Here is a 111,811-nt window from a genome sequence, read left to right on the forward strand (position 1 = left end):
CGCGAAATTCCGGCGCTACGGCGTTGGGATCGACGATCTTGTCGGCGTGCGCGGTTGCGCCGGCGAGCATGACGACCGGCAATCCGAGCAGAACCCGGCGAAGCGTCGAATGGGCATATTCCCTACGCATCCACGCACTATAGTGCAGGTGGACTGCCAAAGCCATCGCGCAACGCCGCTTCGGGCGTCAAGGTACCGGAGCGAAGGCAATCGCCTGCACGCGCGGCTCCGGACACGTCCCATTGGACCCTCGAGAGCCGTGAAAAATGTTGCCGTGTCTTCGGTGTCACGGTGACTGCCAATCGCGCTTCCGCCGCTCCGAGATTTGACTCACATCAAACCAATCGGACTTCGCGTTGTTGCCTATGGACATCGTCAGCGGATCGGTTCGCTGGCGATCGTTTATGGGGTCCAACATGAAAAAATTTCTTGCCGTGTCATCGCTGGCATTGGCGACTGCACTTGCCGGGGCTGCGCTGCCGGCACAGGCTGCCGATCTTCCTGCCGCGCCTGTCTACAAAGCACCGGTCTACGAGCCGTGGAATCCTTGGATGATCCGCCTGCGTGCGCTGGGCGTGATCACCGACAATTCGGGACATGTGGATCAGGTGCTCGGATCGGGATTGAGCACATCCGATACGGTGGTGCCCGAACTCGATATCTCCTACTTCTTTACAAGGAACATCGCGGCCGAACTGATCCTCGGCGTCACCAAGCATCATGTCACGGGAACGGGCGTTCCGGCCACCAACGGTCTCGACGTTGGCAAGGCCTGGCTGCTGCCGCCGACCCTGACCTTGCAGTATCATTTCACTGATTTTGGCGCCTTCAAGCCGTATATCGGCGGCGGCGTGAACTACACGTTCTTCTTCAGCCAGTCGGCGGGCAACGTCGCGAACGGCGCGGGCGTGGCGGTGACCAACAGCCATCTCAAGGACAGCTTCGCGCCCGTCGCGCAGTTCGGTTTCGACTACATGATCGACAAGCACTGGGGATGGAACGTCGACGTCAAGAAGATCTGGCTGCGTCCGAACTGGGACGGCACTCTCAACGGCGTGACGCCGGTTTCCGGCAAGGTCAATCTCGATCCTTGGCTGGTTGGCACCGGCATCACCTACAAGTTTTGACGTTCACAGAATAAAACCGCCGAACTCGCACAATAAAAAGGCCGCGCCCGAGGCGCGGCCTTTTTTGTGAAGCGTCCGCCGGAATCGGCGGAGATGCTAGTCGTCGTCCTGGGCCTTCTTGCCGCCGATGGTTTTCAGCTTGGCGAAGACGGCATCGACATCCATGTCGTCGCGCTGTTTCTCGGTGGTGGTGGCGATCTCGTGCTCGGCGTCCTTGCGGGTGGTCTCCGAGGCCGGCAGCAGCGTGGCGCCGCCATATTGCTGGGTTGCGGGCTTTTCCTTCGCCGCGCGCTGCACTTCGAAGTCGAGTTCGATCTGCGAGCACAGGCCGAGGGTCACGGGGTCCATCGGCGTCAGGGTCTGGGCGTTCCAGTGGGTGCGGTCGCGGACGCTGGCGATCGTCGTCTTGGTGGTGCCGACGAGGCGCATGATCTGGCTGTCTTTAAGTTCGGGATGATTGCGCACCAGCCACAGGATCGCGCTCGGCCGTTCATGGCGGCGCGACACCGGTGTGTAGCGCGGACCCTTCTTCTTCTTGGCTTCCGGCAGGATCACCTTGGATTCGCCGAGTTTCAGGCGATAATCCGGATCGGCTTCGCCCCTCTCGATTTCCTCGCGGGTGAGCTGGCCGGTGGAGATCGGGTCCATGCCCTTGATGCCCTGCGCGGCGTCGCCGTCGGCAATGGCGCGGATTTCAAGGGGGTGCATCTTGGTGAACTCGGCCACCTGGTCGAACGTCAGGGCGGTGTTATCAACCAGCCACACGGCCGTCGCCTTCGGCATCAGCGGTGCATTGCTCATGGCAAATCTCCTTTACGCTTCGCCCGCCAGATTTTTTGGGGGGTAAAGCCGTCTGGTCATCGGTGATGACGGGAATTCGTCCCTATATAGTCCGTCGGGGGCGGGCGGTGCAATGGTTTGGATCGCCCTTGACAGAATGGGGAAGGCGGCCCCAAGTCCCTTTTTATTGGCTCCAAATGCTTGATTCCGGCTTAAAATGACCCCTGAAGCTCAAAAACCGCTGCTTTCAGTCGTGCTTTGTTCCCCTCGGGGCTTCTGCGCCGGAGTGGTGCGGGCCATCGACACGGTGGAGCGTGCGCTGAAACTCTATGGCGCGCCGGTCTATGTCCGTCACGAAATCGTGCATAACCGCTATGTGGTGGAAAGCCTGCGTGAAAAGGGCGCGATTTTCGTCGCGGAACTCGATGAAATTCCGCAGACCGACGCGCCGGTGGTGTTTTCCGCCCACGGCGTGCCGAAGGCGATCCCGAACGAAGCCGATAAGCGTAATTTCTTCACTTTGGACGCGACCTGTCCGCTGGTGACCAAGGTTCACCGCGAGGCGGCGATCCATTTCAAGCGCGGCCGGGAGATCATCCTGATCGGTCATGCCGGCCACCCGGAAGTGGTGGGCACCCTCGGCCAGTTGCCGAAGGGCGCTGTGGTGCTGATCGAGACCATGGACGCGGCACGCTCGTTCCAGCCGAAGGACGCCTCCAAGCTCGCCTTCGTGACGCAGACCACGCTGTCGATCGACGACACCAAGGAAATCGTCGCGGTGCTCAAGGAGCGCTTCCCGGACATCGACGGCCCGCACAAGGAAGACATCTGCTACGCCACCACCAACCGCCAGCTCGCGGTGAAGAAGGTCGCGCCTCAGGTCGAAGCCATGATCGTCGTCGGCTCGCCGAACTCGTCGAACTCGCAGCGCCTGCGCGAAGTCGCCGAGCGCGAAGGCTGCAAGGTGTCCGTGCTGGTGCAGCGCGCCTCCGAGCTCGACTGGTCGAAGTTCGAGGGCATCAAGACGCTGGGCATCACGGCGGGCGCATCCGCGCCGGAAGTCATCGTCGAGGAAATCATGGATGCCTTCGCCGCTCACTACAAGCTGAGCGTCGAGACGGTGTCTGCTGCGCAGGAAAACGAATTCTTCCCGCTGCCTCGGCCGCTGCGGAACGACGCGGCGGAGTAGTTTTCGATATGGCGGTTTATACCGACGTCACCGCCGAAGAACTCGCGGACTTTCTCTCCAGTTACGGTATCGGCGACCTGCTGTCCTACAAGGGCATCGCGGAAGGCGTGGAGAATTCCAACTACCTGCTGCATACGAGCCAGGGTTATTTCTTCCTGACGCTGTACGAGAAGCGCGTCGCGGTGAAGGATCTGCCGTTCTTCCTCGGGCTGATGGCGCATCTGGCCCGGCATGGCATCACCTGTCCGCAGCCGGTGGTGAACAAAAGCGGGGAGGCGCTGGGACAGCTTGCCGGACGGCCCGCCGCGATCATCGATTTTCTCGAAGGGGTGTGGCCGCGCCGGCCGAACGCCGCGCATTGCGCCGCAGTCGGCGAAGCGCTGGCGAAGATGCATCTGGCCGGCTCCGATTTTTCCATGTCGCGGCCCAATGCGCTGTCGGTGAGCGGCTGGCGACGGCTGTCCGATCAGGCGGCGGAGCGCGCGGACAGCGTGCAGCACGGATTGCGCGATCTCCTGAGCGCCGAACTCAGCCATCTTGAACAGCATTGGCCGCACGATCTGCCGGAAGGCGTGATCCACGCCGACCTGTTTCCGGACAATGCGCTGTTTCTCGGCGAAAAGCTGTCTGGCCTGATCGATTTCTATTTCGCCTGCAACGACATGTTCGCCTACGACGTCGCGATCTGCCTCAACGCCTGGTGCTTCGAGATCGATCACTCGTTCAATGTCACCAAGGCGCGGGCGTTTCTCAGCGCCTACACACGTGTGCGCAAGCTCTCCGCCGCCGAACAGCAGGCGTTTCCAATGCTGGCGCGAGGCGCGTCGATCCGCTTCCTGCTGACGCGGCTGGTGGACTGGCTCAACGTGCCGCCGGGCGCGCTGGTGAAGCCGAAGGATCCGCTCGAATATGTCCGCAAGCTGCGCTTCCATCAGGGCGTAAAGAGCATGCGCGATTACGGCATTGAAGATTCGGGATTTGCCGCGTGAGCGACCCCAAACCTTCTCTTGAAGACTTGCCGCATGTGACGATCTTCACCGATGGCGCATGCTCCGGAAATCCGGGGCCAGGCGGCTGGGGTGCGATCCTGCGCTTCGGCGACGTCGAGAAAGAATTGAAGGGCGGCGAGAATCCATCGACCAACAACCGCATGGAATTGATGGCGGCGATCTCGGCGCTGGAAGCCTTGAAGAAGCCGGCCTCGGTCGATCTCACCACCGACAGCCAGTATGTCCGTCAGGGCATCACGAGCTGGATTCACAACTGGAAGAAGAACGGCTGGCGCACCGCCGACAGGAAGCCGGTGAAGAATGCCGACCTGTGGCAGCGGCTCGATGCGGCGCTGAAGACCCACAAGATCCGTTGGCACTGGATCAAGGGCCATACCGGCCACGCCGAAAACGAGCGCGCCGATCAGCTCGCGCGGGATGGACTGGCGGAGAACAGGTAGAGATCAATCACGGGAGTCGTCCCGGCGCATGCCGGGACCCATCATCTCTGTCGATTCCTATTGTAAAGAGACGTGCAACCATCCTGCTTGATTGAAAGCCGGTGGTTCTGGGTCCCGGCATGCGCCGGGACGACATCTTTTCCAAATGGTTTGCTGTCCGACGCAGAAGCGTATCAAAGCTGCGACAGCAGCGTGTCGCCGCCGGAGACCTCGACCTTGCTCGGCACCGCCTCGAGGTTGAGAATCTTCACCGTGCCGTCATCCACCAGCATCGAATAGCGCTTCGAGCGGATGCCGAGACCATTGCCGGACGCGTCCATCTCGAGGCCGACCGCCTTGGTGAATTCCGCGTTGCCGTCGGCGAGGAAAATCGCCTCGTCGCGCTGGTCGGTGTCGCGCTTCCAGGCGTTCATCACGAAGGCATCGTTCACCGACACCACGGCGATGGTGCTGATGCCCTTGTCCTTCAGCGCATAGGCATTCAGGAAAATGCTCGGCATGTGCATCTTGTGGCAGGTGCCGGTATAGGCGCCGGGCACGGCGAACAGCGCGACCTTCTTGCCCTTGAAAATATCGTCGGTGGTTTTGACCTGGACGCCGTCCGCGGTCATGACGCGAAACTGGGCCGCGGGCAGCTTGTCGCCAACTTTTATGGTCATCGTTATTCTCCGTGAGGTCAATCCGCATGTCTTAGCGCGTCTTTCGCAAAAAGGGGAACGGGTTTTGCGAAGGCCGCGAGACAATGGCCGGTCTAAAAGAGGATCGGCGTGTTGCGGTGCGATCCGGCTGTTTTGCGGGTCACGGCAGTTTGGTGGTGACCTCGTATGCGCCGCCCGATCCCGCGACCGTCAGTTTCAGCACGGCGCCATCGGCGGTTGCGCCGGGCGGCAGCCCGTCGAGATCGAAGGCGAAGCGATGAACGCCGCCGGCCTCGCGCTTGATCAGCTTGGGAACCGGCAATGCCCATTCCGGCGTCGGTCCTTCGGCAAACAGTTCGACTTCCCTGCCGGGTGAGTCCTTATCGTCCTGCGCCACCACATCGACCAGCACGCGCCTGTCCTCGCGCCGGACCTCGCGAATGGCGACCGGCGAGGCGTCGCCGATCTTTGCAGGCTTCGGCACGGTATCGAGGGCCGCGGCGATGGCGTTATCTTCGGTGCTGGCCACGCTGCGGAAAGCCAGTTCTGCGTCGGCCTCGACCGGGATGCAGAGTTTCTCACACACCGCATAGTTGATCGACGCGTGCAGCGTCACAGGCTTGTCAGGACTCTTTGTGATGATCCGCAGCGGCAGCAGCACCTGCTTCTGGTAACCGAATGACGTGCCGCCGGCGCCGTCGGCAAATTTCGCCGGTACGGGCCAGAGAATGGTGACGGACTCCACGTTCTGCGATTTGGAAAAATCGATCCGCGGCGGAACGCCGGAATCGCCCGGCGTGCGCCAGTAGGTTTTCCAGCCCGGCTGCAACTGGAAGCCGATGCCGCCGAGCAGCACGTTACCGCTGCGCGAACCCGCGATCAGCCGGACCGACGAATAGGTATCCTTGATCCAAGGCGACGCGTCCTGTGCGCGCGCATGGAGGGTAAGCAGGCAGGTGACGGCAGCAAGGGCCACGCAGGAGATGCGGCTGGGAACAATCACGATCATCAGACGTCCTTACAGGGCGGAAACCCCGTCAGCCATTGAATTGCCTGTGATCCGGTCTTTTTCGCGGCCAATCAAGCTGGACTGGAAGGCTTCTTGCATAAAGGTATGCGGATTGGGCGGGTTGATTGACAGACGATGCGCCCAATATCAGGATGGATAATGGGACGAGAGTCGTTTGCGAATGAAGGGCACGCGCAAAAAAGCCGAGAAATCCGCTGGGGGCCTGGGAATGGCCGAAGGTGAGATGTCCGGCGCCGGCTATCTCGACGGCCAGTTGCTGATCGCCATGCCGGTCATGGACGATGAGCGCTTCGCCCGATCGGTGATCTATCTCTGCGCGCATTCGTCCGAAGGCGCGATGGGCATCATCGTCAACCGCCCAGCCGGCAGCATCGACTTTCCGCAGTTGCTGGTTCAGCTCGACATCATCAACAAGGCCGAGCAGATCAAGCTGCCCGGCAGCGCCGAAGACATGAAGGTGATGAAGGGCGGGCCGGTCGATACCGGCCGCGGCTTCGTGCTGCATTCGAGCGATTTCTTCATCAAGGATGCGACGCTGCCGATCGACGACGGCATCTGCCTCACCGCGACGCTCGATATTCTCAAAGCCATCGCCGCGGGCGCCGGACCCAAACATGCGATTCTGGCGCTGGGCTATGCCGGCTGGGCGCCGGGGCAACTGGAAAACGAAATCCAGCACAATGGCTGGCTACATTGCCCCGCCGATCCCGATCTGATTTTCGGCGACGATGTCGATGAGAAATATCAACGCGCGCTGGACAAGATCGGCATCGATCTCGCGATGCTGTCGAACGAAGCCGGCCACGCGTAGCTCCGGTTGCTTCGTCATTGCGCGGAGCACTTGCGACGAAGCAATCCAGCTTTCACGTGATAGCTGATCGATATGGATTGCTTCGCTGCGCTCGCAATGACGGTTCGCGCGGTCGGACGCAAATGACGCTTTAGGCCGTCTCCGGTCCGGGCGCGGCGGCAGGCGCGGTGGTCGCCGCCGGTGTCGTGATATTGCGAAGGCTTTGCCGGCGGTTGCGCGGCTGCGGCACTTTTTCGCCGGTCAGGAGCCGCAGCGTGGCGTCGGCGTCCATCGGTTCGCCGAACGCAAAACCCTGAGCATATTCACAGCCCAGCTGGAACAGCTCGACCGCATCGGAATCGGTCTCCGCGCCTTCGGCGACGACTTCCATGTTGAGATCGTGCGCCAGCGCCACGATCGACTTGAGCAGCACGGGCCGCGCGCCGCGGCTGGTGGTGCGGACGAAGGACTGGTCGATCTTGATGGTGTCGAACGGGAAACGCTGCAGATAGGCCAGCGACGAATGTCCGGTGCCGAAATCGTCCAGCGAGAGGCCGACGCCGAGCTCCTTGATCCGGTGCAGCATCTGCGCCGCGTGCTCAGGATTTTCCATCACGAGGGATTCGGTCAGTTCCAGCTTGAGCGAGCCGCGCGCCACCGCCGAGCGGGACATCACGCCGCGCACGTCGTGGATCAGGTCATGACGCAGCAACTGGCGCGAGGAAACGTTGACGCTGGCGAAGATCGGCTCGCGCGAGCGCACCGTGCGCTGCCAGACGGCGAGCTGCTTGGCCGTGGTGTCCATCACGAACAGCCCGAGCTCGACGATCAGGCCGATTTCTTCGGCGATGGAGATGAATTCTATCGGCGACATGCGGCCGAGCTTGGGATGATCCCAGCGCGCCAGCGCCTCGAAGCCTGCGATGGTTCGATCTTCCAGCCGCACGATGGGCTGATAGAGGATGGTGATTTCCTCGCGCTCGATGGCGCGGCGCAGTTCGGATTCCAGCGCGAGACGGTCGGTCTTGCGCGCGCGCATCGCCGGCTTGTAGACGTCGATGCGGTCGCCGCCGATGCGCTTGGAATGATACATCGCAAGCTCGGCGTCCTTGATGATCTCCTCGGTCAGCGGCACCTGCGGATCGCTCAGCGCGAGGCCGATGGAGGCAGTGAGGAATATCTCGCGGCCGTCGAAGGCGATCGGCGCGCGGATGGTCTTGCGGATGGTTTCCGCGAAGGCCGTGATCCGCGCGGGTTCATGCTCGGAGATCAGGATCAGTCCGAACTGGTCGCCGGCCAGACGCGCCAGGGTGTCCTGCGGCTTGAGGATACGGGCGAGCCGCCGCGCCAGCGTCAGCAGGATCGAGTCGCCGACCGCGATGCCGACGGAGTCGTTGACCTGCTTGAAGCGGTCGAGATCGATCACCATCACGGTGGGGCGCAGGTTCGGCGTGGTCTTGGCGAAAGTCGATACCGCGGTGAGGCGGTCGATGAAGAGCTGGCGGTTCGGCAGGCCGGTGAGATTGTCATGCACCGAATCGTGCAGCAGCCGCTCTTCGGAATTCTTGGTCTCGGTGACGTCGGTCAGCGTGCCGACCACGCGGGATACTTCGCCGTCGGAGCCGACCACCGGCCGCGCCTTGAGCGCGAACCACATGAAGTGACCGTCCGGGGTGCGCAGCCGGAAGTCCTGCACGAGGCGGCCGCGGCGCTGGTCCAGCACGCTGTCGAGCGCGGCGCGGAAGCGGTCCTGATCGAGCGGGTGCAGCACCTCGAGCCACTTGGCGGCAGGGCCTTCGAGCGTGCCGCGTTTCAGGCCCAGCAGCGTCTCGGTCTCGGGGCTGGTGAAAACCTTGTCGGCGGAAACGTCCCAGTCCCAGATCAGATCGCCTGAGCCCGTCAGCGCCAGCGCGCGGCGTTCGACGTCGGACACGATGCCGTTGCTGGCGCCGCCGCCCGCGAAGGCGTGCTGCATCACCGTGAAGCCGATCAGCATCACGATCAGCACGAGGCCGCCGAGCAATGCCGGGCCGACGATGTCGTTGGTAACGCCGCCGGCGATGGTCATGCCGGCCGCGATCACCCAGACCACCAGCAGGAACCAGGTCGGGATCAGGAGGACGGCGCGGTCGAAGCCGTGGGTGGAGAGATAGACGATCAGCGCGAAACCGAACACCGCGATCAGCGCCAACGAGATGCGCGCGATGCCGGACGCCACTTCGGGATCGAACAGGGCGAGGGCCACCAGCGCGCCGAGGAACACCAGCCAGCCCATAGTGATGTGCGAGTAGCGCACATGCCATCGCGACAGGTTGAGATAGGCGAACAAAAACACCAGCAGCGTCGCCGCCAGCATGGCCTCGCCCGACGCGCGCCAGATGCGCTCGGCGCCGGCCGACATGTCGAACACCTTGCCCCAGAAACCGAAGTCGACGCCGATATAGACCAGCACCGCCCATGCCAGCGCCGCAGCCGCCGGGAACATGATGCTGCCCTTGACCACGAACAGGATGGTCAGCACCAGCGCCAGCAGGCCGGAAATGCCGATGACAATGCCCTGATAGAGCGTGAACGAGTTGACCTTGTCCTTGTAGGCTTCCGGCTCCCACAGATAGAGCTGCGGGATCTTGTCGGTGCGCAATTCGGCGACGAAGGTAATGACCGCGCCGGGATCGAGCGTGATGCGGAAGATGTCGGCGGTGGCGCTGTCCTGACGTTCCGGCCGGTCGCCGGTCGATGGCGTGATGGTCGCGATGCGCGACAGGCCGAGATCGGGCCACAAGAGGCCCGACGACACGATGCGATAATGCGGCACCACGATCAGACGGTCCAATTGATCGTCGGTGTTGTTGGTGAGCGCGAACACGATCCAGTTCTGGCCACCTTCGCGCGCGCGTACCTCGATGCGGCGGACGATGCCATCGGTGCCGGGCGCGGTGGAAACCTGAATGCGGTCGGTGTCGCTGCGCTGGAATTCGAGCACGCCGGTGAGGTCGATCGCAGGCGCGTCACTGCGCACGCTGATCGCGTCAAGCGCGCGCGCGGGTTGCGCGGCGACGAACAGCATCAAACCCAGCAGGAACGAAAGCGCTGCGACACGAAGCGAACTTCGGATGTGGAACACTGGCAGCGCGAAGCGTCTGATCGAGCGCAAAGTCAGCTCTCCGCGTGGGGCCGGCGAGGGACACCGCCTCTCGCCGACAGGAACGCGATAGATGCCACAAATATGAAGCGAATCAAAGGGTTTCGAGCGGTTTCCAGCCCTAAACCACGAGCACAATTTTGCCAATATGTTGGCTGGATTCCATCCGCGCATGCGCCTTCGAAGCGTCTTTCAGTGGGAACGTGCTGTCCATTACTGGCTTGAAACGCCCTTCGGCGATCCAAGGCAAAACGGTCTTTGTAATGGCGGCCACCATGGCCGCCTTGTCCTGCACCGAGCGGGGACGGAGCGTCGATCCGGTGTGGTGCAGCCGCTTCACCATCAGCTTCCCAAAATTCGGCGAGGCTTTCGGTGTACTGAGGACCGCGATCTGGACGATACGGCCTTCTACGGCCGCAGCGTCGTAGTTGCGGTCAACGTAATCGCCCCCGATCATGTCGAGGATGACGTTGACGCCCACGCCGCCTGTCAGCTCCTTGACCTTGGCGACGAAGTCCTCCGTCTTGTAGTTGATCACAGCGTCCGCACCGAGCTTCAGGCACGCATCGACCTTGTCCTGACCGCCGACGGTGACGAACACTTTTGCGCCGTGGGCTTTCGCCATCTGGATCGCCGTGGTGCCGATGCCGGACGAACCGCCGTGAACCAGCAGCGTTTCGCCGGCCTTCAATCCGCCGCGCTCGAACACATTGTGCCACACCGTCATCAGCGTTTCGGGCGTCGCGGCTGCCTCGATCATCGAGAAGTTGGCCGGCACCGGAATCGCGTGGGTTTCGTGCGTCAGGCAGTATTCAGCGTACCCGCCGCCCGCGACCAGCGACATCACCTTGTCGCCGATTTTGCGTTTCGTGACGCCTTCGCCGAGCGCAACCACTTCGCCCGCAACCTCAAGGCCGGGCAGATCGCTGGCGTCAGGCGGTGGCGGATAGGCGCCGCTGCGCTGCGCCACGTCCGGGCGATTAACGCCGGCGGCGGCGACCTTGATCAGGATCTGGTGCGGGCCGGGCAGTGGCACCGGTCGCTGTTCGGGAATGAGCACTTCGGGTCCGCCGGGTTTGCTGATCGCGACGGCGGTCATGTGCGTGGGCAGCTTGTCCATGATGTATCCTTGCGGGCGGGGCTGGCGATAAAAGACGCAGACGGAACAGAGCTATAATCGTGTGAACGACGGGAGGGAAGCATGGCGGCCGAGGACGATGACAAACCGCGCAAGAAAATCAGCCATGCAATAGGGCAGGACCTGTCGCTGCTGTCCGTGGGCGACGTGGAAGACCGCATTGCGATACTCTCGGCCGAGATCGAGCGGCTGAAAGCCGATGCCGCCAAGAAGCGCGCGAGCCGCGACGCCGCCAATGCGTTTTTCAAATCGTAAAATCGTAAACGCCGGTTCCGCGCATTAGCAAAGGAACCGTAAAGGAAATCATTCATTTACTTGGTATTAAGCCTTAGTGTTTATGACTGGCGTTGTCCTTGTTTGGACACCGAGTGGCTCCTGTCCACTCTGTTTGACGCCTCCCTGTTATCAACTTTCAAAAGCCGCCGGAAACGGCGGCTCTTTTTTGCGCCGATGTCTTTTCGTCGCGTGCGGCATCCCGCTGGAAACCATATCTTCTCATTGTTCACGGCGCGTCTGGACTCCCGGCCGCCGGCGCGCAATGATTTGTTCATCATAAAAAAACCAGCGTAACCGCGTGAGGCGTTAACCATGTCCGATCAGGGCGAAGCCGATCTCGTTCTCTTGAGCGAGAGGATTACCAACTCAGCCGCCTTCGGCACCCTGTTCAGGGAAGGCATGGATCTGGTCGAGGAAACCGCCGCCTATCTGGACGGACCGGGCCGCACCGAGGCCAAGCTGCTGGAGCGTTCCGCGAGCCTGGGCTACGCGACCGAGAGCATGCGGCTGACGACGCGCCTCATGCAGCTGGCGTCGTGGCTGCTGCTGCATCGTGCGGTCAAGGAAGGCGAGATGACGCTGCACCAGGCCAACCGCGAAAAGACCAAGGTGAAATTGACCGCGGCCGATCCTTGCCCGGATGACATGCTTGCGAAGCTGCCGGAGCGGTTGCAGGAGCTGGTCGCGCGCTCGATGGCGCTGCAAGCCAAAGTGCGCCGGCTGGATGCGACCATTCACACGCCGGCGGCCGAACATCTTTCGATCGGCAATCCGCTGGTGCCGCAGATGAATATGCTGAAGGCCGCGTTCGAAAGATAAGGACTTTGTTTCACCTCTCCCGTTTACGGGGAGAGGTGAAGAAATTTACATCGCGTTTTGCTATCGCCAAAACGAAAAACGCCCCTGCGAAAGCGGGGGCGTTGTCGTCTGGAAGCGGGCTTGGGTCTGCAGCAGGCCGAAGGACGATCAGTCCTTCTTGAGGAAGCCCGAAAACTTCTTCTGGAAGCGCGAGACGCGGCCGCCGCGATCGAGCAACTGCTGGGTTCCGCCGGTCCACGCCGGATGCGACTTGGAGTCGATATCCAGATTCAGCGTGTCGCCGTCCTTGCCATAGGTCGAGCGGGTCATGTACTCGGTCCCGTCGGTCATGACGACCTTAATTGTATGATAATCCGGGTGAATTTCGGGTTTCATGGCAAATCCTCTGGCGCCGCGCGCCCACAGATCGGGATGTTCGGGACGAATTTGGCGGGTCTATATCGCAGGAACGCCCCGGAAACAAGCCGGATGGTCATTTGCCAGCACCCGCTTCGATGCTTAATTGAGGGCCTCCAGACAGAGCGGCGGTCGGATTCATGAGTGCAGTTGAAAGACTTGAAGATGCGGCCGCCGGCGCCACTCCTGTGCCGCTCCGCCAGCCCGCCCCGGTCGAGGCTTCCCCGTCAGAAACGTCCCGGCAATCGCCCGAGCCTCCCCCAGCGCCCAAAAAGTCCCGTATGAAACTTCGCCCGCTGATGGCGCTGGCGCCCTATGTCGCGCGCTACCGCGGACAGGCGATTGCAGCGCTGGTGGCGCTGATCGTGGCTTCGGCAGCGACGCTTGTTGTGCCGCTCGCCGTGCGCCGCATGATCGATTTCGGATTCAGCCCCGAGGGCATCGCGCTCATCAACAGCTACTTCATGGTGATGATTGCGGTGGTGGCGGTGCTCGCGGGTGCCAGCGCCATCCGTTACTATCTCGTCATCACGCTCGGCGAACGCATCGTCGCCGACCTGCGCCGCGATGTGTTCAATCATCTGACTTCGCTGTCGCCGTCGTTCTTCGATACAGCCCACAGCGGCGAGCTGGTCTCGCGCCTGACCGCCGACACCACGCAGATCAAGTCCGCTGTCGGCGCGTCCGTCTCCATTGCTTTGCGCAATCTGGTGCTGTTCATCGGTGCCTCCGCCATGATGGTGGTCAGCAGCCCGAAATTGTCCGGCTTCGTGCTTGCGGTGATTCCGCTGATCGTGCTGCCGCTGGTGGCGTTCGGCCGCCGGGTGCAGAAACTGTCGCGCGGCGCGCAGGACACGCTGGCCGACGCATCGTCCTATGCATCCGAACTGATTGGCGCGATGCGCACGTTGCAGGCCTTCACCAACGAAAGCCTCGCGAAAATGCGCTTCGGCAGCGAAGTCGAACGCGCCTATCAGGCGGCGCGCAACTCGACCGGCGCGCGCGCGATCCTGACCGCGATCGTGATTTTTCTGGTGTTCGCCAGCGTCGTTGCCATCCTTTGGGTCGGTTCTCACGATGTGCTGACCAACCAGATCAGCGCGGGCCGGCTCGGCCAGTTCGTCCTGTATGCGGCATTCGCTGCGGGTGCGCTCGGCCAGTTGAGCGAGGTCTGGGGCGAAATCTCGCAGGCCTCCGGCGCATCGGAGCGGCTGTTTGAAATCCTCCGCCTCAAGCCGGATATCGCGGCGCCTGCACATCCGCGCGCCCTGCCGCTGCCGCCGCGCGGCGATGTCGCGTTCGACAATGTGCGGTTCGCCTATCCGACGCGGCCGGAGCACCTCACCGTCGATGGTGTGACATTCTCGGTCAAGGCCGGCGAGAAGGTTGCCGTGGTCGGGCCGTCCGGCGCGGGCAAGAGCACACTGTTTCACCTCCTGCTGCGGTTCTACGATCCCGCAAGCGGCGTAATCTCCGTAGATGGCGTGCCGGTCCGCGATGCTGATCCGTCCGATGTCAGGTCACGCATTGCGCTGGTGCCGCAGGATTCCGTGGTGTTCGCCACGACCGCGCGCGAAAATATCCGCTTCGGCCGTCCCGATGCCAGCGATGAAGAAGTCGCTCGCGCCGCCGATCTCGCTCACGCCACCGAGTTCATCGCGCGTCTGCCGCTTGGCTTCGATACCCAGCTTGGCGAGCGCGGCGTCACGCTGTCCGGCGGTCAGCGCCAGCGCATCGCAATTGCGCGCGCGATCCTGCGCGATGCACCGCTGCTGCTGCTGGACGAGGCGACATCCGCGCTCGATGCCGAGAGCGAGACGCTGGTCCAGACCGCGCTGGAAGAACTGATGAAGCACCGCACCACGCTGGTGATCGCGCATCGTCTCGCCACCGTGCTGTCCTGCGACCGTATCCTGGTGATGGAGAACGGCCGCATCGTCGAGCAGGGCACGCATGTGTCGCTGGTGGCGGCGAACGGCCTTTATGCGCGGCTGGCGCGGTTACAGTTCGAGAACGTGTAGTTCGTCATTGCGAGCGAAGCGAAGCAATCCAGAGCAACAAGCAAGACTGGACTGGATTGCCTCGTCGCAAGTGCTCCTCGCAATGATGTTATGTGGTCGCTACGGCCTCCACGCCATTCCATACACCTTCCGTCCCGACACCGGATTGATGTCGTCGTGGGTGTGCACGAAGCCGTTGCGCTCATAGAAGCGAATGGCGCGGGCGTTGTCGGTGTTGACCAGCAGCGTGATGCCCTTCGGCGACATCCTCTTCGCCTCGGCGATCAGCGTATTGCCCAGGTTCGATCCCCATTCCTCCGGCGCGACCACGAGCTGGTCGAGATAGCCGCTGGCGTCGACGGTTACGAAACCGATCATCCGGTCGCTTCGTGAGGCGACCATGATCCTTGCAACAGGCACCAGTTCATCGCGCCAGCGCGTGCGCCAGCCCTCCAGCCGCTGCGCAAAATCGATCGACGGATAGGCCTGTTGCCATGTGCGAAACCACAGATCGATGGCCGCGTCCTCGTCGCCGTCCGTGTAGGGCCGCAGCGTGAAATCTGCGCTCATGCGCGTATCATCGCTCGGTGAGCTTCAACTCGATGCGGCGATTGCGCTTGTAGGCCTCCTCAGTCGTTCCGGGGTCGAGCGGCTGAAATTCCGCGAAGCCTGCAGCGACCAGGCGCTGCGCCGGCACGCCGAGCGAGACCAGATACTGCACCACCGAAATGGCGCGCGCCGACGACAGTTCCCAGTTCGACTTGAACTGCGGGCTGTTGATTGGCCGCACGTCGGTGTGGCCGTCCACGCGCAGCACCCAGGCGATTTCAGCCGGAATCTGTTTATCCAGATCGATCAGCGCCGCGGCGAGCTTGTCGAGTTCGGCGCGGCCTTCCGGCAAGAGTAATGCCTGTCCGGTGTCGAAGAACACTTCCGACTGGAACACGAAACGATCACCCACGACGCGGATATCCGGCCGGTTGCCGAGAATGGTGCGCAGCCGTCCGAAGAATTCGGAGCGATAGCGCGACAGTTCCTGCACGCGCTGCGCGAGCGCCACGTTGAGCCGCTGGCCAAGGTCGGCGATCTTGCCTTGCGATTCCTTGTCGCGCTTTTCGGACGCGTCCAGCGCTTCCTCGAGCGCGGCGAGCTGGCGGCGCAGTGCGCTGATCTGCTGGTTCAGCACCTCGATCTGGGCGAGCGCGCGCGCGGAAACCTGCTTTTCGGAGTCCAGCGCCTTGCCGAGTTCGGTGGCGCGTCCGGCGGCGTTGGCGCCTGCGCCAGCAAGGCCGTCATAGAGGCCTTTGACCCGGTCGCGTTCGGCTTCGGCAGAGGCGAGACCGGCGCGCATTTGCGACAGTTGATCGTCGAGGCTGAGCTTGCCGAGCTTTTCTAGCGAGAGAAGGTCGTTAAGCTGCGCGATCTGAGCATTGAGCCGCTCCAGCGCCTTGTCCTTGCCGGTGACCTCCTGCGACAGGAAGAACTGCACGACCAGAAACACCGACAGCAGGAACACGATGGCCAGCACCAGCGTCGATAAGGCATCGACGAAGCCGGGCCAGTAATTGAACCCCGGGTCGCTGCGGCGTGATCGCGAAAGCGCCATGATCTGCTATCCCCGGTTCAGTTCTTCTCAGGCTGCCGCGCGAGTTTCTCCAGAAGGTTCTTGATCTCGCGATTCTGTTCGCCCTGACCGTCGGCCCATTCGCGGATCAGTTGCTGCTCGCTGCGCATGTGATGCACAAGGCCCTGAATAGCCTCTGCGAGATTGGCCATCGCTGTGGTCGAGGCGCGGTTCGATCCCATTTCTTCCACCGCCGTCCGTAGCCGGTCGAAGGCGGGGCTGAAATCACCGCCGATGCCGACGTGACCGTCGCCGGCATATTCCTGCACGGTCTCGGCGAGCCAGTCTTCCAGATCGGTGTAGAAACGATTCTGCGCCTGGCTCGACTGCAGATCTAGAAAGCCAAGGATCAGCGATCCGGCGAGGCCGAACAGCGAGGACGAGAACGAAATGCCCATGCCGCCGAGTGGCGCAGCAAGGCCTTCCTTCAGCGTGTCGAACACCGACCCGGCATCGCCGCCGACCTTGAGTCCTTCGATCACTTTGCCGACCGAACCGACGGTCTCGATCAGGCCCCAGAACGTGCCGAGCAGGCCAAGGAAAACCAGCAGACCTGTCATGTAGCGCGACAGGTCGCGCGCCTCGTCAAGGCGGGTGGCGATGGAATCCAGCAGATGCCGCATGGTCTGCTGCGAAATGCTCATGCGGCCGGAGCGATGGCTCAGCATCGCGGCCATCGGCGCCAGCAGTGTCGGGCGGCGGTCCACGGCCAGGCCAGGATCGGAGATGCGGAAGCTGTTGACCCACGCAATTTCCGGATAGAGCCGGATCACCTGCCGGAACGCCAGAATGATGCCGATGGCGAGAACACCGGCGATCAAGGCGTTGAGACCGGGATTGGCGAGAAAGGCCAGCCAGATCTGTTTGTAGAGCACCACGACAATCAGCCCGCACAGGATCAGGAACACCAGCATCCGGACCAGAAAGATTCGAGGCGACGACAGTTTGGTGACGCTGATGTCGGCTGAGGTGCTGGGTGGGGGATTTTTCGCCATGGTGGATGGTCAATCCTTCTCCGGGAAACGTCGGCCATCAATATGGCACAGCAGCGGCCGGAAAAAAATGCCGCCGCCAATGTGCTGGCAGGGAGGAACTGGCGGGAGCAGAAACTGGCGGGATGATACCAACAGGCGTTATCCCCCGCGAATGCGGAGACCCAAATCCTCTAATTTTGTTGAGGGCCGTGAAATTTTCTCTGACTCGGATGGTCCCGCTTCCGCGGGTGCGATAACCGAGTCTTTAGCGCAAGACGCGCCCTTACATCCGTAACATCCGCTGTCCGGGCGAATGTGCGGGTATCAGCCCAATGGCTTTAAAATCTTCACGAGTTCGCGCTGGATGGTTTCGTTGCCGCAGACCACATGGCCGGTCGCCATCGCCGTGTCGCCGCCTTCGATGCCGCTGACCACGCCACCGGCCTCGCGCACCATGATGAGTCCTGCCGCAATGTCCCACGGCTGGAGATTGCGCTCCCAGTAGCCGTCGAGACGGCCAGCCGCGACATACGCGAGATCGAGTGAGGCTGCTCCGAAACGGCGCAGACCCGCCACGCGATTCTGGATTTCCGTCATCTCGCGCCGCGAAAGCTCGTGGTCGCCGCGCCCGATATGCGGCAGGCCGCAGGCGATCACGCAGTCGCTGAGCTGCTTGCGCGCCGCGACGCGCAGGCGGGTGTCGTTAAGGAACGCGCCCTTGCCGCGCTCGGCGATGTAAAGTTCATCGGTGGCGGGATTGTAGATCACGCCCGCGACGATCACGCCCTCGCGCTGCAGCCCGATCGAGATCGCGAACTGCGGAATGCCGTGAAGAAAATTGGTGGTGCCGTCGAGCGGGTCCACGATCCATGTGTTGGATTTGTCGGTGCCCTCGCGAGAGCCGCCTTCCTCGCCGAGAAAGCCGTAGCCGGGCCGCGCCTTGGTCAGGTCGTCATAGAGCATTTGCTCCGCGCGCTTGTCCGCAAGCGAGACGAAATTGGCCGGACCTTTCAGCGACACCTGAAGGTTCTCGATCTCGCCGAGATCGCGGCTAAGAGCGCGGCCGGCGCGGCGCGCGGCCTTGACCATGACATTGATGAGCGCTGAATGAAGCATCGTTTCGGCTTGATGGGATCGGCCGGGGCCGGATCGGGATAAGGGGTGGTGCTGTGGGCGGGATGCTTGGCGTCAAAGCGCAGGCGCGTCAAGGGCGATAACGGCTGCCGAGGCGGTTTCGGGCGAAGCGGACCGGCTGGTGCGACGAAAGCGCGTCACAGAGGACCTGTTTCATTTCGTGCCAAACCACTTCTTCGCGAGGTCTTCGGCCTTGGCCTTGTCGAGCGGTTGAAGCTGCGCGAATTGCGCATCGAGATCTGGATCGCTTCCGCCGGCGGTCTTGGCGATCAGATGCCATTTGAAGCCCTGAACCTTGTCGGCGGGAACTCCGAGCCCGTCGACGAGAATACGCGCGAGGCGGTTCTGCGCGATCGGGCTGTTCTGCCGCGCGGCGCGGGTGAGAACGGCGACCGCCAGCGGAACGTCTTTCGGCGTGCCGGTGCCGTTGAACAGCGCAATTCCATATTCCACGGCGGCGTCGAGATTGTCGGCCATCGCTGCTGCGCGCATCAGCTTGGCGGCCTCGACGACATTCTTCTCCACGCCGCGGCCTTCCTTGTAGAAGGTGGCGAGCGCGTATTGCGCTTCCGGATTGCCGGCGTCGGCGGCCTGCCGGAACAGTTCGGCAGCGCGCTTGATGTCCTGCGGAAAGACCTGGCCTTCGAGATAGAGCAGGCCGAGATTATAGGCTGCTGCTGCTTTTCCAAGTTTGGCCGATGACGCCAACAGCCGCGCGCCTTCCTCGCGGTTCGGAGGCGCCGGCCGGCCGGAAATCTTCATCATGCCGAGGGCGAACATCGCTTCGCGGTCGCCGCGGTCGGCGGCCTGCTTGTACCATTCCGCGGCCTTGGCATCGTCGCGCTTGATGCCGAGTGCATTGGAATAGAGCTCGCCCAGCAGCGTCATCGATCTGGGATCGCCTTGCTCCTGCGCGCGCTTCAGCGCGATATTGAAGGCTGTGCGATAAAGCCCCTGCTGATAGGCGCCGTAGGCGAGATCGGCGTTCGGATCGTCAGGAACAACCGGCGCTGCCGCCTTTGCGGGTTCGGTCTTCTTCTGCTTCTGCGCATCGGGTTTCGGAGCGGCTTTGGGAGACGCAGGTTTCGCCTTTGCAGCAGGCGTCTCGGCAGGTTTGATGGGCTCCGGAAAAGGATTCGGTTGTGTGCCCTGCGCGACGGCGTTCGCCGATAATGCGACAACCCCGGCAACCAGCGACGCGAGCAATCCCGCACGGGCGGCTGATGGTATGGCGCGGCGAAGCCCGGTCATCGCAATCCTATCCTTCTGCGACCGTGGCTTTTGCAAAAGAGGCCTTGAAACCCTGCGCGATGGCATCGGCGGCTTCAACCAGCGCCGCTTGCGGGCCGCGCGCATCCTGCCAGATGAAATCGCCGACCAGAACGAAATCCGCGCCGGCCGACGCGAACAGGCGCGCTTCATCCAGCGAGGTGGCGAAGCCGACGCATGGCGGTTCGAACAATTCCGCCCACCAGCCGAGCCGTTCACCGATGGCGTCCGGCGATGGCCGCGCGCCCTGAGCATCCGGTTCGCCGAACAGCACATAATCAGCACCGGCTTCGCCGGCGACCATGGCGTCGTGACGCGTGATCAGTCCGCCGACGCCGAGAATGCGGTCCGGCTTCAGCGTCGGCATGGCTTCCTGCATGGCCTCGACGCCGCTGACATTGGCGCCGTCCGCGCCGGAGCGCGCAACCTGCTCATAGTGACCGTCGAGCAGAAAGGCCGCGCCTGCGTTCTGAACGACCGGCGCGAGCGCCTTGGTGCGCTGGATAATACCGCGCTCGTCACCGGGCGTGAGACGCAGCAGGATGGCGGCGACATCGGCAGCGGCCAGCAGCGCGGGCAGTTGCGATGCGAGCGGCGCGGGGTCGGCAACCAGCGGCGTCGCAAGGTAAAGCCGTGGCGCCGGGCGCGGTGGGACGGGTTTGGTGGCCATGATGTCGGTGTGATGCCCCCGGACTGCGGCCAAAAAAGGGGCGGGACATGTCCCGCCCTGTCGATCAGAGGGTTACGCGATCTTCGGCGCGAGTTCGCCCCTGGCGTAGCGCTGCGCCATCTGGGCCGTGGTCAGCACCTTTTTGATCTTGCTGGCCTGGCCCGCGGTGTTGAACTCCTGCAACCGCTCCTTGCACAGCTTGGTCATCGCTTCCATCGCCGGCTTGAGATACTTGCGCGGATCGAACTCGCTGGGATTTTCCGCAAGCACCTTGCGGATCTGGCCGGTCATCGCCATGCGGTTATCGGTGTCGATGTTGATCTTGCGCACGCCGTTCTTGATGCCGCGCTGGATTTCCGCGACCGGCACGCCCCAGGTCGGCTTCATCTGGCCGCCGAACTTGTTGATGATGTCCTGCAAATCCTGCGGCACCGACGACGAACCGTGCATCACAAGATGCGTGTTGGGCAGCTTGCGGTGGATTTCCTCGATCACGTTCATGGCGAGGATGTTGCCGTCCGGCTTGCGGGTGAACTTGTAGGCGCCGTGCGAGGTGCCCATTGCAATCGCCAATGCGTCGACCTGCGTTTCCTTGACGAATTTCACCGCTTCGTCGGGGTTGGTCAGAAGCTGGTCGTGGGAGAGTTTGCCCTCCGCGCCGTGGCCGTCTTCCTTGTCGCCCATGCCGGTCTCCAGCGAACCCAACACGCCGAGTTCGCCTTCCACAGAGATGCCGCCGAGATGCGCCATGTCGGTGACCGTCTTGGTCACGCCGACATTGTAGTCCCAGTCGCCCGGCGTCTTGCCGTCGGCCTTCAGCGAGCCGTCCATCATTACCGAGGTGAAGCCGGCCTGGATCGCCGTCATGCAGGTGGCGGGCTCGTTGCCGTGATCGAGATGCACGCAGACGGGAATCTGCGGATAGATTTCCGTCACCGCGTCCATCATGTGCTTCAGCATCACGTCGTTGGCGTAGGAGCGTGCGCCGCGCGAGGCCTGGATGATGACCGGCGCGTCCAGGGAACTGGCGGCTTCCATGATCGCCAGTGCCTGCTCCATGTTGTTGATGTTGAACGCGGGCACGCCGTAATCGTTCTCCGCCGCATGATCCAGCAATTGACGCAATGTGATGCGAGCCATGTGACCTTGTCTCCGTGGTCTTTAGTCAACGCCAGAGGCGCCTGATCTGTTGAAATTACTAGTGTTCCGAATCCGAAATTCGCCTAACCCTGCAGCGTCTTCCTAGCGAACTTCGGATTCGAAAGGACACTAGCGTACTCTAAGAACCTCGACGCCGGGCAAAGGTTTCCCTTCCATCCATTCCAGGAACGCGCCGCCCGCCGTTGAAACGTAAGTGAAATCTTCCGCGACGCCAGCGTGGTTCAACGCCGCAACGGTGTCGCCGCCGCCGGCGACGGAAATCAGGTTGCCTTCGCGCGTGCGTCCGGCCGCGTGCCGCGCAGCCTGCACCGTGCCGCGATCGAACGGCTTGCTCTCGAAGGCGCCGAGCGGGCCATTCCAGACGACAGTCGCGGCATCGTCGAACGCCGCGCGCACGCGATCGACCGACTTCGGCCCGATGTCGAGGATCATGGTGTCAGCCGGCACTGCATCGAGGCCGTAGGCGTGGGACGCGGCATTGGCCTTGAATTCTCTCGCAACGATCACATCGACCGGCAGAATGACGGCGCATTTCGCCGCTTCCGCCTTCTCCAGAATGCGCAGCGCCGTCGGCGCAAGCTCTTTCTCGCATAGCGATTTGCCGACATCGACGCCCTGCGCGTGCAGGAAGGTGTTGGCCATGCCGCCGCCGATCACCAGCGCGTCTACTTTGGTGACAAGGTTTTCGAGGAGATCGAGCTTGGTCGAAACTTTTGCGCCGCCGATGACTGCGATCACCGGATGGGTCGGGGCTTCCAGCGCCTTGGTCAGCGCGTCGAGTTCGGCCTGCATCGAGCGGCCAGCATAGGCGGGGAGTACATGGCCGAGACCTTCGGTCGAGGCGTGGGCGCGGTGCGCGGTCGAGAACGCGTCGTTGACCCAAATGTCACCGAGCTTCGCCAGTTCGGCGACGAAAGCCGGGTCGTTCTTTTCCTCGCCCTTGTGGAAGCGGGTGTTCTCCAGGCAGATGATGTCGCCGTCCTGCATGGTGGCGACCGCCGCCTGGGCCTTCTCGCCGATGCAGTCGCCGACGAATTCGACATGACGGCGCAGCAGGTAGGCCAGCATGATTGCGACCGGCTTGAGCGACTCCTTCGGATCGAAGCCCTTCGGCCGGCCGAAGTGCGAGAGCAGAATGACCCTGCCGCCATGATCGGAGATTTGGACAATGGTCTTGGCGACGCGTTCCAGCCGCGTGGTGTCGGACACGCGGCCGTTGTCCATGGGCACGTTGAGATCGACGCGCAGCAGCACGCGCTTTCCCTTTACGTCAGCATCATCGAGCGTGCGAAAAGATTTCGTCATCGATTCCCTGTCCCGGACGCGGTGCAGCGCCTTGAGCGCGGTAACGCGCGTCTTCGACATGCTATGGCGGTGCGCCGCAGAGCCGGGACCGCCAGAACATGAAACGGCCCCGGGTCAGCAATGCGCCACTGCGTGATGCGTTGTCGACCCGGGACAAGAAGATTCAGATCAGCTTGCTCATCGCAGCGGCGGTGTCGGCCATGCGGTTGGAGAAGCCCCACTCGTTATCGTACCACGACAGCACGCGCACCAGTGTTCCGCCCTGCACCTTGGTCTGGTCGAAGGCGAAGGTGGAGGAGTGCGCGTCGTGGTTGAAGTCGATCGACACGTTGGGGTGGCTGGTGGTGCCGAGGATGCCTTTCAGTTCCTGCGAAGCCGCGCGCTTGATGGCGTCGTTGATCTCTTCCTTGGTGGTCGCGCGCTTGGCGACGATCTTGAGATCGATCACCGAGACGTTCGGCGTCGGCACGCGGATCGCGACGCCATCGAGCTTGCCCTGAAGTTCGGGCAGCACGAGACCGATGGCCTTCGCCGCGCCCGTCGAAGTCGGGATCATGGACAGCGCAGCCGCGCGGCCGCGGTAGAGATCGCTGTGCATGGTGTCCAGCGTCGGCTGGTCGCCGGTATAGGCGTGGATCGTGGTCATGAAACCGGTCTCGATGCCGACTGTGTCGTTCAATACCTTGGCGACCGGCGCGAGGCAGTTCGTGGTGCATGAGCCGTTCGAGACGACGAGGTGATCCTTGGTGAGCTTGTCGTGGTTGACGCCATAGACGATGGTCGCGTCCGCGCCGTCCGACGGAGCGGACACCAGCACGCGCTTGGCGCCTGCGGTGAGATGCGCCGATGCCTTGGCCTTGGCGCTGAAAATGCCCGTGCATTCCATCGCGATGTCGATGCCGAGATCCTTCCACGGCAGGGTCGCCGGATCGCGCACCGCGGTGACCTTGATCTTGCCGTTGCCGAGATCGATCGAGTCGCCCTCGACTTTCACTTCGCCGGGGAAGCGGCCATGCACCGAGTCAAAGCGGAGCAGGTGGGCGTTGGTTTCGACCGGCCCCAGATCGTTGATGGCGACGACCTGGATGTCCGTGCGCTTGGATTCATAGATGGCCCGCAGAATGTTGCGGCCGATACGGCCAAATCCATTGATCGCGACACGGACTGCCATTCAAGTTCTCCTCGATAGGTCGGAAATGACGATTTTCGAGGCGGTTTTTGCCCCGAATGACGCCACGATGCAATCACCTGAATCCCGAATGTTCGGGCAGGGTTATCAGGCCCGAAGCCTCCGGGGCTCCGGAATTTTATTTGCCGCGTTTCCTGCTGCGAGCCGGTGCCCGCATGGTCTGAAACGCCTAGAGCCGGGTCTGCGCAGCCTCTGCAACGGCCTCGGCGGTGATCCCGAAATGGCGGTACAATTCCTTGTAGGGAGCGCTGGCACCAAATCCGTCCATGCCCACGAAGATGCCGTCGGAACCGATGATCGCATCCCAGCCCTGCCGGATTGCCGCCTCGACCCCGATCTTCACCGGTGCGGTGCCGATGATGGCGTCCCGCCTGGCCTTCGGAAGTTCCAGCAACAGATCCATGCAGGGGACGGAGACCACCCGCGTCGGAATGCCGCGCGCGGCCAATAGCTTCTGGGCTTCGACCGCCAGAGAGACTTCCGAGCCCGATGCGAAGATCGAGACTTTCGCCTCGCCATCGGCCTTTGAGATTTCGTAGGCGCCGTCGGCGCACTTGTTACTGGTGTCGTTCGAAAGGCGCAGCTGTGGCAGGTTCTGGCGGGTCAGCGCGAGCACGCTCGGGCGGTCCTTGGCTTCGAGCGCGAGCTGCCAGCATTCCAGCGTCTCGACGGTGTCGCAGGGCCGGAACACGTTGAGATTGGGAATCGCGCGCAGCGCCGCCATATGCTCGACAGGCTGGTGGGTTGGGCCGTCTTCGCCGAGACCGATCGAATCGTGGGTCAGCACATGGATCACCCGCTCGCCCATCAGCGCGGACAGCCGCAGCGCCGGGCGCAGATAATCCGAGAACACGAGGAATGTGCCGGAATATGGAATAAGCCCGCCATGCAGCGCCATGCCGTTCATGGCGGCGGCCATGCCATGCTCGCGGATGCCGTAGTTGACGTAGCGTCCGCCGTAGTTGTTGGCGGACACGGCGACCATGCCTTTGACGCGGGTGTTGTTGGAGCCGGTGAGATCGGCCGACCCGCCGATCATTTCCGGCACGGCGGCAGTGAGCACTTCCAGCGTCTGTTCGGAAGCGGTGCGGGTGGCAATTTCCTTTGGCGCCGCAGCCAGCGACGCTTTCATCTTCGCCACAGCTTCGGCCAGCGCCTTGGCGGGAAGATCACCCTTCACGCGGCGCTCGAATTCGGCGCGCACGCCGGCATCTTTCGCGCCGACGGTCTTGGTCCATGCTTCGCGGGCGGCCTTGCCGCGCGATCCGGCGGCGCGCCATGCGTCGAGAATGTCCTGCGGAACTTCGAACGGCGGCGAATCCCACTTCAGGTTCTTGCGTGCGCCGGCGATTTCATCGGCCCCGAGCGGCGAGCCGTGCGATTTCTCCGAGCCCGCCTTGTTTGGCGCGCCGAAACCGATTGTGGTCTTGCAGGCGATCAGGCTCGGGCGGTCGGACTTCTGCGCGCGGGCCAATGCATCCGCAATCGCTTTCGGATTGTGACCGTCGACACGTTCGGCAGTCCAGCCGGCTGACTCGAAGCGCTTCAGCTGATCGACGGAATCCGACAATGAGATCGCGCCGTCGATGGAAATGCCGTTATCGTCGAACAGCACGACCAGCCGGTTGAGCTTGAGGTGTCCGGCAAAGGCGATGGCTTCCTGGCTGATGCCTTCCATCAGGTCGCCGTCCGATGCCAGCACGTAGGTGTGGTGATCGACGATATCGCCGCCGAATTCCGCCGCCATGTGGCGCTCCGCCAACGCCATCCCGACAGCGGTGGCGATGCCCTGACCGAGCGGACCGGTGGTGGTCTCGATGCCAGGCGTGATGAAGTTTTCCGGATGACCCGGCGTCAGCGAACCGAGCTGGCGGAAATTCTTGATCTGCTCGATGGTCATCGACGCATTGCCGGTGAGATACAGCAGCGCGTAGAGCAGCATCGAGCCGTGCCCCGCCGAGAGCACGAAGCGGTCGCGGTCCGGCCATGTCGGGTCGCTGGCGTCGAACTTCAGGAATTGCGTGAAAAGAACCGTCGCGACGTCCGCCGCGCCCATCGGCAGGCCGGGATGGCCCGATTTGGCCTTTTCCACGGCATCCATGGCGAGTGCGCGAATCGCATTGGCCATACGGGAAGGATCGACACGCACAGTCATGGAGGTCCGCCTGACATTCGGTGAGGGAAGTGGCCGCATGTCTCAAAAATGACACGGCCAGGGAAGCTTTCACCGGGTGGATAGCATCGAGAAACCCTTGAGTCCAAGGGGGCTGGCCCGTTTCTGCCACGGAGTTTTCGCTTTGTGTGCATAGCTTGCGGCCGGCGTTGCGCGCGGCTCTTCCGGGCCGTAAATTTATCCGCCTAACTACTTGCCGGTCCGCCATTTTTGCGATGCCGGCCAGAACAAAAGGCCGCCGTTCCGTGATGACCGATCGCAGTGCCAACGGTTTCGCCAATCCAGAGCCCGCCCCGGCGGGAGCGAGCGATATTGAACTCGCGACGCGGCGGCTTGCTGCGGCGCTGGATGCGCTCGAAAGCGCCGTCGAACGGCGGCGGGATGCCGACCGCGCGGATGAGGAACTCGGTGCACGAATCCAGGCGCTCGGCGCCGATCGTTCGCGCCTTGCCAACGAACTCGACGGCACGCTGGTACGGTCTCGCGCGCTGGAGCGGACCAACCGCGAGATCGCGGAACGTCTCGACATCGCTATCGACACCATCCGCTCGGTTATCGATTCCGGAGAATCCCCATGAGAAAATTGCCATGAGTCACATCAACGTCGTGATCAACGGACGGCAATACCGGATGGCCTGCGAGGCCGGGCAGGAGAACCGTCTGTTGCGGCTGGCCGAGAGCCTGGAGGCGCGGATCGCCGGGTTGCGCGGCAAGTTCGGCGAAATCGGCGATCAGCGCCTGACCGTGATGGCGGCTTTGACCGTCGCCGACGAACTGGTTGATGCCGGACAGCGCATCCGGGGCCTTGAGGAAGAACTGAACGCATTGCGCGACGTCCGCGTGGTGGCGGCGGATCGCGCCCGTGCCACGCAGTCGGCGGTGGCCAATGCGCTGAATTCGGCCTCCGACCGCATCGAAAAGATGACCCAGGCGCTTAATCGTCCGCCACGCAACGGCATCGCGATCGGCTGAAGTCAATCGCAGCGGCATGGCTGGCGCTCCGCCGTGATCGTGACTACATTGGTTTGGCGAGGCTGCGTCGCGCGTCAGAAGCCATAATATCCCCGGGGCCTTATCGATCCTTTAGGGAACTGTCCCTGGCCGGGTCCGTGGACCCGATCATATGGTGCCCACCTACTTTCGTAGGTGCTCCGGGATCGAGTGCTTCAACGGCCATCGTGGCTTCGCACTTTTATTTTGGCTTCCGGCTTCTTGTCGCGCAGTGAGTGAATGACAGGGACTTAAGCCGGTGGATGGAAACCAATTCCTCGCAAATCTGAAGAACGACTTTCGGCGCGATGCGCTCGCGCGGCGCGACGCGTTGAGCGATAAGGCCCGGACCGATGCGGCCGAAGCCATCGCCGGCTCACCGTTGCCGGTCGAACTTCCTCCGGACACGATCGTCGCGGGCTATTCGCCGATCAATACCGAGCTTGATCCCTTTCCGTTGATGCACGCAGTTGCCGGGAAGGGCGCTGTCCTTGCCCTGCCGGTGATTATCGCGCGCGATCATGCGCTGATCTTTCGCGCCTGGCGATCGGGAGAGGGACTGGTGCGCGGGCCGTTCGGAATTTTCCAGCCGTCGTCCGACGCGCCCGAAGTCGATCCTGACATTGTGCTGGTACCGCTGGCCGCTTTCGACCGCGCCGGCCATCGCATCGGCTATGGCCGAGGTTACTACGACCGCACGCTGCAAAACCTTCGCGCGTCCAAAAAAATCACGGTGATCGGTCTCGCTTTTGCAGTGCAGGAAATCGAGACGGTGCCGCGACTTCCCCACGACGAGCAGCTCGATTGTGTGCTAACGGAACGCGGGCTGATTGATCTGCGGAGTTTGTAACGTGCAGTCATTTCCGCTTCCATATGCTGTTCAAATCGCGCAGGCGCTTGGGCCTTCTATAATCGCGCTCGCCGCACTGTTAATCACTGCCTACTTTGCTTGGAAGCAATGGAGCACAGCGCGCGACAGGCTTCGCCTCGATCTTTTCGACAAGCGCTACGCCTATTTTGTTGTCTTTCGTGAATTTATGATTTCTGTCATCCAGCATGGAGATGCGACGAACGATGATCTTCGGAAGTTTTGGCAGGGAATGATTGGGTCAGAATTTGTCTTCGACAAAGAGGTTACAGAATACGTTGAAAGTGTGAGAAAGCGCGCAGAGTTGCTTCGGTCCAAAAATCGGATACTCGAAAATATCGATAACGGCGAGGCGCGAGCTAGGATGGCTGACGAGGTTTCAAGCATCTTCCTGAGTATCAACGATGATTTTCCATTGCTTGAGCAGAAGTTTGCTAAATCAATGAACCTAGGAAGTATGTAAGACATGCGTATCCTGTTTGTCGGTGATGTGGTGGGACGAAGCGGCCGCATGGCCGTGAACGAAACCCTTCCGGGCCTTGTCCGTGATTGGAAACTCGATCTTGTCGTGGTCAACGGTGAAAACGCCGCGGGCGGCTTCGGCATTACCGAGGCGATCTATCATGAACTGCTTGAGGCGGGCGCGGATGCGATCACGCTCGGCAATCATTCGTGGGATCAGCGCGAGGCATTGGTTTTCATCGAGCGCGCGCCGCGTCTGATCCGCCCGGCGAATTTTCCGCCGGGCACACCGGGTCGCGGCGCCGCGCTGGTCGATACCAAGAGCGGCAAGCGCGCGCTGGTCATCAACGGCATCGGCCGCATCTTCATGCAGCCGTTCGACGATCCCTTCGCCATCATCGATCGCGAGTTGAACGCCTGTCCGTTGCGCGAAGCCGCCGATGCTGTGCTGGTGGATTTCCACGCCGAAGCGTCGAGCGAGAAGCAGGCCATTGGCTACTTCTGCGACGGCCGCGCCAGTCTCGTGGTCGGCACTCACACCCATGTGCCGACATCGGATCACCGGATTCTCCCGGGCGGCACCGCCTACATGACCGACGCCGGCATGACCGGCGACTATCAGTCGATCATCGGGATGGATCGGGAAGAACCGATCGGACGCTTCCTGCGCGGCTATCCGGCCGGGCGCTTCGAGCCTGCGGAGGGCGTCGCGACCTTGAGCGGCGTTGCGGTGGAAACCGACGATGCGACCGGCCTTGCCGAACGAGTCGCGCCCGTGCGCATCGGCCCGATGCTGGATCGGGCCGTGCCGGATTTCTGGTAATCCCTAGATTTTGTAGGCCGTCCTGAATCCGCCCCAGTGCCGGCCGTTGACGCGGATCGGCACGTCGATCTCGCGCATCATGATGGTCGTGCCGTTGCCCATGTCGCGGGCGTAGCTCTGGATCAGGTAGGAACGGATGTTGCGGCCTGCCGCGAGCCCGGCGGGATCGTTGAAGATGCGGCGGTTGCGTGAATTCGCCGTATTCCACGTGACGTCGCCCATGCGCTGCGGCTGCGAATAGATCTTGTTGTGCACGGGCAGATAGCCGTTGCGGTCGATGGCGACGCTGAAGGCGAGCCGCGGATCTTTGGCCAGGAACGCTTCCTGAAATTCCGGCAGCGCCCGGTCCGCCCAACCGAGAAAGCGGGTGCGGTGCTGCACTGGATCGGTGCTTTCGATCTTGATGTAATCTTCGTCGAACAGATCCTCGATCGATATGTCGCCTTTCGCGACGGCATTTTCGAATATCTTCGTGATCGTGTCGCCGGCCTCCATCGCCCGTGTGACGAATTCTGTATTCTCGTCGTGGATGCTCCAGACCTTGTCCTCGATCTTTCCCTTGAGCGTGGCATCGGGCGAAACGAATTCGGCGCGGACTCCCGCAGGCGTGCGCTCGGTCACCCGAACCTCGCAGGAGCCGATATCTTGCAGCGTTGCCCGCACGACCTGATTCTGGGACAGGGCATTGGCCTCCGCACCGGAAATCAGAATCCCGGCGATGGAGAGTTCGAGCGCCTCGGCCTTGATCGGAGACGGCTGTGCCGCGATCTCGATGTGAAGGCGGCACGGCATCCGCTCGGCCTTGCGCTCCTCGCCTTCGTTCTGGCGCAGCAGCACCGCGCAGCGCGTCTTCAGCTTTTCCGCGAACATCGTTACGGCCTTGCCGGCCTGTGCGACGCTCTCGCCGTGGGTTTCAGCTTCCTTGGCGGCGGTGTCGATTTCCGCGCTGCTGGTGCCGACCGAAACGATGAACTGCGAAGCCGACGCTGCGTTCTGCGCGATCTCGCCGGTGACTTCGGTCTGTTCGGCCACCGCGCCGTTGACATGTGCGAACACCGGCTTGATGGCATCGATCGCGGCGGTGATCCGGTGCACCGCGTCGAACGACGTCGCCGCGTCCTGCTGCAGCGCGTCGATCTTCTGCTTGATCTCTTCGGTCGCGCTCTGGGTCTGCACCGCCAGCGCCTTCACCTCGGAGGCCACGACGGCGAATCCACGGCCGGCGGAGCCCGCGCGCGCGGCTTCAATCGTAGAGTTGAGCGCGAGCAGCGTAGTTTGTTTGGCGATACTCGCGATCAGGTTGACCACGTTGCCGATCGCTGCCGAGGATTCGCGCAGCCGCTCGACATTCGCACCGGCTTCGCGCGCCGCGGCGCTGGCCTCGTCCGCGAGCTTGCTGGCGTCGCGCACCTGGGCGCCGATGCCGTGAGCCGATTGCGTGAATTTTTCCGCAGCCTGCGAGAAGGTTTCCGCGGTGGCTTGCGCGTCGCTGGTGCGGTCGGTCAGAGCGTCGGCGCGATGGCGAATGGCGTGGAGGGTGGTTGCAGTGGATTGCGCGCCGCTCGCCACGGAGGTGGCGGCGCGCTCGAGCTGGCGAATCATGGCGACCAGTTCGAGTTCGAGGAGTTCCAGAATCTCGCGGGCAGAGTCGTGATGCGACGCCGCGGCAGGTTCCGGCGCCGGGAGTGCCGGAGCTTCAGAGGCAATAGCGGGCATGGCCTGTTCTGGCTGCCGCTTCCGAAAAAGACCGAACGCCATGAGGGCTCTCTGAAATATATGAGTAATAGATAGGCAGTGTCTCATTCCGGCGTGAAGTCGCGGTTAACTTTCACTGGGCGGACCCACCGTTTCCCCTATCGATGTACCAAAAATCGGGCTTCTGCCTTTAAATTTGGCCGTTCCCGGCCTATAACGCCGCCCCGCCGGGTTGTTCCAAGAACGATGCCCGCGAATCACGAGACCCTGCAAATTCAGCACTGACGCCCGAGAGACCCCCCCGATGGCCGGACATTCCCAATTCAAGAACATCATGCACCGCAAGGGCAAACAGGATGCCATGCGGTCCAAGATGTTCGGCAAGCTGGCGCGGGAAATCACCGTCGCCGCCAAGCTCGGAACTCCGGACCCCGCCATGAACCCGCGCCTGCGCCTCGCGATTACCGCGGCGCGCGCGGAAAACGTGCCGAAGGACAATATCGAGCGCGCGATCAAGAAGGCCATCGGTAACGACGGCGAGAACTACGATGAGATGCGTTACGAGGGCTACGGCCCCGGTGGCGTCGCGGTGATCGTCGAGGCGCTGACCGATAACCGCAATCGCGCCGCCTCCGATATCCGCTCCTATTTTACCAAGTCGGGCGGCAACCTCGGCGAAACGGGTTCCGTTTCCTTCATGTTTGATCGCGTCGGGTTGATCGAATACGACGCCACGGTTGCGTCCGACGACGCCATGCTGGAAGCCGCGATCGAGGCTGGCGCGGATGATGTCGCGTCCAGCGAGGATGGACACGAGGTGTACGCCTCGCCGGACACGTTCCGTGACGTCGCCAAGGCGCTGGAAGCGAAGTTCGGCGAGCCGCGCAAGGCGGCGCTGGTGTGGAAGCCGCAGAACACCATCACGGTCGATGACGAGACCGGGGAAAAGCTGTTCAAGCTGCTCGACCTTCTCAACGAGCACGACGACGTCCAGAACGTCTATGCGAACTTCGAAGTGTCCGACGCGCTTGCGGCCAAGATGAACGCCTAAAGCCGGTGGTGCTCCGCTGGGCTTGCGACTCGCCCGGCGGTATCATGGCTTCATGACATCTTTGCCGATTCGCTCACCTGTCCGCATTTTGGGGATCGATCCGGGCCTTCGCCGGACCGGCTGGGGCGTGATCGACATCGATGGCAACCGGCTGATCTATGTCGGCTGTGGCTCGGTGGAGTCGCGCGAGGCCTCGCCGTTGGCAGAACGACTGCTCGCGATTCATGAGGGTCTCGTCCGCGTGCTCGGCGACTTCAAGCCTGCGGAGGCTGCGGTCGAGCAGACTTTCGTTAACAAGGACGGCGCGTCCACACTCAAGCTCGGTCAGGCGCGCGGCGTCGCCATGCTGGCGCCGGCGATGTTCGGAATTGCAGTCGCGGAGTATGCGCCGAACCAGGTCAAGAAGACGGTGGTCGGAGCGGGCCATGCCGACAAGAACCAGATTCGCGTCATGCTCGGGGTGCTGCTGCCGAAGGCCGATCCGCGGACGCCCGACGCTGCCGACGCATTAGCTATTGCGATTACCCATGCCCATCACCGCCAGAGTGCGATGCTGAAGCTGAAGGTTGCGGCAATCCGCTAAAGCGGTGCAGCCGTACGGGTGGCGGCGCGGCGCGTTCGGTGCGAAGATAGCGGCCACAAGGAATTTGGAATGACGATAACCGCACTGACGATCTTTGCCTTCGCCATCCTGGTGGCGGCGGCTTCGCCCGGTCCCGCGATCGCGGCGATTCTTGCGCGCGTGATCGGCCGCGGCACCGCAGGCGTGCCGGCCTTCATCGCCGGCATTGTGCTGGGCGATATCACCTGGCTGGCGATCGCGGTGCTGGGTCTGTCGTTCGTTGCGAACAGCTTTGAGATGATCTTTGCCGTCATCAAATATGCCGGTGCGGCCTACCTGCTGTTTATCGCGTATCGCCTCTGGACCGCTCCGGCGACACCGGTCGATGTGAATGCGGCCGATAATGTCGATGGCCAGCCGCTTCGCTCCTTTGTGGGCGGACTGTTGCTGACGCTCGGCAATCCCAAGACCATTGCGTTCTATGTCGCGCTGACCCCGACGCTCATTGACGTGTCGCGGGTCGATCTTGTCAGCTATGCCGAGCTTGCCGCCATCATTGCCGTGGTGCTCGTGTTCGTGCTCGGTGGATACGCACTGGCGGCGGCAAGGGCGCGCAAGATGTTTCGCAGTTCGCGGGCGATGAAGCTGCTCAACCGCGTCGGTGGTGGCGTGATGGCAGGTGCCGCAGCGGCCATCGCGACCCGGCAGGCATAACCCGTGATCGGAAAACTCAAAGGCCTGATCGATTCCTACGGTGAGGATTATGTGATCCTCGACGTGCAGGGCGTCGGCTATCAGGTGCATTGCTCGGCGCGAACGCTACAGGCGCTGCCGCCGCCGGGCGAGGCGGCGGTGCTCTCCATCGAGACCTATGTCCGCGAGGACCAGATCAAGCTGTTCGGTTTTCGCACCGACATGGAGCGCGAATGGTTCCGGCTGCTGCAAACCGTGCAGGGCGTCGGCGCGAAGGTGGCGCTTGCGGTGCTGAGCACACTGCCGCCGCAGGATCTCGCCAACGCCATTGCGCTGCGCGACAAGGCCTCGGTGGCGCGCACGCCGGGCGTCGGCCCGAAAGTCGCCGAGCGCATCGTCACCGAACTGAAAGATAAAACGCCGGCCTTCACCAATCTCGATCCGGCGGTGGTGCACCTGTCCGGCGCGCTCGATGACAACCGCGCGCCGCGTCCGGTCACCGATGCGATCTCGGCCTTGGTCAATCTCGGCTACGGTCAGCCGCAGGCGGCGGCAGCGATTGCCGCGGCTTCGCGAAGCGCAGGCGAAACCGCCGAGACGGCGCAGTTGATCCGGCTCGGTTTGAAGGAATTGTCGAAGTGACCGGTAGCGAGAGCGACGCATCGCGTGGCTTCAGGCGCGCCGGGAAATTTATCAGCATCGTCGCGATCTTCACCGTGGCCGGGCCGCTGACGATTGCTGGGATCGTGTTGTTGCTTGTCATCGTCCTTGGCGCGCCGTTGCTGCAACTGCTGCTCGCAGTGGCCGATATCGACGCGCTGCGCACCGTCGCGTCGTTCGCGGCATGGCTGCTGGCGGCGATCGCGATTCTTGCCTCGTTTCTGCCGTCGTTCGCGGCCGGAATCATTTTCGCATGGTCGGCGATCTACGCAGACCTCAATGCCATCTGGATGGCGTGGCTGGCGGCTTTCGCCGCCATTGCCGGTTTCGTGGCGTTCGGCATGTTCATCAGGCCGAGCGAATCCTCCGCGCTGATCCTGCCCAGCGTGCAGTCGGCCGCGCAGGCGATGTCGCTGTTTTCCATGCTGGCCGTTCTCGGGTTTCTCGCAGCCAGTTTCTGTTGGTGGCTTGCCCGCCCGCTGCATCGGGTTAAACATACGCCATGAACTCGCCCCGCATCGTCACCCCCGAGCGCCGCGCCGACGACATCGGCGATACCTCGCTGCGCCCGCAGAACCTGTCCGAATTCGTCGGCCAGCAGCAGGCTCGCGCCAATCTGCAGGTGTTCATCGATGCGGCGCGCAAGCGCAAGGAAGCGCTCGACCATGTGCTGTTCGTCGGACCGCCGGGTCTCGGCAAGACCACACTGGCGCAGATCGTGGCGCGCGAACTCGGCGTCGGCTTCCGCGCCACGTCAGGGCCGGTGATCGCCAAGGCTGGCGATCTTGCGGCATTGCTCACCAATCTCGAAGAGCGCGATGTACTGTTCATCGACGAGATTCATCGACTCAGTCCAGCGGTGGAAGAAGTGCTCTATCCGGCGATGGAGGATTTCCAACTCGACCTTATTATCGGCGAAGGTCCCGCGGCGCGCTCGGTGAAGATCGATCTGGCGAAGTTCACATTGGTGGGCGCGACCACGCGGGCAGGGCTGCTTACCAATCCGTTGCGTGATCGTTTCGGCATTCCGGTGCGGCTGAATTTCTACACCGAGGACGAACTGGAAAAGATCGTGACGCGTGGCGCGCGGGTGCTCAATATCGGCATGACGCCGGACGGGGCCAACGAAATCGCACGGCGCGCACGCGGCACGCCGCGCATCGCGGGCAGGCTGCTGCGCCGGGTGCGCGATTTTGCCTCCGCGGCGGACGCCGATGCCATCGACCGCAAGATCGCCGACAACGCGCTCGGCGCGCTGGAAGTGGACAAGGCCGGGCTCGATGCCATGGACCGGCGCTATCTGACCACCATTGCGATGAACTACGGTGGCGGGCCGGTGGGCGTAGAGACAATGGCCGCCGCGCTGTCCGAGCCGCGCGATGCCATCGAGGACATCATCGAGCCGTTTCTGATTCAGTGCGGTTACCTGCAACGCACGCCGCGCGGGCGGCTGCTGACATCGCATGCGTTCAAGCATCTCGGTCTTGCCGAGCCGTCGCGCGATCCGGCGCAGTTCGGCATGTTCGAGCAGGACGATGACTAGACAGGGTTTGGATATGCTCGACGGATCGATCCGCGACGGCCGGCATGTGATGCAGGTGCGCGTTTATTACGAAGACACCGATTTCACCGGCATCGTCTATCACGCCAATTATCTGCGCTTCATGGAGCGGGGACGTACCAATTATCTGCGGCTGCTCGGGGCCGATCAGCACGCGCTGTTTGCGGAAGCGCAGAACGAGGCGCCGGGTTTTGCCTTTGTCGTGCGTTCGATGCAGATCGAATATCTCAAGCCGGCGCGAATGGACGATGTGCTCGACATTGTGACAGTGCCCGCCGAGATCAGGGGCGCATCGATCACGCTGGCGCAGGAAGTCCGGCGCGGTGACGACATGCTGGTAGAGGCGCGGGTCAAGGTCGCATTCGTCTCCGGCGGTCGCGCCCGGCCGATCCCGAAGGCGCTGCGCCTCGCCATGAAGGCCGATCAGGACGCGGCCTGACTGCTCAAAGTTTATTCTTTCTGCAGCCGGCTTGATGCTTGACGATTTGTACTGGCTGGTACAAGTTTGTACTTGTCGGTACAAATTGGAGTTGCCTGATGTCTCGTCCGCCGCTGCCGCCGTTCACAAGAGAAACCGCCGCGCAGAAGGCGCGCATGGCGGAAGATGCCTGGAATTCACGCGATCCGGTCAAGGTGTCGCTGGCCTATACTGAGGACAGCATCTGGCGGAATCGCTCGGAGTTTTTTCGGGGTCGCGCCGCGATCGTGGAATTTCTCACCCGCAAATGGGCGAAGGAGCAGGACTATCGCCTGATCAAGGATCTGTGGGCATTCGACGGCAATTTCATCTCGGTGCGCTTCCAGTATGAATGGCATGACGGTGCCGGAAACTGGTTTCGCTCCTACGGCAACGAGAACTGGGAGTTCGACGAGAGCGGCCTGATGAAGCGCCGCGAAGCCAGCATCAACGATGTCGCGATCAAGGAACCGGAGCGGCGCTTCCATTGGCCCGCGCCGGGCCCGCGGCCCGCGGATTATCCGGGGTTGGCTCCGGTGCCGAAAGGTGGCTGAACGGAAACGGGTTGCGGTCCGTGAGCAGAAACTTGCGAACAAAGCGGCGTCCATGGGGGACGCCGGGCGCGAGGGACTTCTGACCGCGCTCGCGGAAGTGTTTCGCGGCCACGGCTATGAGGGTGCAACGCTTGCGCGGATTTCGGAAGCCACGGGCCTCGGCAAGGGCAGCCTCTACAATTTCTTTCCCGGCGGTAAGGAGCAGATGGCCGACGAGGTGCTGGCCTCCATCGACCGCTGGTTCGTCGATCACATCTACACGCCGCTGCGCGCGTCGGCCGATCCGGCGACAGGCATCGCCGCAATGTATGCCGCGACGGATGATTACTTCCGCTCCGGGCAACGTGTGTGTCTTGTCGGAGTCGTTGCGCTCGGTGCGTCGCGCGACATTTTCGCTGCCAAGGTGAAGACCTATTTCGTTGGCTGGGTCGATGCGCTGGCGGCGGCGCTGCGCCGTCTGGGCGACGAGAAGGGCGCGGCGCGGCGCAAGGCCGAACACGCGGTGCTGGAAATTCAGGGCGCGCTGGTGATCGCGCGCGCGTTCGATGATCCAAAGGTGTTTTCGCGTGCGCTCAAGGAATCGGAGCGTCGGCTATTTGAAAAATAGCGGCGACGCGAGGGGATGCGCCGCCGCTTTAAGTTGCCTTCAGGTCCGTGTCGGTTATGCTGCCGCCTTGTGGCGGGCGACTTCTGCCTTGAACAGCACAAGCTCTTCAGCCAGTGCTTTCGCCACGCTCGGCCGCGCTCGGAAGCGGGTCAGGTACGCGTTGATCGCCGCCCACTTCGCAAGATCGATTGCCGGCATTGCGGTGGTCCAGTTCAGCACGGTGCCGAGATAGGCGTCGGCCACGCTGAAATGATCGAGCAGGAATTCGCGGCCTTCCAGGTGTTTGTTCAGGACATCGAGCCGCGACAGGTATTTCTCCAGCACATAGGCTTTCATTTCTGCCGGCGCCTTCCGGTCGAGCAGCGGCAGGAACAGGCCCTTGTGCAGTTCGGTGCCGATGAAGCACAGCCACTGCTGCAACCGGCTGCGGTCGATGGTGTTGGCTGATCCGAGACCCGCATCCGGGAAACGGTCGGCGACATATTGCAAGATCGCGGCGTTCTCGGTGAGAATCGCGCCATCGTCGGTGCGGAGCGTCGGCACCAGGCCAAGCGGATTGATCGGCAGGAAGTCCGAATTGTCCTGCAGCACTTTCTTGAATTTGGGATCGACCTCCAGATAGCACGCGTCGGCGCCGATCTCGTAAAGCGCGATGCGGGTTGCCATCGAACAGGCCAATGGTGAGAAATAGAGATCCACGATGTGTCTCCTTGACCGAGTCCCGGCGTTCTTGATTTTTATACCGTTCCGCATAAATTAAATACGGTCAAGAGAATTATTTGCGATATGGTACAAAAAAAGAAAAGAACTGCTGCCGCGCCGCCAGCCGCGCCGAAGAAGCGCGGCCGTCCGCGCGCCTTCGAGCCGGATGCCGCGCTGGAAAAGGCGATGAACACGTTCAGGGATGGCGGTTTCGCCGCGACCTCGCTCGACGATCTCAGCCAGGCGATGGGCATCAACCGGCCGAGCCTTTACGGGACGTTCGGCGACAAGCGCGATCTGTTTCTCAAGGCCTACGAGCGGTATCGCGCCGAGATGGCGGAGAGATTTGCACCTGCCTTCGATCCGGCGCTGACGCTACGGCAGATGCTGGAAAAAATCTATGCTATCGCGCTCGATGTTTACCTCGCGGGCGAGAACGGACCGCGCGGCTGCTTCACGGTGATGACTGCGACATCGGAAGCAATGGCCGATGCGGAAATTCGCCCCCTGGTGCAGAGGGCGCTCGGCTCGACCCAACGGGCGCTCGCCCGGCGCTTTCAGGCGGCGGTGGAAAGCGGCGAGTTGCCGTCAACGGTAAATGTTCAGGTGCTGGCGCAGATCGGCGCCGCGACGGTGGAGGCCCTGGCGATTCGGTCGCGGGCCCGTGTGCCGCGTGCCGACCTGGAGGCCATCGCTGCAGGCACAATCGATCTGATCTGTGGGCCTAAAGCGCGTTAAGAGCGTTCTGCGGCGCTAGTGACGCCCGCTGGCAACTCATGTAAAAGAACTTTACATGAGCAAGATCGACAGATGAGCTGGCACAAGAACCGCGGCCGCCGCGAAGGCGGCTATCATCACGGCAACCTGAAAGAAGCGCTGGTGCAGGCCGCGCTCGATCTGATTGCCGCGAAGGGGCCGGGCGGCTTCACCTTCGCCGAGGCGGCGCGTTCGGCGGGCGTCAGTCCGGCGGCTCCCTATCGCCATTTCCGCGACCGAGATGAATTGCTGGCGAGCATCGCACAGCAGGGCTTCGAGCAGTTCGAGGCGCAACTTACCGCCGCGTGGGACGATGGTCGCCCCGATACGCCAACAGCGTTTCAGCGGGTCGGCAAAGCCTATCTCGCCTTCGCGCGCGAAAATCCCGCTTATTATTCGGCGATGTTTGAATCGGGCATTCCGCTGGAGAGCAATCCGGCTCTGCTGCTCGCTGGTGAGCGCGCTTTTGCAGTCATTCGCGCCGCTTCCGAGCGGCTGGTGGCGATGGCGCCGCCCCATGTGCCGCGCCCGCCGGCCCTCATGATGGCCCTCCATATCTGGTCGATGTCCCACGGCATCGCGTCGCTGTTCGGGCGTGGCGACGCGTCGCGTCGCAAGCTGCCAATGTCGCCGGAAGACCTGCTGGAAGCTGGCGTGCTGATCTACCTGAAAGGTCTCGGGTTCCCGACCGACCAGCGGCCGCCGTCCACGCCTCCGAAATAATTTCGGGCCTGCGACACCCACTCCGCTTGACAAAAACGTTGGATGATTTATCTATGTAAATGTTATTTACATTCACGGAAGCGTGAAACCCTAGGAGGACGCCAATGGCGAACACCGCAGAAACTGCACAGCTCGACCGATGGGGCCGCCCTGCCTGGGCCGGACCGCATCACGACAACTTCGAATCGCGGCACGACTGGCGGCCGGGCTTTCATCCCGGACGCATCATTCTGATCGTCGCCGGTTTCATCATCTGGTGGCCGCTCGGTCTGGCCGCTCTCGCTTATTCATTCTGGAGCAGAAAAATGGGTTGCTGGTCTCACGATCGTCACGGCCGTTTTGCCGACAAGATGGAGCGTATGCAGTGGAAGATGGAGCGGATGCGCAGCCGCATGGAGGGCCGCGGGTTCTATGGGCCGTCGAGCGGCAACCGTGCCTTCGACGACTACCGCATGGAGACGCTGCGCCGTCTCGAGGAAGAGCAGACCGAGTTCAAGGACTTTCTCGACCGCCTGCGTCACGCCAAGGACAAGGAAGAGTTCGACGCCTTCATGGCGCAGCACAAGCAGCGCCCGACGCCGCCGAACGATCAGCCGCAGCAGGGATAACGCCCCCGTCTCCCTCAGTGGCTCGCGAAGCCGCCCGCCTGTCGAACAGGCGGGCGGTTTTGTTTTATGCGCAGATCGCCTCGTCAGTTGGCCGTAGTCTTTGCCGTTGCCATCGCAGGCCGGATGCGTATCAATGAGGCATGATCGAGCGCGTGACCTCACTTCGCCGCCGCTGGTGGCGATCCGTTTCCTGCAACGGCAGATGGTAAGCCGGTCCTCGCGTTAGCGCTGGTCCGCCCGTCGCTTCTTCTCCCGCTTTCTCTCGCGCTTTCCGAAAGACGTCATGCCTGCAAATCCGCAGACTTCGTTGCCGCTGCCCGTGGCAGCGCTCGCGTGGCTCGGCCGGCAAGGCACCCGCGCCATCGCCGCGCTGGTTTTTATCGGCATTGCCATTCCGCCGCTTGGCGCGCTGCTCAAGCCCTGGGTGACCGAGGCGGTCTTCGTTCTGCTCGTGATTTCGTTCATGCGTGTGGACGTCGCCGCCATGCGCGGGTACCTCGCGCGCCCGATGCTTGTGATAGCCGCGACGGTGTGGAGCGCGCTCATTGTGCCGCTGCTGTTCGGCATCGGCAGCGTGGTGACGGGGTTCGACAAGGCGTCGCCCGATCTGTTTCTCGGGCTGATGCTGCAAGCTGTCGCTTCCCCGATGATGGCGTCGCCCGCGCTGGTGGCGCTGATGGGGCTGGATTCGACACTGGTGCTGATCACGCTGGTGACCAGCACGGCGCTGGTGCCGCTCAGCGCGCCGCTGTTTGCCTATGTGTTCCTTGGCGGCACGTTGACACTTTCACCGCTGGCGTTAGGCGTGAAACTGTTCGCCATCCTCGCGGGAGCGATCCTCGCCGCCGCCGTGATCCGCCGCCTTGCCGGCGTGGACGCGATCACGCGCCACAGGCAGGCGATCGACGGCTTCAATATTCTGGTGCTCTTGGTGTTCGTCAGCGCGGTGATGGGCACGGTGGGCGCGAGCTTCTGGGCCGATCCGGTCGGCGTGCTTCTCCTGACCGGACTCGCCTTTGTGATCTTCGCAATTCTGCTGGGCGCAACCGCGCTGATGTTCCGGAAAGCCGGGCAGGAGCGCGCGCTGGCGCTCGGGCTGATGGCGTCCCAGCGCAACATGGGCCTGATGCTGGCCGGGACCGACGGCGTGCTGCCGGGGCTGACCTGGCTTTATTTCGCGCTGGCTCAGTTCCCGATTTACCTGTCGCCGCAACTGCTCAAGTCGCTGGTCCGGCGGCTGCGGGAACTTCCCGGCCCTAGCCGGGGATGACGCTAACCGGTCGCCGCCGTGTCACAGGCCCCGGCTACCAAAGCCATATTCCGGTCTGGAAGCGCACGCGGTAACTCCGCCTTAACCATGATTAGCGTTTGGTTATATGGGCTAAAGTGGCACCGGCAGCCCTCGTTTTGACACGTTAGCAGGGGATTCAGGACCCGGCCTTGGACGGGTTCCTTGGGACAGGCCACCCCACGCGACACGAGACCGGAACGGGGCGATCGGCAGCGTCGGCGTTTTCGCTGCGGCGGTCGCTTGGCCGATGGCCGTGACCATACGGCGGTCGCGCGTGAATTTTGGGACAATCGCCTTGAGAGGATACCGATCATGAATCCAGCAGACGTGGCGCAGTCGGCGTTGCCCTTGGCCTCCGCTGACGTGTCGCTGATCTCGCTGTTCTGGCATGCCCATTTCGTCGTCAAAACGATCATGCTCGGACTGCTGGCCTGCTCGGTATGGGTCTGGGCCATCGCCATCGACAAGATGATCCTTTATTCGCGCACCAAAAAGGCAATGGACCGCTTCGAGCAGGCATTCTGGTCGGGTCAGTCTATTGACGAGCTGTATCGCGCGTTGGCTGCGAAGCCGACGCAATCGATGGCGGCGCTGTTCGTCGCGGCGATGCGCGAGTGGAAGCGGTCCTTTGAGAGCCATTCCCGGTCCTTCGCCGGCCTTCAGATGCGGATCGACAAGGTGATGAGCGTGTCGATCGCCCGCGAGGTCGAGCGGCTGGACCGCCGGCTGCTGGTCCTGGCGACGGTGGGATCGGCCAGCCCTTTCGTGGGCCTGTTCGGCACGGTCTGGGGCATCATGTCGAGCTTCCAGTCCATTGCAGCGTCCAAGAATACCTCGCTGGCGGTGGTGGCTCCGGGTATCGCGGAAGCCCTATTTGCCACCGCCATCGGCCTGATCGCCGCAATTCCGGCGACAATTTTCTACAATAAGTTCACCTCAGAGGTGAACCGGCAGGCCCAGCGGCTTGAGGGTTTCGCCGACGAGTTCTCGGCGATCCTGTCGCGCCAGATCGACGAGCGCGCGTGAACTGCAACTACTTGATCTCGACTTCGGGGAACCGGTTATGGGCATGAACATGGGAGGCGGGTCGTCCGGCGGTCGTGGCCGTTATCGCCGCGCCAACGTCATGGCCGAGATCAACGTCACCCCGATGGTTGACGTGATGCTGGTGCTGCTCATCATCTTCATGGTGTCGGCGCCGTTGCTCACCGTGGGCGTGCCGCTCGATCTGCCGCAGACGGCGGCCAAGAGCCTCGATCAGGACAAGGAGCCGCTGACACTGTCCGTCCAGCTCAACGGCAAGGTCTTTCTCAACAATACCGAGATCAAGGTCGATGAACTGGTGCCGAAATTGAAGGCAATCACCGAAGCGCGCGGCGGCATGGACGAGCGTATCTTTGTGCGCGGCGATACGAAGGTGGATTACGGTACGGTGATGCGCGTGATGGGACGTCTGTCCGCCGCAGGCTTCAAGCGCGTTGCTCTGGTGACCGAGGTCGAGCAGGGAACCTGACGTGAAAATCGACAAGACCATCGCAGCGTCTGTCGCTTTACATGCCCTGGTGATCGGCTGGGGCATGGTGTCGTTCTCGACCCGGGCCTTCGAGTCGCTGCCGGAGGATTCCGTCCCGGTCGATATCATTTCCGCAGATCAGTTCGCCAAGGCCATGTCCGGCATGAAAACCGGCAAGAAGGAAAATCCGAAGCCGCTGGTAGAGAAGGTCGCCGAGGCCAAGCCACCGGTGGACGACGCGGTCGGCAAGATCGACGACAAGAAGGCGCCGGTGGTCACCGAGGCTGCGCCTCCGCCGACGCCCAAGCCCGAGGAAAAGCCGGTCGAGAAGAAGCCCGATCCGCCGAAGCCTGTCGTAGAGAACAAGCCGAAGGAAGAGCAGAAACCTGCGGAGAAAAAGCCGGATCAGGCCAAGGTCGATCCGATCGCGGAAGCCTTGAAGAAGGAGGAGGCGAAGAAGCCTCCGAAGCCACAGCAGGTCAAGGCCTCGACGCCCCCACCGGACAAGCAGAAAGCCGAACGCGTGTTCGACCAGTCGAAGATCGCGGCGCTGCTCGACAAACGCGATCCGTCGCGCGCATCCATCACTGGCGCTGCGATCAACTCGCAGGCATCGCTGGGAACGGCGCGCGGGACCGCCGCCGACAATTCGGCGACATGGGGGGCGATGTTCCGCCAACAGGTCGAGCGTTGCTGGAAGAAGCCTTATGGCGGTGTCGAGGCGCAAAAGGTCGAGGCGGTCTTCACCATCAAGCTGAAGCGTGACGGCACGCTCGAAACCATGCCGGTGCCGCTGCCGGGCCAGTCGACTCCGTATTTCCGCGTTTATCAGGAGAGCGCGCAGCGCGCGATCATCGAGTGTCAGCCTTATAACCTGCCCGCGGCTTATTTCGACGAATGGAAATTCTTCGAGCCGGCCTTTACCGAAAAGTTTTCGTGACGGCGTGATCCCGAAAAGCGGAAACCGGCTTTTGGATGGGATCCTGCCCTGCATACTAGAAACGGCGTCATCGCCAGAATGAAGTTTGGATGAGCATGCGAGATCACGACGAGTTGCAGGCCCGGTTGCTGGCGATGAGCGCGACGACCAATCTGAAATTTTCTCGCCGGCAGGTGATGTCGGGAGCGGCCGCCGCCGGACTGCTGCTGGCGACACCCGTCAGCAAAGCCTTGGCGCAGGCGCGCGTGACCGTCACCGAAGGCAATTTCCAGCCGATCCCGATCGCTATCCCGAATTTCGTTCCCGGCACGCAAGGCGACGGCGAGGTGGCTGCCGGCATCGCGCAAGTCATCACCAACAATCTGCGGCGCAGCGGACTGTTCGCGCCAATCGATCAGGCGGCCTTCATCGAGCGCATTTCCAATATCGACGTGCCGCCGCAGTTCGCGAACTGGCGGCAGATCAACGCCCAGGCGCTTGTGACCGGCCGCGCCACCCGGCAGGGCGACGGCCGCCTCAAGGCCGAGTTTCGCCTTTGGGACGTGCCCCAGGCGCAGCAGTTGACGGGCCAGCAGTATTTCACCTCGCCGGAATCGTGGCGGCGCATCGCGCACATCATCTCAGACCAAATCTATGAGCGCCTCACCGGGGAAAAAGGCTATTTCGACAGCCGCGTGGTATTCGTCGACGAGACCGGTCCGAAGGAACGCCGCGTGAAGCGGCTCGCGATGATGGATCAGGACGGCGCCAATGTGCGCTACCTGACGCGCGGCGCGGACCTCGTCATCACGCCGCGGTTCTCGCCATCCACGCAGGAAATCACCTACATGGAATATGGTCAGGGCGATCCGCGGGTCTATCTGTTCAATGTTGAGACCGGGCAGCGTGAGATCGTCGGCAATTTCCCCGGCATGTCGTTTTCGCCGCGGTTCTCGCCCGATGGACAGCGTATCATCATGAGCTTGCAGCAGGGCGGCAACTCGAACCTGTTCGTGATGGACCTGCGCTCGAAGTCGACCACGCGTCTCACGGATACGCCGGCCATCGACACCTCGCCGTCCTATGCGCCGGATGGCGGCCGGATCTGTTTCGAATCCGATCGTGGCGGCAAGCCGCAGATCTACGTGATGGGCGCGGGCGGCGGCGCGGCGCAGCGCATCTCGTTCGGCGAAGGCAGCTATTCGACTCCGGTCTGGTCGCCACGTGGCGACTACATCGCCTTCACCAAGCAGGGCGGCGGACAGTTCGCCATCGGCATCATGAAGCCGGACGGCTCGGGCGAGCGCATTCTCACTTCAGGCTTCCACAATGAAGGGCCGACCTTCGCGCCGAACGGTCGCGTCGTGATGTTTTTCCGCGAGGGGGGAGGCGGACCGTCGCTGTTCACGGTGGATATTTCCGGCCGCAATGAACAGAAGGTGCCGACGCCGGGCTTTGCCTCCGATCCGGCGTGGTCGCCGCTGCTATCGTAAACGAGACGTTAGCGGCGGTTCTGCACCAGTAGCGTACCCGGCAATCCTTACCTAGCGTGCTGAATTCACGGGCATATTTTCTGCCGTCATGAGCGGGTCAAGGAATCGTTAACGATGTTCGCTCAGAAAGACTTCATCAGCGGCGGGTAATGCTGGGCGTCCAAAGGACGTGCGCGCGCCCATGCAATTGCTTCATCGGAAGAAGAGCCAAAACGAAGAGACTCTGTCGCCGTCGATCTACGCGGCGCTGGTCGATTCGATGTGCCAGAATTCCTTCGCGATGCTGTTCGGGGCCATCTGTGCGGCTGCCGCGGCTTTGATGACGGCGCTCAAGACCGGCTACGCTCCGATCTGGCCGTGCGCGCTTTTGATCATCACCATCGGTATCGCGCGCGCGATCCAGATGCGCAAATACGAGAAGCGCACCACGGTTCTCACCCCCGAACAGGCTGCCGATTTCGAGCCGCGTTACATGGTCGGCGCGATGCTTTACGCCGGGGTGCTCGGTCTCTGGTGCGCGCTGGTGCTGCTCGGCACCGACGATCCGATCGCCCACATGCTCTGCACGACGGTGACCATCGCCTATACCGGCGGCGGTGCCGCGCGCAACTACGGCCGTCCGCGCATTGTCCAGCTTCACATCCTGCTGTCCTGCGGGCCGATGTCTGTGGCGCTCGCCGTGCACGGCGATCCCTACCATCTCGGGCTGGCGGGACTGCTGGTGCTGTTCTTTTTCGGGTTGAAGGACATCAACCTGAGCCTGCATTCGATTTTCGTCAAAGCGCTGCTTGCCAACGAGCGCGAGGCGTCGATCGCCGCGCAGTTCGATACCGCGCTGAACAACATGCCCAACGGCCTCTACATGATCAACCCGGATGGCAACATCGTGGTGGTCAATCGGGCCTTCACCGACATGATGAAACTGAACAGGGATTTGACTCACGGCGATGTGACGGTTCGCGATATCGTATCGGATGCGGTTGCGGCGAACACGCTTTCGGTGGCGAGCGGCAAGACCATCATGGCGGAAGTCGAGGCATCGCGCGCCGGGGAGATCGTCACGATCGACGCGAGCGGTTCCGGCGAGCGCGCGTTGTCCTGGACCTTCCAACCGATGGAGGGCGGCGGCACCGTCGTTCTGGTGGACGACATCACCGAGCGCCGCAACGCTGAGGCCAAGATCAGCCATATGGCGCGCGTCGACGAACTGACGGGACTGCCCAATCGCGTCAGCTTCCGCGATGAGATCGAGAAGCTGCTGGCAGCGCCGTTTGGCGACGCGCCGCTGTCGGCATTGCTCTTCATCGATCTCGATCAGTTCAAGCAGGTCAACGATACGCTCGGCCATCCCAGCGGCGACAAGCTGCTTTGCGCGGTCACGGCGCGGCTGCGCCGGTTGCTGCGTCCGCAGGATTTTGTCGCGCGCTTCGGCGGCGACGAATTCATCGTGTTCCAGCGCGGGATCCATTCCGCCGAGGATGCCGCCTCTCTGGCGCGCCGGATTGTCGATCGCCTAAGCGAACGCTACGAGATCGATCAGCATCTGGTCGAGATCGGCGCCAGCATCGGCATCGCTCTCACCTCGCCAAACGTCTCTGTCGACGTCCTGCTGAAGAATGCCGACATGGCGCTTTATCGCGCCAAGGCCGACGGCCGCGGCACTTTCTGCTTCTTCCGAGAGGAAATGGCGCACACCGTCGAAGCGCGGCGCGTGCTCGAACTCGATCTGCGCCATGCGCTCGCGCATGAGGAATTCGAATTGTACTACCAACCGCTGGTCAATCTGAAGTCGGGACGGATTTCGACTTGCGAAGCGCTGCTGCGCTGGAATCATCCGACGCGCGGATCGGTATCGCCGGCCGACATCATTCCGGTCGTCGAAGACATGGGTCTCGTTGTCGACCTGGGGCGCTGGATTCTGCGCAAGGCCTGCATGGAATGCATGAAATGGCCGGAGGCGGTCAGCGTTGCGGTGAATTTCTCGCCGCAGCAATTCCATCAGCGCGACGTCATGACCGAAGTCCGCTACGCGCTTGAAGTGTCGGGTCTGCCCGCGAACCGGCTGGAAATCGAGATCACCGAATCCTCGCTGTTACGCAACACGCAGTGGACGCTCGACGTGCTGGCACAACTGCGCGAGGCGGGCGTCCGCATCTCGCTCGACGATTTCGGCACCGGCTATTCGAGCCTGAGCTATCTCCACAACTTCCCGCTTCAGAAGGTGAAGATCGATCGCTCCTTCCTTGAAGATATCAACACCCAGCGGCCGCTGACGCTGCTGCGCGGCGTCGCGCGCCTGAGCGCCGACCTCGGCATGACCGTCGTCGTCGAAGGTATCGAGACCAACGAGCAACTCGAACTGATTAGCGCCGAAGGGACGATCACCGAAGCGCAAGGCTATCTGTTCAGCCGGCCCGTTCCGGCGACGCGTGTGCGCGAACTGCTGAAAGCCTCGCACGCGTCCGCCACGAAGACCGTTGTGCCCCTCCGTCAGACGCAGCGCTAAGGCGCGCGCCGCCGATAGCCCACCTTCAAATTCAGGCAACGCTGCCATGCTTCCGATGTGGAAGAATATTGCAGATTCGGCATCGGGGTTAAGGTTAATTCCGGCTACACTTTGCTCTGGGGTTAAGAAACCATTAACCTCTAAAATAGTGGCGCAGGCGTTTCCGGTCGGTCGGAGCAGCAATATGATCTCAGCAGTGCAAACGTCCGGTCGTTCGTCCGAACGCAGCAGATTTCCTCTCGATGCGGTGGACTACAGGCTGGCTGAAACGCCTGCTGACCGGGAAGAAATCTACCGGTTGCGCTATCGCGCATATCGTGAAGAGGGAGCTGTCGCCCCAAACCCGAGCGAAATGGTCCACGACCGCTATGACGACATGCCGAACTCCTGGGTCTTCGGAGTTTATTTCGACGGGGTGCTGATGAGTTCGCTCCGCATCACGGTGGCTTCGCCGGAGATGCCGGATTGTCCGTCGCTCGATGTGTTTCCGGACTTGATCAGGCCTCAACTCGCCGAGGGCAAGGTTCTGGTGGACCCGACGCGCTTCGTCGCAGACCCGGATCGCGAGACGCGTTTTCCCGAACTGCCTTACATGACGCTTCGGCTCGCTTATGTTGCCTGCGAATACTTCGAAGCCGATGTCGGACTTGCGAGCGTTCGTTCGGAGCATCAGGCGTTCTACCGCCGGGTATTTCTGCACAAGCCGATCAGCGGGCCTCGTGAATATCCCGGGCTGATTAAGCCAATTTGCCTGATGGCGGTGGATTATCCCGCGATGCGCGATCGGGTGTTCGAGCGCTATCCGTATTTCCGCTCCAGCTTCTTCGAGCGCCGCAAACTGTTCGAGCGAAGCCAGCAGCAGCCGGACTCAACCGTCGTGACCCTGCCGGAGTTTCCGTTCAAGAACGCAACTATCGCCCCGCGGTCCTGAGGCGAGTCCCGCCGGGCGGCGGGTGGGCGATACAGAATTTTCCTCAAAATGAAGGGCTCCAGCCAGCTGCGGGGCCCTTTTTGCTTGGCACATTCACCATCGCGCCATATTCATACCGCATTAACCATTCGTGCGTGTTTTACCCGATGGTCAGCATTTGAGGGGGTTCGGCAACGCCTCATCAAGGTTGACGGAACGTTCGTTTAACCAAGCCGCTGTAGACCGGGTGCTGTCCTTAAAACCAGAGCGTGGAGGCTCCGGAATGAAACATCAAATGCGTATCCTCCAGGGATTGAAGCTGGCAGCGGTCTTGGCCGTGGCACTTTCGATGGGTGCCTGCGCCAACAAGACCGGAGTCGGCGGCGACGCCATGGCGAGCGCGGCCGTACCGGGCAGCCAGCAGGATTTCGTCGTGAATGTCGGCGACCGCGTGTTCTTCGAGAGCGACCAGACCGAGCTGTCGCCCCAGGCGATCGCCACCCTCGACAAGCAGGCGCAGTGGCTGCAGCAATACAACCGCTATTCCTTCACGATCGAAGGCCACGCCGACGAGCGCGGCACCCGGGAATACAACATCGCTTTGGGTGCCAAGCGCGCGCAGTCGGTGCGCAGTTTCCTCGCATCGCGCGGCATCGATTCGGGCCGCATGCGCACGATCTCCTACGGCAAGGAACGTCCGGTCGCGGTGTGCAATGACATCTCGTGCTGGTCGCAGAACCGCCGTGCGGTGACGGTGCTGAACGCCAGTTCGTAAGGCTTTAATCGAGAGCTTTGGAAACGGCGTCTTCGGGCGCCGTTTTTGTTTTGGTGCTTATTTTCAAGCTGTCGGAAGCCATATTTTTGGCGTACTGAACCGGTCAGTCTTGGTCGCTTTGAAAGCGATGCCCCTTTTTCTCTTGGGTCAAAATGTTATCCAGATTTCAAATTTTCGCCTGTGCGGTTCTCTTGACCGCGCCCTTGTGGTTGCCTGTCAGCGCATCAGCGCAGCAGGACATCGATCCCGAAATCCGCATTGAGCGGCTGGAAAACCAGCTGCGCACGCTGACCGGCCAGAACGAGGAATTGCAGTATCGCAACCGCCAGCTCGAAGAGCAGTTGCGGGCGTTTCAGGGCGCGCAGCCGGCTCCCGCCAATCAGGCTGCGGCGGCGCGTCCTGCCGCACCCGGCACGGCGGTCGCACCGCAGGTTCAGCCGAACCCGGGTTATCAGCAAAATCCCGGCTACCAGCAGGCACCAGCGGCGCCACCTGTTGTCGGCGAAGCGCCACCGGTGATTGCCGCGCCTGTCGCCAGCAGTGGACGCCGCGGTGACGCTTTCGATCCGAGCCGGAATCCGAATGCCCCCGGTGTGCCGCGCGCGCTGGGCGGTGGACAACTTCCTGTCACGGAGGCTCCGGTTGGCGCGCCGGGCGGACGTGATGCGGGCGAGCCCCTTGACCTGTCGAATGTCGGCCGCCCTCGCGATCCCTATGGTAGCGGCGCGCCGACTCAACAGCGCCAGACCCCGCCTGCCCCGAATACCACGGCATCGTTGACCACATTGCCGCCGTCGGCCACGCCGCGGGACGAGTTCGATCTCGGTATTGGATACGTCCAGCGCAAGGATTATGCGCTCGCCGAAGAGACGATGCGAAACTTCGCGGTTAAATATCCCACCGATCCACTGCTGCCGGATTCGCAGTACTGGCTCGGCGAAAGCCTGTACCAGCGGCAGAAATACCGCGACGCCGCCGAAGCGTTTCTGGGCGTCACCACCAAGTTCGACACGTCGGCGAAGGCGCCCGACGCGCTGCTCCGGCTCGGTCAGTCGCTCGCAGCGCTGAAGGAGAAGGAAGCCGCCTGCGCCGCGTTCGGCGAAATCAACCGGAAATATCCGCGCGCCTCCAACGGGGTGAAGCAGGGCGTTACCCGCGAACAGAAGCGGGTGGGCTGCTGAGGATAGGGTTCGCGCCGGATTTGGTGCGAGGACTTTAGACGCGTTTTGGGGCATCATCCGTTAAATCGGAATCCGGATGTCCCGATAGCGCTATGCCCAAATCTGACTCGTCCAAATCTCGGTCGTCCAAGTCTCGGTCGTCCAGGATCAAATCCAGGCTTCACGAGCCACCGATCACCGCCGCCGAAGCGCGGGGCCTGTTTGCCGAGTGGAAAACCGCGCCCGCGATTGTGCTGGCGATCTCCGGCGGCCCGGACTCCGTTGCATTGATGTGGCTTGCCGCGCGCTGGCGGCGGACGTTGAAAAAAGCGCCGCATCTGGTGGCGGTCACGGTCGATCATGCCCTGCGCAAGGAGGCCGCCCGGGAGGCCCGCGACGTCAAGCGTCTCGCCAAGGCGCTGGAGATCGAACATCGCACCGTTCGCTGGTCCGGCGCGAAACCGGAGACCGGCGTGCCGTCGGCCGCGCGTGATGCGCGCTACCGGCTGCTGGTTCGCGCCGCGCAGCGTCATGGTGCATCGCATATTTTCACGGCGCACACCCGGGACGACCAGGCTGAGACCGTTATCATGCGGCTGTCGCGCGGCAGCGGCATTGCCGGACTGGCAGCGATGGCGCGGCAGTCGGATCGGGAAGGCATGGTGCTGGCGCGGCCGTTCCTGGATGTGCCGAAATCACGGCTGGTCGCCACGCTTCAAAAAGCCGGCATTGCCTTTGCCGACGATCCCACCAACCGCGATCCGCGTTTTACGCGCCCAAGGCTGCGTGCGCTGATGCCCGCGCTGGCGGCCGAAGGGGCCGACGCGCGCAGTCTGGCGCGGCTCGCATCGCGTCTTGCCCGCGCCAACGCGGCGCTGGAGATTATGACGGATGGTGCATTGCGTTATCTGGCGAGCATCAATCCGGGCAGCGGGTTCGAACTGGCGGCCTTTATCGCGCTGTCCGACGAAATCCGGGTGAGGCTTTTGCTGCGCGCGATCAATCGTGTCGGTCATGAGGGGCCAGCTGAACTCGGCAAGGTTGAGGCCCTGGTGCAGGCGATTGATGAGGCGGCGGCCAGGGCAAAGAACGCGGGCGGGCGGTTCCGTTTCAAGCAGACGCTGGCCGGGGCGGTCATCAGCATCGACAAAGGCCGCATCCATATCGTGCCGGCTCCGCCAAGGGGGCGGCGGAGGGCTGGTTTGCCTTAACCACTGTTGAAATAGCCCGGGTAAGCCGCCCTTATTTCACCCGGAATGGCATTAAGATGCGTTAAATAGTCCCGCGAGGTTCCCTTGGCATTGAGGGGGTCCGCACCTAGATTGTACTGCAACCCGCACCAAGAAACGTGTTGCAGGCCCAAGGATATGAGGCCGCGATTCATGCGGCCACGAAGGAAGCTCAATGAACGCCAATCTGCGCAATTTCGCCCTCTGGGTCATCATCGTCTTGCTGCTGTTGGCATTGTTCACGCTCTTCCAGAATCCGGGACAGCGCGCCGCCTCGCAGGATATTTCATTTTCCCAGCTTTTGACCGAGGTTGACCAGAATCGCGTCCGCGACGTGGTCATCCAGGGGCCGGACATCAACGGCACCTTCACCAACGGTTCGACCTTCCACACCTACGCGCCGAACGATCCGACCCTGATCAAGCGCCTGTATGACGGCAAGGTCTCGATCACTGCGAAGCCGCCGGGCGACAATGTGCCTTGGTTCGTGTCGCTGCTGGTGTCGTGGCTGCCGTTCATCGCGTTGATCGGCGTGTGGATTTTTCTGTCGCGCCAGATGCAGGGCGGAGCCGGCAAGGCGATGGGCTTTGGCAAATCGCGCGCCAAGATGCTGACCGAGGCGCACGGCCGTGTGACGTTCGAGGACGTCGCGGGCGTTGATGAAGCCAAGCAGGATTTGCAGGAGATCGTCGAGTTCCTGCGCGATCCCGGCAAGTATCAGCGCCTCGGCGGACGGATTCCGCGCGGCGTGCTGCTGGTCGGCCCTCCCGGTACGGGTAAAACCCTGATCGCGCGCGCGGTCGCGGGTGAAGCCAACGTGCCGTTCTTCACCATCTCGGGTTCGGACTTCGTCGAAATGTTCGTCGGCGTTGGTGCCAGCCGTGTGCGTGACATGTTCGAGCAGGCCAAGAAGAATGCGCCGTGCATCATCTTCATCGACGAAATCGACGCGGTCGGCCGTCATCGCGGCGCCGGTCTTGGCGGCGGCAATGACGAACGCGAGCAGACCCTCAACCAGTTGCTGGTCGAGATGGACGGCTTCGAGGCCAATGAAGGCGTGATCCTGATCGCCGCGACCAACCGTCCTGACGTTCTCGATCCCGCGCTGCTGCGTCCGGGCCGCTTCGACCGTCAGGTCGTGGTGCCGAACCCGGATGTCGTCGGCCGCGAGCAGATCCTCAAGGTCCACGTCCGCAAGGTGCCGTTGGCGCCAGACATCAACCTCAAGACCATCGCACGAGGCACGCCCGGCTTCTCCGGCGCGGACCTGATGAACCTCGTCAATGAGGCGGCACTCACCGCCGCGCGTCGCAACAAGCGCATGGTGACGCAGGCCGAATTCGAAGAGGCCAAGGACAAGGTGATGATGGGCGCGGAGCGCAAGTCGCTCGTCATGACCGAGGAAGAAAAGATGCTGACGGCCTATCACGAGGGCGGCCACGCCATCGTCGGCCTCAACGTCATCGCCACCGATCCGATCCACAAGGCCACGATCATTCCGCGCGGCCGTGCACTCGGCATGGTGATGCAATTGCCGGAGCGCGATAAACTGTCGATGTCGCTGGAGCAGATGACCTCGCGCCTCGCCATCATGATGGGCGGACGCGTCGCGGAAGAGCTGGTCTTCGGCAAGGAGAAGGTGACGTCCGGCGCATCGTCCGACATCGAGCAGGCGACAAGGCTTGCGCGCATGATGGTGACCCGCTGGGGTCTGTCGGAAGAACTCGGCACCGTCTCCTATGGGGAGAATCAGGACGAGGTGTTCCTCGGCATGTCGGTGTCGCGCACCCAGAACGCATCGGAAGCCACCGTTCAAAAGATCGACAAGGAAATCCGCCGCTTCGTCGAGGAAGGCTACAACGAGGCGACGCGCATTCTGACCGAGAAACGCGCCGACCTCGAAACCCTCGCCAAGGGTCTTCTTGAATTCGAGACGCTGTCCGGCGACGAGATCACCGATCTGCTGAACGGCAAGAAGCCGAACCGCGAATCCGTGCTTGAGCCGACCGGCCCACGCACCTCGGCGGTTCCGCCCGCCGGCAAGCCGCGCCCGCGTCCGGATGCCGGGCTTGAGCCGCAGCCGCAGGCATAAGTCTCGCGACATCATTCTGAAAAGGCCGGTTTTCGAACCGGCCTTTTTCGTTTGCAGTTCGCCGCTCGGGCAGTTCGCTCCGCGCGATCCGCATGGGCGGCTGCGCTTGCCCCCTGTTTGAACATGGGTCGCAGCCGCGGCGCTTGACCACATGCTTCGTTCACCGCACCGATGGCGTCTCATGCGGATGAATCGATGACGACGCTTCACCCCCCGTCCGAGACGGTGCCCGATCATTTCCACACGCCCGCCTACTGGTCGTCCAAGGCGATCGTGCCGGGCATCTACGCCATCTCGCCGATGCTGCCGGGTACCATCGCGTTCGGTATGGCGTTCGGCGCGCTTTGCGCCCAGAAGAATTTCACTCTGGCCGAAGTGCAGGTGATGATGGCGTTCGTTTATGGCGGGCTGTCGCAGTTCGTCGCAGTCTCGTCGTGGCCGGATCAGCTCACGGTGACGTCGATCGCGACGCTGGCGCTGCTGACGCTGACCGTGAATATCCGTTTCTCGCTGATGAGCGCCAGCCTGCGCCCGTGGTTCGGCACGCTGCCGCCATGGCAGTCCTATCCCTCAATGCTGCTGGTCACCGACGGCGGCTGGCTTGCCGCCACGCGCTATCGCAATCACGGCGGCGCCGATGCGTCGTTCTTCGTGGGCGGCGGCATCGTGCTTTATATCGTCTGGTTTGTCTCTTCGCTGCCCGGATATCTGCTGGCGGGACAATTAAGCGATCCGAAAAAGTATGGCGTCGATCTGGTGGTGCCGGCGTTCTATGCCGCGATGCTGGTACCGGCCTGGAAAGGCCCGCGGCGTGCCATTCCCTGGGCCGTCGCAGGCGTGGTGGCGCTCGCGGTGCATTGGCTGGTGCCGGGTTGGTGGTTCATCATCGCGGGCGCGGTGTCGGGCGCGATCTGCGCCGGCCTAATGGATGATCCACCTGCCGCCGATCCGCATGCCAACTCCCACGGGAAGGGCGGCGTATGAGCGAATTCCTGCGTTCCGACGTGATGATCGCATTCGCCGTGATGACGGCGGTGACGGTGGCCTCGCGCCTCGGCGGCTACTGGCTGATGGGTTATGTCACCATCACGCCGCGCGTGCGGCGGATGCTCGACGCGCTGCCCGGATCGATTATCGTTGCCGCGTCGCTGCCGGTCGCGGTCAATGGCGGCGCGGTCGTGCTGTTCGCGATTGGTGCGGCGGTCGCCATCACCATCGTCCGGCGCAACGAGTTTGTCGCCGTGATCACCGGAATGGCGGTGGCGGCGCTGGCGCGCGCGATGGGATTCAGCGGTTAAATTTATGCTGCACTGCGAATTTGAATCCGCGCATCTTGAAACGCTTGTTTTCGCTTTTGAACTGATGTTCACTTCTTTTCGGGAGACGAACGCCGTCAATGGTTTACAGGCGAACTCATCAGGTCGTGAAACGCCTTGCGGCGCGCCGCAACGCGATTCTTTCGGCCGCACGCGACGCCGCTGCCGAAGGCGGAATGGCGGCGGTTCAGATTGCGCCGGTTGCCTCCCGCGCCAATGTTGCAGCGGGTACGGTCTATCGCTACTTCCCGTCCAAGGCCGATCTGATTTCCGAGTTGATCGCGGATGTGTCGCGCGCCGAACTAACGGCGATCAGGCGTGCCGCTGATGCTGCGCCTGGGCCTTCGTCGGCGCTGGCCGCGGCAGTGACCACGATTGCCGTGCATGTGGTATCGAACCGCAAGCTGGCCTGGGGCATTCTCGCCGAGCCGGTGGATGTGGATGTGACCGCATCGCGTCTTGCCAGCCGCCGCGAGATCGCCGCCGAAGTCGAAGCGCGGATCGAGGCCGCGGTGCGGGCGGGGCATCTTCCGGCACAGGACATCTCGCTGGCCGCCACAGCCCTGATCGGAGCGCTGCACGAGTCGCTGGTCGGCCCGCTCGCGCCCGATGACATCGACGATCCGGTGAAACTGCGCGACTCGGTGCAGGCGATTACGCTGTTTGCGCTTCGTGCCGTCGGTGTGCTCGATGCGCGCGCGCGCGGTCTGGTGGTGCAGGCGGTGATGCCCGTGATGCCCGCGCGGCGGGAGCTGGGCGCGCTGGTCGGGTAAAAATTACGGCATTGCGTCGCCATGGGCCGCGCCGGCTCCAAGAGCTCGTTGGTCTTTGGAACTATTCAAAACCCGCAAGATGTGGTTGATACACCGGAACAAATAATGCGTGACACAAACACGCTGCGTTCTGGAGACCGCACATGTCCATCATGATGCCTGAGCCCGATCAGGCGGTGCTCGCGCGCCGCGAAGAGATCGTCGCCGCCTTGAGTAAAATCGTGCCGGGCGAGGGCGTGATCTCGACGACGCGGGAGATGCAGCCCTATGAATCGGACGCGCTGACGGCCTATCGCCAGCCGCCGATGGTGGTGGTGCTGCCGGACACCACCGAACAGGTCTCGCAGGTTTTGAAGTACTGCTACGACAACGGCATCAAGGTGGTGCCGCGCGGCTCCGGCACCTCGCTGTCGGGAGGCTCGCTGCCGCTCGCGGACGGCGTGCTGCTCGGCCTCGGCAAATTCAAGCGCGTGCGCGAAATCGATTTCGACAATCGCGTCGCGGTGGTGGAGCCCGGCGTCACTAACCTCGCCATCAGCCAGGCTGTGGCGCATGAGGGATTCTACTACGCGCCCGATCCGTCATCGCAGATCGCCTGCTCGATTGGCGGAAATGTCGCGGAGAACTCTGGCGGCGTTCACAGCCTGAAATACGGCATGACCACCAACAACGTGCTGGGCTGCGAATTCGTGCTGATCACCGGCGAAATCCTGCGCATCGGCGGCAAGGCCCCCGAGAACGACGGCTACGACCTGATGGGGATCATCAACGGATCGGAGGGGCTGCTCGGCGTCGTCACCGAGGTCACTGTGCGCATCCTGCAGAAGCCGGAAACGGCCCGTGCCCTGATGGTGGGCTTCGCCTCGGTCGAGGACGCCGGACAGTGCGTGGCCAACATCATCGGCGCGGGGATCATTCCCGGCGGCATGGAGATGATGGACAAGAACGCGATCGTAGCCGCCGAAGCCTTCGTCCATGCGGGCTATCCGCTCGATGTCGAAGCGCTGCTGATCATCGAACTGGACGGCCCGAAGGTCGAAGTCGATGAACTGATCGAGCGCGTCGAGAAGATCGCGCGCGGCTGCGGCTCGACCACCCTGCAGATTTCGAATTCCGAGCAGGAGCGGCTGCTGTTCTGGTCCGGTCGCAAGGCGGCGTTTCCGGCGGTAGGGCGGCTGTCGCCGGATTATCTCTGCATGGACGGCACTATTCCGCGCGGCAAGCTGCCCGAGGCGCTGGCCGGGATACGCGACCTGTCGGAGAAATATGGCCTGCGTGTCGCCAATGTCTTCCACGCCGGCGACGGCAATCTTCATCCTCTTATTCTGTACGATGCAAATATCCCCGAAGAGATGGACAAGGCGGAAGCCTTTGGCTCGGACATCCTGCGCCTGTGCGTGAAACTCGGCGGCGTCCTGACCGGCGAGCACGGCGTCGGTGTCGAGAAGCGCGACCTGATGCCGGAGATGTTCAGCGATATCGACCTCGCCCAACAGCAGCGTCTGAAATGTGCCTTCGATACGCAAGGATTGCTCAATCCCGGCAAGGTGTTTCCGACCCTGCACCGCTGCGCCGAACTTGGGCGGGTCCATGTCCATGGTGGCAAGCTGGCGTTTCCGGACATCCCGCGATTCTGAGCCTGATCGCGGGTAAATCATCAATCGCCGGGCAATCGGCCGGCATCATTCGATTTGCAACACAAAGAAACGAGCGTTGGTGTGGATACCCTGAAAGTGCGTGACGCGAAGGATGTGGAGCAGGCCGTGCGCGACGCACTCGCCGCCGAGCAGCCGCTTGAAATCATCGGTCACGGCAGCAAGCGCGCCATCGGGCTCCCGATGGCGACCAACGCGGTCCTCGACCTGTCGGCGCTCAACGCCATCACGTCCTATGAGCCGAACGAGTTGATCGTCACCGTCCAGGCTGGTGCGCCGATGGCCGATCTGCTGTCGCTGATCGATTCGAAGAACCAGCAATTCGCGTTCGATCCCATGGACACGTCGGTGCTGCTGGGAACGCCGCGCGGCGCCGGGACCATCGGCGGCACCATCGCTGCGGGGTTGGCGGGACCGCGGCGCATCAAGGCCGGCGGCGCGCGAGATCATCTGCTCGGAGCTTATGCGGTCTCCGGCTTCGGCGATTCGTTCAAGGCCGGCGGCAAGGTGGTGAAGAACGTCACCGGCTATGACCTCTGCAAGCTGCTCGCGGGGTCATGGGGCACGCTGTCGGTGATGACGGAAGTGACGCTCAAGGTTCTGCCGAAGGCGGAAAACGAGCGGACGCTGGTTTTGCGCGGTCTCGACGATGTCACTGCGAACCGGGCCATGACGGCGGCGCTGGGATCATCGTTCGACGTGTCGGGCGTTGCGCATCTGCCGGCGTCGATCTTCCGGACCGCTGGCGACGGGCTGGCCGGTCTCGGAGGCTCTCAACAGGGTGTGACGCTGATCCGGCTGGAGGGAATCGGCGCGTCGGTGTCCGATCGCGCCGGATCGGTAAAGCAGTTGCTTGCGGCGTTCGGTGCGGCGGATTTGATCGCGGACGACGCCTCCTTATCGGTCTGGGAGGCGATCCGCGACGTCACGCCGTTCGCGGCATCCGGATCGCTGGGCGCGTGGCCGGTGTGGCGCATCGTGTGTCCGCCGGCGTCGGGCGGCGCATTCGGCCAGGCACTGGCACGCGAGACCGGCGGCGACGTGATCTACGATTGGGGCGGCGGGCTGATCTGGGCGGCGTTGCCGCCCGCAGCGGACGCCCACGCCTCGATGCTGCGCGAACGTCTCAAGCCTATCGGCGGCCACGCCACGCTGCTTCGTGCCGCCGACCAGGTGCGCAATACGGTCGATGTTTTCCAGCCTCAGGAGCCGGGCGTCGCGGCGCTGGGCGCGCGCGTCAAGGCGAGCTTCGATCCCCGCAATATCTTCAATCGCGGCCGGATGGTGCGCGCATGATCCGGACAACTCAGCCATGAAGACCGAATTTTCCCTAAGCCAGCTCGCCGATCCCGATATCCGCGAAGCCGACAAGATTCTGCGCGCCTGCGTCCATTGCGGATTCTGCACCGCGACCTGTCCGACCTATGTCCTGCTCGGCGACGAACTCGATAGTCCGCGCGGCCGGATTTACCTGATCAAGGACATGCTGGAGAACGACCGCGCGCCGACACAGGAGGTGGTCAAGCACATCGACCGCTGCCTGTCGTGCCTGGCCTGCATGACGACCTGTCCGTCGGGGGTGAACTACATGCACCTCGTCGATCAGGCGCGGGTGAAGGTCGAGGAGGAATATGCGCGGCCGTTGCCGGAGCGATTTCTGCGGGGTGTCCTCGCCTTCGTGCTGCCGCGTCCGGGCCTGTTCAGGGTCAGCATGATCGCGGCCCGGATCGCGCGGCCGTTCGCGGCGCTGCTGCCGGCTCCCTCCGGCGCGACCGCGCCGTCCTTCTTCGACCGGCTTCGGGCCATGCTGGCGCTGGCGCCGGGACATTTGCCTGCGCCGGGGCCTGCGGGTGGCACGATATTCCCCGCCGAGGGCAAGAAGCGCGGCCGGGTCGCCTTATTGCAGGGATGCGCCCAGCAGGTGCTGTCGCCGGGGATCAATCAGGCGGCCGTTCGGATGCTGACCCGCCACGGCATCGAGGTGGTGCTGGTCGCGGACGAACAATGCTGCGGCTCGCTGACGCATCACATGGGCCACGATGGCGACGCGCTGAAGCGTGCGCGGGCAAACATCGAGGTGTGGACAAACGAGGCTGACCGGAATGGCCTCGATGCCATCCTCGTCACTACGTCGGGATGCGGCACCACGATCAAGGACTACGGCTACATGCTGCGCGAAGATGGCGCTTATGCAGCCAAAGCCGCGCGAATATCGGCTTTGGCGAAGGACGTGACCGAGTATGTCGCGAGCCTCGACATCGCGTGGCCGCAAAGCAAAAGCGATCTCGTCGTCGCGTATCACTCCGCATGTTCGTTGCAGCACGGACAGAAAATCACGCAGCTTCCGAAAGAATTGCTTTCCAAGAGCGGATTCGTGGTGAAAGATGTACCGGAGAGTCATCTGTGTTGCGGTTCGGCAGGAACGTACAACATCCTCCAGCCCAGCATTGCAAAGCGATTACGCGAACGGAAGGTCGCCAACATCGCGTCGACGAAGCCGGACATCATCTCTGCCGGCAACATCGGTTGCATGGTGCAGATCGGCTCGGTGGAAAGTACCGACGGAACGTCAGTCCCTGTGGTGCATACGATTGAGCTGCTCGACTGGGCGACAGGCGGTCCTCGACCGGATTTATTGACGAGATCGATGAAGGGCCCCCGCGTTGGGAGTGCCTGAACGCTGGCTGAAGTGGTGCTGGCGGAAACAGGAGGACCACAATGGCTAAATCTAAGAAGAAGAAATCGAAGGGTAAAAAAGCAAAGAAGCTGATGGCGGCGAAGAAGTCCGCCAAGAAGGCTTCCAAGAAGTCGGCGAAGAAGGCCGCGAAAAAGTCCGCCAAGAAGGTCGCGAAGAAATCTCCAAAGAAGGCAGCCAAGAAATCCGCCAAGAAGGTGACCAAGAAAGCTGCCAAGAAGTCGGCGAAGAAATCATCCGCCAAGAAGTCTGCCGTCAAAAAGGCTGCGCCGAAGAAGGCTGCTCCCAAGAAGAAGCGTGCGCCGAAGCCTGCCGCGCCCGCGCCTGAGCCCGCCCCGGTTTCAGCCGAGCCAAGCTGGTCCCCGGCTCCAACCTCCACGACGAGCTGGTCGTCCGGCTCCGGCAGCGAGGATAGCACCACCAGTTAAGAGGTGGAGCAGGCTCCGGCCCGCTCCTCCGAGGATTCAAAGGGCTGCAGCATTTTCGCTGCGGCCCTTTGTATTTGATGTCAGCTTTTGGGCATCCGGGGAGGGAAAGACCGCGAATCGAGGGAGACGCAGATGGTGGGCAGGACACAGAAGATTGCCTTTCTGAGGCTAAATGCCCTTGGTTATGTGGAAAATCGTGTCTCAGAAGTTCCAATTGGGGCCGAAATTTGTTGTCAGAATGCCACACTGCGGCAGAACATCGCTTGGAACCATTCAAACGCCTAAAAAGGCGGCAGTTGCTTGGGTTTTTTGCTTCCCCAAGCCCCCTCAGCCCCGCAGATTGGTGCCACGAGTTCATGCAGTCGATTAACGCTTGTCATTCGGACCTTCGGCAATCGGACTGGATTTTTAACGATGATGGGGATCGTCATGAAGAAAGTAAGTTTGTCGATCGCAGCAGTTGCTGTTGCGATGGGTCTTGGATCGGCATCGGCGGCCGACCTGGGCAAGGTCTACAAGAAGGCACCGGCGCCGATTGTGGTCTCGCCTTGGGATGTGGCCTTCGGTGCTGCAATCACCAACAACTACGTGTTCCGCGGCATCTCGCAGTCGAACCGTGGAGCTTCCGTCTCGGCTTATTTCGAGCCGCGCTATAACATCACCCCAGACCTGCAGCTCTACGCGGGTGTTGCCGGCAACAGCATTTCCTTCGCCAACCGCGCAGCGGCAGAAATCGACGTCTACGGCGGTATCCGCCCGACCTTCGGACCCCTTGCCCTCGACTTCGGTGTGTGGGGCTACATCTACCCGAGCGGGCAGTGCATCGACGGCAACCTGACGCCCGGCACCGCCGCCATCACCCCGGCTGGCGCTTGTCCGTTCGGGTCGAACGCTCTCTTCAACGGCAACGTCATGAAGGGCGACGTGAGCTACTACGAGGCTTACGGTAAGGCGACCTACACCTTCAACGACATGTTCGCCCTCGGCGGCAGCGTCTGGTATTCGCCTAACTTCCTGAACTTCGGCTTCGATTCGACCTACGCTTCGATCAACGCCAAGTTCACTGCTCCGAGCAACCTGTTCGGCAACAGCGGCATCGGCGCCTACGTGTCGGGTGAATACGGTCATCAGTGGCTCGGCACCACCGATGCGTTCTACGCCTTCACCCCGCTTCCCGATTACAACACTTGGAACGTCGGTGTCGGCTTCACCTACAAGGTCTTCACGCTCGATCTGCGCTACTCGGGCACAGACATTGGCAAGGGCAACTGTAACGCCATTACCTCCGACTTCGGCGCGGTTCAGACCGGCAGCGTGACGCTGGCGAACCCGGGCGGCTTCGGCTCCAAGTGGTGCGGCGATCAGTTCATCGCCAAGCTCTCGGCGGACGTGACCTTGGGCGCTCTTAAGTAAGCTCCTCCATCTGATGGTTTAAGGGCGGCAGAGAAATCTGCCGCCCTTTTCTTTGTGTGTAACGCCAACCGCATCGGGAGATGCCAAAGACTCGCGCGACGGATGCGGCAAAAGGGATGACCGGGAAAAGATAGCTTTACCTGGCAGCGAGCCACTCCATTCGACAGATCGCGAGTGCGATGCCGACGGCTACGACAACTCCAGCTCTGAGCCTGGGTTGTCGGTACTGTGCCTTGGCCGGAGCATGAGTTATGGCAGGCTATGGCCGTGCTTCGCGAGGCGACAGGGTCATGCCGCTGGCACCCGTTCGCCGCCGCCCAGCGTGAATTGTTCGCCGTCGCGCACCAGCGCTACATGCCGCTGATGGAAGGCATCGAGGGTGCTGCGGTGGCCGATCGAGACGATGGTAGTGTCGGGCAGTTTTTCCCCGATCAGGCGATAGAGCAGCGCCTCCGACGGCTCATCCAGCGAGGCTGTCGCTTCATCAAGGAAAAGATATTGAGGCGCTTGCAGCAGTGCCCGTGCGATGCCAAGGCGCTGTTGCTCACCAAGCGACAGCGTTCTGTTCCAGTGTCCGTGTTCGGCAAGCCGGGTTGCGAGCGCCGGCAATCCGACGAGGGTCAGGACTTCGCAGAGTCGTTCGTCGCTGTATGTGCCGTCCCGCGCAGGATAGGTGATCGCGGATGCCAGCGCGCCGACCGGAAAATAAGGACGCTGTGGCAGCATCATCAAGGATGCCCCCTTCGGAATTGAGATGTCGCCCTTGCCGAATGGCCAGATGCCGGCGATGGCGCGAAACAGCGTGGACTTGCCGGAGCCGGACGGCCCGGTGAGCAGTGTGCGCTCGCCGCTCTGCACTCTGAAGCCCGATGTCTCAATCAAGGGCCTGCCGTTTGGCAATTTGAGCAGCAGTTCGTCGAGGCGGATCGCGCTGGCATCGGCTGCGGTCACGGTGCGAATCGAATCCGGGCTTTCGGCCAGCGTTTTCGCTGCCGTGATTCCCGCTTCGAATCCGTCGAGCCGGCCGACCACGGCCTGCCACTCGGCGAGCGTGCGATAGGTTGTGATGAAGAAGGACAGTGCGCCCTGCACGCTGCCGAAGGCCGAGGCAGTCTGCATCATGCCGCCGAGTTGCATTTTGCCGGCGAAATAGGCGGGTGCGACCAAGATGAAAGGGAAGATCACGGATGCCTGCGAGTAGCTCGCGGTGAAGGCGGTCACTTTCTTCGTGCGGCTCATGATGCCGAGCCAGTTATCGACGACGGCGCCGAAGCGTCCAAGCAGGCGGTCGCGCTCGGCATTGTCGCCGTCCAGCAGGGCGATCTGCTCAGAGTTCTCGCGGACGCGCACCAGATTGAAGCGAAAGTCCGCTTCGTATTGCTGCTGCCTGTAGTCCAGCCCGACCAGAGGTTTGCCGATCAGGTGCGTCAGCCATGTTCCAAGAACGGCATAGATCAGAGCGCCCCAGACCATGTAGCCCGGAAAGTCGATGTCCTTGCCGAACAGGTGTAACGGTGCCGCGCTCGACAGCGTCCAGAGGATCACCACAAACGAGGCGAGCGTCACGATGGAGTTCAAAAGCCCGACGCCGATGTTCAGCGTGCGGTCGACGAACAGCTTGACGTCGTCGGTGATGCGTTGATCCGGGTTGTCCGCGGCGTCGCCCTGAAGCTGCATCCGGTAATGGGTGGCGTCGTGAAGCCAGTCGCCGAGATAACGCTCGGTCATCCACTTGCGCCAGCGGATCTGGAGCCACTGGTTGAGGTAGAACTGATAGACGGCGATGGCGATGAAGATGGTGACGATGACGGTGAAGTAGATGATCTCGGAAACGAAGCTGTCCCAGTTGTGCTCTTGCAGCGCGTTGTAGAAGCGGTTGTTCCACGAATTCAGCAGGACGTTGATCCACACCGTCGCCAGTTCGATCACGATTACCGCGGCGAGCAAGCCGCGGCCGGCCCATTTGTCCTCGGAACGGAAGTAGGGTGCCGCAATCCGCCACACCGTCTTGAGCGTCGAGCCGATACCATTCACAGAATTCTTCTCCTTGGATGCGCCGCAAAGCGCTGATAAATATCAGAAATTCCAAAAGCTAGACTAAAGTCGCAAAATGCCAGCCCTGCGGCATCTTGTCCATTGTGCGGTGTTCACTCTAGCATGCGGCCGACGGCGAAGGCTGGGGAGCCGTTCATTTAGCGGCATTGTGAGCGTTTTGGGGCTTGGACCAGCGCTTGCGGTTTTCATCACACGCTTGTGCTCTCCGGCGTGCACGCGCGCTGACCAACCACGCTCTGGTTAGGCGCTTCAACAATGACGTGGGGAGGAACTGCAATGTGGAATCAAATCTATAATCCGCTCGGCAATGCCGCGCTGTCGACGATCGCGGCCGCGGTGCCGGTCGTTGCGCTGCTCTTGATGATCGCCAGCGGCAAGGTCAAGGCACACATCGCAGCGCTGATCGCGTTGATCATCGCCAACATCATCACGATTTTCGTCTTCACGATGCCGGCCGGCATGTCGATCCGCGCGTCCCTGCTTGGTGTCGTCGTTGGTTTCTTCCCGATCGGCTGGATCGTGCTGAACGTTATCTTCCTGTACCGTATTACGGTCGAGACGGGACGTTTCGAACTGCTGCAGCGCGCCATCGGCGGCGTCACCACGGACCGCCGTCTGCAGTTGCTGCTGATCGCGTTTTCGTTCGGCGCGTTCTTTGAAGGCGCTTCCGGTTTCGGCACGCCTGTCGCGATCACCGGCGCAGTCTTGATCGGTCTCGGCTTCTCGCCGCTCGCGGCGTCGGGCCTGTCGCTGATCGCCAACACCGCCCCCGTGGCTTACGGCGCGCTCGGCACGCCGATCCAGGGCCTCGCGTCCGTCACGGGCTTCGATCCGTACGTTCTCGGCGCCATGGTCGGACGCCAGTTGCCGCTGTTTTCTCTGATCGTCCCGTTCTGGGTCATCTGGGCGTTCGCCGGATGGCGCGGCATGATGCAGGTCTGGCCGGCTATTCTCGTGACGGCGGTGTCGTTCGCGGTCCCGCAGTTCGTGATCTCGAACTACATCAACCCGTGGATCGTCGACATCGGCGCATCGCTGATCTCGATGGGCGCGCTGATCCTGTTCCTGAAAGTCTGGCAGCCGAAGGAGCTTTGGACATCACCGGCGCTGCGCGGCAAGGATGAGTCGGCGGCGACGATGAAACCGGCTAAGCCGCTGGACACGACGCCGCTGTCGCAGGCGCAACTCTGGAGCGCCATGCTGCCGTGGATCATCGTCTGCGTGGTCATGCTGATCTGGGGCAACGGCGCGTTCAAGACCTGGGCGAACTCGATCTTCACCTGGAATTATCCCGTTCCCGACCTGCACAACATGATCAACAAGGTGCCGCCGGTGGCAGTGAAGCCAACGCCGGAAGGCGCGGTGTTCTCGTTCACCTACCTGTCCTTCACCGGCACGGGAATGCTGATCGCGGCGCTCATCTCGGGCTTCCTGATGGGCTTCTCGCCGGCCAAGCTGATCGGCGAATACGGCCGCACCATCAAGGTCTGCGCGATTTCGCTGATCACGATCTCGGCGATGCTGGCGATCGGCACCCTGACGCGCCTGTCGGGCGTCGATGCGACGCTGGGTCTCGCATTCGCGGCAACCGGCGTGTTGTATCCGTTCTTCGGCACGCTGCTTGGCTGGTTGGGTGTGGCGCTGACCGGATCCGACACGGCATCGAACGTGCTGTTCGGCAACTTGCAGAAGATCACGTCTGAGCAGCTCGGCATTTCGCCGATCCTGATGGCGGCGGCGAACTCGTCCGGCGGCGTCATGGGCAAGATGATCGACGCCCAGTCCATCGTGGTGGCTTCCACCGCGACCAACTGGTACGGCCATGAAGGCTCGATCCTGCGCTACGTCTTCCTGCACTCGATCGTACTGGCCTGCTTGGTTGGCCTGTTCGTGACGTTGCAGGCTTACGTCTATCCGTTCACGGAGATGGTGATCAAGTAACGTCGCCTTCGCGGTCATTGCATCATCCCCGCGGCGCCAGCCGCGGGGATTTTGTTTGGCCTTTTGTTCCTCGCAGTCGCGCGCAATTTGGGCAGCCTGCGCACTGGAAAAGCCGTGCCTGACCGTCTAGAACCTCGCGCAATCGACAACGTGCGAAGGTCTTCGGTCATGACGGTTCTGCGACATGCGGCATTCGGTCTTGTTCTCGCGGCCAGCATGGCGGGACACGCAACGGCCTATGCCGCCAGCGAGTTTCCGTTCGGCCTGGAAATGACTCTCGAGGCGCGTCCGCAGCCGGGATCGAAACGGATTCCACGGCTCGAGATCGGCGACAATGGCGAGGCGCAGCTCGACCTGTGGTGCAAGGCGGGCAAGGGCCAGTTCTCGGTGGCCAACAACACCGTCATCTTCGTTCCCGGCCCGATGCAGGACGGCGGCTGTTCGCCCGAGCGCGCGCAGGCCGACGATGCGCTGGTGAATGCTCTCGCCGAAGCGGCGACATGGACGCGGCAGGGCGATGTCGTGTCGTTCGTTGGTGCTGCGACGCTACGGTTCCGGTTGAATACGAATTGAACGCCCTCTCCGAACATCCGGAGAGATTGGGGAAACACTGATTTCTCTTCATGTCGTCCTGGCGCAGGCCGGGACCCATACTCCCTGAATCCGATGTTTCGGCTCAGTGGTTGTTGCGGTTTTCTTTTTGGGATCGCGAAGATGATGGTTATGGGTCCCGGCCTGCGCCGGGACGACGAAAGAAAAATCGCGCACTTGTCGTTCAGCCCTCCCGCAAGATCATGTCCGCGCAGGCGCCGGCCGACTGGATCACGCCGGTATAGCCGCCGAAGCCTGCATAGGCCGACGCAAGATAAAGGCCCGGGACCGCTGTTGCGGGCGTCTGTTTCCTCAAATCTAACAGTGAGCGCGGGGGTGTGGGTGCGAAACCATAGACCGCACCCTGCGGCGCGCCGAGATATGTTTTGACCGACAGCGCGGTGTTGAACGACGAGGCGACCACGGCAGCCGCCAAGCCGGGATAAATTCCGTCGAGATAGGCCACGATGGCATCCTGCCAGCGCGCGCGCTTGGCGCGATACGCGTCCTGGTCGCTATCCTCCCAGTTCATAAGAGAATCGGGCCCCACCACCGACAGCACATAGGGCGGTGCGGGGACGCCGGAGTCGATCGCTGCATAATCGACGAGGGCAAGCGGCGGCATGCGCTGGCCCGGTTCGCTCGCCATGAGCGTCGTGCCTTGCACGTAATCATCGAAGGTCGTCATCCAGTCCGGCAGCAGTTGTGTCGAATAGCTGGTGATGCCGAATGTGGACGGCGGTGCGGACAGGCCGAGGGTCAGCGCGAACAGCGAGATCGAGCGTTGCCGTGGGCCATAGGCGGCGGCGAGCTTCGCGCCGCTGGCCTCGGGCAGCAGCGCGGCCAGTATTTCCGGCGCGGCGTTGCCGATGATGCGTGCAGTGTCCACGGTCTGCGGATCACTGCCGTCTTTCGCTGCATGGGTGAGGCTTGTGACGCGGCCGCTTGCATCGACGGCGATGGCGCTGGCCACCCGCCGCAGGATGACGTCGCTGCCCGCGGTCTTGATGGCGCGCGCCAGCGCGCTGGAGAGCCGCTGGGATCCGCCTTGCACGTAGCGGCCGCCGCTCAACAGGTAACCACCCTGGGCGACGGCGAAGAACACCCACCATGTCGTCGTCGGATCGTCGTGGTAATAGGACAGGTTGGCGGCCAGCGCCGCCTTGACGGCTTCGTTGTCGCCGAACGTGCGGTCGAGCTTTTGCGACAGCGACAGATTCCAGTCCCGAATGGCCGGGAGAAGTTTTCTCAACGCTCCAAAGGCCCGCCGCGGATTTCGGAACGCGCTTCTGCCACGCGACAGCGTTCCCATCGCGGCTGCGACCTGCTCCATCTCGCCCAGCAACCGCGTGATGCCATCGCGGGTTTCGGGAAACCGCTCCGTCAAAGCGCGCCGGGCGGCGTCGAAATTGTCGGGCAGCATCAGCGGCGCGCCCACCGGGCCGCCACGCACCTCGTAAAATGTGCCCGAGGGGATCCATTGCACGGCACCTAGCACGCCGGCTCGTGTCAGAGGCTCGTGTTTGGGATCGCGCGGGTCGTGCGGATCGCTGGTCTCGTGCAGCGAACCTTCGACGAACAGATCGCCGACCTTGTAACTGGATGCTGCGCCGCCAACCGAATTGCTGCGCTCGACCACCAGCACCTTGCGGCCTGCACGCGCGAGGATCGCGCCGGCAGTGAGGCCGCCGAGGCCTGCGCCAATGATGACCGCATCGTAGCGCGCCATGCGCTAACCAGCCTCGGGGCGAGTGGGCGCGGGGATCATTTCCACGATGCCTTGTCGGTGTCCCAGCGTTGTCCCTTCAATTGAGCCGCGATCGCCTTGATCATTCCGTCGTCGTCGTTGAACGTGCTTTCTTCCTCGCCGCCGGCATTGTCGGAGAACTGCAGGCGTGGGCCGGGCGTCTCGTCCGTGGTCTTGCTGGAGGGAACGGCAAGCCAGACGATCAGGTGGTCAGAGGTGCCGGGCTTGTCCGGGCTGACCAGCGCGGTGATCTCCAACGTCTCGGTCAGATCCAGCGCGGGCGCCAGCTGGCTCGGGCGCTTCAAGGTAAAGGTGAATTCGCCGGTGGCATCGTTCCACGCCGATGTTCCGGGCTTCGCGGACATGACCTTGGCGGCCGTGGCTGTGAGTGCAGCGGCGAATTTGTCGCGATTCAGTTTTCCGCCGTCGCTCCATTCGCCGGCGGCAAACCGGATCGCGCGTTCCATGTCATAGGTGCCGGAGGTCCAGCCGGCGGCGGTCACGCCCGTCGCCGTCTTCAGGCTCGCGACCAGCGCGGGGGCGCGCGCGGGATCGGCCACCAGACGCAACACCTGATAACCCGAGCGCAGCGCGTTGCAATCGGTGGCGATGCTGTCGAGTGCGATCTGGACGTTCTGGGTCTTCAGGCTCTTGACGAGTTCGGCGAAATTCTCGCGCTTGACCCGGACCGCGACCGATTGCGGCGACACCTGGGTGAAATCCTTCGGCGCTTCGCTGAGGTCGTCATCGACCACCTGCGATTGCTGGAATTCGTTCTCGTCGACATCGGCGTTGTCCGGTGATGACACCGAATTGGGGACGGTTCCGAGCGTGATCTTGCCGTCGAACGATGTCGATTTGCTGCCCTTGCGGATCAGGCTGACCGTGACCGGCGTCTTGTTCTCGAAGCTCTGTCCGCTGCCGCTGAGCTTCTCGCCTTCAACCTTCAAATCGATGGCGAAGCGGTCCTTACGATCCGAGGTGGTCGATACCGAATAGCAGACATCGAGCAGGGCCGAGACCACCTTGCCGCCCTGCCGCGTTTCCTTGATGAAGGCGTCTACCGGCAGATCGCCGAGAAGATCGCCCAGCGAGTTGAAATAGCGCACGTCGCTCGCAGCCGGTGCCACCTTTGCATCCTTGGCCGCCTGGGCATGGGCTGCCGTCCACGATCCTGCGCCCAGAAGAGCGACGGTGCAGCCAATCATCAATGCGCGCATAATCTCGATCCTGAATCGCGGAATTGCCAGTGGAGTAGATTTGACATTCGCGTCATGCCTTGCGGTTGCTTTGCAACGCGAATGTCAAATCCAAACTCCACTAAAAACTTATAGTTGCTAGTGGTCCTTTGATTTCAACATTCGCAAAGATGCTCGTTGAAATGGGAAGCGAATGTTGGAATCGGACCACTGGTCGCCGGACAATCTCAAAACCGGGACGGATTGTCGCGGCATTTCTTGACGTCAGACAACAAAAAAGGCCGCCCGCAGGCGGCCTTTGCTGTCGTTAAAGCGAAGACGGTGGGCTTTAAAAGCCCATGCCACCCATTCCGCCCATGCCACCCATTCCGCCGCCGCCCGGCATTGCCGGAGCTGCTTCCTTCGGCAGTTCCGCGACCATGGCTTCGGTGGTGACAAGGAGACCGGCAACCGAGGCCGCGTCCTGCAAGGCGGTGCGAACCACCTTGGCCGGATCGATAATGCCCTTGGCGACCATGTCGACATACTCTTCGTTCTGCGCGTCGAAGCCGAAGGTTTCGCTCTTGTTGTCGAGGATCTTGCCGACAACGATGGAACCTTCGACGCCGGCGTTCTCGGAGATCTGGCGGATCGGAGCTTCCAGCGCCTTCAGCACGATGTTAATGCCGGCCTGCACGTCGGAGTTGTCGTTGTTGATGCGGCCGACGGCCTTCTTGGCGCGCAGCAGCGCGGTTCCGCCGCCCGGCACGATGCCTTCCTGAACGGCGGCGCGGGTGGCGTTGAGCGCATCCTCGACGCGATCCTTCTTTTCCTTCACTTCGATCTCGGTGGCACCGCCGACGCGAATGATCGCGACGCCGCCGGCGAGCTTGGCCAGACGTTCCTGGAGCTTCTCGCGGTCGTAGTCCGAGGTAGTTTCCTCGACCTGCGCCTTGATCTGGTTCACCCGCGCCTCGATGTCAGGCTTCTTGCCTGCGCCGTTGACGATGGTGGTGTTCTCCTTGTCGATCACGACCTTCTTTGCGCGGCCGAGCATCTTCACGGTGACGTTCTCGAGCTTCATGCCGAGATCGTCGGAGATCAACTGACCGCCGGTCAGGATCGCGATGTCTTCCAGCATGGCCTTGCGGCGATCGCCGAAGCCCGGAGCTTTCACGGCCGCGACCTTGAGGCCGCCGCGCAGGCGGTTCACCACCAGCGTGGCTAAGGCTTCGCCTTCGATGTCCTCGGCGATGATCAGCAGCGGCTTACCGGTCTGAACCACGGCTTCGAGCACGGGCAGCATGGCCTGAAGGCCGGAGAGCTTCTTCTCGTGCAGCAGCACGTAAGCGTCTTCCAGCTCGGCGGTCATCTTCTCGGGATTGGTGACGAAGTAGGGCGAGAGATAGCCGCGGTCGAACTGCATGCCTTCGACGATGTCGACTTCGGTATCGAGCGACTTGGCTTCCTCGACCGTGATGACACCCTCGTTGCCGACCTTCTGCATCGCCTTGGCGATCATGGAGCCGATGGTGGCGTCGCCGTTGGCCGAGATAGTGCCGATTTGGGCGATTTCAGCGGAGGAGGCAACCGGCTTGGCGCGCTTCTCGATGTCCTTGATGACGGCGGCAACCGCGATGTCGATGCCGCGCTTGAGATCCATCGGATTCATGCCGGCGGCGACGGACTTTGCGCCTTCGCGCACGATGGCCTGAGCCAGCACGGTGGCGGTGGTGGTGCCGTCGCCCGCGGTGTCGTTGGTCTTGCTGGCGACTTCACGCAGCATCTGCGCGCCCATGTTCTCGAACTTGTCCTCCAGTTCGATTTCCTTGGCGACGGTAACGCCGTCCTTGGTGATGCGCGGTGCGCCGAAACTCTTGTCGATCACGACGTTGCGGCCCTTGGGACCCAGCGTGACCTTGACCGCGTTGGCGAGAATGTCGACGCCGCGCAGCATGCGGTCGCGTGCGTCGCCGGAAAATTTGACGTCCTTGGCAGCCATTGGAATTTACTCCTGATAATGTGGGTTTCCGTCACCCTGAGGTGCGAGCGCAATGCGCAGTCTCGAAGGATGACGGTCGATGTCGGTTCAATGGGAGGCGAGAACGTCCTTACTTCAGGACGCCCATGATGTCGGACTCCTTCATGATGAGGAGTTCTTCTCCGTCGAGCTTCACTTCGGTGCCCGACCATTTGCCGAACAGCACGGTATCGCCGGCCTTGAGATCAATCGGGATCAGCTTGCCAGCTTCGTCGCGGCCGCCGGGACCGACGGCGACCACCCGACCCTGCGAGGGCTTTTCCTTGGCGCTGTCGGGAATGATGATGCCGCCTTTGGTCTTCTCTTCGGCGTCGATGCGCTTGACGACGACACGATCATGCAGCGGGCGAAAAGTTGTCTTGGCCATCGGATGTCCTTTAGGCGTTGCTTGTAAAATTTGACGTGCGGTGGGGCGCGGGCCGTGGATAATGGGGGCATGGCTACCCCCTTGAGGGATGAAGCCTTGCCCTTAGCAATCGCGCTCCGAGAGTGCTAAAGACGGCTCGGGAATATTGGTTGCAGCCGATCCTGTCAAGCGAGGCTCTTAAGGCCTTGGTGAGGCCAATATAGGATGATCTGGAAACCATTCAGGGGACGCAGCGTATTGACGGGGGTCAGCTTGCGCAGCGTGAACGGCGGTTCTGTCGGTCTGGCAGGCGGCCACGTGTTCTTGCCGGGAGACACCATGACCACAATGAACGAACGAAGCAGCGCCTCCAAAATTATCACGTTGGCGGCCTTATCGGTGCTGTCAGGTTTTCTCGGTGCGTGCGGCGGGGGTGGTTTCGGCGGATTCAGCGGGTTTGGCGGGGGACAGGCTACGGTGCAAGAACCGGCGGCGGCTCCCGAAATTCCCGCGACCATCCGTGCAGATGAGATTGTCGGACGCTGGGGGCTCGCCTCGTTCCACAAGCCGGACGATCGCGTCCGTACCGAAGCAGCGGCGCGCGGCCAGTGCAAGAATCCCTATGTGATTGGCCAGGGCGCTACCGGCGGCGTCATCATGCATCTGCCGGATGAAGCGACCCCGCAGGAACTGCGCCTCAAGGGCAGCCAGAGCGGCAAGAACTACATCGGGCCGGCCGGTCCCGCCGGTGGAGAGAAGGATCGCGAGATCGTATCCTTCGATGGACGTGTGTTGATGACCCGGTTCATCGACAAGGATGCGTCCGGCCGTTACGGAACCATGGTCTATGTCCGCTGCGCGCCTCGCGCCTGAGGGCAGGGGCTGGTTCTGACCATCGAATGAACTGCGAGACAGCGGGGAAGGATGCGACTGTCACCATCCCCGGGTCAGCCCGCATAGCGCCGTTGGCGCCTGAAACACGACCCGAGGGCAGTTCTGAAAACAAGAAACCCGGAAACGGGTCCGGGTTTCTGCATCCTGATTGTGTTTCAAGGTTCTGATCTGGTTCGAACGCCGGTGTCGGCTTTCGGGGCGTGTCCTAGTTGAACATCGCGTCGATGTCGTCCTGCGATGCATGTCCCACATCATCGAGACCCTTCGGGCCGTTCAGGAGACGGGCATCGCCGACACGGGTGTCGAGGATCGCGGGCGCGTGCTGCTTGATCGCGTCAACGCCGCCCCAGATCTCCATCATGACGGTGATGTGATGCTCGATGAACTTCATCGTGGTCATCACCTTGCTGATGCGCTGGCCGGTAAGGTCCTGAAAGTTGCATGCCTCGAAAATGCTGACCACGCGCTCGAGGATTTCCTCGCTGAGCCGGGCGTGCTGATCCGGCGATGACGTCTTGCCGAGGGCGGTGGCCGCCTGATCGATCGCTTCCGCTGCTTCCAGAATCTGCTGGGTGGCTTCTTCGGTGCCGCCGACCACAGCGCCGAGTTCACCGGTGACTTTCGACATCTCGTCGCCGCTGAAGCTGTTGCCGTGGAGCACGGCGATTTCCTGCTTGGTGCGGGTGATGGCGTCATGGATGAGATCAAGCTCGACCTTGAGCTTTTCGCATTGCTCGATCTGCGCGCGATAGCTCGCGAGAAGCTGCTGGGCCGCCGTCAGATCCTGCGCCGAGGGAGCGTCTTCCTGTTCTGCAGCGGGGCCGCGATGGTGAGACGCCATCTGCGCGCGAATGGCGCGCAATTCGCTCATGATCTGGTGATGATGCGGATTAACGTCGCTGTCGTCTTGGTCAATGATAGGCATGTCGCCGGACTGCATGGTCTCGATCCGATATCGTTTGCGCTGAATAGCCATTGGTCTCCCCAATCCCTGATGCAGCGTTTGTAACCCGGTGTCATTTAACGCGAAGTTTCAGGCGGAACTGTTCTCTTCATGAGATGAAAGCCGCCGCATACCGACGGTTAACCATGCGGCGGCGGCATTCATCGAAAATAAACGCTGTCGGCAGGAACACCGCGGACATGCGGACGTGGTGAATCCAAAACCCGGTTTTGTTTACCAAACCGACGCGAATTGAAACTTAAATGGATCGAGTTCAGGCGCGCTGTCCGCGCGTCAACGACGAAACAGTGCAGAGTACGTCGATGTCCAGAAAAGTATCCCTCGCGCTTGTCGCCGGCGCGGTGTGTCTCGGCGCTAGTTCAATTCAGGCTTTTGCTTTTGACGACGACATGCCGGGCGAAAATCCCCGGGTGATCTATGCGCGGCCGCAGGGCAGTCCGCCGATGCCGATCCGGGTTGCCTATCAGGAGCGATCCAGAATGGGCGGCGGCTTCATCGAATTCCTGTTCAGCGGCGGGCAATCGGGCGACCCCGGCTATGCGCAGCCGCGGTACGAACAGCACGATGAGCCGATGCCGTCACGCGGCGGCCTGCCGCCGATGGACCCGCAGTACCGTCAGGAGATGCGGCAGGGTGACGTTTCGATCGAGCCGGGCCGTCCCGGGATAGATCCGAAATTCGAGAAGCAGGTGGTTGAATACAACAGGGGACATGCACCCGGAACGCTGGTGATCGATACGCCGAACAAATTTCTCTATCTCGTGCAGGGCGGCGGCAAGGCGCTACGCTACGGCATCGGCGTCGGCAAGCCGGGTTTCACCTGGTCAGGCGTGAAGACGATCTCTGCCAAGAAGGAATGGCCGGCCTGGACGCCGCCGCCGGAAATGCTCAAGCGCCGTCCCGATCTGCCGCGCCACATGGAAGGCGGGCCGGAAAATCCGCTCGGCGCCCGCGCGATGTATCTCGGCACCTCGCTGTATCGTATCCACGGTTCCAACGAGCCATGGACGATAGGTACCAATGTGTCGTCGGGCTGCATCCGGATGCGCAACGAGGACGTGATCGATCTGTATGGCCGCGTCCCTGTCGGCACCAAGGTCGTCGTGATCTGAACGAAACCGAAATCAAAAACGGCCGCTGGTTTCAGCGGCCGTTTTCATTTCTGCTAACGGAGGCGATCAGGCGAAATCGCTGTCGCCGTCATCGAAGTCGCCGGAATCGTAGTCGTCGTCATCGTCCTGATCCTGGTCTTGGTCCTGATCGGCATCCGCCTGCGCCTGGTCGTAGGAGCTCTGACGCTGGCTGTCGCCGCCGCTCTTGCCGACGTCATTGACGCCGGCATCGCGTGCGAGATCGCTGGATGACGAGCCGCTGTCCCACGGGCTCTTGCTCGCGCCCCCATCGGCGGTATTGCCGAAACCCTGCTGATGCGATCCGCCGCCCATCAGGCCGCGGATGCTGTTCATCAGCATCGATCCGCCGATAACGCCGGCAGCCGTCGCTGCGGCGGTGCCGAGAAACGATCCACCGCCGGTATTGCCGCCACCGAACAGTCCGCCGCCGGGATTTCCAGACCTGCCATCATTATTAGGCCGAGGATCATTCATGCGCGGATCGTCAGCCGCTCGTGCGTTGCCGAGCGCCTCACCGCTGTTCCAGACCGGCCCACGCTGCGCGCCATAGCCGTCGCCGGGACGGACGCTCGGCACCGAACCACGGCCCTGACCGGGTCCGAGAATCGCATCGCGCATGGAATCGAGAAAGCCGCCGGACGGGCGCGGCTCCTGTTCGCCGCCTTCCAGTTCCTGAATGCGGGCGTTGGCGCGCTTCAAGGCTTCATCCTGCACCAGCACCGTCTGCACCAGCGCGTAGACGGCATTTGGCGCACGGCGCAGCCCCTGCATGATTGCAGTTTCCGCGTCCGGCTCGCGCGGTGACGTCTCGAGCTTGGCGAGACGGTCGAACAGATCGTCAACCAGTTGGCGTTCCTGCGGCGTCATGATTCCCTCCTCAAGCATCCGGCATGCGAATGCGCGTCATGATGTAACGCCGCATTGTGTCGCCAGAAGCCCCGGCGTGGATTAAATTTAGGAAAGCCGCTGTCCGAAGTGCGACAAAACGACTTAGGCGTTGCGTTGAACTTTCAAGCGCGATCGAGCGTGACGTTGTTCGCAGTGAGCAGTTGGGGAAAGTGGTCGCTCGCGAGATAGGCATATTCCCGTTCGCGCTGATGGGTGACGTTGTCGACGCTGACGAGCGTTTCGTCCACGAAACCGGGATGGCACATCACGAGGCCGCCGCTTGGCAGGCCCTCGAGAAACCCCTGCATGGCGAGACCGAACTCGCCGCCGCGGACCATGTCATAGGCGCCAGCAAAGCCGGAATTGAACGCAACGCCTGCGCGCGCGCTTTTGCTGCGGAAGGTATCGCTCAGCGTATCCAGCAGCAGCGCTTTCGGATTGTTCAGCCGCCGGGCCAGCGGCAAGCTGCGGCCGCACTGGCGCACCCAGGCGCCGGGCGCGGCGTCCTTCACCGCGGCGAGGAATGCATCACGGATTTGCGGAAACAGTTGGACATGCTGGTGGCCGTCGACGTAATCCGGCGGGCGGCCGAACATTCGCCGGAAGGCGGCGATCTGCGCCAGCAGTTCGGCCTGAATGATCTCCCGATCGAGTTGCCGCAGCAGGCTCGTGCGCAGCAGTCTGCCGAGCGGCAGGAACTGGCCGCCGTCGAGCGGCTTGAAATGCATGGTGAGCGGACTGAACGGCGCGGTCAGTGTCGCGTGCAATCCGACCGCGCAGTCGGGATTTGCGGCAACCGCCTGGGTTAGTGCGTCGATTTCAGCGCGGTCGATCGCCGAGGCCACCACCATCACCGATGTGGCGTTGAGTCTTTTCTTGTCGATGAGGTCGCGGATCGCGCGGTTGACGCCGGGGCTCATGCCGTAGTCGTCGGCACACAGCCAGATGCGGCGCGGCGGCGTCTCCACGTTCATTCAGCCGCGGTCTGTGGCGTCTTGTCGGCGACGGCGGAGGCGTCGGCGCTTTTCACGCTGTGCTCCGCCACGAAGTAGATCGGGCGCGCCTTGATCTCGGACAGGATCTTGCCGATGTACTCGCCCATCACGCCGATCATGATGAGCTGTACGCCGCCGATAGTCATCAGGCCGACCACGAGCGACGGATAACCGGGAACGGATTTACCGCTGACGACGGTCTCCCAGAGAATGGACAGGCCGAACAGGAAGGCGACTGTGGCGAGCAGCAGGCCGAGCAGGCTCGCCACGCGCAGCGGCGCCACCGAGAACGACGTCAGGCCTTCGATGGAGAGGCCGAGCAAGTGGCCGGGGCTGAACGTGGTGACGCCATGGGCGCGTGCTTCGGGTTCGTAATCGACGCGGATCTGCCTGAAGCCGATCCAGCTCGCGAGGCCCTTGAAGAAGCGGTTGCGCTCGGGAAGCTGCCGCAGTGCCGCCGCCGCGCGCGGCGACAGCAGGCGGAAGTCGCCGGCATCCTCGGGAATCTTTTGCCGTGATCCCCAGTTGATCAGGCTGTAGAACGTGCGAACGCCCATGCGCCGCAGGATGGATTCGTTGTCGCGGTGTGCTTTCGCCGTATAGACGACATCGTAGCCGTCATCGATCCAGTGGCTGACCAGTTGCTGCACCAGTTCGGGAGCGTGCTGGCCGTCGCCGTCCATGAACAGCACTGCGCCGCGGCGGGCATGATCGAGCCCCGCCATCAGCGCCGCTTCCTTGCCGAAATTGCGCGACAGCGACACCACCTGCACGTCGATCGCTTTGGGCGGCAGGCCGCGCGCGATGCTCAGTGTCGCATCGGCCGATCCGTCGTCCACATAGACCACCTCGCAGGCCAGGCCGTACCTTTGCCGGAGCGTTCCCGCGAGCACGCACAGCCGCTCGTGCAGCAGCGCCAGACCCGCCGCTTCGTTGTAGGCGGGCACGACAATCGAAAGGCCCGCAGCCGCCGAAGTGTGGCTGCTGCCTCCTGACAGGTTCGAAACATCGGCGCTCGGCGTCATCGGTCAGCTTCCAGTCACAACGTACGCAGCATCATATGGTAATTGCAGCGGCCTGTCGCCAAGGGCAGGTCTGTGGCGGTTGGTTGCACCGCCGCAAGCGCGGGCCTTGAACTTACTGCCCAAGGAATGCCTGAAGTTTGGCGAACAGCGGATTCTCGCGATCGAACACGTAGTCCAGCGAGGCGATCGAAACGGTTTCTGCGCCGTGGTCGCGCAGGAAACTTCCCAGCGCATAGAGCTGCGCTGGCGGGCAGTGCAGCGTCACCATGCCCGACGAAGTCGGACCACCGAACGGCGACACCACGCCGTACTTGTTATGGGCCTCGGCCAGCAGCGCATCGTTGCAGCCCGAGAAGCGTGTGCGGACTTCCTTGTACTTGCGGGCGCGGGCGCTGGCGGCGATGTGGTCGAGGATGATCCGCGCCGTCTCGCGTGCGCTGTCCGACCAGTCGGCGTCGCGCGAAGCCACCAGGTTGGCATGGCTGCGCAGCATCACGCCGTCGTCGAGCACCTTCAGCCCGTTGGCGGCGAGGGTTGCGCCGGTGGTGGTGATGTCCACGATCAGTTCGGCCGTGCCTGCGGCGGGTGCGCCTTCGGTGGCGCCGGCGCTTTCCACGATGCGGTAATCGACGACGCCCTGAGCGGCGAAGAAGTTGCGCGTCAGATTGATGTATTTGGTCGCCACCCGCATCCGGTGATTGTGCTGGGCGCGGAACGAGGTCGCGACGTCGTCGAGGTCCGCCATGGTGCGGACGTCGATCCACGCCTGCGGCACCGCGACCACGACATTGGCGCTGCCGAAGCCGAGGCTTTCGATCAGCATGACGCGCTTGTCGGCATCGTGGATGCTTTCGCGGATCAGGTCCTCGCCGGTGATGCCGAGGTGAACCGCGCCGCGCGCGAGCTGTGCCGCGATCTCGCTGGCCGAGAGATAGGCGATCTCGACATTGTCGAGGCTGGGAATCGTCCCGCGATATTCCCGCGCGCCGCGCGGCTTGGCGAGGGTCAGGTTGGCCCGCGCGAAGAAGGCTTCCGCGTTTTCCTGCAGGCGTCCCTTCGACGGGACTGCGACGACGAATGGCGGGCTCATGATGCGCTCCCTTGCGAAAGCGCTTCGATCCAGATCGAGAACCCTACCGCTGGAATGGGTTCGCGCGCGCCGAGCCGCGTCAGCAGCCCATCATAGCGTCCGCCGCCGACCAAGGGCTCCGCGCCGCTGCCCTTGGCGTGCAGTTCGAATTCGAAGCCGGTGTAGTAATCGAGGCCGCGTCCGAACGCCGTGGAAAAGCGGATAACCTTGGTGTCGATGCCGCGCTTGACCATGAAGTCTGTGCGGCGCTCGAACTGATCGATGGCGGCGCTGAGGTTAAGCTTTGCATCGGAGGCCAGCGCGCGCAGTTGCCTGGCCGCGCCATCCGGTTCGCCCGCGATGCCGAGAAAGCGTTCGATCAGGTTCAATGCGTCGCGCGGCAGCGCGCCGCCCTTCAGTGTGGATTGTTCGAGAAAGCGGTCGGCGATTTCGGACACCGTGCGGCCGCCGACATTGCTGGTGCCGGCAATCGACATCAGGTCGGTAACGAGCGCCAGCGCTGCTTTGCGGTCGGAGCCGGCGAGCGCCGCCAGCACGCCTTCATATTCGTTGCGGGTCTTGCCGGTTTCCAGCGTAAGGCGTTGCAGGTCCTGCGCGAGGCTGACCTTGCGGTTGAAATCCTTGATGAGCCGCCGCTTCCAGACCGGATAGAGATCGAGCGCGTCGATCAGCGCCGCGAACAGGGCGACATCGCCGGTGCGAATATCGACGTTCTTGACTCCGAAGGTGGCTGCGGCTTCAAGGCCGAGCGCGAGCATTTCGGCATCGGCCGCGGCGCGATCCTGACGGCCGAAGGATTCCACGCCGGCCTGGTTGAATTCACTGGCCTGTCCGCCGCGATAGCGGAAAACCGGACCGAGATAGAAGAATCCCGCTGGTGCGCCTGCTTGTTTCGAGGCGAGATAGTCGCGCGCCACTGGAATGGTGAGATCCGGCCGCAGGCACAGTTCCTCTCCTGTCGCATCGGTGGTGAGGTAGAGGCTCTTGCGAATGTCTTCGCCGGACAGATCGAGAAACGGCTCTGCCGGTTGCAGGATCGGCGGTCGCGCATGGGTATAGCCAGCCCGCGCAAATGTTTGCAGCAGGGCGTCCGCCTGTGCGGCGGACCCGGTCGCGGTTGCGGCACTGGTCTGGCTCATTATCGTTGTCCAAAGGGGGGTAAAGGCTTGAATCGGCAGTCCCTTAGCACGGGAATGGCGGGGTTTCGACGACGATCCGGAAAAGGGCTTAATAGGAGGTCTTCCGGAATGCAACCTTAGCGCGCATCCGGTTGTCTCCAATCGCCGAGTGCGGTCTGGACCACGGCCAGCGCCGCGACCGCTGCGGTATCGGCGCGCAGGATGCGCGGACCGAGCGCGAGCCGCACGATGCGAGGCTGTTTCAGCAACAGGGTGCGCTCTTCCTCGGCAAATCCACCCTCGGGGCCGATCAGCACGTCGATTCCCGGCGCTGCTGTTCCGGCCTGTGTGAGAGCCTTTGCTGGATCGGCCGTCGGCGCGTCTTCGTCGCAGAACACCAGCAGACGCTGACCGTCGCGCGACCCAAGCCAGCGCTCCAGCGGTTCCGGATCGCATACGCTGGCGAGGCTGAGAATGCCGCATTGTTCCGCCGCCTCGATGACATTGGCACGCATGCGCTCGACATTGACCCGGCTGGCCTGTGTGAACCGTGTCGTCACCGGCACCAGCGCTGCGGCGCCCATTTCAACGGCTTTCTGCACCATGTAGTCGAGCCGCGCATGTTTGAGCGGCGCAAAGACGTAATGCAGATCGGGCAGGTGGTCCTGCTCGCGGGTCCGGCTTACGATCTCAGCGCGATCCGGGCGCTTGCGGCCAGCGAGCGTGGCCTGCCATTCGCCGTCACGGCCGTTGAACACCAGCACGGTAGCGCCCGCCGCAAGCCGCAGCACGTTGCCGAGATAATTGGTTTGATCCCGATCGAGCGCGATGCCGGCGCCGGCTGCAAGCGGCGCATCGACGAAAAGGCGGGGGCTGCGGAAGTCGAGTTTGGGCATTACAGATCCATGGATGTTCCGCGTTCTAGCCTAAAGGTTGCAAATTGGCAGCGATTTGCGTGGTGAACCGCCGCGCTGCCGCCAAATTCGTCGGGTTGTTAACGGGCGGCGGGAATCGTAGAAGATCACCAGGAACACTGGCGTCCCGCCGGAGGAGAACCTGTGACTGCCGCTCGCTTTATCCTGTCGCTGACTGCCGCAGCGTTCGTCATGCAAGCCGCTGACGTCCGCGCACAAGGCGCATTTCCGGCGCCGCTGCCGGGGCAGACGGCTGCGCCCGCCGGCTCTTCACCGTTCCCCCCTGTGGGAGCTGCGCCGGCCGCGTCTCCGTTCCCGCCCGTGAACGGCGCAACCGCAGCCCCGGCAAGACCGGCTCCGTCACCGAGCGCATTCTCGACCGGCGCTCCGCCCGTTGGCGGTGGCGGCTTTGGCGGGGCACCGCAGGCCGGTCCACCGCCCGGTGCTGAAGAGTGTCAGAAGGGTTTCATGCCGCTGCGCGCGGACGCCGAGGCCAAGGCCAAGGCGATTCAGGCCGCCGGCAAGCGCAAGGCTCCGCCGCAGGAAGCCTGCAAACTGATCGGCAATTTCGCGCAGGCCGAAGTCAAGATGATCAAGTTCGTCGAAGCCAATGCGCAAAAGTGCGGCATTCCGGCTCAGGTCGGCGAGCAGATGAAGAAGGGCCATGCCAACACCTCTCAGTTGCAGCAGAGGGTTTGCTCCGCCGCGGCACAAGGTCCGGCGGGACCGGCAGGCCCGAGCCTGAGCGAGGCGCTCGGCTCGGCATCGCTTCCGGAAGCCAAGCCGTTGAAGAAGGGCGGCAGCACCTTCGACACGCTGAACGGAAATGTCCTCACCCGGTGATTTGCGGAAGGTCGGATTCGGTTCTGGCTTCTTGACGCGTTTTCCTGACGCGAACCGGTACCCCCGTCGCTCGAAAATGCGATAGAAGGCTTGGCATGAGCAACGCCGCAGCCCCCGTCGCCGATTCCACCTCGAACTGGGTCGATACCCATGCGCCGCTATGGGCGCGACCCTATCTGCGGCTCTCTCGTTTCGATCGGCCAATTGGCTGGTGGCTCTTGCTGCTGCCATGCTGGTGGTCGGCGGCATTGGCTTCGGGCATTGCGCACGATGTGCGCAGGTTACCGCTCGTGCTCGCGCTGTTCTTCATCGGCGCGGTGGTGATGCGCGGCGCAGGATGCACCTGGAACGACATCACGGATCGGAATCTCGACGCGCAGGTGGAGCGCACCCGGTCGCGACCGATCCCGGCGGGTCAGGTCACAGTCACGCAGGCGGCGATCTTTCTGGTGGCGCAGGCGCTGGTCGGTCTCGCGGTGCTGCTGCAATTCAACGGTTTCGCGATCCTGACCGGCATCGGCTCGCTCGCCATCGTCGCCATCTATCCTTTCATGAAGCGCATCACCTACTGGCCGCAGGTGACCTTGGGTCTCGCGTTTTCATGGGGCGCGCTGATGGGGTTCGCGGTTATACTCGGCCGGATCGATGCAACGGCGATCATACTGTATGCCGGATCGATCTCTTGGGTGATCGCCTACGACACGATCTACGCTCATCAGGATACCGAGGACGACGTGCTGGTCGGCATCAAGTCGACGGCGCTGCTGTTCGGCGAACGGACGCAGCTTGCGCTGACGATTTTCTACAGCCTTGCGGTGGTGCTGATCGGTGTGGCTCTGGCGCGCGGCGGATCGCAATGGCCGGCGTGGATCGGACTGGCAGCCTTCGCCGCGCAGCTGTTATGGCAGGTGCGGATGATTCAAATTGATGACTCGGCGCTGTGCCTGCGGTTGTTCAAGTCGAATCGCGATGCGGGGCTGCTGCTGTTCGCGGGGTTGCTCTTGGATGCAGTGCTGCGCAGTTCCTGATGTTCAATACCGCGCGATGATCTCGCGCTCGCCGCGATAAATCGGCGGCTCCATTGCAGCTCGACCTGCCTTGCGGCGCACGAGAAATTTCGGACGGCGATCCTTGATGACATTGCGGCGGCGCCGGCGCGGAGCGGGTTGACGAGCGTCACCTGCTTCATCCTCGATCTGCGGCAGCGCGAACATATCGCCCCACATCTGCCACGCCTGATCGAGCTGCAATTCGTCTGTCGTGACGAGCAGCGGCACCGACAGCGATGGATCGCGGTGAACCAGAATCAGCGCGCGTCCGTCGTTGGTTTCGCGGCAGGCGATGCCGAGAAATTCGCTGACACGGACATTGATCGCCATGCGGATGCCGCCGACGGCACGGCGCACGGTGACGCGTTCGCGATGGATTTCGATATGCCTGACGCCGCCATCGGCGCGGCCATCGCGCGCCTCAAAGCTGACCGGCAAAGAATGGGGGTCGAGCTGCAACATGCAGCTCGACCCGACGGGTTGCACCCCGCCGACTCCGAATTGACGCCTCAAGATTTTATCTCCCACGCCGGAATTATGTTCCCGGTCGATGGGAGGACGATGCCAGAGCCGTGTCCGAATCCGCTTAAGAAGGCTGGTTAATCGTGTCTCACCGGCATTGCTTCAGTTCTCATGATTGACGAGAGGTTCGTGCGGATGCTTGACGAGACCTTGCAGGCCCCCGAAATATCTTTGGCTGCGGGCCGCGAAAACGCTTGAAGTCCGCGTAAAACAGGCACATCTCATAATATGTTGCATTCGCCTTCAAGCCTCGGGAATTTGTTCGTGAACTCTTCACCAAACGCGTCATTATCGCCGTCGCAAAAATCAACAACATCCGGGCTTCTCGATCAGACCGCGCTGAGCACGCTGGCGCAGCGACTGGTGGAAGCGGCGAAGCGCGCGGGCGCGGATGCTGCTGACGCGGTCGCGGTGCGCGGCATCTCGCAAGGCGTCGAGATCCGCGATGGCAAGGTTGAGGAATCGGAGCGTTCGGAAGGTGACGATGTCGGCCTGCGGGTGCTGGTCGGCAAACGCCAGGCGGTGATCTCCACCAACGACATCAGCGGCGACGGTGTTGCCAGGCTCGCCGAGCGCGCGGTGGCGATGGCGAAGGTCGCGCCGGACGATGAGTATGTCGGCCTTGCCGATCCGTCGCTGCTGGCGAAAGATTTTCCAGAGCTCGATCTGCTCGATCCGCAGGTGCCGTCGGTGAGCGAACTTGAACGCCGCGCGCAGGCCGCGGAAGCGGCGGCGTTCGCGGTCAAGGGCGTGACGAAATCGAACGGCGCGACGGCGTCCGCCGGCATCGGTGGCATGGTGCTTGTCACCTCAACCGGCTTTCATGGTTCCTATCTGCGCTCCAGCCACGGCATCTCGGTGACCGCCATTGCCGGCGAAGGAACCGGCATGGAACGCGATTACGATTTCACCTCGGCGATTCACGTCTCTGATCTGGCGTCGCCTGAGAGTGTCGGGCGTCTGGCGGGCGAACGCACAGTAGCGCGGCTCAATCCGCGCAAGGTCGCAACCTGCAAGGTGCCGGTGGTGTTCGATCCGCGCGTGGCGGGATCGCTGGTTGGTCATCTGATCGGCGCGGTGAACGGCGCATCGATCGCGCGCAAGACCAGTTTTCTGAAAGATCATCTCGGCCAGCAACTGTTCGACAAGAGCATCCGCATCATCGACGATCCGCTGCGGGTGCGCGGGCTGCGGTCGCAGGCATTCGACGCCGAAGGCGTTGTAACAAAGAAGCAGGCGATCATCGACGACGGCGTGCTGACCACGTGGCTGCTGGATTCCGCGACCGCGCGCGAACTCGGCATGGCCACCACGGGACATGCCCATCGCGGCGTTTCGTCATCGCCGTCGCCGGGACCGTATAATCTGCATCTCGAAGCAGGTAAGGCCACGCCTGCAGAACTGATGTCCGACATCAAGGAAGGCTTCTATGTTACCGACCTGATCGGGTCCGGCGTCAACGGCGTCACCGGTGATTACAGCCGGGGCGCTGCCGGTTTCTGGATCGAGAACGGCGAACTGACCTATGCCGTAAGCGAGGTTACCATCGCGGGCCATCTGCTTGAGATCTTCAAATCGATGACTCCGGCCAACGACCTCGTCTTCAAGTACGGCGTCAACGCCCCGACCGTTCGCATCGAGGGACTGACGATTGCCGGACGCTGATCTCGATATTATCCGCGGCGAAGCCTTGACGCGCGATGCAGCTTTGCTCGCGGATGTGGTGCGCGAAGCCGGGGCATTGGCGCTGAGTCTGTTCCGCACCGAGCTGAAAAGCTGGACCAAGGGCAAGTCGTCACCGGTGTCCGAGGCGGACATCGCCGTCAACGATCTGATCGAGACCCGGCTGCGCGCAGCGACGCCAGAGTATGGATGGCTGTCGGAAGAAAGCGCCGACGATCCCTCGCGCCTCGGAAAACCGCTGACATGGATCGTCGATCCCATCGACGGCACCCGGGCCTATCTTGCGCGGCAGGAAGACTGGTCGGTCTCCATCGCGCTGGTTGCCGATGGCCTGCCGGTGCTGGGTGCGGTGTTTGCGCCGGCAAGTGACGAGTTCTTTTTTGCAACGCGCGGGCGAGGGACCGCGCTGAACGGCGCACCTGTGGCGCCTGCGCCCGGGGCTGCGATCGATTTTCCGAAAATTGCCGGGCCGAAGCCGCTGGTCGAGCGCCTCGGCGGTATGCGGGAAGGCGAAAGCCTGCATCCCCGGATCGGATCGCTGGCGTTGCGGCTGGTGCGGGTGGCGGAAGGGCGGCTTGATGCCGCGTTTGCGGGCGGGCATAGCCGCGATTGGGATCTTGCCGCCGCCGATTTAATCGTGCACGAAGCGGGCGGGGAAATGACCACGCTGGCCGGCGAACGGATGGTTTACAATCAGACCGACGTTCGTCATGGATTGCTGGTGGCGGCGGGACGTGCGCGCCACGCGCATATCGTCAAGCACTTTCGGGAAAACCCGATTTTGTAGTGCTTGCATGCCAAGGTCCCGTAGTCGACGTTCGTTTCACTTTGCCGCGTCTCCGAACGAACGTCGAATACGAAAGGACCCGGGATAATAATAATTCTAGTGATCCTCTGCTCTCACATTCCTAAAGTGTCTGCGAGATATGGTACGAATGTCAGAGCCGGATCACTGGTTTGGTGCTTCAATCAGAAGTGCCGGTCATCGCTTTGGGAATGTGATTCATGTCCGAAACTGTGCAACAGCAGTTGCTCCATCTTGTCATTGGCGGCGAACTTCTCGACCTCGATCATGTGACTTTCAAGGATCTCGACAAGGTCGAGGTCGTAGGCCTCTTTCCGAACTACGCCGCGGCTTATGCGGCCTGGAAGGCGAAGGCGCAGCAGAGCGTCGATAACGCCCATATGCGTTATTTCATTGTCCATCTCCACCGGCTGCTCGATCCCGGGCAAGATGTGAAGTCCACCCGTTGAAGAAACTGCTCCGAAACCTAGGCCGTTCGAGCTGGCTGCAGCATGCTGTGGGTTACACGGCGGCCGAATTCCTGCGCTTCGTCTGGTTGACCAACCGTTTCACGCTTGATCCGCCTGAGGTTTACAAGAACGTCGAGCCGGATATGCCGGTCATCATCGCATTCTGGCATGGCCAGCACTTCATGATGCCGTTCCTGAAACTCAAGCAGTATTCTGCCAAGGTGCTGATCTCGCGCCATCGCGATGGCGAGATCAATGCGATCGCGGCGGAACGCCTCAACGTCGGGACCGTGCGCGGCTCCGGCGATCACGGAACGGCGTTTCACCGCAAAGGCGGCGTCGGCGCGTTCAAGATGATGCTGCGGACGCTGGACGAGAAGATCAACATGGCGCTGACTGCGGATGTGCCGAAGGTCGCGCGCAAGGCTGGCCTCGGCATTATCATGCTGGCGCGCGAGTCGGGCCGGCCGATCCTGCCGGTGGCGATCGCCACCAGCCGGTTTAAGCGTCTCAACAACTGGGACCGCTCCGTCATTCACTTGCCGTTCGGGCGCGGAGTCATTGCCGCGGGTGAGATTATCTGGGTGCCGCCGGACGCAGACACAGAGACCATGCAGACGCTGCGCCTGCAGCTTGAAGAGCGTCTGAACGAGGTCACGCGCCGCGCCTATCAACTGGTCGGACGTACAGACGAGGGACTTCATGCCTAGCGCGCTACCCGCAACGCTTGCGGCGTATCGGCGGCTGTCCGCCCTTGCTATGCCGCTCGCGGGTCCGCTGATCGCGCGGCGGTTGAAACAGGGCAAGGAAGATCCCGAGCGGATAGCCGAGCGTCGCGGCATTGCGAGCGCCGAACGTCCGGCGGGCCCGCTGATCTGGATTCATGGTGCGAGCGTCGGCGAGGTGCTGGCGGCCGCCGGATTGATCGAACGGCTGCGGGCGATGAATATCCGCATCCTGCTGACTTCCGGCACGGTGACATCTGCGGCCATCGTCGCGCGGCGGTTTCCGCCGGACGTCATTCATCAATACGTGCCGTTCGATTCGCCGCGCTTTGTTTCGGCGTTTCTCGATCACTGGAAGCCGGGCCTCGCGCTTTTCATTGAATCTGACATCTGGCCCAACCTGATCCTGTCGAGCGCCGAACGGCGCATTCCGATGGTCATCATCAACGGTCGCATGTCACCGCGCTCGTTCCCGCGTTGGCAGAAATTGCGCGGTACGATTTCCTCTTTGCTGGAATGTTTCGAGCTTTGCCTGGCGCAGTCTGATCGTGACGGCGAGCGTTTCGCCGCGTTGGGTTGTCCCAATGTCGTGATATCCGGCAACCTGAAGCTCGACGTGGAAGGTCCGCCCGCAGACGTGAAAAAACTGGAACGCCTCAAGGAGGCCACGCATCGCCGGCTGGTGTTCGTCGCGGCATCCACGCATCCCGGTGAAGACGAAATCATCCTCGACGCGCACCGTCGTCTGGCGCCGCGGATTCCGCAATTGCTGACCGTGATCGTGCCGCGTCACCCGGATCGCGGTGCGGCCATCGCGCGGATGTTGGCGGCGGCTGGAATGCAGGTCGGTCTGCGTTCCCAGGATGAAATGCCGGGCCGCGCGACTGATATCTATGTTGCGGATACGATGGGCGAACTGGGATTGTTCTACCGGATCGCGCCGGTGGTGTTCATGGGCGGTTCGCTGGTGGCACACGGCGGACAGAATCCGATCGAAGGCATCAAGCTCGGCGCTGCGATCCTGCACGGACCGCATGTGTTCAACTTCGACGACATCTACGACGCGCTCGATCAGGCCGGCGGAGCCTTCCGCGCCGAGACCGGCGAGGATTTTGTCCGCTCGCTCGGACATCTGCTGGTCAATCCGATTGCGCGGCAGCGGTCGGTGGGGGCTGCGGAAATGGTGGTCGGCAAGCTCGGCGGCGCGCTGGACAAGACCCTCGGCGCGCTGGAGCCCTACCTGTTGCAGTTGAGGCTGGAAGCGGGAGCGCTGGATGCGTGAGCCGGCCTTCTGGTATCGGCCGCCATCGTTCGTTTCGCGGTTGTTGTCGCCGCTCGGCGCGATTTACGGCGCGGTCAGTGCGCGGCGCATGGCGCGCGCCGGCGTGTCCGCCAGAATTCCTGTGCTTTGCATCGGCAATTATCACGCGGGCGGCGCAGGCAAGACGCCGACCGCCCTCGCGCTGGTGAAAATCCTGCGGAGCATGAGCGAGGACCCGTTTGTCGTCAGCCGCGGTTACGGCGGAACGATCGAAGGCCCTGTCCGCGTTGACCCAACCTCGCACGGTGCGGCCGATGTCGGCGACGAGCCCCTAATGATGGCGGTGTCCGTGCCCGTGATCGTCTCGCGCGATCGCGTGACCGGTGCCGCGCTTGCGCGCGCGCAAGGCGCGAGCGTTGTTCTGCTGGACGACGGATTCCAGAATCCGGCTTTGACGAAAGATGCGTCGCTGATCGTGATCGATGCGGCGCGCGGCATCGGCAACGGATACGTGTTTCCGGCGGGGCCGTTGCGCGCGCCGCTGGAGCCGCAGGTCGCGCGGACCGACGCGCTGATCGTGATCGGCGAGGGGCAGGCCGCTGACGGCATCGCCGTTGCGGTGACCGAACGCCATGCACCGGTTCTGCGTGCGCGCCTCGTGCCAGATGAAAATTCAGCCGCGGCGCTGCGCGGCCAGCGTGTGCTGGCTTTTTCAGGTATCGGTGATCCGGCGCGGTTCGTCGCAACGCTGCGCAACAGCGGCGTGAATGTGATCGCGCAGAGAGACTTCCCCGATCATCATCCGTTTACGCCGGATGAAATCGAACAATTGAATTCGGATGCGGCGGTGAAATCGCTGATGCTGGTTACGACTGAAAAGGACATGGCCCGCATCCGCAGCGACGCGCGCGTCGCGCACCATGCCGACAACGTTTTCGTCTTGCCGGTGACGCTGACGTTCGATGATGAGGCGATGTTGCGGGACTTCATTGCAACGCGGCTGACGATCGCGCGCGAGAAGGCAGGCTAGATATTTTCAAGCCTTTTTCAATTGCGCGGGATAGTGCCGGCTCAGCACGGCCTCCGGCGTCGCATAGGCTTCCTGCCGGTCGACGCTCCAGTATTTCAGTTCGTCCAGCGGGATATGCTCGCCGGTGATGGCGCAACGGACATAAGAGCCGGGAGATGTCACGCGGAAGTCGCCGTCGAGATATTCGACCTGCGCTTCGCCCTGGCCGGAAGGCCCGAATTTATTAAGCACGATCACTGTCCTTATGGAGTCCGGCGGAGCTGTCCGGAGAGATTGCTGGAATATAGGCACGATCCCGAAAAGGGGAAACCGGTTTTCGGAATAGATTGTGCCCAAATAAGGCCGGCTTTTCAGAACAAGTCGCCCTGAACCTTCTTGACGCCGAAATCGGTGGTGCGCTTTGACGCGGGCTTCGCGGGAGCCGGTTTGGGTTTCTCGGCGGTGACGTCGCTGCCGTCCGCGGTCGCTCCGATGCGCCCATCGGCGAATTCGATGGAAAGACGCTGGCTGGACCCCACATGGGCCGCCGCATGCAATGGCTGGCCGTGTTCGTCGCGCACCAGCGCGAAGCCTCGCTCCAGCACGCCTTTATAGGACAGCGCATTGAGCAGTTGGGACACGTAGCGCAGGCGGGTGTCGCGTTGCTGGATATGCAACCCGGCGCAGCGGCGCGCACTTATCGCCAACCGCGTGACTTTTTCCTTGCCGCGTTCGATCTGCGTGCGCAGCGTGGTGACGGTCAGGCGGCCGCCGATCGCCGACAGGCGGCGCTCGTAGATGTGCGCGTTGGCGCGCAGCGCGCGCGGCAATTGCGCACTGGCGCGATCGAGGCGCTGGCGCGGAATATCCAGCAATTCATTCGCTTTCGGCAACGCGCGAACCGCTGCGCGCAATTCGCTGCGGCGGGTTTCCTGGCCGCGCTGCCAGCACAGCATGGCGCGCCGCTCCAGCGACGTGATCTCGACGAACAGTTCGGCGCGCACCGGCACCGCCATCTCGGCGGCCGCCGTCGGCGTCGGCGCGCGCTTGTCGGCTGCGAAGTCGATCAAGGTCACGTCGGTTTCGTGGCCGACTGCTGAAATCAGCGGGATCATGCTCTCCGCCGCGGCGCGCACCACGATTTCCTCGTTGAACGACCACAGGTCCTCCAGCGAGCCGCCGCCGCGCGCGACGATCAAGAGATCGGGCCGCGGAATTTTTCCGCCTTCATCCAGCGCGTTGAAGCCGTGAATCGCGGCGGCGATCTGTTCGGCGGAGCCTTCTCCCTGCACCCGCACCGGCCACACCAGCACGCGGCGGGGAAAGCGATCTTCCAGCCGGTGCAAAATGTCGCGGATTACCGCACCGGTGGGCGAGGTCACGACGCCAATCACTTCCGGCAGCCATGGCAGAAGCTGCTTCCGCGCCTCGTCGAACAGTCCTTCGGCGGCGAGCTTCTTCTTGCGCTCTTCCATCAGTGCCATCAGCGCGCCGACGCCGGCGGGCTCGATGGCCTCGATCACGATCTGATACTTCGACGAACCGGGATAGGTGGTGAGCTTGCCGGTGGCGATGACCTCAAGGCCTTCCTGCGGCTTGAACCGCATGCGGCCGTGCACGCCCTTCCAGATCACCGCCTCGATCTTGGCGCTCTCGTCCTTCAGCGCGAAATAGCAGTGGCCCGAGGAATGCGGCCCGCGGAAGCCGGAAATCTCGCCGCGCACGCGCACATGCTCGTAGGCGCTCTCCACCGTCCGTTTCAGCGCGGACGACAGTTCCGAGACGGTATATTCCTGTGAATTCGGCAGGATTTCTGCAGGCGTGGCGGGCATGTTCAGTCGAATCGGTTGCGGCTGTGAAGCGTCATGATAAACCCTTCTACCATCTCACAAACCCCGGTTCGACCCTCATCCCGGCCTTGGTCCCAAGAACTTGAACCTATGAATATCCTCCTGATCGGTTCCGGCGGGCGCGAGCACGCGCTGGCGTGGAAAATGGCGGCTTCGCCGTTGCTGACGAAATTGTGGTGCGCGCCAGGCAATGCGGGCATTGCGCAGGAGGCTGAATGCATCGCATTGGACGTCGCGAACCATGCCGCCGTGATTGATTTCTGCAAGACCAACAAGGTCGATCTGGTCGTGGTCGGTCCGGAGGCGCCGCTCGCCGCAGGGATTGTCGACGATCTGGCTGCGGCCGGAATCAAGGCGTTCGGCCCGAGCAAGGCAGCCTCGCAGCTGGAAAGCTCCAAGGGCTTCACCAAGGACATCTGCAAGGCCAACGACATTCCCACCGCCGCCTATGAACGCTTCAAGGATGCCGCTGCGGCGAAGGCCTATATCCGCAAGCATAGCGCGCCGATTGTGGTGAAGGCTGACGGTCTTGCGGCGGGCAAGGGCGTGGTCATCGCAATGACATTGGCCGAAGCCGAGGCCGCCATCGATGCGTTATTCGGTTCGCCGGGTGCGGAAGCCGTGATCGAGGAGTTCATGGAGGGCGAGGAGGCCTCGTTCTTCGTGCTATGCGACGGCGACAACGCGCTGCCGCTCGCCGCCGCGCAGGATCACAAGCGGGCCTATGATGGTGACAAGGGACCGAACACGGGCGGCATGGGCGCGTATTCGCCGGCGCCGGTGTTCACCGACGCCATTCGTGAGCGCACGATGGCCGAAATCATCCTGCCGACGCTACGCGCGATGAGCGCGATGGGCATGCCCTACAAGGGCGTGCTGTTCGCCGGGCTGATGATCACGAAGGACGGTCCGAAACTGATCGAGTACAATGCGCGGTTCGGCGATCCGGAAACGCAGGTGCTGATGATGCGCCTGATGTCGGATCTGGTGCCGGCGCTGCTGGCCTCCGCCGACGGCGAACTGAAACATTTCGATCTGCGCTGGCATCCGGAATCAGCGCTCACCGTGGTGATGGCGGCGAAGGGCTATCCCGGCGACTATGCTAAAGGCACGCGCATCGACGGTCTCGATGACGCCGCCAAGGTCGAGGGCGTCGAGATTTTTCACGCCGGCACCAAATCCGACGGGGACAGGATTCTCGCCAATGGCGGCCGCGTGCTGAACGTCACCGCGACGGCAAAAACCGTCAGCGAGGCGCAGCGCCGCGCCTATGAGGCGATCGGCCGGATCAAGTGGCCGGAGGGGTTCTGCCGGCGCGACATCGGCTGGCAGGCGGTGGCAAGGGAGAAGGCTGGGCCTTGAGGCCTGCTGCATTGAAGGGTTGTCATACGCGGGCTTGACCCGCGTATCCATCCTTCTTGAAAAAATGGATTGCCGGGTAATAGGCAAGCGGAAGCGACGCCGTTCTTCGAACGGCTATGCCCGGCAACGACAGAGAATGGAGAATTAATCCATGTCCGATCTCGCCGATCTCTTTCCCGGTTTCGCCTCCGAATGGATCAGCACGCGCAATGGCCGCATCTTCGCGCGCGTCGGCGGCAAGGGGCCGCCGCTGCTGCTGCTGCACGGCTATCCGCAGACCCATGTGATGTGGCACCGCGTGGCACCTGCGCTTGCGGAAAAATTCACCCTCGTGATCGCGGACCTGCCCGGCTACGGCTGGTCGGATGTGCCGAAGACCGATGCGGACCACACGCCGTTCACCAAGCGCGCGATGGCGCAGGCGATGATCGAGGCGATGGAAAAGCTCGGCCATGTGCATTTTGCTCTGGCAGGCCACGACCGCGGCGGCCGCGTGGCCTATCGGCTGGCGCTCGACCATCCCGGCCGGCTGTCGCGGCTGGCGACACTGGATATCCTGCCGACCTACGATTACTGGTCGAAGATGGATCGTGGCTTTGCGCTGCGCGTCTATCACTGGGCGTTTCTGGCGCAGCCCTCGCCGCTGCCGGAAAACCTGATCGCCTCCAATCCCGACGATTACTTCGGCCGCACGTTCAAGAGCTGGGCCCGGAAAGACGCGCCCAATCCGTTCGATCCGCGCGCGGTCCAACACTATCTGACGGCGCTGCGCGATCCGCTGCGGATTCATGCGGCGTGCGAGGATTATCGTGCCGGGGCCTATGCCGACTTCGACCATGACAAGGCCGATCTCGAGGCGGGCAACAAGATCACCGTGCCGCTGCTGGCGCTGTGGGGCGGCGCAGGCATCGCGGCGTCGGCGAGCAGCCCGCTTGACGGGTGGCGCAGATTGGCGACCGATGTGCGCGGCCACGCCATCAATGCCGGGCATTTTCTGCCCGAGGAGAATCCGGCGGCGACGTGCGACGCATTGTTAAAATTCTTTTCGGAGTGAGATGAAATGGCGCTACGCGAAGCGCGGCGGGAGGACATCCGCCGCATCGTCGAGATGCTGGCGGACGACGAAGTCGCGCGCGGCCGCGAGGACTTCTCCGGCGACATGGCGCCTTATTACACCGCGTTCGACAGCATCGCGGCGGACCCCAACAACACGCTTTATGTGTGGGATCAGGACGGCGCGGTGATGGGCTGCCTGCAACTGACGTTCATTCCCGGCATCTCCTATCACGGAAGCTGGATCGCGAAGGTGGAAGGTGTGCGGGTCGATCGTTCGCTGCGCAGCCTCGGCATCGGCGAACAGATGATGGATGCGATGATTGAGAAGTCACGCGCCCGGGGCTGCAAGCAGTTGCAGCTCACCACCAACAAGCGGAGGATCGACGCGCAACGCTTCTACCGGCGGCTCGGTTTCGAGGCGTCCCATGAAGGCATGAAGCTGGATTTGTGATCCATGCCCAGTTTGTCATGCGCGGGTTTGACCCGCGCATCCATCTTAAAAAGATTCCTTAGAAGATTTATGGCCGGGTCAAGCCCGGCAATGACGCTTTAGTCAGTGCGGCGGGTTCGTTGCTACCGCCTCGCCCTGAAAAAATTTGTCAGCAGCGCCGCCGCCTCGCTTTCGCCGACGGAGGGATAGATTTCCGGCACATGATGGCAGGTCGGCGAGGCGAAGAACCTGACGCCGCTGTCGACTGCGCCGCCCTTCGGGTCGGTTGCGCCATAATACAGCCTGCGGATGCGCGCGAAGGAAATCGCGCCAGCGCACATCGTGCAGGGCTCCAGCGTAACGTAGAGGTCGCAATCGGTCAGGCGCTCGCTGCCGATGAGGCGCGCGGCCTCTCGGAGCGCCACAATCTCGGCATGGGCGGTCGGATCGCGGTCGGAGAGGGTGCGGTTGCCGGCCTGCGCGATCACCGCGCCATCGCGCACGACCACGCAGCCGATCGGCACTTCGCCGGCCTTTTCGGCTATTTCGGCCTGTTTCAGCGCTAAATCCATGAAAGATCGTGCCGTCATGCCTCGTTTCCGGCGATAAACTCTGTTAGTAGGACGGCTTCAGCAAACGTGAGAGCCGGTTTTGCGTGAGAAGCGCCCTGATCTACAAGGGTGTATGTCCGCCGTCAGCCTGATTTCACGTGATGCGACAGTCCCCATATTCAGCCCAACGTCCCGAGAGATCATTCATGCCCCGCGATAACGATAAAAACAACGGCCGTCCGCCGCGCCGTGAAGGCGGAGCTGGCGCAGGTTACAAGGGCGGCGGCAAGGGCCGATCCGGAGGACCGGGCGGGCGCGGCGGTGGCGCTTCGCGGGATGAGCGGTCCGCGCGATCGAGCGGCCCGCGTGGCGACAAGAAATTCGGTGACCGGACGTTTGGCGACAAGCGACCGGCCGGCGACAAGCGCCCGTTTGCTGCTCGCGCAGGGGCGAAGCCTTACGCTGGCAAGCGCGATGATTTCCGCAAGGACGGTGATCGTCCAGCGCCGCGCAAGGACTTCGGCTCGCGGGATCGTGGGGACGCACGTCCATTCAAACCACGCGAGGATCGCGGCGAGGGCCGTTCGTTCAAACCGCGCGAGGATCGCGGCGAAGCACGTTCGTTCAAGCCGCGCGGGGATCGGAGCGAGGGGCGTCCCTTCAAGTCCCGCGAGGATCGCGGAGAAGGCCGTCCGCCATTCAAGCCCCGGGACCGTGACGACCGTGCGCCGCGTGGCGCGGGCGCCGGCCGTTTCCAGGACAGGAAATTCGGCGAGAAGCGGCCTTATACGCCACGCGGCGAGGGCGGCGATGCGCGTCCCGCCCGTTTCAACCGGGACGACCGGCCGCAGCGCGACGAACGTCCGCGCTTCAACCGCGATGACCGGCCCGCGCGCGGCGCGCCGGATCGCGGTCCGCGCAAGGATTTCAACCGCGGCGAGGATCGAGGCGGCGACAAGCCCTGGCAGAAGCGTGCTCCCGGCCGTGACGACGCCCGGCGCGACAGCCGTCCGCCACGCGACGATGCAAGTCGTTTCGACAAGCCCCGTTTCGACAAACCGCGGGAGGATCGCGATTCAAGCCAGCGTCCGCGTTTCTCGCGTCCGCGATTCGACAAGCCACGCGAGGATCGCGTCCCGCGCGGCCGCAGCGACTGGCAGGAGCATCCGCGCAGCGAAACACGCGACCGTCCGCGCCGCGAGAATGAGGACGACAGCAAGGTCTTCGCCAAGCGTCCGGCTTTCGGCGGGCGTGGCGAATATCGCGAGCGCAAGCCTGACTTCGACAAGCGCCCGCCGCGCGCGGTGCCTGAGAAAAAGAAGAGCGGCGAGCGCATCGCCAAGATTGTCGCGCGCGCAGGACTTTGCTCGCGCCGCGACGCCGAGGAATGGATCACGCAGGGCCGGGTCGCGGTGAATGGCCGCGTCATCAACTCGCCGGCTCTGGATATCACCGCGAATGACGTCGTCACCATCGACGGCAAGCCGTTGCCGGAGCGCGAACGCACGCGGCTGTTTCTGTATCACAAGCCGCGCGGCCTGATGACGACCCACGACGATCCCGAGGGCCGTCCCACGGTGTTCGATAATCTGCCGGAAGGTCTGCCCCGCCTTATCAGCATTGGGCGGCTGGATTTCAACACCGAAGGCCTGCTGTTGCTCACCAATGACGGCGGTCTCGCCCGCGCGCTGGAATTGCCGGACACCGGCTGGCTGCGGCGCTATCGCGTGCGCGCCCACGGCGAAGTGACTCAGGGACAACTCGACGAGTTGAAGAAGGGTGTCGAGGTCGACGGCGTCAAGTACGGCTCGATCGACGCAACGCTGGAGCGCGACAAGGCGGCGAACGTCTGGATCGTGTTCGCGATCCGCGAAGGCAAGAACCGCGAGGTCCGCAACGTCATGGCGCATCTCGGCCTCGAGGTGAATCGCCTGATCCGCATTTCCTACGGTCCGTTCCAGCTGGGCGAAATCGAGGAAGGCCAGGTTGAGGAGATCAAGTCACGGGTGTTGCGCGAACAGCTCGGCGACAAGATCGTCGCGATGTCCGGTGCGCAGTTCGACAAGCCGGTGAAGGACGCGGTTGAAGGCGATGACGCGCCGCGCGCCAAGGAAGGAACGAAGGAACGCATCAAGGGCCGCATCAAGCCTGCCGGTTCGAAAAGCGGGCTGATCGCCGACCGCAAAGGCCGCCGCATCCTGGTGACGCGCGCGGGCAGCGACGAAGCGCGGGCGCGCAACGAGGAGGAAGCGGGCGGCTACGGTCCGCCCCGTCGTCCGACGCGGGGCTATAAAGGCAAGCGCGACCTGAAGCCGCGGGATTGAATATCGGATGACGGAGGAGGCTGAGCAGGCGATCTGTTCTCCCTCTGCCCGCTTGCGGGGAGAGGATTGGGGTGAGGGGCGTTTCGGATGCGCGTGATCGGTGGACGTCTGAGAGGCCGCAACATTGCCTCGCCCGCATCGAACGACATTCGACCGACGCAGGATCGCCTGCGCGAAGCGCTGTTCAACATCCTGATGCACGGATACGACAACCCGATCGACGGCGCGCGCGTGCTCGACCTTTTTGCTGGGACCGGAGCGCTCGGTATCGAAGCCGTGTCGCGCGGAGCCGCCTTTACGCTATTCGTGGACAACGGCGCGGAGGCGCGGGCGCTGTTGCGCAACAATGTCGAGGCGCTGGGTCTCGGCGGCGTGACCAAGATCTATCGCCGCGACGCGACCAGTCTCGGTCCAGCCTATCCTGTCGAACCATTCTCGCTGGCGTTTCTCGATCCACCCTACAAACGCGTTCTTGCCGACAAGGCACTCGCTTCGCTGCGCGATGGCAAGTGGTTGACGCCGGGTGCGCTGGTCGTGGTCGAAGAATCGAAGGGAGCGTTCGTTGCAGCCGAAGGCTTCGAGGAGCTTGAACGTCGATCGTATGACGAGACAGAATTTGTGTTTTTGAAGGCGAGCGCTCCGGCATAGGGGATGCGTATCCCCGCTGTATGAACCTTCATTCAGACGTAACGAGTCCAGTGAATTCGGCCGCAAAGCGCGCGATGAATCTTAATTCGGCCGGATGCCACTTTTGCTTCGCCTTTTCGCCTTTTGCAGCGAAGTCCGTCACCATTTCGCCGTGGTGATTTTGCGCGGCAATTATCGCCGCCCGAACAGCTTTTCGATGTCCGCGAGTTTCAGCTCAACATAGGTCGGTCGGCCGTGGTTGCACTGGCCGGAGTTTGGCGTCACTTCCATTTCGCGCAAGAGTGCGTTCATTTCCTCAGGTTTAAGAATGCGGCCTGCGCGCACCGAACCGTGACACGCCATTGTTGCCGCGACATGCATCAGCCGCCGTTCCAGCGGCAGCGCCTCATCCCATTCGGCCATGTGCTCGGCGAGGTCGCGCAGCAATGACGCTGCATCGGTTTTGCCGAGCAGCGATGGCGTTTCGCGCACCGCGACCGCGCCGGGGCCGAAAGACTCGATGCTGAGTCCGAATTTCTCCAGCTCGCTCGCGCGTGCCACAAGTTTCTCGACGATGGATTCGTCCATCTCGACTATTTCGGGGATCAGCAAAATCTGCCGCTGCACGCCGTTGCGTTCGAGCGATGCTTTCAGGCGTTCGTAGACGATGCGCTCGTGGGCGGCGTGCTGATCCACCACCACCAGACCGTCGCGGGTCTGCGATACGATATAGGTCTCGTGGATCTGTGTGCGCGCAGCGCCAAGTGGCATGTCCAGCAGATCGCCGGCCGGCATGGTGTTGGCGCGTAGATCGGCCGTCGGGGCGCCGGTGTCGAAAGCTGCCTGCGCCGCTTCGGCAAATACATTCGCCTCGTAAGGTTGTGCGTAGGACGGCACCGTGGCGCCTTCGAAGGCGGTGGGCGACGCCGGATAATTCGGGGAATGCCGCCAGTCCCAGCCGCCGCGTGGAATGCTGCTTGGAATGTTTCCTGGCCGGAACGCCATGATCGCCGCGCCGTCGGAGTTCGCCGCCGTGCGCCTGCCTTCGCGGGCGAGCCCTTCTTTCAGTGCATGCACGATCAGCGCGCGCACCAGACCCGCATTGCGGAAGCGCACCTCGGTTTTGGCGGGATGCACATTGGCGTCCACTTCCTGCGTGTCCAGTGTCACGAACAGCGCCACCACCGGATGCCGGTCGCGCGGCAGGTAGTCGGCATAGGCCGCACGCACCGCGCCAAGAATCAGTTTGTCGCGCACGGGGCGACCATTGACGAACAGATATTGCCCCAGCGCGTTCGCCCTTGTGAGCGACGGTGCAGCGGCAAAACCTTCGACGATAACGCCATCGCGCTCGGATCGCACTTCAATGGCGCTGGCACGGAAGTCGGATCCCAGAATATCGCCGAGCCGCGTGAGGCGTCCCGCCGCGCTGGGCAAGGCCGCAGCCCACGTCACTGGCGCACGTTCTTCGCCGGACAGCGAGAACGCGATGTCGGGCCGCGCCATCGCCAGACGGCGAACGACTTCGCGGACCGCTTCGGCCTCGGTGCGGTCGGTCTTGAGGAATTTCAAGCGCGCCGGTGTCGCGTAGAACAGGTCGCTGACCTCCACACGCGTGCCGCCCGTCAGTGCGGCAGGCACCACATCGGATTTTGCGCCGGCATCGACATTCAGCGTCCACGCGTGAGGCTCGCTGGCGTGGCGCGTGGTGATGTCGAGTTTCGATACCGCGCCGATGGAAGGCAGCGCCTCGCCGCGAAAGCCAAGCGTGCGGATGCGCAGCAGGTCTTCGTCGTCGAGTTTCGACGTGGCGTGGCGGTCCACCGACAGCGCGAGATCGTCGCGCGTCATGCCCGCGCCGTCGTCGGTGATGGCGATGCGCCTGCGCCCGCCGCCCTCAGTCAAGATGTCGATGCGGGACGCGCCGGCGTCGATGGCGTTCTCCACCAGTTCCTTCACCGCGCTCGCGGGCCGCTCCACCACTTCGCCGGCGGCGATGCGGTTGACGATCTGAATGGGTAACTGGCGGACGGGCATGGCTTTCCGAGGCGATTCGCTTGCGGGTGCATTCTAGCTGCGGATCGAGCCAGGGTGATGAGCAAAGAGGGGTGTTTTACCCGCTATTTCAGTCATCATAGCGGGTTGCGCCGCGCTTTGCCTTGACATCGCTGCGGCGCTTTTTGCCTTCCAGGCGGCGCACTTTCGAGCCCAGGGTGGGTTTTGTGGCGCGGCGCGGCTTCGGGCGAACGGCGGCTTCCCGCAGCAACTCCAACAGCCGGTCGATGGCGTCGGCGCGGTTGCGCTCCTGGGTGCGGAAGCGCTGCGCATGAATGACGATGACGCCATCTTTCGTCATGCGCTGGCCAGCCAGCGTATTCAATCGTATCAGCACATCCGGCGCGAGTGCAGCGCCGCTGACGTCGAAGCGCAGTTGTGCGGCGGTCGAGAGCTTGTTGACATTCTGTCCGCCCGGCCCGGAGGCGCGGACGAAAGCGATGTCGAGGTCCTTCTCGTCGATTGTGATGTCGCGCGTCACCCGGATCATGTGCAACGCCTAGCACGATCCGCGCAGTCCGGCACCGCTTTTCGCACGACGCGGGGTCAGTGCGTTCCCGGGATCTCGCTGCTGATCTTCATCAACATCTCGCCCGCGAGGTAGAAGCCGAGTAGCAGCATCGCGATCAGAAACCAGCGCCGGAATGTGTCGGCGTCCATGCGCGAGCGCAGCAGCTGGCCGAGATACATGCCGGCGAAGGCCGCGACCATGGCGACGGCGCCGGGAATGGCAACCGTTGCATTCAGCAGTCCCGCGCCGGTCAGATTGAACGCCAGCGCCACTGTTGCCGTGGTGAAGAACACCCCGAGCGCCTGAACAAGTTCGTCCTTCTCCATGCCGATGGCTTGCATGAAGGGCATCGAGGGAATCACCTGCACGCCGGTTGCGGCGGAGATCACGCCCGTGATCACGCCGACGATGCCGCCGATCCACTTCTCGTTTTTGCGGGGCACGCTGAAGCGCGCTTTGGAGAGGCCGACGATCGCATAGATTACCAGCAGCACGCCCAGCACGATGGTGCCGTAGCGCGCGTAGGGACCGGTCATCAGCCCGGCGCCCGCCCAGATGCCGAGCGCCGTGCCGACCATCAACGGCCACAGCCTGCGTACAATGTCGCGCAGATAGGGGCCGACAAAAGTCTGCCAGATGTTGGTAACGATGGCGGGCACGATCACGATGGCGAGCGCATGCGCCGGGGGCATCCGCGTTGCGAGCAGGCCGATCGCCACGGTTGGCAGGCCCATGCCGATGGTGCCTTTGACGAATCCGGCGAGCAGGAAGACCGCGGCGATGATGAGGAGAATCGGATCTGACATGATGGCGCGCACATTGACCGAGAGCGGCAAACGACACAATCTGCAGGTTACGGATACAGCCTTCGGATAAGACGAAGTCATGACGGGAGATCGGGCATGCATGTCGATTTGGTGGATCTGCGGCTGTTCGTAGCGATCGCCGAGGCGCGGAGCATTACCCATGGCGCCGAGCGTTCGGCGCTGGCGCTGGCCTCGGCCAGCGCGCGCATCAAGGGCATGGAGGCAGCGCTAGGCGTGGCGCTGCTGGAGCGGCAGCGGCGCGGCGTCCGGCTGACGGCCGCGGGCGAAAGCCTGCTCGATCACGCCCGCATCGTGTTGCATCAGGTGGCGACGATGCAGGGCGAACTTACGGCCTTTGCGCGCGGCCTGAAGGCGCGCATCCACATGCTTGCGAACACATCGGGCGCTACCGAGCATCTTCCGAAAGCGCTGTCGTCGTTTCTTGCGAAATATCCCGCCATCAGTGTGGATGTCGAGGAACGCGAAAGCGTGGAGATCGCCACCGCGCTGGCTTCCGGCGCGGCCGATATCGGTATCGCCGTCGATGCGGTGTTGCCGGACAGTCTCGATCGTTTTCCGTTCTGTGAGGATCGCCTGGTGCTGATCGTCCCGCCGCATGATGACATCGGGCACCGCCGTCAGGCCGCATTCCGCGATATTGCAGAGCGCGACTTTGTCGGACTGACAGAGGACAGTGCGCTACAGCGACACATCGCTACCCACGCGGCAAAATTGGGCAGGCGTCTGCGAATGCGGGCGCGGTTGAAGAGTTTCGATGCCATCTGCCAGATGGTTGAGGCCGGGGTGGGTGTTGCTGTGATTCCGGAAGTGGCTGCACGGCGCTACAGCCGCTCCAGCCGGATCAGGGCCCTCCGGATGACCGATCCATGGAGCAGCCGCAAGCTGTCGATCTGCATGCGAGGCCCATTGTCATTGCCCCGTCCCGTGCAGCAACTGGCAGATCATCTAAAGACGTTTGCGAAGGTGTAGGGCCTCAGTTACGGATTGAGCAGCTTCAGCGCGGCGTCGTGAACGCGTTTGTCGCCTGCTGCGACAATGCGGCCGCCGGATTGCGCAGGCCCGCCTTCCCAGGTGGTCATGATGCCGCCCGCGCCGTTGACGATGGGGATCAGGGCCGCGACGTCGTAAGGCTTCAACTCGGTTTCGATGACGAGATCGAGGTGGCCCGAGGCCAGCATGCAATAGGCGTAGCAATCACCGCCATAACGCGACAGCTTCACGTCCTGCTCAACGCGTCTGAACATTGCGCGATCCGGCTCTTTCATCAGCAGAGGACTCGTGGTGAACAGCGTCGCGTCAGCCAGCGACGCGCAGCGCCGCACCGACAGCTTTCGTTTTCCGGACTGGCCTTCGTAGCGCGCAGAGCCGCCATCGCCGCTGAAGCGTTCGCCGATATAAGGCTGATGCATCATGCCGAATACGGGGGTGCCGTTGTGCATGAGGGCGATCAGCGTGCCCCAAATCGGCATTCCCGAGATGAAGGATTTTGTGCCGTCGATCGGATCGAGCACCCAGACATATTCGGCGTCGGCTCGTTCGGATCCGAACTCCTCGCCGACGATGCCGTGCAGGGGAAAGCTGTCCTTGATCATCCGGCGCATCACGGCTTCGGCCGCGCGATCGGCTTCGGTCACCGGGTCGAGATCGTGGCCCTTGTTCTTGTTTTCGACGCTGAGCGAGGTGCGGAAAAAGGGAAGGATGGTTTCGCCCGAGGCGGTCGCCAGTCGTCCGATGAAAGCGGTGAAGTCGATAACCGTCACGAGGATTCCTTTGAAGCGAGCACGATGCCGGTGGAGCGAAGGTGTAAGGGATATAAATGTGAATCGATCACGGCCTTATAAAAGTCCCCGGCCACCGAGCAATCACCCGAAATTTTATGCTCATTACCGGACCGGTTGGGATGTTCATTCCTTCCTCTCTGATTCCAACGGAGGGCCAAACCGGCAGTATGTTTCTTTAAAAACTGTATCTCGGATTCATTATATGGGCGCGGTTTTATGCTTTTTTGCCACTCTAAAAAATGTTAATCACATCTCAAGTGGCTGTAATTAAATGGATTTCCTTGATGGCCGCGCTTGTGGGGCCGCAAGTCTGTTATGCGGTAGAAGCATGACAAATTCTTTAAAAATACTTGCCTTGGGTGCGCTGCGATTGCATATTGTTGCGGTGCGATAACGCCTCGCGTTATTGCTGCCCTCCTTGGGCGTTTCCTCCCTAGACTTGGGCCACTTGCTTTCGCGAGTGGCCCTTTTTTCTTGCGCAGATGGTTCCGAAAAAGTGGCACCAGCTTTTCCATTGATCCTGCGCAAAAAAGAGTCGCGATCGGAAGATGCCTATTCCGCGGCCGCCTGAAACGGACCGAGACTATCGAGCGGGATCGCAGCCAGCGTTTCGGCGAGCGCCATGAAATCATCCGCCACCTTGCGAAATTGCGGGCTGCGTTCGCGCCTCCGCTCATCCATGTAGATCGCGCGGTTGAGCTCGAGTTGGATCGTATGCAGTCCGCTTGCGGGATTGCCGTAGTGTTCGGTGATGAAGCCGCCTGCATAGGGCTTGTTGCGGCCGACCGAATATCCCAGCGACGAAAGAGTTTCCTCAACGGCATCGGGCAACAGCCCGGAGCAGCTCGTACCATAGCGGTCACCGATCACGATATCGGGACGCGCGGGCTCGTCGCGCGTGACACCCACCGATGGCATTGAATGACAATCCACCAGAATCACCGTGCCGAACGCCTGATGCGCCTTGTTGATGAGGCGGCGCAGGGCGCGATGATACGGTTTATAAAGCGCCTCGATTCGGCTGAGCGCATCCTCGACATCGAGCCGTTCAAAATAAATTTCCTGGCCGTCGCCGACCACGCGGGGGATTGTGCCGAGACCGCCAGCGACCCGCATCGAGCGGGTATTGGCAAAGCTCGGCAGCCGGCCCGCGAACATGCGCGGATCGAGTTCGTAGGGTTCGCGATTGACGTCGACATAGGAGCGCGGGAAATGCACGCGGACGATGGGAAATCCGCGGCCGGTGAGGTCCGCGATGATCTCGTCCATGAACGAGTCTTCCGAACGCCGCAGCGTCGTCTCGTCGATGCGGGATGCCGCGAGGAATTCACGCGGATAGACCGATCCGGAGTGGGGGGAATTGAAGATGATCGGCGCGCGCCAGATGGCCGGCTCGATAATCTCGAACGGAGGCGACAACTCGTCCTCGAACCGCGTCATTGCCGCCTCTTTTCCTCGCCATTCTCGCCTGCGGCGTTATGCTCGCCGCTGCCGATATAAATGTCCGGGCAACATCTTTTTGCCGGAAAAACAGGTGCTTTCTTTAACGTCATTGTCCGCAAACCTAATCGATCTGCCAAGAGGAAGTTCGCCTTCACCCGAAATTTACTACCCTTCTGGCAAATAGAAGGCAGGGGACTTCTCCATTCACGGGATTTGACGACCAGCGCCATGCAGCACAAAATTCTCCTTGCCGAAGACGATAACGACATGCGCCGCTTTCTGGTGAAAGCGCTGGAGAATGCCGGCTTTCAGGTCTCGTCCTACGATAACGGCTTGTCAGCCTATCAGAGGCTGCGCGAAGAGCCTTTTGAAATGCTTCTAACTGACATCGTGATGCCAGAGATGGACGGTATCGAGCTCGCCCGCCGGGCTTCGGAACTCGATCCCGACATCAAGATCATGTTCATCACGGGATTTGCCGCCGTGGCGCTGAATTCGGACTCGGAAGCGCCCAAAAACGCCAAGGTGCTGTCCAAGCCGGTGCACCTGCGCGAATTGGTCAGTGAAGTGAACAAGATGCTGGCGGCCTGAGGCGGCCGGCGATTGGGGCCGATTCACCCAGAAAACACCTCTTCCCGTCCTTGCCTGGGGCAGTCCAAGCCGATATAGGGACGCATCCCGGCATCAGTGGTCTTAAGGGCGCGTAGCTCAGCGGGAGAGCACCTCGTTGACATCGAGGGGGTCACAGGTTCGATCCCTGTCGCGCCCACCACCCAGTTTCCCCCGAACCGCACTCTTTCGGTTCGACTGCAAAGAGGCTGTTTTAGCGGGGATTTCCGCTGTTCTCATCTCGCATTTTCGGTCTCTGCGGGTGATTGCGGTCTCTGGGGGCGATTTTGGGCGTCCGGTCTCTGCATCCGAAAATTCCGTTCCTGGTGGCTCGAGATGGAGCGGGCAGAACGGCCGATTTCAGCACAGGAGTGACCGTGTGCATTCCAATCTGGAGACAGTTTATGGGGAGTGCCGGGAGTTATCGCGGGTTGAGTCCAAGGGCCTCGAACTGTCGGGTCCACTCGGCGGGAGCATCGCGGAGCCGCTCGACACCAATGCCACGTGGCAGCCGGCCTTCGACTGCGGCTTTAACGAGAGCGGGCGCAAGGAAGGCCAGCGAGATCGTCATATTAACCTGACGAACGCTGCACTTTTCGCGGGCGGCAATTTCTTCGACCGCCTTGATCTCACCTGACACAACCTCGTTTAGCCAGCGCCGGCCGCGAGCGATGGCAGCCACAAGGCGCGTGCGCCGTTCGGTGCGGATCGGCCGGACGTCAGCTCTCGATTTATTGTGCGGTAGCAGGATCTCTTTGAATTTTCGAGATGGCGGCTTCTCCCAAGCGATGGTTAGGCTCTCGTCGTCGCCATCTGGATGCTGCGATTTCAGGGTGAGGATCAGCCGATCAGTGTGCACATCGATGCGCGCAACATGCTCCAAGATGGAGTTACGGTCGGCCCTTTGTGCCGGGTCGGAACGAGGCTTCTCGTTTTGCGCAATGAGATGTTCATTCAGTGCGTTGGTGACGGCGTCCTCGACCTGAGTTGCAGCAATACGAGAGACCGATCCAACTAACGCAATTTTTGACTGCCCATACAAATGAGGCGACGAGACGTAGTAGCGATACCGAATGCCGGCTTTGGTCGCGTGGGTAGGGATCATGCGGTGGCCGGAACCATCGTATAGCAATCCCGTTAGCAAATAGTCCGACTTGTTGCGCTGGATGGTGCGATGAGATCGTTGGCTCGTCAGTTTCTGCTGAACCGCTTCAAACAACTCTCGTTCCACAATTGCGGGCTGCTCGCCCGATAGAATCTCATTCTTGTATGTGACCTCACCGATATAAAATCTGTTGCGCAAAAGATAACAGAGTGAGCCCCGGCCGAAGGGAATTCCCCCACGCGTTTGGCCTGTTGCAAGCAGCTTCGACTTTGTGAAGATCTTTTGATCACTGAGGTTCCGCATCAGCGCGTGCACGCCGCCGAGTTCAAGGTATCGTTGGAAGATCGTCCTGACCCGGTCGGCCTCCTCCTCGACGACCGCGATCTTGCCGTCGTTCATCGCATATCCCAAGGGGAGGGGGCCGCCGACCCATATGCCTTTACGTTTTGAGGCTGCGATTTTGTCGCGAATTCGCTCAGATGTGACTTCTCGTTCGAACTGGGCAAACGACAACAGCACGTTCAACGTCAGCCGACCCATGGAGGTCGTCGTATTGAACTGCTGGGTGACCGAGACGAACGATACGCCGTGTGCATCAAACAGTTCCACGAGCTTGGCGAAGTCGGCCAGCGATCGTGTCAACCGATCGACCTTATAGACAACGATGACGTCAATCTTCCGATCACGGATGTCGTCCAGCAGCCGTTGCAGGTCAGGACGGTCGGTTGACCCACCGGAGTACCCGCCATCGTCATACCGCGACCGGATCAGCGTCCAGCCGGCATGAGCCTGACTCTGTATATATGACGACGCTGCATCGTATTGGGCATCCAGCGAGTTGAACTCCTGATCGAGTCCATTGTCGGTCGAGACTCGCGTATAGATGGCGCAACGTACAGCCTTGATTGAGGTCGTCTTCACGATCGTGCCTCAGTCACCGATTCTTCCTTGTCTCTGAGGCCGAAGAAGCGAGGACCGTTCCATCTGGTGCCGGTAATTGCGAAGGCAATCTTGGTGAGACTGTCATAAGTTTTGCCATTCCACGCGAACCCATCCGCCGTCACCATCACTCGTTGCGACTTCCGATCCCATTCCCGCACCAATACTGTTCCGGGCGTAAGTTCAGTCCGTTTCTGATCGGAGCTTGCCAAACGCGCGGATAGCTCAATCCGTGATTCCTTGACTGTGGTCCGGTCCAGAATTTTTCTCGTCTCGTGATCAAGATCGCTGAGGCGGTCGGCCTGGATCTGATAGGCGAGAATCCTAAACAACAGATGTCGCGGCAAATGATCAGGGGCGGGTCTTTGAAACACGCTTTGCCATCGCATGCGGAGGCCCTTGAAGCCGAGACCGCGCAGATGCGCGGTCTCGTCCTCAATGGAAACTTTGACTGTGTTACGACCGTTTCCGTTTTTCCTATCGCCCATCGCATCAGGCCGCCTGTTTCGGCCTGTCGACCGCAACAGGAGAGGCCTTGCGATCCCTGATGCGATAAACCCGTCCCTTATCGCTTTCTTCGGAAACAAGATTGAGACCGAGCTTCTTCTTGACGACGCCTGCGAAGAAGCCGCGTACCGAGTGTTGCTGCCAGCTGGTCGCCTTCATGATGGCGGTAATGGTCGTGCCTTTTGGCTGGCACAGCATCGTGAGCACGGTAGCTTGCTTTGAAGACTCACGTGCGGGCTTTGCCACTGGAGCTTGGGCGGGAGGCACTTTGGATGGCTTCGAATGTGGAACAGTTTCGAAGGAACGTGCGGAGGACTGTTCAGTGACGCCTTGAACGCGTGAGCGTGCTGCCTTGGCTAAACGAGTCGTGTTCACTTTCGATGGTTGTCGTGCCTTGGCGGCGGGTTTACGCGCTACACCTCCTTTGCGGGCGGGATCTTTGGCTTTTTGGATGTTCATGGGATCTCCTGTGGGTCAACGGCAACATCGGGTGCTGCCACTGACCCGGCCCGCCGATCTCAATGCGAGGGCGGGGGAGGTCCCAGTTAGGGAAAGATAGTGATTATGTGGTTTCAGCAAACAGGTTGCGTTTGATCGTCAGCGCTGCCTTGAACAGGTCCCGTGCCTCATGCACCAGACCTTCAAAGTCCATCAGGATCTGCACGGCACGATCCACGCTGCCATCGCGCGCGCAGCTCTCGGCAGCTTTCGCGATACTTAGAGTTTCTTCCAGCTTGCCGCGGATTTCCGTTACGAGTGCGGCGACCACGTTATTTGCGGCGACATCGGTCATCAGGGTGCTCCTTTTTTGCGTACCACCACACACGCTCCGTTCGCCGCTGAAGTCGAGCGGATTGTGAGTAATCTTGTGGCTTTGTTGGCCGGTAACGGAGCATCCTGTGATCCTGGTTTTCAAGGAATTTCGCCGAGCTGCGCACGCGGAAATCACAGTGCAATTCGGGGGCGACATGGGTGCTTTTAACCGCTTGGTCGGCGTGGCCAGATACTAGGTGAATAACGCATTGCAACGGGGCTGGCTTATTGAGGTACCATCGGCGCGTGTTTCTAATAGGAACTATTTTCTCGGATTTGGCTTAGGTTAGGGCCGTGGATACGTCCGGGGCTTTCGTCCCGCGAGGTTGATGTGCGCTTTTTGCGTCATAGTGGCATTAACAAGGGGCTCACCCGTCTCCTGATGCCAATTTTATAAGTAGAGTCAGCTATATAGCGATCTACAAAGTCTCTTTTTGGCTGCCGCATAGCCCAATCCTGACAATTCGCGATTTTTGGCAAACGCTCGGGACCATGGCCGTATCTGTTACGGACGTTATGGAGACGCATTAGCGCAGCTCACCATCTCGGGCAGCGCAGGCAGATATCTCTCAAGGCGTGCAATTCGAGCTGTATGCACGTCGTCCGCCGGTGCTCCAAGGTCTAAGGAGCCCCAAAATGGTTCAAAAATTGAATACGAAGGTCATCCCTTTTTCCCGCATCCAAGTGTCCCCTTCGCGTTTGCGTCGCAAGAATGTCGCGGCGCTGCGTGAGGCGATGCAAGTGATCCGCAAATATGGTCAGCCGCGCCCGCTGATCGTCGGTCCGGACTATCAGCTTCTTTCCGACACGACTTCTTATCTGGCACTCAAAGCGTCGAACTATGAGTTTGTGAAGACGCTTAAGCTGACGACGCCTTCGCCGGCGGCCGTTCGTGCTGTCGGCCGCCTGCTGGTTTGCTTTGAGGTCATCAATCGCCAAGCGGAAGTCTTCAATGAGGCGCTGGCATCTCTCGACCGCATCGCGGAGCTTGATGTCCAATATCTTGTGCTCGAACTGCTGCCGGTCATGATTACCGGTACTGGTGAGCTGTCGCATTGCGTTTCGCCGGCCTTGGTTTCGGACGCGGGCGACCGCACCCCGCTCGAAATCTAATGGGTGCGACATGACCCATAAAAACTCTCTCGAGATTGTCTATCTCAAGGCGACGGCTATCAAGCCGTCGCCCCATGCTGCGCGCCAGCACAGCAGCGCGCAGCGTCGCAAGCTGAAGGCCATTCTGCGGCAGTTTGGTCAAGTTGTGCCGCTTCCGTTGGACGCGGCGACCGGCACGCTGATTGATGGCCATGCCGTGTTCGATGCTCTGGTCGAACTCGGTCACGACGAGATCGCCGTGGTGCAGTTGGAAAACCGCTCTGAGCCGGAGGTTCGTGCCCTCCGGCTTGCCCTGAATCGCGTCGCCCAGGACGCTGTCTGGGATAACGCCAAGCTGCGCGGCGAGTTCGAATACCTGATCAGCGTTGGTTTCGACCTTGATCTCGGCGGCTTTGAAGCGGTGGAGATCGATATGGCCTTGTCGATCGATACGCCGGCCGCCAACACCGTTGAGGAAGAAGCGCTCGATGACCTTGCGCCGATGGCTGGTCCGTCGGCCGCAAAGCCTGGCGATGTTTTCCGCCTCGGTGATCACCTGATCGGTTGTGGCGATGCCCGCGATACGGCTTTCATCCGTGACCTTGTAGGCACCAATACAGTCGCCTGCGTGTTCAGCGATCCGCCTTACAACGTGCCGATCGATGGCTTCGTGTCTGGTCTCGGCAAGACGCGTCATCGTGAGTTCGCTATGGGTACCGGCGAGATGTCGCGCGACCAGTTCGTGGCGTTCCTGAGCACGACGGTGGCCGCAATTAAGCCCGTTCTTGCCGACGGCGCGATTCTTTTTCTCTGCATGGATTGGAGGCATGGCAGTGAATTGTGCGAGGCTGCGGCGCAAAACCATCTCGAACAAAAGAATCTTTGTGTCTGGACGAAGAGCAATGCGGGCATGGGAAGTTTTTATCGCAGCCAGCACGAGCTGATTTACGTGTTCAAGCATGGCGAGGGATCGCATCAGAACAATTTCGGTCTTGGCGCCAGTGGCCGCTCCCGCTCGAACGTCTGGCAGTATCGCGGCGTCAATGCCTTCGGCAAGGACCGCATGGACCTCCTTGGTATTCATCCGACCGTGAAGCCGGTCGCGATGATCGCCGACGCATTGCGTGACGTCACCCGTCGCGGTGATCTCGTGCTCGACGTCTTCCTGGGCTCGGGGTCGACGTTGATTGCGGCCGAAGAAACCGGCCGCGTCTGCATCGGCGTCGAGCTTGATCCGGTCTATGTCGATGCCGCCATCCGGCGCTGGCAAAAGCGAACCGGCAAGAATGCGGTTCATGCCGCCACCGGCGAGACCTTTGACGCGATCGCGGAACGCGTCGTGTCGCCGGTGACAACGATGGACGTGGCTGTCGCCGAGCTGCCTGCTGGCGCGGCCGCCACCGGCGCCTTGGTCGCCGCAGACCTGCCCATCGCTTCCACCAACGTGACAGAGGCTAGCGTGACGGAGGCCGGCGATGTCTGAGCAGGAGGATGATAAGGTCGGCTACCGCAAGCCGCCCGCCGGAACCCGTTTCAAGCCCGGACAGTCCGGCAACCCGAACGGCCGCCCCAAGGGCAGCGTCAATCTGAAGACGGATCTGCGCAGTGAGCTTTCGGAAAAGATCCGGATTCGGGAGGGCGAGCGCAGCCTCAAGGTCTCCAAGCAGCGCGCCATGCTGAAGGCGCTTGTCGCCAAAGCACTGAAGGGCGACGCTCGCGCGGCCAACGTTGTCTTGACGCTGGTCGGTCGGTTGTTCGAGGCTGAAGCTGTGGCAGAGCAGGTGCCGGCGCTGACATCCGACGACCAAGCGATCCTCGAGCGCTTTCTCGCGCGGCGTCTGGCCGAATAGGAAATGCGGATCATTTCGGCCGGCGCCGATCGGCGCCGGCCGCTCGTTTCTGAAAGTAGGACCTATGCGTTCTGATCTTCAAATCTTTCGTGCGGTCATGAAGAACGACCTTCAGGCGTTTCTGGAGGGCGCCTTTCCGGTCGTTGATAACCGCTGGGCGCTCGAGGTCGCGCCCTATCTGGAATATTTGGTCAACGAACTGACGGGGGTTGCTGAAGGCCGTGACACCCGGCTCATTATCAATCTGCCGCCACGTCACCTGAAGTCCGTGTTGACGTCCATCGTGTTCGTTGCTTGGCTTCTCGGTCGCAATCCGAAGCTGCGCATTGCGGTGATTTCTCATAGCCAGGCCTTGGCCTCAGATCTGGCATCCAAAACGCTGCAGCTGATCAACTCGGATTTCTACCAGCGGGTTTTTCCGAGCTTTCAACTCCGTGACAACGGCCGCAAGGCCATGGACTTTGTCACCGTCGAGGGCGGTGGCCGCTATGCGGCCTCGTTCGAGACCGGCATCACGGGCCGTGGTTTCGACATCATCATTATCGATGACCCGATCTCGGCCCATCACGTCAAGTCGGAAAAGGAACGCCAGAACGTCA

The 111,811-nt window shown here is 62.3% G+C and carries 111 protein-coding genes, 1 tRNA gene and 1 other RNA gene (2 of these 113 running past the window's edge); 69 read left to right on the forward strand and 44 right to left on the reverse strand.

Translation table 11 applies throughout. The features are described from left to right. Positions 1-166, reverse strand: partial view of a hypothetical protein gene (locus LVY71_RS03785; protein WP_502797531.1) — the 5' portion only. 140 nt of this gene lie to the left of the window's left edge; the window shows 166 of its 306 coding nt (coding positions 1-166); it begins with the start codon at positions 164-166; the stop codon falls past the left edge of the window. A 250-nt stretch (positions 167-416) separates the two neighbouring features. Between LVY71_RS03785 and LVY71_RS03790 the strand changes: the two genes are divergently transcribed. Next, positions 417-1,127 (forward strand): OmpW/AlkL family protein, encoded by a 711-nt coding sequence (locus tag LVY71_RS03790; RefSeq protein WP_235098321.1) that lies wholly within the window; start codon positions 417-419, stop codon positions 1,125-1,127. A 96-nt stretch (positions 1,128-1,223) separates the two neighbouring features. On the opposite strand, the gene LVY71_RS03795 is transcribed toward LVY71_RS03790, so the two are convergent. Beyond that, a complete protein-coding gene (locus tag LVY71_RS03795; protein WP_235098323.1) occupies positions 1,224-1,928 on the reverse strand; it encodes a DUF1013 domain-containing protein in 705 nt (234 codons plus the stop codon). Positions 1,929-2,124: 196 nt separating this feature from the next. Between LVY71_RS03795 and ispH the strand changes: the two genes are divergently transcribed. From ispH to rnhA, 3 genes are read left to right on the forward strand one after another with little or no spacing between them, the layout of a single operon-like run. Next, positions 2,125-3,096, forward strand: a complete 972-nt coding sequence (ispH, locus tag LVY71_RS03800) for a 4-hydroxy-3-methylbut-2-enyl diphosphate reductase (RefSeq protein WP_235098325.1) — start codon at positions 2,125-2,127, stop codon at positions 3,094-3,096. Between the two features lie 8 nt (positions 3,097-3,104). After that, the gene (locus LVY71_RS03805; protein WP_235098327.1) at positions 3,105-4,085 is read left to right on the forward strand and encodes a homoserine kinase; all 981 of its coding nucleotides are present in this window, start codon (positions 3,105-3,107) and stop codon (positions 4,083-4,085) included. 26 nt (positions 4,086-4,111) lie between these two features. Continuing rightward, positions 4,112-4,546 (forward strand): ribonuclease HI, encoded by a 435-nt coding sequence (gene rnhA, locus LVY71_RS03810; RefSeq protein ID WP_235100009.1) that lies wholly within the window; start codon positions 4,112-4,114, stop codon positions 4,544-4,546. Between the two features lie 173 nt (positions 4,547-4,719). Here the strand turns inward: rnhA and LVY71_RS03815 are convergent, their stop codons facing one another. Beyond that, on the reverse strand, positions 4,720-5,205 hold the full coding sequence (locus tag LVY71_RS03815) for a peroxiredoxin (protein WP_235098330.1): 486 nt from the start codon (positions 5,203-5,205) through the stop codon (positions 4,720-4,722). Positions 5,206-5,344: 139 nt separating this feature from the next. Next, positions 5,345-6,193, reverse strand: a complete 849-nt coding sequence (locus tag LVY71_RS03820; RefSeq protein WP_235098332.1) for a protein-disulfide reductase DsbD domain-containing protein — start codon at positions 6,191-6,193, stop codon at positions 5,345-5,347. Between the two features lie 181 nt (positions 6,194-6,374). On the opposite strand from LVY71_RS03820, the gene LVY71_RS03825 reads away from it, so the two are divergent. Further along, positions 6,375-7,025 carry a YqgE/AlgH family protein gene (locus LVY71_RS03825; protein WP_502797532.1) on the forward strand — a complete coding sequence of 217 codons (651 nt, stop codon included), beginning with the start codon at positions 6,375-6,377 and terminating at the stop codon, positions 7,023-7,025. Between the two features lie 130 nt (positions 7,026-7,155). On the opposite strand, the gene LVY71_RS03830 is transcribed toward LVY71_RS03825, so the two are convergent. After that, entirely contained in the window at positions 7,156-10,071 is a 2,916-nt protein-coding gene (locus LVY71_RS03830) for an EAL domain-containing protein (protein ID WP_235100010.1), read from the reverse strand. A gap of 196 nt (positions 10,072-10,267) precedes the next feature. Beyond that, complete coding sequence (locus LVY71_RS03835) at positions 10,268-11,266, reverse strand: NAD(P)H-quinone oxidoreductase (protein WP_235098336.1); 999 nt, start codon at positions 11,264-11,266, stop codon at positions 10,268-10,270. An 81-nt stretch (positions 11,267-11,347) separates the two neighbouring features. Here LVY71_RS03835 and LVY71_RS03840 point away from each other — a divergent pair, with 81 nt between their 5' ends. Then, positions 11,348-11,539, forward strand: a complete 192-nt coding sequence (locus LVY71_RS03840) for a DUF1192 domain-containing protein (protein WP_235098338.1) — start codon at positions 11,348-11,350, stop codon at positions 11,537-11,539. A 333-nt stretch (positions 11,540-11,872) separates the two neighbouring features. Further along, on the forward strand, positions 11,873-12,379 hold the full coding sequence (gene rcdA / locus LVY71_RS03845) for a protease adaptor protein RcdA (protein ID WP_235098340.1): 507 nt from the start codon (positions 11,873-11,875) through the stop codon (positions 12,377-12,379). Positions 12,380-12,526: 147 nt separating this feature from the next. Here rcdA and rpmE read toward each other — a convergent pair whose 3' ends face one another. Continuing rightward, entirely contained in the window at positions 12,527-12,754 is a 228-nt protein-coding gene (rpmE, locus tag LVY71_RS03850; protein ID WP_235098342.1) for a 50S ribosomal protein L31, read from the reverse strand. A 161-nt stretch (positions 12,755-12,915) separates the two neighbouring features. Here rpmE and LVY71_RS03855 point away from each other — a divergent pair, with 161 nt between their 5' ends. After that, positions 12,916-14,796, forward strand: coding sequence for an ABC transporter ATP-binding protein/permease (locus LVY71_RS03855; RefSeq protein ID WP_349629877.1), 1,881 nt, complete (start codon positions 12,916-12,918; stop codon positions 14,794-14,796). Positions 14,797-14,895: 99 nt separating this feature from the next. On the opposite strand, the gene LVY71_RS03860 is transcribed toward LVY71_RS03855, so the two are convergent. The 10 genes from LVY71_RS03860 to tkt all read right to left on the reverse strand — a co-directional run bounded on the left by LVY71_RS03860 (position 14,896) and on the right by tkt (position 26,256). Next, positions 14,896-15,345: a GNAT family N-acetyltransferase gene (locus LVY71_RS03860; RefSeq protein ID WP_235098347.1), complete on the reverse strand. Its 450-nt coding sequence runs from the start codon at positions 15,343-15,345 to the stop codon at positions 14,896-14,898. Between the two features lie 7 nt (positions 15,346-15,352). Next, positions 15,353-16,381: a peptidoglycan -binding protein gene (locus tag LVY71_RS03865; RefSeq protein WP_235098349.1), complete on the reverse strand. Its 1,029-nt coding sequence runs from the start codon at positions 16,379-16,381 to the stop codon at positions 15,353-15,355. Positions 16,382-16,398: 17 nt separating this feature from the next. Beyond that, complete coding sequence (locus LVY71_RS03870; RefSeq protein ID WP_235098351.1) at positions 16,399-17,394, reverse strand: flagellar motor protein MotA; 996 nt, start codon at positions 17,392-17,394, stop codon at positions 16,399-16,401. A gap of 303 nt (positions 17,395-17,697) precedes the next feature. Next, on the reverse strand, positions 17,698-18,489 hold the full coding sequence (locus LVY71_RS03875; RefSeq protein WP_235098354.1) for an inositol monophosphatase family protein: 792 nt from the start codon (positions 18,487-18,489) through the stop codon (positions 17,698-17,700). A gap of 171 nt (positions 18,490-18,660) precedes the next feature. Then, positions 18,661-19,758: an HcpA family protein gene (locus tag LVY71_RS03880; protein WP_235098356.1), complete on the reverse strand. Its 1,098-nt coding sequence runs from the start codon at positions 19,756-19,758 to the stop codon at positions 18,661-18,663. Between the two features lie 7 nt (positions 19,759-19,765). Next, positions 19,766-20,446 (reverse strand): thiamine phosphate synthase, encoded by a 681-nt coding sequence (locus tag LVY71_RS03885; protein WP_235098358.1) that lies wholly within the window; start codon positions 20,444-20,446, stop codon positions 19,766-19,768. A 72-nt stretch (positions 20,447-20,518) separates the two neighbouring features. Next, positions 20,519-21,586 (reverse strand): class II fructose-bisphosphate aldolase, encoded by a 1,068-nt coding sequence (gene fba / locus LVY71_RS03890; protein ID WP_235098362.1) that lies wholly within the window; start codon positions 21,584-21,586, stop codon positions 20,519-20,521. 129 nt (positions 21,587-21,715) lie between these two features. Next, on the reverse strand, positions 21,716-22,912 hold the full coding sequence (locus LVY71_RS03895; RefSeq protein ID WP_235098365.1) for a phosphoglycerate kinase: 1,197 nt from the start codon (positions 22,910-22,912) through the stop codon (positions 21,716-21,718). A 163-nt stretch (positions 22,913-23,075) separates the two neighbouring features. After that, entirely contained in the window at positions 23,076-24,083 is a 1,008-nt protein-coding gene (gap, locus tag LVY71_RS03900; RefSeq protein WP_235098367.1) for a type I glyceraldehyde-3-phosphate dehydrogenase, read from the reverse strand. A 187-nt stretch (positions 24,084-24,270) separates the two neighbouring features. Next, positions 24,271-26,256 carry a transketolase gene (gene tkt, locus LVY71_RS03905; RefSeq protein ID WP_235098369.1) on the reverse strand — a complete coding sequence of 662 codons (1,986 nt, stop codon included), beginning with the start codon at positions 26,254-26,256 and terminating at the stop codon, positions 24,271-24,273. A 266-nt stretch (positions 26,257-26,522) separates the two neighbouring features. Between tkt and LVY71_RS03910 the strand changes: the two genes are divergently transcribed. From LVY71_RS03910 to LVY71_RS03935, 6 genes are all read left to right on the forward strand, one after another. Beyond that, positions 26,523-26,852 carry a DUF4164 domain-containing protein gene (locus LVY71_RS03910; protein ID WP_235098371.1) on the forward strand — a complete coding sequence of 110 codons (330 nt, stop codon included), beginning with the start codon at positions 26,523-26,525 and terminating at the stop codon, positions 26,850-26,852. 10 nt (positions 26,853-26,862) lie between these two features. After that, positions 26,863-27,246: a cell division protein ZapA gene (locus LVY71_RS03915; protein ID WP_235098373.1), complete on the forward strand. Its 384-nt coding sequence runs from the start codon at positions 26,863-26,865 to the stop codon at positions 27,244-27,246. A gap of 56 nt (positions 27,247-27,302) precedes the next feature. Continuing rightward, positions 27,303-27,463, forward strand: a non-coding RNA gene (ssrS, locus tag LVY71_RS03920) — 6S RNA. Between the two features lie 60 nt (positions 27,464-27,523). Further along, positions 27,524-28,114, forward strand: a complete 591-nt coding sequence (locus tag LVY71_RS03925; RefSeq protein WP_235098375.1) for a 5-formyltetrahydrofolate cyclo-ligase — start codon at positions 27,524-27,526, stop codon at positions 28,112-28,114. Between the two features lies 1 nt (position 28,115). Next, positions 28,116-28,595, forward strand: a complete 480-nt coding sequence (locus LVY71_RS03930) for a hypothetical protein (RefSeq protein WP_235098376.1) — start codon at positions 28,116-28,118, stop codon at positions 28,593-28,595. 3 nt (positions 28,596-28,598) lie between these two features. Then, a complete protein-coding gene (locus LVY71_RS03935) occupies positions 28,599-29,417 on the forward strand; it encodes a TIGR00282 family metallophosphoesterase (RefSeq protein WP_235098379.1) in 819 nt (272 codons plus the stop codon). A 3-nt stretch (positions 29,418-29,420) separates the two neighbouring features. Here LVY71_RS03935 and LVY71_RS03940 read toward each other — a convergent pair whose 3' ends face one another. Next, complete coding sequence (locus LVY71_RS03940; protein WP_235098380.1) at positions 29,421-31,175, reverse strand: methyl-accepting chemotaxis protein; 1,755 nt, start codon at positions 31,173-31,175, stop codon at positions 29,421-29,423. A gap of 241 nt (positions 31,176-31,416) precedes the next feature. On the opposite strand from LVY71_RS03940, the gene LVY71_RS03945 reads away from it, so the two are divergent. The 9 genes from LVY71_RS03945 to LVY71_RS03985 all read left to right on the forward strand — a co-directional run bounded on the left by LVY71_RS03945 (position 31,417) and on the right by LVY71_RS03985 (position 37,257). Then, a complete protein-coding gene (locus LVY71_RS03945) occupies positions 31,417-32,163 on the forward strand; it encodes a YebC/PmpR family DNA-binding transcriptional regulator (RefSeq protein ID WP_235098382.1) in 747 nt (248 codons plus the stop codon). 52 nt (positions 32,164-32,215) lie between these two features. Further along, positions 32,216-32,746: a crossover junction endodeoxyribonuclease RuvC gene (gene ruvC / locus LVY71_RS03950; protein WP_235098384.1), complete on the forward strand. Its 531-nt coding sequence runs from the start codon at positions 32,216-32,218 to the stop codon at positions 32,744-32,746. 69 nt (positions 32,747-32,815) lie between these two features. Then, a complete protein-coding gene (locus LVY71_RS03955) occupies positions 32,816-33,439 on the forward strand; it encodes a LysE family translocator (protein WP_235098386.1) in 624 nt (207 codons plus the stop codon). Positions 33,440-33,442: 3 nt separating this feature from the next. Then, on the forward strand, positions 33,443-34,060 hold the full coding sequence (ruvA, locus tag LVY71_RS03960; RefSeq protein WP_235098388.1) for a Holliday junction branch migration protein RuvA: 618 nt from the start codon (positions 33,443-33,445) through the stop codon (positions 34,058-34,060). Then, positions 34,057-34,584, forward strand: a complete 528-nt coding sequence (locus LVY71_RS03965; RefSeq protein ID WP_235098389.1) for a hypothetical protein — start codon at positions 34,057-34,059, stop codon at positions 34,582-34,584. Before ruvA ends, LVY71_RS03965 begins: the two co-directional genes overlap by 4 nt. Then, positions 34,581-35,621 carry a Holliday junction branch migration DNA helicase RuvB gene (gene ruvB, locus LVY71_RS03970; RefSeq protein WP_235098391.1) on the forward strand — a complete coding sequence of 347 codons (1,041 nt, stop codon included), beginning with the start codon at positions 34,581-34,583 and terminating at the stop codon, positions 35,619-35,621. Before LVY71_RS03965 ends, ruvB begins: the two co-directional genes overlap by 4 nt. A gap of 13 nt (positions 35,622-35,634) precedes the next feature. Further along, entirely contained in the window at positions 35,635-36,078 is a 444-nt protein-coding gene (gene ybgC / locus LVY71_RS03975) for a tol-pal system-associated acyl-CoA thioesterase (protein ID WP_235098393.1), read from the forward strand. A gap of 98 nt (positions 36,079-36,176) precedes the next feature. Further along, positions 36,177-36,650, forward strand: coding sequence for a nuclear transport factor 2 family protein (locus LVY71_RS03980; protein ID WP_235098395.1), 474 nt, complete (start codon positions 36,177-36,179; stop codon positions 36,648-36,650). A gap of 52 nt (positions 36,651-36,702) precedes the next feature. Further along, positions 36,703-37,257: a TetR/AcrR family transcriptional regulator gene (locus LVY71_RS03985; RefSeq protein WP_235100011.1), complete on the forward strand. Its 555-nt coding sequence runs from the start codon at positions 36,703-36,705 to the stop codon at positions 37,255-37,257. A 54-nt stretch (positions 37,258-37,311) separates the two neighbouring features. On the opposite strand, the gene LVY71_RS03990 is transcribed toward LVY71_RS03985, so the two are convergent. Beyond that, the gene (locus tag LVY71_RS03990) at positions 37,312-37,956 is read right to left on the reverse strand and encodes a glutathione S-transferase N-terminal domain-containing protein (RefSeq protein WP_235098396.1); all 645 of its coding nucleotides are present in this window, start codon (positions 37,954-37,956) and stop codon (positions 37,312-37,314) included. A gap of 87 nt (positions 37,957-38,043) precedes the next feature. Here LVY71_RS03990 and LVY71_RS03995 point away from each other — a divergent pair, with 87 nt between their 5' ends. From LVY71_RS03995 to LVY71_RS04100, 22 genes are all read left to right on the forward strand, one after another. Continuing rightward, the gene (locus LVY71_RS03995; RefSeq protein WP_235098398.1) at positions 38,044-38,697 is read left to right on the forward strand and encodes a TetR/AcrR family transcriptional regulator; all 654 of its coding nucleotides are present in this window, start codon (positions 38,044-38,046) and stop codon (positions 38,695-38,697) included. A 72-nt stretch (positions 38,698-38,769) separates the two neighbouring features. Beyond that, a complete protein-coding gene (locus tag LVY71_RS04000) occupies positions 38,770-39,438 on the forward strand; it encodes a TetR/AcrR family transcriptional regulator (RefSeq protein WP_235098400.1) in 669 nt (222 codons plus the stop codon). A 104-nt stretch (positions 39,439-39,542) separates the two neighbouring features. Beyond that, positions 39,543-40,046 (forward strand): DUF2852 domain-containing protein, encoded by a 504-nt coding sequence (locus LVY71_RS04005; protein WP_235098402.1) that lies wholly within the window; start codon positions 39,543-39,545, stop codon positions 40,044-40,046. A 283-nt stretch (positions 40,047-40,329) separates the two neighbouring features. Continuing rightward, a complete protein-coding gene (locus tag LVY71_RS04010; protein ID WP_235098404.1) occupies positions 40,330-41,316 on the forward strand; it encodes a Na+-dependent transporter in 987 nt (328 codons plus the stop codon). Positions 41,317-41,649: 333 nt separating this feature from the next. Then, positions 41,650-42,363 (forward strand): protein TolQ, encoded by a 714-nt coding sequence (tolQ, locus tag LVY71_RS04015; protein ID WP_235098406.1) that lies wholly within the window; start codon positions 41,650-41,652, stop codon positions 42,361-42,363. Positions 42,364-42,400: 37 nt separating this feature from the next. Further along, a complete protein-coding gene (tolR, locus tag LVY71_RS04020) occupies positions 42,401-42,850 on the forward strand; it encodes a protein TolR (protein ID WP_235098408.1) in 450 nt (149 codons plus the stop codon). A 1-nt stretch (position 42,851) separates the two neighbouring features. Beyond that, complete coding sequence (gene tolA / locus LVY71_RS04025) at positions 42,852-43,790, forward strand: cell envelope integrity protein TolA (RefSeq protein WP_235098411.1); 939 nt, start codon at positions 42,852-42,854, stop codon at positions 43,788-43,790. 134 nt (positions 43,791-43,924) lie between these two features. Beyond that, positions 43,925-45,262, forward strand: coding sequence for a Tol-Pal system beta propeller repeat protein TolB (tolB, locus tag LVY71_RS04030; RefSeq protein WP_235100012.1), 1,338 nt, complete (start codon positions 43,925-43,927; stop codon positions 45,260-45,262). A 181-nt stretch (positions 45,263-45,443) separates the two neighbouring features. Beyond that, entirely contained in the window at positions 45,444-47,768 is a 2,325-nt protein-coding gene (locus LVY71_RS04035) for a putative bifunctional diguanylate cyclase/phosphodiesterase (protein ID WP_235098413.1), read from the forward strand. A gap of 184 nt (positions 47,769-47,952) precedes the next feature. Then, a complete protein-coding gene (locus LVY71_RS04040) occupies positions 47,953-48,699 on the forward strand; it encodes an N-acyl amino acid synthase FeeM domain-containing protein (RefSeq protein ID WP_235100013.1) in 747 nt (248 codons plus the stop codon). A 262-nt stretch (positions 48,700-48,961) separates the two neighbouring features. Beyond that, positions 48,962-49,453 (forward strand): peptidoglycan-associated lipoprotein Pal, encoded by a 492-nt coding sequence (pal, locus tag LVY71_RS04045; protein WP_235098415.1) that lies wholly within the window; start codon positions 48,962-48,964, stop codon positions 49,451-49,453. A 152-nt stretch (positions 49,454-49,605) separates the two neighbouring features. After that, entirely contained in the window at positions 49,606-50,634 is a 1,029-nt protein-coding gene (gene ybgF, locus LVY71_RS04050; RefSeq protein ID WP_235098417.1) for a tol-pal system protein YbgF, read from the forward strand. A 92-nt stretch (positions 50,635-50,726) separates the two neighbouring features. Further along, entirely contained in the window at positions 50,727-51,824 is a 1,098-nt protein-coding gene (gene tilS / locus LVY71_RS04055; RefSeq protein ID WP_235098419.1) for a tRNA lysidine(34) synthetase TilS, read from the forward strand. Positions 51,825-52,017: 193 nt separating this feature from the next. Next, a complete protein-coding gene (gene ftsH / locus LVY71_RS04060; RefSeq protein WP_235098421.1) occupies positions 52,018-53,934 on the forward strand; it encodes an ATP-dependent zinc metalloprotease FtsH in 1,917 nt (638 codons plus the stop codon). 195 nt (positions 53,935-54,129) lie between these two features. Further along, the gene (locus LVY71_RS04065) at positions 54,130-54,918 is read left to right on the forward strand and encodes an AzlC family ABC transporter permease (protein ID WP_235098423.1); all 789 of its coding nucleotides are present in this window, start codon (positions 54,130-54,132) and stop codon (positions 54,916-54,918) included. Beyond that, positions 54,915-55,232 carry an AzlD family protein gene (locus LVY71_RS04070; RefSeq protein WP_235098425.1) on the forward strand — a complete coding sequence of 106 codons (318 nt, stop codon included), beginning with the start codon at positions 54,915-54,917 and terminating at the stop codon, positions 55,230-55,232. Before LVY71_RS04065 ends, LVY71_RS04070 begins: the two co-directional genes overlap by 4 nt. Positions 55,233-55,330: 98 nt before the next feature. Beyond that, positions 55,331-56,023 carry a TetR/AcrR family transcriptional regulator gene (locus LVY71_RS04075; protein ID WP_235098428.1) on the forward strand — a complete coding sequence of 231 codons (693 nt, stop codon included), beginning with the start codon at positions 55,331-55,333 and terminating at the stop codon, positions 56,021-56,023. Positions 56,024-56,166: 143 nt separating this feature from the next. Further along, on the forward strand, positions 56,167-57,660 hold the full coding sequence (locus tag LVY71_RS04080; RefSeq protein ID WP_235098429.1) for an FAD-linked oxidase C-terminal domain-containing protein: 1,494 nt from the start codon (positions 56,167-56,169) through the stop codon (positions 57,658-57,660). 81 nt (positions 57,661-57,741) lie between these two features. Then, positions 57,742-58,974 (forward strand): FAD-binding protein, encoded by a 1,233-nt coding sequence (locus tag LVY71_RS04085; protein WP_235098431.1) that lies wholly within the window; start codon positions 57,742-57,744, stop codon positions 58,972-58,974. Positions 58,975-58,990: 16 nt separating this feature from the next. Next, the gene (glcF, locus tag LVY71_RS04090) at positions 58,991-60,355 is read left to right on the forward strand and encodes a glycolate oxidase subunit GlcF (RefSeq protein WP_235098433.1); all 1,365 of its coding nucleotides are present in this window, start codon (positions 58,991-58,993) and stop codon (positions 60,353-60,355) included. 41 nt (positions 60,356-60,396) lie between these two features. Beyond that, positions 60,397-60,801, forward strand: coding sequence for a histone (locus LVY71_RS04095; protein ID WP_235098435.1), 405 nt, complete (start codon positions 60,397-60,399; stop codon positions 60,799-60,801). Positions 60,802-61,230: 429 nt separating this feature from the next. Then, positions 61,231-62,214, forward strand: coding sequence for a TorF family putative porin (locus LVY71_RS04100; protein WP_235098437.1), 984 nt, complete (start codon positions 61,231-61,233; stop codon positions 62,212-62,214). A gap of 288 nt (positions 62,215-62,502) precedes the next feature. On the opposite strand, the gene LVY71_RS04105 is transcribed toward LVY71_RS04100, so the two are convergent. Then, complete coding sequence (locus LVY71_RS04105) at positions 62,503-64,248, reverse strand: ABC transporter ATP-binding protein/permease (RefSeq protein ID WP_235098439.1); 1,746 nt, start codon at positions 64,246-64,248, stop codon at positions 62,503-62,505. A 297-nt stretch (positions 64,249-64,545) separates the two neighbouring features. Between LVY71_RS04105 and LVY71_RS04110 the strand changes: the two genes are divergently transcribed. Next, positions 64,546-66,210: an L-lactate permease gene (locus tag LVY71_RS04110; RefSeq protein ID WP_235098442.1), complete on the forward strand. Its 1,665-nt coding sequence runs from the start codon at positions 64,546-64,548 to the stop codon at positions 66,208-66,210. Between the two features lie 168 nt (positions 66,211-66,378). Continuing rightward, positions 66,379-66,783 (forward strand): META domain-containing protein, encoded by a 405-nt coding sequence (locus LVY71_RS04115; RefSeq protein WP_235098444.1) that lies wholly within the window; start codon positions 66,379-66,381, stop codon positions 66,781-66,783. A 202-nt stretch (positions 66,784-66,985) separates the two neighbouring features. Here LVY71_RS04115 and LVY71_RS04120 read toward each other — a convergent pair whose 3' ends face one another. The 4 genes from LVY71_RS04120 to groES form a co-directional block, all read right to left on the reverse strand. Continuing rightward, positions 66,986-68,530: a phytoene desaturase family protein gene (locus tag LVY71_RS04120; RefSeq protein ID WP_235098446.1), complete on the reverse strand. Its 1,545-nt coding sequence runs from the start codon at positions 68,528-68,530 to the stop codon at positions 66,986-66,988. A gap of 35 nt (positions 68,531-68,565) precedes the next feature. Then, positions 68,566-69,768, reverse strand: coding sequence for a hypothetical protein (locus LVY71_RS04125; RefSeq protein ID WP_235098447.1), 1,203 nt, complete (start codon positions 69,766-69,768; stop codon positions 68,566-68,568). A gap of 307 nt (positions 69,769-70,075) precedes the next feature. Next, positions 70,076-71,728 carry a chaperonin GroEL gene (groL, locus tag LVY71_RS04130; protein ID WP_235098449.1) on the reverse strand — a complete coding sequence of 551 codons (1,653 nt, stop codon included), beginning with the start codon at positions 71,726-71,728 and terminating at the stop codon, positions 70,076-70,078. Between the two features lie 109 nt (positions 71,729-71,837). Continuing rightward, positions 71,838-72,134 carry a co-chaperone GroES gene (gene groES, locus LVY71_RS04135; RefSeq protein WP_235098451.1) on the reverse strand — a complete coding sequence of 99 codons (297 nt, stop codon included), beginning with the start codon at positions 72,132-72,134 and terminating at the stop codon, positions 71,838-71,840. 318 nt (positions 72,135-72,452) lie between these two features. On the opposite strand from groES, the gene LVY71_RS04140 reads away from it, so the two are divergent. Then, positions 72,453-72,986 (forward strand): hypothetical protein, encoded by a 534-nt coding sequence (locus tag LVY71_RS04140; protein WP_235098453.1) that lies wholly within the window; start codon positions 72,453-72,455, stop codon positions 72,984-72,986. 226 nt (positions 72,987-73,212) lie between these two features. Here the strand turns inward: LVY71_RS04140 and LVY71_RS04145 are convergent, their stop codons facing one another. Further along, entirely contained in the window at positions 73,213-73,983 is a 771-nt protein-coding gene (locus LVY71_RS04145) for a protein phosphatase CheZ (RefSeq protein WP_235098455.1), read from the reverse strand. Positions 73,984-74,273: 290 nt separating this feature from the next. On the opposite strand from LVY71_RS04145, the gene LVY71_RS04150 reads away from it, so the two are divergent. Then, the gene (locus LVY71_RS04150; protein ID WP_235098456.1) at positions 74,274-75,083 is read left to right on the forward strand and encodes a L,D-transpeptidase; all 810 of its coding nucleotides are present in this window, start codon (positions 74,274-74,276) and stop codon (positions 75,081-75,083) included. Between the two features lie 66 nt (positions 75,084-75,149). On the opposite strand, the gene LVY71_RS04155 is transcribed toward LVY71_RS04150, so the two are convergent. From LVY71_RS04155 to LVY71_RS04180, 6 genes are all read right to left on the reverse strand, one after another. Then, positions 75,150-75,971 carry a DUF2076 domain-containing protein gene (locus tag LVY71_RS04155; protein WP_235098458.1) on the reverse strand — a complete coding sequence of 274 codons (822 nt, stop codon included), beginning with the start codon at positions 75,969-75,971 and terminating at the stop codon, positions 75,150-75,152. 143 nt (positions 75,972-76,114) lie between these two features. After that, positions 76,115-76,966, reverse strand: coding sequence for a ChbG/HpnK family deacetylase (locus LVY71_RS04160; RefSeq protein ID WP_235098460.1), 852 nt, complete (start codon positions 76,964-76,966; stop codon positions 76,115-76,117). Beyond that, entirely contained in the window at positions 76,963-78,012 is a 1,050-nt protein-coding gene (locus LVY71_RS04165) for a glycosyltransferase family 2 protein (RefSeq protein ID WP_235098462.1), read from the reverse strand. Before LVY71_RS04165 ends, LVY71_RS04160 begins: the two co-directional genes overlap by 4 nt. Positions 78,013-78,124: 112 nt before the next feature. Continuing rightward, a complete protein-coding gene (gene hisG, locus LVY71_RS04170; RefSeq protein ID WP_235098463.1) occupies positions 78,125-79,102 on the reverse strand; it encodes an ATP phosphoribosyltransferase in 978 nt (325 codons plus the stop codon). After that, a complete protein-coding gene (locus LVY71_RS04175) occupies positions 79,099-80,241 on the reverse strand; it encodes an ATP phosphoribosyltransferase regulatory subunit (RefSeq protein WP_235098465.1) in 1,143 nt (380 codons plus the stop codon). Before LVY71_RS04175 ends, hisG begins: the two co-directional genes overlap by 4 nt. Before the next feature lie 116 nt (positions 80,242-80,357). Then, on the reverse strand, positions 80,358-81,116 hold the full coding sequence (locus LVY71_RS04180) for a 16S rRNA (uracil(1498)-N(3))-methyltransferase (RefSeq protein WP_235098468.1): 759 nt from the start codon (positions 81,114-81,116) through the stop codon (positions 80,358-80,360). 162 nt (positions 81,117-81,278) lie between these two features. Here LVY71_RS04180 and LVY71_RS04185 point away from each other — a divergent pair, with 162 nt between their 5' ends. Next, entirely contained in the window at positions 81,279-81,977 is a 699-nt protein-coding gene (locus LVY71_RS04185) for a hypothetical protein (RefSeq protein WP_235098470.1), read from the forward strand. A gap of 95 nt (positions 81,978-82,072) precedes the next feature. After that, positions 82,073-83,005, forward strand: coding sequence for a 4-hydroxybenzoate octaprenyltransferase (gene ubiA, locus LVY71_RS04190; RefSeq protein ID WP_235098473.1), 933 nt, complete (start codon positions 82,073-82,075; stop codon positions 83,003-83,005). A 3-nt stretch (positions 83,006-83,008) separates the two neighbouring features. Here ubiA and LVY71_RS04195 read toward each other — a convergent pair whose 3' ends face one another. Beyond that, a complete protein-coding gene (locus LVY71_RS04195; RefSeq protein ID WP_283842502.1) occupies positions 83,009-83,539 on the reverse strand; it encodes a DUF6101 family protein in 531 nt (176 codons plus the stop codon). 273 nt (positions 83,540-83,812) lie between these two features. Between LVY71_RS04195 and LVY71_RS04200 the strand changes: the two genes are divergently transcribed. The 6 genes from LVY71_RS04200 (at position 83,813) to lpxK (ending at position 89,501) form a co-directional block, all read left to right on the forward strand. Further along, the gene (locus tag LVY71_RS04200) at positions 83,813-85,213 is read left to right on the forward strand and encodes a TldD/PmbA family protein (protein WP_235098478.1); all 1,401 of its coding nucleotides are present in this window, start codon (positions 83,813-83,815) and stop codon (positions 85,211-85,213) included. Then, a complete protein-coding gene (locus tag LVY71_RS04205; RefSeq protein WP_235098480.1) occupies positions 85,200-86,018 on the forward strand; it encodes a 3'(2'),5'-bisphosphate nucleotidase CysQ in 819 nt (272 codons plus the stop codon). The genes LVY71_RS04200 and LVY71_RS04205 overlap by 14 nt, the downstream gene beginning before the upstream one ends. 218 nt (positions 86,019-86,236) lie before the next feature. After that, entirely contained in the window at positions 86,237-86,485 is a 249-nt protein-coding gene (locus LVY71_RS04210; protein WP_235098482.1) for a DUF4170 domain-containing protein, read from the forward strand. After that, on the forward strand, positions 86,482-87,195 hold the full coding sequence (locus LVY71_RS04215; RefSeq protein WP_235098484.1) for a lysophospholipid acyltransferase family protein: 714 nt from the start codon (positions 86,482-86,484) through the stop codon (positions 87,193-87,195). The genes LVY71_RS04210 and LVY71_RS04215 overlap by 4 nt, the downstream gene beginning before the upstream one ends. Further along, positions 87,188-88,492, forward strand: a complete 1,305-nt coding sequence (locus LVY71_RS04220; protein WP_235098486.1) for a 3-deoxy-D-manno-octulosonic acid transferase — start codon at positions 87,188-87,190, stop codon at positions 88,490-88,492. The genes LVY71_RS04215 and LVY71_RS04220 overlap by 8 nt, the downstream gene beginning before the upstream one ends. Continuing rightward, positions 88,485-89,501, forward strand: coding sequence for a tetraacyldisaccharide 4'-kinase (lpxK, locus tag LVY71_RS04225; protein ID WP_235098488.1), 1,017 nt, complete (start codon positions 88,485-88,487; stop codon positions 89,499-89,501). Before LVY71_RS04220 ends, lpxK begins: the two co-directional genes overlap by 8 nt. A 6-nt stretch (positions 89,502-89,507) precedes the next feature. Here the strand turns inward: lpxK and LVY71_RS04230 are convergent, their stop codons facing one another. Beyond that, positions 89,508-89,732, reverse strand: a complete 225-nt coding sequence (locus tag LVY71_RS04230) for a DUF2093 domain-containing protein (RefSeq protein ID WP_235098490.1) — start codon at positions 89,730-89,732, stop codon at positions 89,508-89,510. Positions 89,733-89,851: 119 nt separating this feature from the next. Then, entirely contained in the window at positions 89,852-91,312 is a 1,461-nt protein-coding gene (gene xseA / locus LVY71_RS04235; protein WP_235098492.1) for an exodeoxyribonuclease VII large subunit, read from the reverse strand. Positions 91,313-91,420: 108 nt separating this feature from the next. Here xseA and purD point away from each other — a divergent pair, with 108 nt between their 5' ends. From purD to LVY71_RS04250, 3 genes are all read left to right on the forward strand, one after another. Then, the gene (gene purD, locus LVY71_RS04240; protein WP_235098495.1) at positions 91,421-92,692 is read left to right on the forward strand and encodes a phosphoribosylamine--glycine ligase; all 1,272 of its coding nucleotides are present in this window, start codon (positions 91,421-91,423) and stop codon (positions 92,690-92,692) included. A gap of 151 nt (positions 92,693-92,843) precedes the next feature. Then, positions 92,844-93,746 carry an alpha/beta fold hydrolase gene (locus tag LVY71_RS04245; protein WP_235098497.1) on the forward strand — a complete coding sequence of 301 codons (903 nt, stop codon included), beginning with the start codon at positions 92,844-92,846 and terminating at the stop codon, positions 93,744-93,746. Between the two features lie 6 nt (positions 93,747-93,752). After that, a complete protein-coding gene (locus LVY71_RS04250; RefSeq protein ID WP_235098499.1) occupies positions 93,753-94,199 on the forward strand; it encodes a GNAT family N-acetyltransferase in 447 nt (148 codons plus the stop codon). Positions 94,200-94,321: 122 nt separating this feature from the next. Here the strand turns inward: LVY71_RS04250 and LVY71_RS04255 are convergent, their stop codons facing one another. Next, a complete protein-coding gene (locus tag LVY71_RS04255; protein ID WP_235098501.1) occupies positions 94,322-94,768 on the reverse strand; it encodes a nucleoside deaminase in 447 nt (148 codons plus the stop codon). A 167-nt stretch (positions 94,769-94,935) separates the two neighbouring features. Between LVY71_RS04255 and LVY71_RS04260 the strand changes: the two genes are divergently transcribed. Next, positions 94,936-97,053 (forward strand): pseudouridine synthase, encoded by a 2,118-nt coding sequence (locus LVY71_RS04260; protein ID WP_235098503.1) that lies wholly within the window; start codon positions 94,936-94,938, stop codon positions 97,051-97,053. A gap of 87 nt (positions 97,054-97,140) precedes the next feature. Continuing rightward, a complete protein-coding gene (rsmD, locus tag LVY71_RS04265; protein WP_235098505.1) occupies positions 97,141-97,701 on the forward strand; it encodes a 16S rRNA (guanine(966)-N(2))-methyltransferase RsmD in 561 nt (186 codons plus the stop codon). 171 nt (positions 97,702-97,872) lie between these two features. On the opposite strand, the gene mutL is transcribed toward rsmD, so the two are convergent. The 3 genes from mutL to LVY71_RS04280 all read right to left on the reverse strand — a co-directional run bounded on the left by mutL (position 97,873) and on the right by LVY71_RS04280 (position 101,052). Further along, positions 97,873-99,717, reverse strand: a complete 1,845-nt coding sequence (mutL, locus tag LVY71_RS04270; RefSeq protein WP_235098507.1) for a DNA mismatch repair endonuclease MutL — start codon at positions 99,715-99,717, stop codon at positions 97,873-97,875. Positions 99,718-99,805: 88 nt separating this feature from the next. Continuing rightward, complete coding sequence (gene arfB, locus LVY71_RS04275) at positions 99,806-100,225, reverse strand: alternative ribosome rescue aminoacyl-tRNA hydrolase ArfB (RefSeq protein WP_235098509.1); 420 nt, start codon at positions 100,223-100,225, stop codon at positions 99,806-99,808. A gap of 56 nt (positions 100,226-100,281) precedes the next feature. Beyond that, positions 100,282-101,052: a sulfite exporter TauE/SafE family protein gene (locus tag LVY71_RS04280; protein ID WP_235098511.1), complete on the reverse strand. Its 771-nt coding sequence runs from the start codon at positions 101,050-101,052 to the stop codon at positions 100,282-100,284. 96 nt (positions 101,053-101,148) lie between these two features. Between LVY71_RS04280 and LVY71_RS04285 the strand changes: the two genes are divergently transcribed. Further along, a complete protein-coding gene (locus LVY71_RS04285; protein ID WP_235098513.1) occupies positions 101,149-102,042 on the forward strand; it encodes a LysR family transcriptional regulator in 894 nt (297 codons plus the stop codon). 8 nt (positions 102,043-102,050) lie between these two features. On the opposite strand, the gene hisN is transcribed toward LVY71_RS04285, so the two are convergent. Next, on the reverse strand, positions 102,051-102,833 hold the full coding sequence (hisN, locus tag LVY71_RS04290) for a histidinol-phosphatase (RefSeq protein WP_235098515.1): 783 nt from the start codon (positions 102,831-102,833) through the stop codon (positions 102,051-102,053). 573 nt (positions 102,834-103,406) lie between these two features. Next, complete coding sequence (locus LVY71_RS04295; protein WP_235098517.1) at positions 103,407-104,294, reverse strand: N-formylglutamate amidohydrolase; 888 nt, start codon at positions 104,292-104,294, stop codon at positions 103,407-103,409. 231 nt (positions 104,295-104,525) lie between these two features. On the opposite strand from LVY71_RS04295, the gene cpdR reads away from it, so the two are divergent. Further along, positions 104,526-104,888, forward strand: coding sequence for a cell cycle two-component system response regulator CpdR (gene cpdR, locus LVY71_RS04300; protein ID WP_002713397.1), 363 nt, complete (start codon positions 104,526-104,528; stop codon positions 104,886-104,888). 106 nt (positions 104,889-104,994) lie between these two features. Further along, positions 104,995-105,069: transfer RNA gene (locus LVY71_RS04305), tRNA-Val, on the forward strand. Positions 105,070-105,327: 258 nt separating this feature from the next. On the opposite strand, the gene LVY71_RS04310 is transcribed toward LVY71_RS04305, so the two are convergent. The 4 genes from LVY71_RS04310 to LVY71_RS04325 form a co-directional block, all read right to left on the reverse strand. Then, entirely contained in the window at positions 105,328-106,932 is a 1,605-nt protein-coding gene (locus tag LVY71_RS04310) for a recombinase family protein (RefSeq protein WP_184086157.1), read from the reverse strand. Next, a complete protein-coding gene (locus LVY71_RS04315) occupies positions 106,929-107,438 on the reverse strand; it encodes a DUF2924 domain-containing protein (protein WP_184086155.1) in 510 nt (169 codons plus the stop codon). Before LVY71_RS04315 ends, LVY71_RS04310 begins: the two co-directional genes overlap by 4 nt. 4 nt (positions 107,439-107,442) lie before the next feature. Then, positions 107,443-107,916: a DUF3489 domain-containing protein gene (locus LVY71_RS04320; RefSeq protein WP_184086153.1), complete on the reverse strand. Its 474-nt coding sequence runs from the start codon at positions 107,914-107,916 to the stop codon at positions 107,443-107,445. A 103-nt stretch (positions 107,917-108,019) separates the two neighbouring features. Further along, positions 108,020-108,250 carry a hypothetical protein gene (locus LVY71_RS04325; RefSeq protein WP_184086151.1) on the reverse strand — a complete coding sequence of 77 codons (231 nt, stop codon included), beginning with the start codon at positions 108,248-108,250 and terminating at the stop codon, positions 108,020-108,022. Positions 108,251-108,906: 656 nt separating this feature from the next. Between LVY71_RS04325 and LVY71_RS04330 the strand changes: the two genes are divergently transcribed. The 4 genes from LVY71_RS04330 to LVY71_RS04345 form a co-directional block, all read left to right on the forward strand. Next, positions 108,907-109,383 (forward strand): ParB N-terminal domain-containing protein, encoded by a 477-nt coding sequence (locus LVY71_RS04330; RefSeq protein ID WP_184086149.1) that lies wholly within the window; start codon positions 108,907-108,909, stop codon positions 109,381-109,383. 10 nt (positions 109,384-109,393) lie between these two features. Further along, complete coding sequence (locus tag LVY71_RS04335) at positions 109,394-110,845, forward strand: DNA modification methylase (protein ID WP_235098519.1); 1,452 nt, start codon at positions 109,394-109,396, stop codon at positions 110,843-110,845. Continuing rightward, positions 110,838-111,212, forward strand: coding sequence for a DUF5681 domain-containing protein (locus LVY71_RS04340; protein ID WP_184086145.1), 375 nt, complete (start codon positions 110,838-110,840; stop codon positions 111,210-111,212). The genes LVY71_RS04335 and LVY71_RS04340 overlap by 8 nt, the downstream gene beginning before the upstream one ends. 97 nt (positions 111,213-111,309) lie before the next feature. Next, positions 111,310-111,811, forward strand: partial view of a phage terminase large subunit family protein gene (locus tag LVY71_RS04345; RefSeq protein ID WP_235098521.1) — the 5' portion only. It continues 968 nt past the right edge of the window; 502 of the gene's 1,470 nt are visible here — the first part of the coding sequence; the start codon lies at positions 111,310-111,312; its stop codon lies off the right edge, out of view.

Source organism: Bradyrhizobium sp. G127, from assembly GCF_021502575.1.
In the GTDB taxonomy this organism is placed as follows: Bacteria; Pseudomonadota; Alphaproteobacteria; order Rhizobiales; family Xanthobacteraceae; genus Afipia.

Excerpts from the sequence above, each read along its gene's own strand:
- LVY71_RS03790 (WP_235098321.1), top strand. The coding sequence starts at position 417 with ATGAAAAAATTTCTTGCCGTGTCATCGCTGGCATTGGCGACTGCACTT.
- LVY71_RS03795 (WP_235098323.1), bottom strand. The coding sequence starts at position 1,928 with ATGAGCAATGCACCGCTGATGCCGAAGGCGACGGCCGTGTGGCTGGTT.
- ispH (WP_235098325.1), top strand. The coding sequence starts at position 2,125 with ATGACCCCTGAAGCTCAAAAACCGCTGCTTTCAGTCGTGCTTTGTTCC.
- LVY71_RS03805 (WP_235098327.1), top strand. The coding sequence starts at position 3,105 with ATGGCGGTTTATACCGACGTCACCGCCGAAGAACTCGCGGACTTTCTC.
- LVY71_RS03815 (WP_235098330.1), bottom strand. The coding sequence starts at position 5,205 with ATGACCATAAAAGTTGGCGACAAGCTGCCCGCGGCCCAGTTTCGCGTC.
- LVY71_RS03820 (WP_235098332.1), bottom strand. The coding sequence starts at position 6,193 with ATGATCGTGATTGTTCCCAGCCGCATCTCCTGCGTGGCCCTTGCTGCC.
- LVY71_RS03825 (WP_502797532.1), top strand. The coding sequence starts at position 6,375 with ATGAAGGGCACGCGCAAAAAAGCCGAGAAATCCGCTGGGGGCCTGGGA.
- LVY71_RS03830 (WP_235100010.1), bottom strand. The coding sequence starts at position 10,071 with ATGCTGTTCGTCGCCGCGCAACCCGCGCGCGCGCTTGACGCGATCAGC.
- LVY71_RS03835 (WP_235098336.1), bottom strand. The coding sequence starts at position 11,266 with ATGGACAAGCTGCCCACGCACATGACCGCCGTCGCGATCAGCAAACCC.
- LVY71_RS03840 (WP_235098338.1), top strand. The coding sequence starts at position 11,348 with ATGGCGGCCGAGGACGATGACAAACCGCGCAAGAAAATCAGCCATGCA.
- rcdA (WP_235098340.1), top strand. The coding sequence starts at position 11,873 with ATGTCCGATCAGGGCGAAGCCGATCTCGTTCTCTTGAGCGAGAGGATT.
- rpmE (WP_235098342.1), bottom strand. The coding sequence starts at position 12,754 with ATGAAACCCGAAATTCACCCGGATTATCATACAATTAAGGTCGTCATG.
- LVY71_RS03855 (WP_349629877.1), top strand. The coding sequence starts at position 12,916 with ATGAGTGCAGTTGAAAGACTTGAAGATGCGGCCGCCGGCGCCACTCCT.
- LVY71_RS03860 (WP_235098347.1), bottom strand. The coding sequence starts at position 15,345 with ATGAGCGCAGATTTCACGCTGCGGCCCTACACGGACGGCGACGAGGAC.
- LVY71_RS03865 (WP_235098349.1), bottom strand. The coding sequence starts at position 16,381 with ATGGCGCTTTCGCGATCACGCCGCAGCGACCCGGGGTTCAATTACTGG.
- LVY71_RS03870 (WP_235098351.1), bottom strand. The coding sequence starts at position 17,394 with ATGGCGAAAAATCCCCCACCCAGCACCTCAGCCGACATCAGCGTCACC.
- LVY71_RS03875 (WP_235098354.1), bottom strand. The coding sequence starts at position 18,489 with ATGCTTCATTCAGCGCTCATCAATGTCATGGTCAAGGCCGCGCGCCGC.
- LVY71_RS03880 (WP_235098356.1), bottom strand. The coding sequence starts at position 19,758 with ATGACCGGGCTTCGCCGCGCCATACCATCAGCCGCCCGTGCGGGATTG.
- LVY71_RS03885 (WP_235098358.1), bottom strand. The coding sequence starts at position 20,446 with ATGGCCACCAAACCCGTCCCACCGCGCCCGGCGCCACGGCTTTACCTT.
- fba (WP_235098362.1), bottom strand. The coding sequence starts at position 21,586 with ATGGCTCGCATCACATTGCGTCAATTGCTGGATCATGCGGCGGAGAAC.
- LVY71_RS03895 (WP_235098365.1), bottom strand. The coding sequence starts at position 22,912 with ATGACGAAATCTTTTCGCACGCTCGATGATGCTGACGTAAAGGGAAAG.
- gap (WP_235098367.1), bottom strand. The coding sequence starts at position 24,083 with ATGGCAGTCCGTGTCGCGATCAATGGATTTGGCCGTATCGGCCGCAAC.
- tkt (WP_235098369.1), bottom strand. The coding sequence starts at position 26,256 with ATGACTGTGCGTGTCGATCCTTCCCGTATGGCCAATGCGATTCGCGCA.
- LVY71_RS03910 (WP_235098371.1), top strand. The coding sequence starts at position 26,523 with ATGACCGATCGCAGTGCCAACGGTTTCGCCAATCCAGAGCCCGCCCCG.
- LVY71_RS03915 (WP_235098373.1), top strand. The coding sequence starts at position 26,863 with ATGAGTCACATCAACGTCGTGATCAACGGACGGCAATACCGGATGGCC.
- LVY71_RS03935 (WP_235098379.1), top strand. The coding sequence starts at position 28,599 with ATGCGTATCCTGTTTGTCGGTGATGTGGTGGGACGAAGCGGCCGCATG.
- LVY71_RS03940 (WP_235098380.1), bottom strand. The coding sequence starts at position 31,175 with ATGGCGTTCGGTCTTTTTCGGAAGCGGCAGCCAGAACAGGCCATGCCC.
- LVY71_RS03945 (WP_235098382.1), top strand. The coding sequence starts at position 31,417 with ATGGCCGGACATTCCCAATTCAAGAACATCATGCACCGCAAGGGCAAA.
- ruvC (WP_235098384.1), top strand. The coding sequence starts at position 32,216 with ATGACATCTTTGCCGATTCGCTCACCTGTCCGCATTTTGGGGATCGAT.
- LVY71_RS03955 (WP_235098386.1), top strand. The coding sequence starts at position 32,816 with ATGACGATAACCGCACTGACGATCTTTGCCTTCGCCATCCTGGTGGCG.
- ruvB (WP_235098391.1), top strand. The coding sequence starts at position 34,581 with ATGAACTCGCCCCGCATCGTCACCCCCGAGCGCCGCGCCGACGACATC.
- ybgC (WP_235098393.1), top strand. The coding sequence starts at position 35,635 with ATGCTCGACGGATCGATCCGCGACGGCCGGCATGTGATGCAGGTGCGC.
- LVY71_RS03980 (WP_235098395.1), top strand. The coding sequence starts at position 36,177 with ATGTCTCGTCCGCCGCTGCCGCCGTTCACAAGAGAAACCGCCGCGCAG.
- LVY71_RS03985 (WP_235100011.1), top strand. The coding sequence starts at position 36,703 with ATGGGGGACGCCGGGCGCGAGGGACTTCTGACCGCGCTCGCGGAAGTG.
- LVY71_RS03995 (WP_235098398.1), top strand. The coding sequence starts at position 38,044 with ATGGTACAAAAAAAGAAAAGAACTGCTGCCGCGCCGCCAGCCGCGCCG.
- LVY71_RS04000 (WP_235098400.1), top strand. The coding sequence starts at position 38,770 with ATGAGCTGGCACAAGAACCGCGGCCGCCGCGAAGGCGGCTATCATCAC.
- LVY71_RS04005 (WP_235098402.1), top strand. The coding sequence starts at position 39,543 with ATGGCGAACACCGCAGAAACTGCACAGCTCGACCGATGGGGCCGCCCT.
- LVY71_RS04010 (WP_235098404.1), top strand. The coding sequence starts at position 40,330 with ATGCCTGCAAATCCGCAGACTTCGTTGCCGCTGCCCGTGGCAGCGCTC.
- tolQ (WP_235098406.1), top strand. The coding sequence starts at position 41,650 with ATGAATCCAGCAGACGTGGCGCAGTCGGCGTTGCCCTTGGCCTCCGCT.
- tolR (WP_235098408.1), top strand. The coding sequence starts at position 42,401 with ATGGGCATGAACATGGGAGGCGGGTCGTCCGGCGGTCGTGGCCGTTAT.
- tolB (WP_235100012.1), top strand. The coding sequence starts at position 43,925 with ATGAGCGCGACGACCAATCTGAAATTTTCTCGCCGGCAGGTGATGTCG.
- LVY71_RS04035 (WP_235098413.1), top strand. The coding sequence starts at position 45,444 with ATGCAATTGCTTCATCGGAAGAAGAGCCAAAACGAAGAGACTCTGTCG.
- LVY71_RS04040 (WP_235100013.1), top strand. The coding sequence starts at position 47,953 with ATGATCTCAGCAGTGCAAACGTCCGGTCGTTCGTCCGAACGCAGCAGA.
- pal (WP_235098415.1), top strand. The coding sequence starts at position 48,962 with ATGAAACATCAAATGCGTATCCTCCAGGGATTGAAGCTGGCAGCGGTC.
- ybgF (WP_235098417.1), top strand. The coding sequence starts at position 49,606 with ATGTTATCCAGATTTCAAATTTTCGCCTGTGCGGTTCTCTTGACCGCG.
- tilS (WP_235098419.1), top strand. The coding sequence starts at position 50,727 with ATGCCCAAATCTGACTCGTCCAAATCTCGGTCGTCCAAGTCTCGGTCG.
- ftsH (WP_235098421.1), top strand. The coding sequence starts at position 52,018 with ATGAACGCCAATCTGCGCAATTTCGCCCTCTGGGTCATCATCGTCTTG.
- LVY71_RS04065 (WP_235098423.1), top strand. The coding sequence starts at position 54,130 with ATGACGACGCTTCACCCCCCGTCCGAGACGGTGCCCGATCATTTCCAC.
- LVY71_RS04070 (WP_235098425.1), top strand. The coding sequence starts at position 54,915 with ATGAGCGAATTCCTGCGTTCCGACGTGATGATCGCATTCGCCGTGATG.
- LVY71_RS04075 (WP_235098428.1), top strand. The coding sequence starts at position 55,331 with ATGGTTTACAGGCGAACTCATCAGGTCGTGAAACGCCTTGCGGCGCGC.
- LVY71_RS04080 (WP_235098429.1), top strand. The coding sequence starts at position 56,167 with ATGTCCATCATGATGCCTGAGCCCGATCAGGCGGTGCTCGCGCGCCGC.
- glcF (WP_235098433.1), top strand. The coding sequence starts at position 58,991 with ATGAAGACCGAATTTTCCCTAAGCCAGCTCGCCGATCCCGATATCCGC.
- LVY71_RS04095 (WP_235098435.1), top strand. The coding sequence starts at position 60,397 with ATGGCTAAATCTAAGAAGAAGAAATCGAAGGGTAAAAAAGCAAAGAAG.
- LVY71_RS04100 (WP_235098437.1), top strand. The coding sequence starts at position 61,231 with ATGAAGAAAGTAAGTTTGTCGATCGCAGCAGTTGCTGTTGCGATGGGT.
- LVY71_RS04110 (WP_235098442.1), top strand. The coding sequence starts at position 64,546 with ATGTGGAATCAAATCTATAATCCGCTCGGCAATGCCGCGCTGTCGACG.
- LVY71_RS04115 (WP_235098444.1), top strand. The coding sequence starts at position 66,379 with ATGACGGTTCTGCGACATGCGGCATTCGGTCTTGTTCTCGCGGCCAGC.
- LVY71_RS04120 (WP_235098446.1), bottom strand. The coding sequence starts at position 68,530 with ATGGCGCGCTACGATGCGGTCATCATTGGCGCAGGCCTCGGCGGCCTC.
- LVY71_RS04125 (WP_235098447.1), bottom strand. The coding sequence starts at position 69,768 with ATGCGCGCATTGATGATTGGCTGCACCGTCGCTCTTCTGGGCGCAGGA.
- groL (WP_235098449.1), bottom strand. The coding sequence starts at position 71,728 with ATGGCTGCCAAGGACGTCAAATTTTCCGGCGACGCACGCGACCGCATG.
- groES (WP_235098451.1), bottom strand. The coding sequence starts at position 72,134 with ATGGCCAAGACAACTTTTCGCCCGCTGCATGATCGTGTCGTCGTCAAG.
- LVY71_RS04140 (WP_235098453.1), top strand. The coding sequence starts at position 72,453 with ATGACCACAATGAACGAACGAAGCAGCGCCTCCAAAATTATCACGTTG.
- LVY71_RS04145 (WP_235098455.1), bottom strand. The coding sequence starts at position 73,983 with ATGGCTATTCAGCGCAAACGATATCGGATCGAGACCATGCAGTCCGGC.
- LVY71_RS04150 (WP_235098456.1), top strand. The coding sequence starts at position 74,274 with ATGTCCAGAAAAGTATCCCTCGCGCTTGTCGCCGGCGCGGTGTGTCTC.
- LVY71_RS04155 (WP_235098458.1), bottom strand. The coding sequence starts at position 75,971 with ATGACGCCGCAGGAACGCCAACTGGTTGACGATCTGTTCGACCGTCTC.
- LVY71_RS04160 (WP_235098460.1), bottom strand. The coding sequence starts at position 76,966 with ATGAACGTGGAGACGCCGCCGCGCCGCATCTGGCTGTGTGCCGACGAC.
- LVY71_RS04165 (WP_235098462.1), bottom strand. The coding sequence starts at position 78,012 with ATGACGCCGAGCGCCGATGTTTCGAACCTGTCAGGAGGCAGCAGCCAC.
- hisG (WP_235098463.1), bottom strand. The coding sequence starts at position 79,102 with ATGAGCCCGCCATTCGTCGTCGCAGTCCCGTCGAAGGGACGCCTGCAG.
- LVY71_RS04175 (WP_235098465.1), bottom strand. The coding sequence starts at position 80,241 with ATGAGCCAGACCAGTGCCGCAACCGCGACCGGGTCCGCCGCACAGGCG.
- LVY71_RS04180 (WP_235098468.1), bottom strand. The coding sequence starts at position 81,116 with ATGCCCAAACTCGACTTCCGCAGCCCCCGCCTTTTCGTCGATGCGCCG.
- ubiA (WP_235098473.1), top strand. The coding sequence starts at position 82,073 with ATGAGCAACGCCGCAGCCCCCGTCGCCGATTCCACCTCGAACTGGGTC.
- LVY71_RS04210 (WP_235098482.1), top strand. The coding sequence starts at position 86,237 with ATGTCCGAAACTGTGCAACAGCAGTTGCTCCATCTTGTCATTGGCGGC.
- LVY71_RS04220 (WP_235098486.1), top strand. The coding sequence starts at position 87,188 with ATGCCTAGCGCGCTACCCGCAACGCTTGCGGCGTATCGGCGGCTGTCC.
- lpxK (WP_235098488.1), top strand. The coding sequence starts at position 88,485 with ATGCGTGAGCCGGCCTTCTGGTATCGGCCGCCATCGTTCGTTTCGCGG.
- xseA (WP_235098492.1), bottom strand. The coding sequence starts at position 91,312 with ATGCCCGCCACGCCTGCAGAAATCCTGCCGAATTCACAGGAATATACC.
- purD (WP_235098495.1), top strand. The coding sequence starts at position 91,421 with ATGAATATCCTCCTGATCGGTTCCGGCGGGCGCGAGCACGCGCTGGCG.
- LVY71_RS04245 (WP_235098497.1), top strand. The coding sequence starts at position 92,844 with ATGTCCGATCTCGCCGATCTCTTTCCCGGTTTCGCCTCCGAATGGATC.
- LVY71_RS04250 (WP_235098499.1), top strand. The coding sequence starts at position 93,753 with ATGGCGCTACGCGAAGCGCGGCGGGAGGACATCCGCCGCATCGTCGAG.
- LVY71_RS04255 (WP_235098501.1), bottom strand. The coding sequence starts at position 94,768 with ATGACGGCACGATCTTTCATGGATTTAGCGCTGAAACAGGCCGAAATA.
- LVY71_RS04260 (WP_235098503.1), top strand. The coding sequence starts at position 94,936 with ATGCCCCGCGATAACGATAAAAACAACGGCCGTCCGCCGCGCCGTGAA.
- rsmD (WP_235098505.1), top strand. The coding sequence starts at position 97,141 with ATGCGCGTGATCGGTGGACGTCTGAGAGGCCGCAACATTGCCTCGCCC.
- mutL (WP_235098507.1), bottom strand. The coding sequence starts at position 99,717 with ATGCCCGTCCGCCAGTTACCCATTCAGATCGTCAACCGCATCGCCGCC.
- arfB (WP_235098509.1), bottom strand. The coding sequence starts at position 100,225 with ATGATCCGGGTGACGCGCGACATCACAATCGACGAGAAGGACCTCGAC.
- LVY71_RS04280 (WP_235098511.1), bottom strand. The coding sequence starts at position 101,052 with ATGTCAGATCCGATTCTCCTCATCATCGCCGCGGTCTTCCTGCTCGCC.
- LVY71_RS04285 (WP_235098513.1), top strand. The coding sequence starts at position 101,149 with ATGCATGTCGATTTGGTGGATCTGCGGCTGTTCGTAGCGATCGCCGAG.
- LVY71_RS04295 (WP_235098517.1), bottom strand. The coding sequence starts at position 104,294 with ATGACGCGGTTCGAGGACGAGTTGTCGCCTCCGTTCGAGATTATCGAG.
- cpdR (WP_002713397.1), top strand. The coding sequence starts at position 104,526 with ATGCAGCACAAAATTCTCCTTGCCGAAGACGATAACGACATGCGCCGC.
- LVY71_RS04315 (WP_184086155.1), bottom strand. The coding sequence starts at position 107,438 with ATGGGCGATAGGAAAAACGGAAACGGTCGTAACACAGTCAAAGTTTCC.
- LVY71_RS04320 (WP_184086153.1), bottom strand. The coding sequence starts at position 107,916 with ATGAACATCCAAAAAGCCAAAGATCCCGCCCGCAAAGGAGGTGTAGCG.
- LVY71_RS04325 (WP_184086151.1), bottom strand. The coding sequence starts at position 108,250 with ATGACCGATGTCGCCGCAAATAACGTGGTCGCCGCACTCGTAACGGAA.
- LVY71_RS04330 (WP_184086149.1), top strand. The coding sequence starts at position 108,907 with ATGGTTCAAAAATTGAATACGAAGGTCATCCCTTTTTCCCGCATCCAA.
- LVY71_RS04335 (WP_235098519.1), top strand. The coding sequence starts at position 109,394 with ATGACCCATAAAAACTCTCTCGAGATTGTCTATCTCAAGGCGACGGCT.
- LVY71_RS04340 (WP_184086145.1), top strand. The coding sequence starts at position 110,838 with ATGTCTGAGCAGGAGGATGATAAGGTCGGCTACCGCAAGCCGCCCGCC.